Raw genomic sequence first — 115,343 nt, forward strand, 5'->3', positions numbered from 1 at the left:
GTTGTCGCGGGCTGCTCCGGCGGCTTGTCGCTGTTCGCCCGCACGCGCCAGGTCACCGTGCCTGTCCTCCGAGCTTCCCGGTCAGGTCGTAGTGCCGGTAGAGCTCCTCCTCCTCGGCCACCGAGAGATGCGCGTCCGCGTCCACCCTGGGGGCTTCCTTGACACTTTCCTTCGGATGCTTGATGTGCAGGTCGGAGCCAACCTTGCGGGCCCCGACGAGCGGCACGAAACTCTCCTTCATACCGAACAGGCCGGTTCTCACCGTGATCCAGTCCGGCCGGCCGGTGTCGTCGTCGACATACACCCGCCCCACGCTGCCCACCCTCTCGCCCGCGGTGTCGTACACCGTCAGGCCCTCGAGCTCTCCGGGATCCGTGAAACCGTCAGGGTCTGCCATGCCCGATTCCTCCTCGCCCGGGCGCGTCCGTGGGCGGGCCCACCGGGGAAGGCGCGTCCGGACTCCATCGCGCCTCACCCGGATGGACGGTGCAACCTCTCGGCCCGGCACGGCCGTCCGCAACGTCCCCGGGAGCGCAGTGCGACACCGGTGGGGCCCCCGTCCGTGCACTGGGCCGTTCGGGTGGGACCTCGTAGGGCCGCGTGGGTCCGTGACATGCGGACACGCACACCGGGCGGACCTCGCTCGGCGTCTCAGGTACGCATGGTCCGCGCGGACGGAGCGGTCTCGATGAGCGTGGCCCGCGCCCGCCGCCGGTCTACGAAGGAGTCCGTCTCCGCGTCGATCTCCCCATCGGGGGTGTCGCCGAGGAGATGGGTCCGGCCGGCGGCCAGAGCGACCGATCGCGGACGGGCCCGGATGGAGACCAGGGGACACGGACACCGACGCCAGCACATCTCTAACGCGTGGTTGAGTCCCCGCAGTCCGTCGCCGCCTGGGCGAGTGCGCGTACCAGCGGGGTCGCGCGGTCCGTGCGCCAGATCAGGGCCCACTGGACGGGCGGGGAATCGTGGAGGGGGAGGTAGACGACGTCGGTCTGAGCGTTGTAACGCCGTCCCTCGTCGGGGACGGTGCAGACTGCGTCGCCTGCCGCGACGAGTGCAAGGATCTCGTTGAAGGTGGTGACGGCCGGGCCGCGGCGGACGGGGCGTCCGGCCGGAGTGCGGGCCGGCAGGACGGCGGCCTCCCAGTAGGCGGGTATGGGGCCATTCAGGCGCGGCACGATGTGATCGCCGAGCACCTCCGTGCTCACCGACTCCTGCCGGGCGAGCGGATGATCCGCGCACACCATCAGGTTGAGAGGTTCCTCGCGCAGCACCACACCGACGGTCAGGTCCGGCTCGCGAACCGGCAGCCAAGTGGTCACCGCGTCGACCTCGCCGGCCCGCAAGGCTCCGAACGGATCGCTGAAGAACACTTCCCGGAAACGCAGTTGGACGGACGGGTGCCGGGCCCGGAAGCGGGTCAGGACCGGGGCCATGTCGTGCATCTGTGCGCCCATGACCCCCAGTGTCAGCGTGCCGGCCGTGTGGCGGTCGACGGTGGTCACCTCCGCTATGGCGTCCTGGATGCCCTCATATGCCGGCTTCAGCCGCTGGAGCAACACCTCTCCGACAGGAGTCATCCGCACGTGGTGGCTGGTGCGCTCGAAGAGCTGGGCGCCGATGGCGCGTTCCTGTTTCTTGATCGCCTGGCTGACGCGGGCCGGGGAGACATGCAGGCGTTCGGCGCTGCGGCCGAAGTGGAGCTCCTCCGCGAGCGTCAGGAAGATCTCTATGTCCCGCAGTTCCACGCTGTCCCCCCGATTCCATTCTGGTCCCCGGAGTCGTGAACCTCTGGGTTAACGACCATAACAAGATCGGCCGTTGTTCCCGGGCTTCCCCGGTATGCATGCTGGGGACCAGGCCGGAGGCCTCCCGCGGGTGACATGAGCCGGCGCGAGGCGGCAGGACCAGCCCGCTCAAGTCGGCCGACGGTCCGGGAGGCGCGTACCTCATCGGGCGTGGGCCCTCGCCGTCCTGCGCTCCGCCCGCCGAGTACGAACCCCCACGGAGAGACTGCCGCGTGGCACCTGACCCGAGCACCGTCCATCCCCTGCCCGCCCACGAGCGGGTCGTCTTCCTCAAGCCGCTGGTTGCCGGGACGAACGTCGTGGTGGGTGACTTCACCTACTACGACGACCCCGACGGGGCGACCGACTTCGCGCAGCGAAATGTGCTGTACGCCTACGGTCCGGAACGGCTGACCATCGGCAAGTACTGCGCGATCGCCACGGGCACCCGGTTCTTGATGGCGGGCGCGGACCACCCGTCGATGGGGGTGTCCACCTTCCCCTTCACCATGTTCGGCGGGGAGTGGACCGAGCGGACCCTCGACCTCGTCGCCGGCATGCCCAGCCGCGGTGACACGGTGGTCGGCAACGACGTGTGGTTCGGATACGGAGCCACCCTGATGCCGGGGGTACGGATCGGCGACGGCGCAGTGATCGCGGCCGGAGCGATGGTCACCGCCGACGTGCCGCCGTACACCATCGTGGGCGGGAACCCGGCCCGGACGATCAGACAGCGCTTCGACGACAGCGACATCGAACGGCTCACCCGGGCCGCCTGGTGGGACTGGCCCGTCGAGCTGGTGACCGCGCACGCCCGCACCATCATGGCCGGATCCCCGCAGGACATCGAGCGCATCGCCACCGCCGAAGGTCTGGAGCAGCAGTGACGCCCCCGGCCATCGAGGAGCACGCGGTGTCCGGTCGCGACAGCGGCCCGTACGCGATCACCACCGGACCGGACGGCGCGCTGTGGTTCACCATGGTGCACAGCGGCAGGATCGGCCGGCTGAACCCGGGGCAGGAGCCGACCAGTCATCAACTCGCCCCGGACAGCGGCCCGACGGTCATCAGCAACGGGCCGGACGGCGCGCTGTGGTTCACGGAGTACCGGGCGCACCGGATCGGGCGGATCACGACGGCCGGCCGGGTGACCGAGTTCACGCTGCCGACCGCGGAGTGCGGGCCTTTCGGTATCGCCGAAGGGCCGGACGGCGCGCTGTGGTTCACCGAGACCGCCGCCGACCGCATCGGCCGCATCACCACCGACGGAACGGCCACGGAGTACCCGCTGCCACGCACCGGAGCGTTCCCCTCCGCGATCGCCGCGGCCGGGGACGCGATGTGGTTCACGATGAACCAGGCCAACGCCATCGGCCGTATCGGCATGAACGGCCGCATCACGGTGCATGAGCTGCCCACCGAGGCGGCCGCGCCGGTGGGCATCGCCGTGAGCCCGGACGGAAGTGTCTGGTTCACCGAGATCGCGGCCGGTCAGATCGGCCGGATGGCACCCGGCGGCCGGATCACCGAGTACCCGCTGCCCGACCGTTCCGCCCGGCCGCACGCCGTCACCACCGACGCCGACGGCACGGCGTGGTTCACCGAGTGGGGCGGCAACCGCGTCGGCTCGGTCACCTCGGACGGCAAGCTCGCCGTCCATGACCTACCCACCCCGGCCTCCGAGCCGCACGGGATCACAGTGGGCCCGGACGGCGCCCTGTGGACGGCCTTGGAGGTGGGCGCACTGGCCCGCATCGAACCGGACACCACCAGAACCACCATGAACACCGAACAGAGGAACGCCTCATGAAATACGCCCTTGTGATCTTCGAGACGCATGCGTCACGCGCCCGGATCCAGGCCGACCGCGACGGCTACCGGAAGGCCTACGAGACCTGGATCGGCGAACTCGCGGCAGCGGGCAAACTGGTGGGCGGAGACGCCCTCGACACCGAGCACCGGGGCCCCGTCACTGTGCGCAAGACGGCGGACGGGTCCGCAGCGGTGACCGAGGGGCCCGTGCACAGCGGCGAGGAGACCCTCGGCGGCTGGTTCGTACTGGAAGTTGCCGACCACGCCGAGGCTATCGAGGTGGCCCGCGGCTTCCCCACCCCGGAGGCGCTCGAAATCCGCCCGATACTCGAATCGGCCTGAGCGCCATGCGGCCCGCGTCGCCCTCTGCCCGGACATCCGGCGTGCCTGACCAGCACGACATACCGGGCCCGAAGTGCTGTATCCCTTCACAGGAGTTGACTTGAAACTGACATCGGTGAGCTACCGACCTCTGACCGGCCCCGAGGAGATCGATCTCTTCTGCCGGCTCTCCTACGTCCTCGACCACGAACTGGCCGAGGACTTCGCCGGCGGCTGCCGCCGCCCCGAGTGGTCATGGGTGGCCCTGGACGGCGACCGTCTCCTCGCTCGGCTCGCCTGGTGGACGACCCCGGGCGGTGACGTCCCGCTGCAGTTCGACTTCTTCGACATCGACGACACGCTGCCCCGGGCCGACCGCGACGAGATAGGCCTGCGGCTGTTCGAGACGGCGACGGCGACCGTTTTCCCGGCGGGTGCGAAGTTGCCGGAGTACGGCCGCTTCGTCCCGCCCGACTGGCACGAGGACCCCGCGGCACGCGAGGTGGTCGACTCCCGCACGCGCGTGCTGGAGAGCACCGGCGCACGGCTGCTGGTCGAGCGGCTGCGGCTGGAGTGGACCCCGTCGTCCCCGCTCCCGGAGCCCAGGGGGCGTCTCGTCTTCCGCCCGGTGGCCCACCGTGAGGACCTCGTCGCCCTGATGACCCCGGTCATGGAGGGCACCCTCGACGCCCACGGCCAGGCGGACCTGTCATCCGGACTGAGCCCGCGCGAAGCGGCGGAACGACACTACGACGGAGAGTTCGCCGGGTTCAAGAGCCCGCACGAGTGGTGGCGAATCGCCGAACTCCCCGGCGGGGGCGCTCCGGTGGGCTTCGTGGTCCCGGCCCGCAACAGCTACCATCCGATCATCGCGTACATCGGTGTCCTGCCCGCACACCGCGGCAATGGCTACATCGACGAGATCCTCGCCGAGGGTACCCGCATCCTGGCCGCCGAGGGCGTCGACCGGATAAGGGCATCGACGGACCTCGGCAACGTCCCCATGGCGAAGTCCTTCGCTCGCGCCGGATACGTCAACTTCGAACGCTCCCTCAACCTGGTCTGGGACTGACCCGGCCACAAGTCTGACCCGCGATGCGGATCAGCCCCCTGCCCCAAGGCCATCACGGACTCAACGACTGACCGTGCTCTCCCGCTCGATGCGTGACAGTTGCTCGGGACTGCGTATGGCGTGGAGCCCGGTGATGAGGCCGTCGTCGATGCGCATCGCCACGACCGTGGCGATCGCAAAACAGCCGTCCGTACGCCCAACCATCCTTCGTTCCGGGCGCGTTGAACGTAGGATCGGCATCCCCCATCGGCCGCCCCGAACGGCTGCGTCAGCCGCCGGTCCGGAGCCGACGACCGTCAGGAGAGGCCCGTTGAACATCTCGCCGATACCGGGGCAGGCCGGCGCACACCGCATGGATCCGGCCGGCGGGTGCCCGCACGCCGACAACGCCCGGCTGCTGACCCGGGGCGCCGTGGCGTCCGTCGTGCTGCCGGGCGATGTGCCGGGGGTGGCGGTGCTCGGGCATGACGCCCTGAAGGAGTTTCTCGCCCACCCCGATGTCGCAAAGGACGCACGCCACTTCACCGCGCTGACCGAAGGACGGATCCCCGACGGCTGGCCGCTGCGGACGTTCGCCACCGTGCAGGGCATGACCACCGCCGATGATGCGGATCACCGGCGGCTGCGTGGGCTGGTGAGCAAGGCGTTCACCGTCCGGCGGGTGGAAGCGCTCCGGCCGCGCATCGAGACTCTGACCGCCGAGCTGCTCGACCGGATCGACGCGGCGGCCGAGGAGGGCGACGGGACGGTGGACCTGCGCGCCGGGTTCGCGATGCCACTGCCGATGGGCGTCATCTGCGACCTCCTCGGCGTCGACGGCCGGTACCAGGACCGCCTGCACCATCTGTCGAACCAGATCGTCGCCACCGACATCGGGCCCGCCGAGGCCATGGCCGCCAACCGGGAGCTGGTGGAACTGCTCAGCACCGTCGCCGCGGACCGCGCCGAGCAGCCCGGCGACGACCTCACCAGCGCGCTGATCGCCGCCCGCGACGACGGCGGGGACCGGCTCGGTCGGCACGAACTCATCGGCACCCTGCTCCTGATGATCATCGCCGGTCACGAGACCACGCTGAACCTCGTCACCAATGCCGTACGCGCGCTGTGCACCCACCGGGACCAGCTCGACCTGGTCACCACGGGCCGCGCGGGATGGGCCGACGTGGTGGAGGAGACACTGCGCTGGGACAGCCCGGTCAGCTACTTCCCGTTCCGCTATCCGACCCGCGACCTGACCCTCGACGGGACCGTCATCCCACAGGGCACCCCCGTACTCGCCGGATACTCGGCCGCCGGACGCGACACGTCCGTACACGGCCCCGACGCCGACCGCTTCGACGTCACCCGGCCGGCCAGGACATCGGCGGCCCGCCACCTCTCCCTGGGCCACGGACCGCACTACTGCCTGGGAGCGCCGCTCGCCCGGATGGAGGCGACGATCGCGCTGGAGCAGCTGTTCCGCCGCTTCCCGGAGCTGGACGTCACCGTGCCCGACGAGAAACTGGTGCGCCATGCCAGCTTTGTCGGCAACAGCGTGCGGACACTGCCGGTACGGCTCCGCCCGGACACGACCCCCGCCGAGGGCTGAGGCCGGACACCGCACGCAGAGCTGCGGCCCCCGCCCCATATGATCGACGGGTTGCCGACCGTCGTCGTCTGTGCCACCGGGAGTGCACCATTCGTTCCGTACTCGTCCGCCCGCCCGGACAGCGCGCCGAGCTGCTGGCCCGGCAGGAGGACGGCCTCGCCCTGCACCATCTCGTCTGGCGACTCGGACCCGGCTGGCGGGTGTGCAGCAGCGCCGTGCTCGGCGGCGGCATCGGTCCGCGCGCATGGATCCTCAACGCCCAGGTGCCCGGCGGCTATCCACGGCTCGACCCCGATACCCACCTCGCCGAGATCGCTGCAGCGGAGGCCCTGGCCGGCCCCGGCGCCGCGCTGATGACGGCGGCCGATGTCACCGCGTACACGGTCGCCTCCGACGAGGGCGTGACCGCCACCGTGACCAGCGGCCTCGGTGTACGGGGCTGGGCCGCCGACCCGGCTGCGGGCATCGACGGACCACCGCCGCCGGGAACGGTCAATATCGTCGTCACGGTCCCTGTGGCTCTGTCCGACGCCGCACTGGTCAACGCGGTCGCGACCGCCACCGAGGCGAAGGTCCAGGCGCTCCTGGACGCAGGACTCGACTGCTCCGGCACCCCCACGGACGCCGTGTGCGTCGCCGCACCCGAGCCCGGACCGGGGGCCGCGGCGCAGCCGTTCGCCGGCCCGCGCTCGCGGTGGGGATCGCGACTCGCCAGAGCAGTGCACGGTGCCGTGCTCGACGGCGCATTGCGGCAACCTTGACCTCTCACCGCCCCGCGCCGGCGCGGGGCGCGGCCGACGAAGGGACCACGCTCTCATGACGTCCACACCTGTCCACGTCACCCGCAAGCGGCCGACCGTGGCCGTCCTCGGTACCGGGATCATGGGATCAGGGATGGCGCGGAGCCTGCTCCGGACGGGACTCGGCGTCCGCGTCTGGAACCGTACGCAGTCCAAGGCGGCTCCTCTCGCCGCCGACGGCGCCACGGTCACCGAGACGGCGGAGGAAGCCGTACGGGGCGCGGATGTCATCGTGACCATGCTCAACGACGGCCTGTCCGTCGCCGCCGCGCTCACCGCTGCCGCGTCGGGCGTGCACGGCGGTCAGATCCTGCTGCAGAGCTCCACCGTCGGACCCGACGCCACCGCTGATCTCGCCCAACGGGCGGCGGACTTGGGACTCGTCTATCTCGACGCCCCGGTCGCCGGCACCAAGCAGCCCGCGGAACAGGGCGCGTTGACGGTCCTCGTCTCCGGCCCGTCCGCCGTCCGGCCGTCGGTGGACCCGGTGCTGGATGCGATCGGGCAGCGCACGATCTGGGTCGGCGAGGCACCCGGTGAGGCCTCGCGACTGAAGCTCGTGGTCAACGCCTGGGTGATCAACATGGTGGGCAGCATCGCCGAATGCCTCAATCTTGCCGAGGGACTGGACATCGACCCGCAGACGTTCCTCGACGTGATGAAGGGCGGCCCGCTGGACTCCGCCTACCTCCAGGGCAAGTCCGCGGCGGTACTCTCCGGCGACCTCACCCCCAGCTTCGCCCTGTCCACCGCGCTCAAGGACACCCGCCTCATCCTCGAGGCCGCCGGACGGTCCGGGGTGATCCTGGACCTGGTCGCCGCTTCGGCCGACCGGTTCGAGCGCGCGGAGGCGGCCGGCCACGGCGGCGAGGACATGATCGCCACCTACTACGCGGGCCGTCCGCCGGAGTAGGCCGGCGACTGACCGTCGACGGCCGCGGCGGGAGCCGGGGCCACGCGCTCCGTGGCCCCGCCGAAAGCGAGGATCGTGGTGCGTGAGGCGAGCAGCCAGACCCCGTCGACCTTGCGGAACGTGTCCTCGTAATGCCCGATGTTGGCGGGCAGCCGGGGCGACGGCAGACTGTCGCTCCTGCCGTCGATCCGATAGGTCGCGAAGTACGTCGTCGACGACGCGGTGGACGCCGAGTCCACCGTGACGAGGATGTTCGTGCACATCCGCCGTGACAGCCGGTCCGCCGGCCGGCCACCGAAATAGTCACGCAGCGCCTCGCGCCCCACGATGCGACGCTCGCCGCCGGGCCATTCCCATGAGCCGTCGGCGGTGAACAGCTCGGCGACCGTGCCCGGTTCTCCGAGGTCGAGCCGGCGGACGAACTCGATGACGAGACGTTCGCAGGCCCGCTCGGCGAGCAGAAGTTCCAACTGATCAAGGGATGCGCGGGAGTTGTTCGACATCCCGAAGTCCTATCAGTACCGGTCACCGCCGTGCCAGAGCATTACCGCCGGCCGCCCGGCCCGTCAGACGACGTGTACCCCGTGCCGTACGACCGCGTCGAAGAGATAGCCCTGCGCGTTGTGGACCGCGACGTCCGGCTGCGTACGACCCGTCCGGTCCGTCGCCCGCGCCAGCAGGACCGCCGGACCACGCTCCTTCGGCAGCCAGTCGGCCGACCAGCGGACCCAGCTTCCGCTGCGGGGCTCGTCGCGCAGCCGGGCGCGTCGCCACCGGGCGCCGCCGTCGGTGCTGACCTCGACGGTACGCACCGGGGCCCCGCCAGACCAGGAACGTCCCGTGAGCACCTGACGCCGATGCACGGGCACCGACACGCCGGGTGACAGCTCGAACGCGCTCTTCAGCGTCTGCCGGGTCAGCGGCGCGCTGCCCTCCGGCGGGTACGCGGGGCCGAACAGCCGGTAGAGACCGGTGTTCCACGGGGAGAGCAGGGGTTGTGAGCTGCTGTCGGTCTACTGAGCTGAAGTGAGTGGTGGTGAGTGGGAGTGAGTTCTGTCGGTGGGATTGCGGGGGCGGGAACAGGGATTCTGGGGTCGAATGGGTGACCTTGACGGCCGCTGCTCGTTGGGCTGGATAGCGGGTGTCCGGCCTTGAGGGGGTGATGTGGTGGGTGGTTTGGGTGGTTTACGGAAGCTGATGGCCCCGTTCGTGGTGTCCGGGCCTTGCGGGGTGGCGGTCCGGGACCGTCTCAAGCGCCTCACGCCCGAGGACGAGGGGGTGCTGCGTGCGGTCGGTGCGCATCAGGGTGCGCTTGCTTCCGGTGATCTCAAGGCCCGTTGTGCGGATGGTCTGGAGCACGATGCGGACACCTGGGCGTCGCGTAAGCGGGGGCTGACCGGGGTGTCGTCGTCGCGGATCGCGGGTGCGATCACGAAGACCACGCATGATCAGTGGGCGCTGGCGCGCCGTTGCCAGGCCGCGCAGATCCAGAACCTGGATGCCGGGATCAGGATGTTGCGGCACCGCCTGTCCCTCCCGCTCGGGGCGCCCGGGACGAAGCGGGCTGCGGGCGGCTACCGGTCCAAGGGTGAGTGGTTCCGCAAGTCCCGCCGCCTCGCGGCACTGGAAGACCGGCACGCCTCTGCTGTCGCCGAGTGGCAGGCCGGACGGGTCCGGGTGGTGCGGGGCGGTAGACGTCTCCTCAACACCCGCCACCACCTCGCTGAGGCCCAGCTTACCGAAGGCCGGTGGCGGGAACGGTGGGAGGCGGAACGCTGGTTCATCGCTGCCGACGGTGAGTCGGGCAAACGGTTCGGGAACGAGACGATCCGCGTCACCCCGGACGGCGAAGTGTCCGTCAAGCTGCCCGTTCCGCTCGTGCACATGGCCAACGCCCAGCACGGCCGGTACGTCCTCACCGGCCGTATCGGGTTCGCGCATCGGGGTGCGGAGTGGGCCGACCGCATAACGGCGAACCGGGCCGTGGCCTATCGCATCCACCTCGACGTGGAGCGAGGCCGCTGGTACCTGACCGCATCCTGGCAACGCCCGGTTATCCGGACCATCCCGTTGGAGACCGCCCGCGCCCGGGGCATGATCGGCGTGGATACCAACACAGACCACTTCGCCGCCTACCGGCTCGACCGTCACGGCAACCCCATCGGTGACCCGCACCGCTTCCCTTACGACCTGTCCGGGACCGCCGGCCACCGAGACGCACAGATCCGCCACGCCCTGACCCGCCTGATCAACTGGGCGCAGCGTGTCGGTGTCGCCGCGATCGGCATCGAAGACCTCGACTTCACCAACGAAAAGACCCGCGAGAAGCATGGCCGTCGGAAGCGGTTCCGGCAGCTGATCTCCGGCATGCCCACCGGCAAACTCAAGGCCAGGCTGATCTCCATGGCCGCCGAACAGGGTCTTGTGATTGTCCCGGTCGATCCCGCCTACACCAGCACGTGGGGTGCTCAATACTGGCAGAAACCGCTGGCCACCCCACGCCGGAAGATGTCCCGTCACGATGCCGCCGGTATCGCGATCGGGAGACGCGCCCTCGGACACCCGGTCCGGCGTCGGACGGCACCGCCCCCACACGACCGGAGTGATCGTGCGGGGCATCGGACCGCCCAGGCCGGATCAGGTGACCAAGGGCGTGACGGAACCCGCCCACCCGCAACGGACCACGCCCCTGGAGGCGTGCCGCCGAGCGGGAAGCGAAAGCGGGAACCCAGTGCATCCAAAACCGTTCGGGATGCACCCAGCACGCAGCAGTGGGTCCAAGACTCATTTACGCACACTGGTTAGGAACGGTGTGTCCTGCGGTGGCGGAGTCGATGAGCTGGCTCATGACGTTCCTCGCACGGTAGATCTGTGGCGGAAGTACGGTGAAGGGCAGAGGGTGACGCACTGACTACGGACCCGTAGAGCGCGTCGCGCGGGTGCGGAAGCTTGCCTTCGGCATGGCCATGAGGCTGCAATACCCCTGCAACAGAAGGCAGTTGAGGGAGTGGCGCGGCGGTCCGGTCAGGCGGCCGTGGAAGCGCCGGACGGGATCCCGAAGACCGGGGCCGGCACGGCGTCGGGGCTGATCAGGACGGACGGGCGACCGTCCGTACCGATCGGGACATCGCCGTCGACGGTGACCCGGCGCAGTTTGCGGTCGTGCGTGCCGGAGTCGTCCACGCCGTAGTGCTGGGTGGCGCGGTTGTCCCAGATGGCCACATCACCCGTCTGCCACTGCCAGCGCACGGTGTTCTCCGGACGCTCGATGTGGGACTGGAACAGATCGATCAGGGCCCGGGAGTCACGGCCGGTGAGCCCGGCGATCCGCTGGACGAAGTTTCCGAGGAGCAGCACCCGTTCGCCGGTCTCGGGGTGGACGCGCACCACCGGATGCTCCGTCCGGAACTTGGTGGAGGTGAACACCTCGCGGTATTTGGCGAACGCCTCGGGCCGGGCGTCCGGGCGCACCGCCGCGTAGTCGTAGTCGTTGGAGTGGATCGCCCGGAGGCTGTCGGCGAGGGCGCGCAGCGGCTCGGGCAGTTCGGCGTAGGCGGCTGCCGTGTTGGACCACAGGGTGTTGCCACCGTACGGCGGAATGGTCACGGCCCGCAGGATGGAGAACGCCGGGTAGGCGGGCACGAAGGTGACGTCGGTGTGCCACTGGTTGGCCCGGCCGCCGTGGTCGGAGTCGATGCCGAGCGCGTAGCGGCCGTCGGCGGACGGGACGGTCGGGTGGGCGACCGGGGTACCGAGGAGCCGTCCGAACGCCTCGTGGCTCTCCCCGTCCAGGTTGTCCTGGCCGCGGAAGAAGACCACCTTGTGCTCAAGTGCCGCAGCGCGTACGGCTGCCACGACGGCGGGTTCGAGATCGCCGCCGAGACGGACGCCGGACACGACGGCTCCGATGCGCCCGCCGATCTTCTGGACGGTGACGGGGGTGGTGGCGACGGCGGTGGTGTCGTGGGTCGGGTCGACGACGGGTGCGGAGGTCATGGCGGAGCCCTTTCCGTACGGAATTGGTGTGTCTGGGAGTGACGGGCCGGCGCGGGCACGGCCGTGCATCGGCGGTGCCCGGGTGGGAATCGTCGCTGCGGCAACGTGCGTGCGTGTGTCAGCTGTTCAGCGGAGCTGGTCGCAGCGGAGAGCGCGGCTACACGCCGCGGACGCTACGCGTCCCAGATCGACGTGGCGCCGCGAGACGAGAGTCGAGGTCGCGGACATGCCGCGAGCGTGTCAGCGGCTCCGGAGGCCGTCAACTCCGGCTGCGCTGTCCGCGGAGAGGCCCCAGGGTCCGGAGCAGACGGCGGTCACCCCACTGCCCTGCAGCCACCCACATGGCCTCTGAACTGCACAGTCATCTCCAGTCGCAGGGGTGCGCGGAGGCCGGCTGGCATGCGGCGGCGGGCGCCCGGGGGCCCGTCTGATTTCATCAGGCCGCAATGTGGGGGAGGGGGCGGCGACAGGAGCCGCACGGAACCGCCCCACCGGTACGGGGGAGCCCGGTGGGGCGGTCGGCACCAGCCTGCCACAGGCGGCGACCGAATGGGGCCCGACCGGCACGTGGCCGTGGGCAGTTGAGTGGAAATCGATCCCGGGCCGGATGGTGGGCGCCGTCAGTGGCGCGAGTATCCGGCGAGGGTGTGCGTGACGGCGGGGGGAGTCCCGCGTCGTGCGGTGGTGGCTGCTGAGCCCGGGGAAGCGGGCCGCGTCCCCCGTCTCCAGGGGATGAGGGACGTCGTCCACCATCGGCATCGCATGGCCTGACATCACCGGTGCGCACTCCACCGAGTCCGCGCCGTGCGAGCTGACCAGGCTCCGTGCGTGCGGGTGCAGTCGGGTCCGGTAGAGCTCGATACGGCCCAGCTCATGGCCGGCGAACCGCAGATTGACCGTGGACGGCGGCCGGGCGGGCCGATCGCTGCGTACCCGGCCCGACCTGGATTCATTGCGCCCTTGTGAACAGTCCACCGCCCGGGAATACATGCATGCCGCATGGAGCTCTTGCACTTGTGGCCGGTAGCGGCTGCCGAGGTGGCCGATGCCATGAACCGGAGCGAGGGAGCTCATGCCGAAGGCGTACGTATTCACCCGCAGCGGCGGACCGGAGGTGGAAGCCTTCGTCGAGCAGGAGGCGCCGACCCCCGGGCCCGGGGAGCTGCTCGTCGCGGTCCGTGCCGCCGGGGTCAACCCGGTCGACTCGAAACTGCGCAACGGATACACCAGGCCCGGCAGCGCACCGCCGCAATATCCCGCCGTGTTCGGCAGTGAAGCGGCCGGGGTGGTCGAGCAGGTCGGCCCTGGTGTCGAAGGGTTCGAAGTCGGGGACGCAGTCTTCGGCAACCCGCTGACCGGCGGTTACGCCGAGTACACGCTGCTGCCCGTCGCGGTCACCGCGCACAAGCCGGAAGGCCTGTCGTTCACCGATGCGGCCGCGCTGCCGGTCGCGGCGGCCACCGCGTACGACGGCATTCGCCAGCTGGACCCCGCGCCCGGATCGACCCTGCTGGTCAACGGCGCCGGAGGCGGCGTCGGTGTGGCCGCGGTCCAGCTCGCACGCCACTTCGGGGTCCGGGTCATCGGTACGTCGAGCGAGGCCAAGAAGGACTTCGTCGAGTCGCTCGGCGCCGTCCACGTACCGTCGGGACCCGGCGTCGTCGACCGCGTGCGGGCAGTGGCCCCGGACGGGGTCGACGCGGTCTACGACCTGGTCGGCGGTGACGCCCTGCGCGCCGTCGCGGAGCTGCTCACGGACCGGAAGCGGCTGATCAGCGCAGGGGGCAAGCCGCTCGCCGTGGAACTCGGCGGAGCAGCCGTCGTCCGGGCCCGTACCTCCGCCGTCCTCGACGAAGTGGCCCGCCTCGCCGTCAGCGGTGCCTTCAGGACGTACGTGACACAGACTTACCCGCTTGCCGAAGCTGCCGCGGCGCTGCGCGCGGTGGAGAGCGGACACACCCGCGGCAAGATCGTGATCGAGGTGGCCGCTGTATGAGCGCCGCGCACCCCACCGTCCCCGGGGCGCACCCGCTGGACAACCCGGCCCGCGCCTCGCTGACCGGACCGCACGCCCATTTCGCCGAGCGTTCGGGCCGCGTTCTGCGCTATCCGACCGACGTCTCGCCCTGGCTCGCGCTGCCGGACCTCCCGGACGCGGAGGACTGGGCCGACGTCGCCGCGCTCGCCGGCCCCGGAGCGTCCGTCACCCTTACGGCGCTGCGTGAGCCGCCGCCCGGTGACTGGGAGGTCACCTTCCGCGCGGAGGGCGTCCAGCTCGTCGACGACGGCGTGGCAGCGGCCCCTGATCCGGAAGCCGTCCGCCTCGGTCCGGCCGATGTGCCGGAGATGCTCGACCTGGTGGCACGGACCCGCCCCGGGCCGTTCCTGCCGCGCACTGTCGAGCTCGGCACCTACCTGGGTGTCCGCCGCGGCGGGGCCCTCGTCGCCATGGCCGGGGAACGGCTCCACCCGACGGGGTGGAGCGAGATCAGCGGCGTCTGCACGGACGAAACCGTGCGCGGCCAAGGGCTCGCCACCCGGCTCGTCCTCGCCGTCGCCCACGAGATCAGGGAGCGCGGCGAAACGCCGTTCCTGCACGCGTCGGCGGCCAACACCAGCGCCATCAGGCTCTACGAATCGCTGGGCTTCCGGCTCCGGCGCCGGACATCGTTTCTCTCCGTCGTCGTACCGCCGGACCTGTCGGTGTCCGACCGGACCCGCGGCGCGGACGACGCGCGGGCGGAGGCGCTGCGCTGACGTCGAGCCGCCTCTCTCCCGGCTCCTGCGGTTGCAGTCCCGGCTCCGGAAGTCCCGGGCGGAAGGAAGGGACCTTCGGCCCGGGGCTTCCGGACCGAAGGCCGTCGGTCCGCCCCGCCCCGGGACTTTCGGCACGGCCCATGAGGCCGTAAGCCTCGTGTGCCGAACGCCGGATTCCGGGTGCACTGGAAGGTGAGTGCCGGAACTCTCCGGCGCCTTCAGGAGGAGGCAGTGCAGTGACGATCGGGCTCCAGCGCTCCGCGGCCGTACGCAGTGCGGTGCTGCCGGTGACCGATGCAGGGGAAGCCGAGGCCTCCGCGGCCCGGGTCGGGAACGCGGCGTTGTTCGGCGGCCTGGCTCTGCTGACCGCTGTGATCGTCGTCCTCGACGTGATGACCGGCAACGACCTGCGCATCGTGCCTCTGCTGGTCGTCGTGCCGGCATTTGTCTCGGTCTTCGGCACCATCCGGCAGACGGTGGGCGTCGCCACCTGGATCATGGCCGTCGTCGTCACTTCCAGGCTGGTGTCCGGCGGGTCCTTCTGGGATCTTGCCAGCGGTGTCGTCTTCACTGTGCTGGCGTGTGGCCTGGGCGTCGGTTCCTGCGTGCTGCGGATCCGTCACGCCACCGAGATCGCCAGACTGCGCACCGCGGCGGTCGCTCTCCAGCGGCAGATCCTGCGCCCGCTGCCCGTCCTGACCGGCCATGTCGTCGTCCACGGGCTCTATGCCCCGATCGAGGAGGACCGGCTGGTCGGCGGCGACATCTACGAGGTCGTCGAATCGCCGTACGGGACACGGATAATCATCGGCGATGTCCAGGGCAAGGGGATCGCGGCCATCGGAGCGGGGTTCGCCGCACTCGGCGCGTTCCGGGAGGCGGCCATCCGCGAGCCCACCCTGACCGGGGTGGTGGACGCCCTGGAGGACGCGGTCGTCCGCCACAACACCTTCTCCGCCCAGACCGGTGAGACCGAACGTTTCGTCACCGCCCTGATCCTCGGCATCGACGACGGCGACCAGGTGCAGGCGGTGAACTGCGGCCATCTGCCGCCCCGGCTGCTGCATGACGGTGCGGCCGCCCCGGTGCCGCTCCGGCAGACGTCCGTCCCGCTGGGTATGGCCGAGCTCAGCAGCGAGCCGCGGGTGGCGGAACAGCTCGACTTCCCGTCCGGTGCGACGCTCCTGGTCTTCACCGACGGAGTGACCGAGGCCCGCAACGCCGTCGGCACCTTCTACCCGCTGGACACCCGGCTCGGCCGCTGGGCAGGGAGCGGGTCGCGCGAGGTGCTGGACGCCCTCCACGCGGACCTCGACGCCTTCACCGGCGGCGTACGACGCGACGACATCGCGGTGCTCGCGCTGCGCAGGGCGCCGGCCGGGAGTCGCAGCCCCGTACTGGCCGGCGAGGGCGCGCCGCGTGCCGCGCAGGCATTCGGCGAACGATAGGCAACGGGCGTCCCCTGGCCTCCATCCGGGGCGTCGCCATCCACCTCAGCGGGGTCTTCCGCTTCCGTCGGTGCCGAGGAACGAGCTTGTCGCCGGCGTACCGAGTCACGGCGAGGCGTCCACAGATCCGTCCCGTACTCGGAGCGCTGAAGGGCCGGCGAACTCCACTTCGGACGCGGGGAGCACGCGGATGTTCCGCCCGGGGAAGTCGATGTGCCGGTAGATCTCGTTGTGGTGCGCGATCGACCGCCCCGGCCGGACGTAATCGCCGGAGCCGGGGCGGACGGACGTGGTGTGCCCGTCGGCGACCAGCACCACGTCGTACCGGTGGCTCAGCGCCTGCCGCGCCGTGGTGTCCACGCAGATCTCGGTCGCGAACCCGGTGACGACCACCTCGGTGACTCCCAGAGCCGTGAGGGTCTTGTCGAGATCGGTGTCCAGGAAGCTGTCCGCGCTGGTCTTGTGGACGACCTCCTCGTCGGCGGCGGGCGCGAGTTCGGGCACGATCTGCCAGCCCTCGGTGCCGGCCTCCATCGCGTTGCCCCGGTGCTGAATCGTCACGATCGGTACGCCGGCGGCTCTGGCGCGTTCGCGGAGCCCGCCGATCACGGTGACGGTCTCCGCGGCCCGGTACGCGATCGCCACCAAGGTGTTCTGCATGTCGATCACGAGGAGCGCGGAGGCGTACGGCATGGGCCCACGCTAGCGGCCTCCTCCGGGCAGCGAGGTGATCCCGGAGAAACGGCCCACCTGGACCTGCCTCGGGGCATCCGGCCGTCAGCGGGATGCGGGCGGCGCCGCGCGTATCCGTATCAGCGCGGCGCCGAGCCCGAGCCAGACGGCGGCGAACAGCCACCCTGCCACCACATCCGTCACCCAGTGCACTCCGAGTAGAACCCGGCTCATCCCGACGGCTGCGGCCCAGCAGCCGAGCAGGACGGCTACGGCGGCGGTGCCAATGCTTCTGCCGGAGGTAGCGGCGCGGGCCCGGCGCAACCGCGCCCGGTGACCGATTGCTGCCACCAGCAGACCTGCCATCAGCGCGGACGTCGTCGCGTGCCCGGACGGGAAGGCGAACCCCGAGGCGTGCGTCGCCCAGTCGCCCACCGCCGGGCGGGGGCGTCCGATCGATTCCATCAGGCCGAAGCGCAGTGCCTGCCCGAGCAGCAGGAAGGCCAGGGCGCCTGCCGCGTACGCCAGGCGGTGGCGCATGTCCCGGCCGGCGGTCAGCCCGGCGGCCACGGCGGCGGCGTACGGGAACGCGCCCGTACCCGTCGCCGTGACAACCCTGGCCACGGTGACGAGAGCGGCGGGCCGATGGTGCAGGGACCAGGTGTGTGCGGCCCGGTCGATCGGCAGGACCGATCCGTGCCGGGCTGTGAGGACCACCGCCGTCAGGCCCAGGAGTCCGACGACCCCGATCAGTACGGCCCCGAGCGCCGTACGGATGCGAGGTGCGACCGGACCCTCGGCGAACCGTGTCTGCTCCATCGCCGAGGTCTCCCCGCTCATCGCGCCGCCACCAGCGGACGCAGCCGGCTGTCGCGCAGCCGTGCGACGGCCGGAGCGCAGCGCCGGGCGGCGACTGTCAGCGGCAGGGCTACGAGCGCGCCGGTGACCAGCCCGATGAGCACATCGTGCGGATAGTGCACACCGACCCAGACCCTTGACACCGCCATCAGCAGCGCCGCAGGCACGGCGACCGCACCGAGCCGACGGTCGGCCAGCAGGATCGCGACCATTGCGGCTGCCGCGATGGCGGCGTGATTGCTGGGGAAGGACCAGTCGCCCAGCGGCGGGCACACCTCCACGGTGACCGCATGCAGGGTCCGGCACGGCCGCTGTTCATGGACGGCGAGCTTCAGCAGATCGTTGGCCCCGTAGGCGGCCAACACGATCAGGGGCGCACAGAGCGCCATGGCCGCGCGGGCCGGGTCCCAGGCGCGGGACCGCCACCAGGCCGCGAGCATCAGCAGGGCGTAGAGCCCGAGGCCGTAGTCCGACCAGGCGTGGATCGTGGAGTCCAGAGCGGCGGGGGAGCGCCGTGCGAGTTCGGTGATCGAGGTGTAGAGGCCACCGTCGAGCGAGGTGGCGGCCGAGGCGAGCAGCATCAGCTCCGGTCTCCTTCGACGGCGCGCCTGCCGCGCGAGCGCAGCAGTTCGGCAGCGAGGGGGATGAGGGAGACGACGACCACGACGGCGACGATCGGCAGTAGGTAGCGGTCGACATTCGGCACCGACGACCCCAGCCCGTAGCCCGCGAGCACCAGCCCGACCGTCCAGATCGTTCCGCCGACGATCTGCCAGAGCGTGAACTGCCTGGCCGGCACGTTGAGCGCCCCGGCCAGGGGGTTGAGCACCGTACGCACCACGGGGACGAAGCGGGCCAGCACGATCGCGCGCGCATGGCCGTATCTGTCGAGCAGTTCCTCCGCGCGGTTCGCGCCCTCGTGCAGCCTCTTGGCCCGGCTCCGGGCCAGCAGGGCGCGGCCGCCGCGGCGGCCGATCCAGTATCCGGTCTGTGCGCCGAGCAGCGCGCCGATCACGGAAGCGATGAGCACCTGGGACAGGGCGAGATGGACCGGGCCGTGTGTGCCGGGCACACTGAGCAGTCCCGCGGTGAACAGCAGGGAGTCGCCGGGGAGGAAGAAGCCGACAAGCAGCCCTGTTTCGGCGAACAGCACGGCCGCGATGCCGAGTACGCCGAACGCGGCGAGCAGTGACCCCGCGTCCAGCAGGTTCACCGCTTGCGGCGCGGCCGCCAGTGAGAATACGGACACGGCGGAGGGCCTCCCATAATGGTGAGCGGGCGGTCCGGCGGGACGCCCGACTGACTACAGTGGTGTAGACGGTCTACATCACTGTAGACGCCCGAACCGGGAGGAGAGTTCCCATGTCCCAGGCGCAGGGGATATCGAGCGGGGATCCGGACCCGCTCGGGCCCGGTGAGACAAGCCCTCGACCGCACGGCGGGGCGGGCCCGGAGCCCGGTTCGGCGCCGAGTTCGGAGCGACGCCCGGCCGGGGAGCTGGAATCCACCGTCCTGGCGGCCCTCTGGGCGGCCGACGCCCCGCTCACCCCCGGTCAGGTGCAGGGCGCCCTCGGCGCACCCCTGGCCCGCACCACCGTCACCACGATCCTGACCAGGCTGTTCGAGAAGGGCACGGTCACCCGCACCCGTTCGGGGCGGGGCTTCGCATACACCCCCACCGAGGACGCGCCCGGCCTCACCGCCCGCCGTATGCACAGCGAACTGCAGAAGGAGGAGGACCGCAGCACCGTGCTGGCCCGATTCGTCTCGCAGCTCACCGACGAGGACGAGCAGCTGCTCAGGGAGCTGCTCGACGGAGACGCCCGATGATCTACGCCGTGTGGGTTCCGCTGCTGATGCCGTTCGTCGCGGTCCCCGCGGCCCGCCGCCTGGCGGATGCCCTGTCACCCGTGCGCGCCGTGCGGCTGCTCGCCTCGACGGCCGTCGGCCTCGCCCTGTTCAGCACGCTCGCCCTGGTGCTGCTCGTGGTGCCCGGCGCGACCCGGCTCTCCGCCGTGGCCGCGGTCGGCGAACTCGTGAAGCCGCTGGCCGACGTCGCACCCGACGTGACCGTCCCGCTCGCAGCTGCCGCAGTCGCCCTGCTGGCCGCGTGCGCCGTCGCAGTCGCCCGCACCGCCTGCCGCCACTGGGCGGAACTGCATCGCGCAGGCGTGCCGGCCGACGGCTCGGACGGTGAACTGACCGTTGTGCGCGACAGCCGCCCCGACGCCTATGCGTTGCCCGGGCTCCCGGGCAGTCCCGGCCGGATCGTCGTCACCACCGGAATGCTGCGCGCCCTGGACCCCGCCGAACGCGACGCCCTCCTCGCACACGAGCGCGCCCACCTGGCGGGTCGCCATCACCTCTTCCTCGCCGCAGTCGAACTGGCCGCCCTCTGCCACCCCGCGCTGCGCTCGCTGCGCGCACCCATGGGCTACGCGCTGGAGCGCTGCGCCGACGAGACGGCCGCCGCGGCGGTCGGCGACCGGCGGGTCGCGGCGCGCGCGATCGGCCGAGCCGCGCTCGCCGCGCGCGCTGCCGAAGGAACCGAGAGCCGTCCCCGCGTGGCGCTCGCCGCAACAGCGGGGCCGGTACCGCGCCGGGTAGAGGCGCTGCTCGGCCGGGCGACCCCCCGACCGCGCGTCGGCCGTGCGGCCGCGGCGGCACTGCTGGCGTGCCTGGCCCTGTCCGGAGCGGCCGCACTCGACGCGACACATGATCTGCACAGCAGCATCGAGGTGGCGCAGGGCGAGAGCCCGCAGCACTGAGACCGCACGGCGCGGGTGTCCTTCCTGCGGGCGCCGACCGTGTGTGGCCGGGGCAACTCCTCGCCGACGGCCGGGGGTCCAGGGCGCGATGCCTGCCATCGAGCCATGCCCTCAACCGACGGCGGCGTGGTTACACTGTGCGCCATGGGCTCGTACTACTTCTTCCGCTGATTCCGGGCATGGACGCCGCCGCGCGACGCTGAGCGTCGCCGAGTGACCCGTACGGTCACCAGCGCGTGCCGCGCATCCCTTCTTTCCGCCCGCCGGACACCCCCGCCCCGCAGCGCCCCTTCCGTGCGCCGTCGAGGGCACGTCACCTCAGGGAAGCCCACCCATGCCCGTCCAGCACGATCGCGCCCAACTGACCTTGAAGGACGTCTCCAAGGCGTACGGAGACCGAACCGTCCTCGACCAGGTGTCGCTCACCGTCCGCCCCGGCGACCGCGTGGGCGTGATCGGTGAGAACGGCTCCGGGAAGTCCACACTGCTCCGGCTGATGGCCGGGGCCGAGAAGCCGGACACCGGCGACGTCACCGTCCGGTTCCACGCCGGCATCGGCCATCTCTCCCAGACCCTCGCGCTCGGCGCCGCCCACACCGTGCAGGACGCCGTCGACGCGGCACTCGCCGAGCTGCGTGAACTGGAACAGCGGATCCGCACCGCGGAAGCCGTACTGGCCGGGTCCGAGACCCCCGACGATGCCGAACTCGCCGCGTACGGCGACCTGTTGACAGCGTATGAGGAACGCGACGGCTACCGGGCCGAAGCCCGGGTCGACGCCGCACTGCACGGGCTCGGGATCGGCCACCTCACCGGTGACCGCTCCCTCGGCACCCTGTCCGGCGGCGAACAGTCCAGGCTCGCACTCGCCTGCGTGCTGGCCTCCGCCCCCGAATTGCTGCTGCTCGACGAGCCCACCAACCACCTCGACCTCCATGCCACCAACTGGCTCGAGGACCACCTGCGCGCCCACCGCGGAACCGTCGTCGTCATCACCCACGACCGAGCCTTCCTGGAGCGCACCACCACCGTGATCCTGGAGGTCGACCGGGATCTGCGCAGCGTCGTCCGCTACGGGGACGGCTGGGACGGCTACCGCAGCGCGAAGGCCGCCGCCCGCCGCCGCTGGGCCCAGGACCACCAGGCATGGCTGGACGAGCTGGCCCGTACCCAGGAACTCGCCGACGCGGCGGGCCGACAGCTGGCCGGCACCGGAAAGGACCCCCACGAGGGCTGGGGCAAACACCGCCGCTCGCACGAGGCCAAGCTGTCCGGACAGGTCCGAGCGGCCAGAACCCGACTGGAGGAGCTGGGGCGGTCACCCGTGCCGGCCCCGCCCCGACCGCTGCGCTTCACCGCCGAACTGACCGTGGCGGCGGACGGCGAACCGCACCAGGGACCGCTCGCCGAACTCGACTCCATCGTGGTCGGCGACCGGCTCGACATGCCTGCCTGGCAGGTGACTGCGGGACAGCGACTGCTGGTCACCGGCCCCAACGGCGCCGGGAAGACCACTCTGCTGCGGGTCCTGGCCGGAGACCTCCGCCCCGACCGCGGCACGGTCCGACGTCGGGCCAGGATCGGCTACCTCCCGCAGGAACTTCCCGCCGGGCCGACCCGCCGTACGCTCCTGGCGACCTTCGCCGCCGGGCGTCCCGGCCACCCCGAAACCTGGGCGGAACACCTGCTCGCCCTGGGCCTGTTCCGGCCGGCGGACCTGACGGTGCCCGTCGCCGCTCTCTCCGTCGGTCAGCAACGACGGCTCGCCATCGCCCGGCTGGTCACCCGCCCGGCCGATCTGCTGGTGCTGGACGAGCCGACGAACCACATCGCGCTCGACCTGGTGGAGGAGCTGGAGGCTGCGCTGGCGCAGTACACGGGAGCGGTGGTCGTGGTGTCGCACGATCGCAGCTTCCGCAGCAGGTTCGTCGGCGACAGACTGGAGCTCCGTGCCGGACGACCGGTCGCCGGGACCTGCACATAGAGTTCGAGCGGCACGACCGACGCGAGACGAGCCCCCGGAGCGGCTGCTGTGAGAGTGATCATTTTCGGTGCCACCGGGATGGTGGGCCAAGGTGTACTGCGGGCCTGCCTGCTCGACGACCGGGTCGAGAGCGTCCTGATCGTCGGCCGTACGCCGGCGGGCGTGCGGCATCCCAAGGTCCGTGAGGTCGTCCACCGCGACTTCACGGACTTCTCGGCGATCGACGCCGAACTCACCGGCCTCGACGCGTGCTTCTTCTGCCTCGGCGTCACCTCGGCCGGTCTGAGCGAGGAGGAGTACTCCCGCATCACGTACACGTACACCCTGGCCGCGGCCCGTGCGGTCGCCGCCCACAATCCGGGGCTGACCTTCACGTACGTGTCCGGGGAAGGCACGGACAGCAGCGAGAAGGGCCGCACCGCGTGGGCGCGGGTCAAGGGGCGCACCGAGAACGAGCTCCTGGCGATGGACTTCCACGCGTACATGTTCCGGCCGGGCTACATCCAGCCACTGCACGGCGCGACATCGAAGACCGCCATGTACCGCTGGATGTACCGCGGTGTCTCCTGGCTGTACCCGGTGCTCCGGCGGATCATGCCGAACCATGTGACGACCACCGACAACATGGGGCGCGCCATGATCGCCGTCGTCGGCCGGCATGGCTCCGGCGAACACATCCTGCGCAGCCAGGAGATCAACCGCGCGGCCGGGGCGTAGCCTCTCGGCGTCCGTCCCGGACGTGTTCCGCCAGCCGTTCGACGAAGACCCGCTGGCCCGCGACGAGACGCTCCGCCGCCTCATCCGGCGTGCACCAGGCGAACCGGTCGATCTCCGGGAACTCCTTCTGCACGCCGGACCCCCGGGGCCACTCCATGGTGAAGGTCCCGGGCTCGGCACGCGCCGGATCGACATCGGCCTCCATCGCCCACACGACCACCGACTTGCCACCGGTCTGACGGGACTCACCGAGCGGCACCCACACACCGTCCGGTGCCGGATGGCCGAACTCCTCCTCGAACTCCCGGCGGGCAGCGGCCTCGGGCTCCTCATCGGGGCCGTACTCCCCCTTGGGCACCGACCACGCCGCCGCCTCGCGCCGCGCCCAGAACGGGCCGCCCATGTGCCCGATGAACACCTCGAACCCGGCGCCCCCGTCCGTGGACCGGAACAGCAGAAGACCCGCACTGCGCTTCTGAGACGACATACCGTCAAGTCTCCCCAATGATCACGTGTGTCATCGAGTCGCCGCACCCTGTTTCCCCTGAGGTTCCCGAGGCCCCCTGGTGCCTGGCGGTACGCGCGGCCATGCTGTCCGCCGACAGCGCTTACTGCCCGCCCAACCACCGCCATTCCGGGAGGATCTGTGGGACCTGGCATAGTCGGCAGAGCAACGCGACCCCTCGTACTGCTTGCGACGGTGTCCGCGATGACGGTGGGGGCCATCGCCCCCGCCGTCGCCGATTCGACCCCCGACCCCCGTCCCCGTAACTCCGCCGAGGTCCTCAGACCCGTCGCGCCACCGGCCGCGAGCAACGCCGTCGGAGCGCCCCGATCCGTCGTGGACGGCGACGGCATCGAGACGGCCCGTACATCCCGCCCGATCGCACCCGGCATCCGTCTCAGCTCCTACGACCGGCTCGAATCGGACAAGTGGCTGCGGGTCGACTCCCTCTCCGTCGACCTCGACGGCAGCGGCGCGCAGGCCGACTACCTCTCCACCGGCAAGGTGTCCGACCGGCGTACGGTCTCCGAGCTCGCCGCCGGACACGACGCCGGCCCCGGCCGCCGGACCGTCGCCGCGATCAACGCCGACTTCTTCGACATCAACCAGACCGGTGCGCCCGAGGGCGTCGGCATCAAGGACGGCACGACCGTCCAGTCCCCGGCCCCCGGAGTCAACCGGGCCGTCGGCATCGGCCCGGACAGCGCGGGCCGCATCCTGAACCTGTACTTCGAGGGCACGCTCACCCTGCCGTCCGGGCAGCAGCCGCTCGCCGCGTACAACGCCGCCAATGTGCCGACCGGGGGAGTGGGCGCGTACACCTCGGCCTGGGGAACCGCCGACCGCGCACTGACCGTGGACAACGCAACACCGGTCGCCGAAGCGGTGGTACGGGACGGCAAGGTCGTGTCCGTGTCCCCCACCCCCGGCTCGGGCGCCGTCCCCGACGACACCACGATCCTCGTCGGCCGCGAGGCCGGAGCCAATGCGGTCAAGGCGCTCCAGCCCGGCGACCCCGTATCGCTGACCTACCGCGCACGCACCGACGGCGGCCCCGTACCGCGCACCGCCGTCGGCGGCCGGGAACTCCTCGTCGTCGACGGCGTCGCCCAGAACCACGACGGCGAGGGCAACAACACCGCCGCGCCCCGCACCGCCGTCGGCTTCTCCCAGGACGGCCGCACGATGCAGATCCTCACCATCGACGGCCGCCAGGCCGACAGCGGTGGCGTCACCCTCACCGAACTCGGCCTGATGATGCGGCGCGCCGGCTCGTACAGCGCACTGAACCTGGACGGCGGCGGCTCCTCCACCCTCGTCGCCCGCCGGCCCGGCAGCGACGCGCTCCAGGTGGAGAACAGCCCCTCCGACGGCACCGAACGCACCGTACCCAACGGTCTCGCACTCACCGCCCCCGACGGCAGCGGCCGCCTCGACGGCTTCTGGGTCGACACCCGCACACCGGCCGGCTCCGCACCGGGCGTCGACCCGGTCAAGGGCGGCCACCCCGAGCGGCTCTTCCCCGGGCTCACCCGGCGCCTGACCGCGACCGGATACGACGAGACGTACGGCCCCGCCACCGGAACCCCGCGCTGGCGCACCACCCGTGGCGACGCCGGAACGGTCGACGGCAACGGCCTCGTCACCGCGCGCCGCAGCGGCACCACGGACGTCCGCGCCGAACGCGGAACCGCCCACGGCAGTACCACACTGACCGTTCTCGACGAGCTGGCCCGGATCGAACCGACCACCCGGCGGGTGGGCCTCGCGGACGCCGAAGCCATCGGCACCTTCGGCATCGTCGGACTCGACGCGCAAGGCACCAGCGCCCCCGTCGAACCGCGCGACGTCACCCTCGACTACGACCACGCCCTCTTCGACGTACGCGACGACAGCCAGGGCAACTTCACCGTCACCTCACGCACCGGCAACGGCGCCGGGCAGATCAAGGCGACCGTCGCGGGCGTCACCACCGCCCTCGCGGTCAGCGTCGGCCTCACCGAGCAGGCCGTCTCCGACTTCGACGACGCCGGATCCTGGAAGTTCAGCCAGGCCCGGGCGAGCGGCTCCCTCTCCGCCACCTCCGACGGCCACACCGGCACCGGTCTCAAGCTCAGCTACGACTTCACCCAGTCGACCGCGACGCGCGCCGCCTACGCCGCGCCGCCCCAGCAGGTCGCCGTGCCCGGCCAGCCCCAGTCGTTCAAGCTCTGGATCAAGGGCGACGGCAAGGGAGCCTGGCCGACACTGCACCTGAAGGACGCAGCGGGCTCCGACCAGTTGCTCCGCGGACCGTACGTCACCTGGACCGGCTGGCGGCAGGTCACCTTCGCCGTGCCGGCGGGCGCGGCCACGCCGCTCAGCGTGTACCGCTTCTATCTCGCCGAGACCGCGGCCGCCCAGCAGTACACCGGTGAGATCGTCATCGACGACCTCACCGCCCAGGTGCCCCCCACCGTCGACCTGCCCGAACAGAAGGCGCCCGTAGACCCGTTGATCGATCCGGCGGCGGTCACCGAACACCGGGACTGGCAGTTCGCGGTCATGTCCGACGCCCAGTTCGTCGCCCGTGACCCGGACAGTGCGATCGTCGCCCAGGCCCGGCGCACCCTGCGCGAGATCAAGGCCGCGCACCCCGACTTCCTGGTCATCAACGGTGACCTCGTCGACGAGGGATCACCCGCGGACCTCGCCTTCGCCCACCAGATCCTGACCGAAGAACTCGGCGACTCACTGCCCTGGTACTACGTGCCCGGCAACCACGAGGTGATGGGCGGGAAGATCGACAACTTCATCACCGAATTCGGTCCTGCCCAGCGGACGTTCGATCACAAGGGCACCCGCGTCATCACACTCGACACCTCCGGCCTCACCCTGCGCGGCGGCGGCTTCGCCCAGATCAAGGAACTGCGTGCCCAGCTCGACGCGGCAGCCGAGGACCGCGACATCGACTCGGTGATGCTGATCGAACACGTACCGCCGCGCGACCCGACCGTTCAGAAGGGCAGCCAGCTGGGAGACCGCAAGGAGGCGGCACTGGTCGAACAGTGGCTCGCCGACTTCCGCCGTGCAACAGGCAAGGGAGCCGCGTTCATCGGCAGCCACGTCGGGGTCTTCCACGCCTCGCACGTCGACGGTGTGCCCTATCTGATCAACGGCAACTCCGGCAAGGCGCCGGCCGGCCCGGCGGACGAGGGCGGCTTCACCGGCTGGTCCCTCGTCGGCGCGGACCACGTCTCGCGCGGCGAACAGGCCGCCGCCCGGCAGAAGCCGTGGCAGGGCGCGCCCGACTGGGTCTCCGTCCAGACCAGGGCGCATGTCGACGCGCTGACCCTCGACGCGCCGTCCGTCCTCGCTGCCGGGAACACCGCGAAGGTCACGGCGACGGTCACCCAGGGCGCCCGCAGCGTTCCGGTCGCGTTCCCGCTGGCCGCCGACTGGACCGGGTCCCCGAACGTCCGTATCGGCGACCGTGACGGCGCCCGCCACCGGCACGTGGCGGTCTTCGACCCGGCCACCGGCACGCTCACGGCCCTCCGACCGGGCACGGTCACGCTCGCGGTGACGGTCAACGGGACGACGCAGCGGACGCAGATCCACATCGCGGCGGCGGCCGCCGCTTCGGCGGCCTGACCGACGGCCCCGCCCGCAACCCACGTGTGGACACATCGGTCCCGCACCCGGCCCTCCGCGGAGAGCCGGGTGCGGGACCTTTGCTTGCACCGTGCCTTACACCTTGCGGTAGGAGTACGCCTCCGACGCAGCGGCCTCCACCGCAGCGAGATCGCCGCCCGCCGACGCGGTGACCAGCGCGGCCACCGCACCCTCGATGAACGGCGCGTCCACCAGGCGTGTCCCGTCAGGCAGTTCGTCGCCCTCGGCCAGCATCGACTTGACCGTGAGCACCGCGCTGCCGAGATCGACCAGCACCGCGATCCCCACGCCGCCGTCGACGGAACGGGCGGCTTCGGCGATCAGCTCCGCACTGGTGCCGAGCCCACCCGTCTGCGTGCCACCGGCCGCGGCCACCGGTGCCGTCGCACCACCGGCCGCCAGTCCCCTGGCCAGCTCGGCGACCGCCTCGGCGACCGGCCCGCTGTGCGAGACCAGCACGATCCCGACCTGCTTCTCCTCGCTCATGCGTCGCCCCCGTTCTCCGCACCGGTGCCGCTCGTCCCGGCCAGTGCGGCGATCAGCAGTGCCGAGGACGTGGCCCCCGGGTCCTGGTGCCCGATGCTGCGCTCACCGAGATAGCTCGCCCTGCCCTTGCGGGCCTGCATCGGTACAGTGGCGGCGGCGCCCGCCTCCGCCGCGTCCCGGGCCGCTCCGGGCGACGTCCCGAGCGCCGCGGCGCCCGGCAGCAGCGCATCGAGCATGGTCTTGTCCCCGGGGTGCGCCCCGCCCAGCTGGGCGACGGCCGCGACACCCACGGCGAACGCCTCGGCCAGCTGCTCCTCCGTCACCGCGGGCAGATCGCCCAGTGCCTTCCCCGTACGCCGCAGCAGCGTCCCGTACAACGGCCCCGATGCCCCGCCGACCGTCGAGATCAACTGCCGTCCCGCAAGCATCAGTACGGCCCCCGGCGTCTGCGGGGACTCCTTCTCCAGGACCGCGGTCACCGCGGCGAATCCGCGCTGCATATTGCTGCCGTGATCGGCGTCCCCGATCGCCGAGTCGAGTTCGGTGAGGTGATCCGCCTCGCGGTCCACCGCGGCTGCGGCTGCGGCCATCCAACGGCGGAAGAAGTCGGCGTCCAGCACAAGATCTCCTTGTCCCTGAAACATCGTCATGGGTGAACGGGCGGACGTTCTCAGCGGCCCCAGCGGAGGGCGGGTGTCTCCACCGGCGCGTCCCAGAGCCGCAGCAGCTCCTCGTCGAGCTGGCACAGCGTCACCGAACACCCCGCCATGTCGAGCGAGGTCACATAGTTCCCCACGAGCGTACGAGCCACGGCGACATGCCGCTCGGACAGCACCCGCTGCACCTCGGCATTGAACCCGTACAGCTCCAGCAGGGGCGTCGCCCCCATCCCGTTGACCAGCACGAGCACCGGACTGGTCGGCTGCAGATCATCCAGCACCGCGTGCACCGCGAAGTCGGCGATCTCCCGCGACGTCATCATCGGACGTCGTTCCCGCCCCGGCTCACCGTGGATCCCGATCCCCAGCTCCAGCTCGCCGGACGGCAGATCGAAGGTGGGGGAGCCCTTGGCGGGGGTGGTGACGGAACTGAGCGCCACCCCGAAGCTCCGTGACGCCTCGTTCACCTGCCGGGCGATGGCCTCCACCCGCTCCAGCGGTGCACCCTCGTCGGCTGCCGCCCCCGCGATCTTCTCGACGAACAGCGTCGCACCGGTCCCGCGCCGCCCCGCCGTGAACAGACTGTCCGTCACCGCCACGTCATCATTGACGAGCACCTTGGCGACCTGCACGCCCTCGTCCTCGGCGAGTTCGGCGGCCATCTCGAAGTTCAGCACGTCACCGGTGTAGTTCTTGACGACGAACAACACCCCGGCGCCACTGTCGACCGCGGCGGCGGCGCGCACCATCTGGTCAGGGACGGGCGAGGTGAACACTTCACCGGGACAGGCGGCGGACAGCATCCCCGGCCCGACGAACCCGGCATGCAACGGCTCATGCCCGGACCCACCCCCGGAGACGAGCGCCACCTTGCCGGCGACGGGAGCGTCGCGCCGCATGACGACACGGTTGTCGACATCCACGGTCAGTTCGGGGTGAGCGGCGGCCATTCCGCGCAATGCGTCCGCAACGACGGTCTCCGGGACGTTGATCAGCATCCTCATGGGTACCTCCTGATGAGATGAGCAGGCGAGCTGCTGAGCAGAATTTGCAGGTCAGAGCATGTGGTGCGAATTGTTGATCTTGGCGGTTCATGGCGGCGAAGGGCGGTTCCGTGCGGTACTGATGCTGACTCGATGCCGACTTTCCTGATGCGTTGTCAGGTTGGACAAAGTTGAGTGCGCGTTGCGCGTGCACATTTACATGTCAAGTATCAACGGGCGGATGAGGCTCCGCACGGGTCTCGACAGCGACTTCCTGGGCAGGGTGGAGGTGAACGTGCTTCTCGGGGTAGTTGAGTGGTCGGTTGCAGTCAGGGAGACCGAAGGCTGTCTGGTCCTGTCGGCCCAGCGGCGTGTTCGCGTTCCTGTACGAGCGGATGCAGGCGGGAACGGTTGGCCCCGTACTCATCGTGCTGCATGACGGCCACGTGGTCGGCGCCATCGGCCCCATGGGGACCAGGATCGATCCCGGCGGTGCCGCGTGGCTGCTGCCCCAGTGCTTCGGGGTGCTGCCGCAGCGTCGGGGGCATGGCCGTGGCAGGGGCCTGTGGCGCGCGGCGATGCACTGGGGGCACCAGCACGGTGCCGCCTACCAACTCCTGCAGACCGAGGCAGGCGGCGCATCAGACCGCCTGTGCGCGACCGAAGGACTCACGTCGCTAGGGTTCGTCAACCAGACGGATGTATGACCCGGTCCGGCTCCGGGCGACGGCGGGGCGCCATCAGCTGGCTGGCGGAAATGAGGAGGAGACCGGCGAACAAGAAGGCGATTTCGCCGAAGAAGCGGATATCCCAGGAGGGGCTCGGCAGGATTCGGAAGTCGAAGAGGCCTTGTAGGACAAGGGACGTGCCAATCAGCAGGCCACCGAGGCCGTGGAGGTGGGGCCTGGTGACGTGGCGGCGAGCCGTTGGCAGGATCCACCCCGTTCGGAGCGTCACCAGCCCCACTGCGATCGCCAGCAGGCCCATGAGCATGCCCGCTCCTACCACCCATGACATGAGGGCAGCTCCGTTCTCCGATCGGGTGAGGTCCGGAACGCGCGTAACACCCGCTCCGGAGATGCCCGCATCATCGCCAGACTCGGTGGGGCCTGGCAATGCCGGACCCAGGCAAGCCCTCGGTCGAACGGACCCCGCCGGGTCAGCCCGCTGACCGACAGCGCTCCGACGACGGGGCTCTCTGCGCAGCGGAGCGACATTCACCTTCGAGGATGCTGAAGATCATGGAGTCCCGCCAGCCGTCGCGGATGAGCGCCGTGTGGCGGAGACGTCCCTCGTACGTCATACCGATCTTGGCCAGCACCCGTGAGGAGCCGAGATTCCGCGGGTCACAGGTCGCGTAGATCCGGTGAAGCCCCAACTCGTCGAACCCGTATGAGAGAAGCTGCCGCCCGATTTCTGTGCCGACGCCCTGCCCCCATTCCCGCGGATGCACGATGTACGTGATCTCGCCCTGGCGCTGACTATGGCTGCGGACATGCAGCTCGCCCATGCCCACCACGTCCCGCCCGATGCGAGCGACATGGGGGAACCGGCACTGAGGGGTGTCCGACCAGGCTTTGGCCGCGGATCCCACGAAGTCCCGTGTCTGGTCCTCTGTGTTCGGCCCCCAGGACTGGTAGCGGCACACCTCCGGGAGGCACGCCCACGCGTGAATGGCCGGCCAGTCCTCCAAAACGATCTTGTCTAAGGTTACCGAGCGCTGACTCATAAGACGATCATGTTCGTCCCGGCACGCTGTCTTCAAGACCAAGCTCTCAACCGTGCTCATATTCGCCATCGGCGGTTTCGCCGACGCCCGGCTCGACCCGCGAGGCACTCCCGGTGCTGGTCAGTTCTCGGGTTCCGGCCCGCGACCACTCCCTGGTTCAGGCCCCGGGGAGTCGATCTCCTTGCACCGGATCGCTTGTGCCGCCGAGGAGCAGTACAACCGGCCCCGCTGTGCCCACGGCTCATGCCTTGAAAAGGACGGTCGGAACCATGAACTGCCCTGAAGCGCTCGAACGGCGCCGGGCGAGGCGTCATCCATTCGGCCCGCAGTGGTTGCTGGTGTGCGTCGTTGGAGGTGGGCTGTCAGTGCGCCTGCCGATAGTCGCCGGCGCCAGGAGCGGCCCGCCGAACGGGCTGGGCCGGCCCCACCGACCCACACGAGAGTTGGAGATTTCCATGCCGTACCGCAAGGGACAGCAAGTGGAGTACCGCGACCAGCAGGACGAGCTTCAGCGGGGCGAGATCCGCAGTGCTGAGGGCAGCGGGGCGCAGACGCGCTACGCCGTCCAGAACGAGGCGACCATGCGCGAAGACAAGGTCAGCGAGCACCAGATCGAGCGAGAGCTGTAACAACAGCTTTGCCGAAGCGGCCGCCGTTGCACGCAAAGTGCAACGGCGGCTGCTTGTGTTTCATCGCAGCTGGGGCCCGGCCACGGACATTCGGGCTCGCTCACTCCCGAGTACCCAGGCCGCCGAAGCGTCCCGCAAGTGGGGCGCTGGGTCTGGAGAAGTCAAGGCCCGGCGCTGTCACCACCGCGTGCAGCGCAGGGCCATCAAGGCCACATCGTCGCGGATCCGACCGTCGGTCCATGAGCGCAGGTCGTCCAGCACGCGGTCGAGCAGGGCGCCCGGATCGTTCTCGCCGATGCCTCGGAGGCGCTCGGCGACCGGGTAGAAGTGACCCTGCCGATTGCGGGCTTCGGAGGTGCCGTCGGTGAAGAGGAGCAGCAGGTCACCGGGCTGGAAGGGGACCTTTTGCAAGCGGTAACAGTCACCGGCCAGCTCGCACAACCCCAGCGGTGGCGCGGCTATCTCGGGCGTCAGCTCGGTGACGGTCCCCTCGCGGTGGCGCAGCAGTGGCGGGGGATGGCCGCAGTTGACGATGACGGCCGCGTGGTCTTCCTCCGGTGCCGTGGCGACCAATATCGCCGTGGCGAATTCTTCGCTCCGGCCGCGCCGGGCAATCGCGCCGTCGAGTCGTGTGGCCACGCTTTCCAGGCCGGGTTCGGTTCGGGCCACGTCACGGAAGACGCCGAGGATGTCGGCGGCGACCTCCACTGCTTCGAATCCCTTGCCGCGGACGTCGCCCAGCAGCACCCGGACGCCGAACTTGGTCTCCAGCAGGTCGTACAGATCCCCGCCGATTCGAGCATCCGGCTCCGCAGCGGCATAGCGCACCGCCACCTGCAGACGGCCGACCCGGGATGGGAGCGGGCGCAGCAGGGCCCTCTGAACCGCCTCAGTAATGTTGTGCAACCGGGCCGCCGCTTGCTCTTCTCTGTGCATTAGGGCGATAACGCCCGAAGTGACGGCTGCGGCCAGCACAACGCAGCCCGCGGAGCTCACGTGGATCACTGTCGGCACACTTGGGTTCACCCGGGCGAGTACGAACACCAGGACGATTGCGAGAACACCCGCAGCCAGCGGAGCCCAAACCCTCCGGGCTCCAACCGCAGCCAGCACCGGCACCGAAATCAGAACCGGGGAAAGAGTGCTGTCCGGCCCGGACAGCAGATCGACAACCAGGCACGCCAAAATCATCAAACAGCCGAGGCCGAGGAGGAACTTCACGCCGAGGGGCAGCTGCACCCACCTGTGGCGCTCGTACCAGGCAACCATGGGTGTCCCCTCTGTCCAGGGCTCTCCCCTCCCAATGTTCCGGGCCGCGTCGTCATCCCGCCAGCTGGTGAGTAGTGGCGGTAAAGCGCGCGAACCAGGCCCACTGCGCCTACGGCTCGCACCTCGACGATTGCTGCTGCACCGTGAACTGTCTCGAAGCGCTCTACGAGAAGTCCACCGCCCCGGTCGGCTCGCCCCGGCGGCCGAGTCGTGACCGCACCCGGGCCGGTCCGCGGCCACCGCGCTTGCGCGGGACGGGATTGTCCGGGCTCCCCCGAGCATTGGCGAGACGAGCGGTGGCGGACCCCTCCCGATCAGCGCGGACACGGTCCGGACACCGGCCGACGCCGCCAGCGGCCGGCGAACGCGATCGAGTGGAACGCCTCTCCCGGGCCGCTCCAGGTCAGCGCCACGTGCGCAGCTGGTCAGCGATCTGCTCCCATTTTGGGCGGGTCGGGTCGTAGTCCACGAGCCGGACTGTACGTAACGGGACACATATGGGCATAGATGTGAGCAGGCATACCGATGCCCGGGTCGCGCAGGGGCTGCAAACCGCCCCCGGACGGGACAGTGGCGCGGGCCGTGTCCGCCTTGCCGAGGCCGGCCACCCGACGGTGGCGCTGCCTCTCCCTACCCATGACCCGAGGAAGTCGGAGCACCCGACTTGACGCCGGGCCGCAATCATCATCCACAGCCGACCCAGCTCAGCCGACCCGATTGAAACGCGGAAATCACGGCATCTGCGCTCCAGGAACCGCAAATCGGGCGCCACCAAACACCTTCTCCGGGAACACAATGAAGTGTGTGGGCATCGCTACGGCGAGATGCTGGAGAGCACGGCCGTCGGAGGAGGCGCGGCGCTGAGATGCCCATTGTTTCCGCTCCGGGGCCAGGGGCGGGCGGATGAGTGAGTGCCTACGAAAGGACCGCCATGAGTGCCGGAGAGAAGGCCAAGGCCAAGGCGGAGCAGGTTGTCGGGAAGGCTGTGAGGAAGGTGGCCCACGCGGTGGGCAACGAGACCACCGCAGCCAAGGGAGCCGCGCTGGAGGCCCGGGGCAAGGCCCGGGACATCAAGGAGAGGTCGAAGGACAGCTTCAGGCGCTGACCACGCCACGTCGTGGGCGGAGCCAGTGCACCCGTGCGCACAAGGAATGAACTCTGATGACCGTGGGCCCTGACAAGTCCTGGTACCGCACTTGCTTGCCCTCGGTCCGATCATCAGCAGGTCAGAGGTGAGTTCGATGTCCGAGATGCCCCCGCACGAACCGAGGGACGACAGGCAATCCCGCAGCCCGGCATGCCGCCGTCGCGCGGGTACCGAACCCCTCACCGCACGCAGCGACCTGGTCCTGCGTACGGTCCTGTCCACAGCCGCACTGGTCGTCTTCGCCCTGGCGACCGCGGGGTTCGCGTGGTGGGCGACCTCCTCAAGCACGGATTCTTCTCCCAGCTCGACCGTCCTTGGCGTGCTCGCGGCAGTCTGCGGGGTGCTCCTCCTCGTGGCGGTCCTCGACCTGGCGGTCATCCGCCGACGGCGATCGGGGCAACGTAGCTGAAGCAGATCAGTGGTACCGACCGGTGGAACTCGCGGACCGTTTCGTGTCGCCGTACGTCCTAGGGCATGCGTTCGATTACAGCGTCGCCGCCATGGCCGAGCCCCCACCGCTCTGCCCGGTCAGGGCCGAGGCCGCGGCCGCCGCGATGGGCGGCGGGCTCAGGAAGCCGCCAGCGTCACGAGAGCCAAGGCCGCGCGGTCCGGGGGATTCCCCCTCGATCAGATCGAACAGGACGAAAACACTTGGCGGCTGCGCTTACGTTCGCCTGTGCGCGCCGGGGATCTGACCCGTCACGGCGCTTCGGCAGGTGTGGGTCCGCCAGGGAACTGGCGGGAGTGCGGACGTTTGCCTCACGCGCCACCGGAGGCAGCAGGAGGGACACCCGACAGGTCGGGCTGAAGTATCTGCCGTACCAGATTCATCTTCACCCCACCCGGTGCCTGGCCAGTGGACGAGTCTTTGCACCCGAACCGTGGCGCACGCCTTTCAGGAACGCGTCGAGTGCTTCCTCCGCTGTCCGTTTCGGGTGCCAGCCGAGGAGATCCCGGGCGCGTCCGCAGTCCATTGTCGGCAGCCGCAGGACGGCGTCGAACAGGTACGGCGAAGCGGGCACCGCGTGGGCTTGCCACGCGGCAGAGAGTGCGGTGCGCATGAGATTCCGTGGCACCTTGACCAGCCGTGCGCCGAGTTGTGTCCCTAGAGCGTTGGCGTCGATCACGGGTTGCGCGGCGAGATTGAACGCACCGCGTACGTCATCGCGAACCGCCACAAGGTAGGCCTGAGCGGCATCGTCGGTATGGAGCACCTGGAAGCGCAGCCCTTGGAGATCCGGCACCCAGGGCAACAGGTCGGGACGGAGTAGCGGACCCGGAACGAATCGCCCGACGAAGATGCGGCGCTGTTCGCTGGCCGCCGGTTCTTGGAACAGGAACCCCGGCCGCATCCGCACGACGCGGATATCCGGGTTCTCCAGTTCGTAGGTGTCGAGCACCCGTTCCACGTAGGCCTTTTCGCGACAGTACGCGGCGTCGGGCCACCCGTGCGTGGGCCACTCCTCGTCGACACCCGGTTCGCTCTTCGGACCTGGCGAGTAGGCGCCGACAGACGAGGCGTACACCAGTGCAGGCACGCCCGCCTCACGGACCGCCTCGAAGACACGCATCGATCCCGCGACGTTGTTGTGCCAAGTCACCACCGGGTCGTGCGTCGGCTGAAAGCGCCAGGCCAGGTGGACCACGACGTCAGCACCCGTGAAGTAGGAGCGGAGCTCGCCTGCGCTGCCCAACTGCGACAGGTCCACGACGCCCCAGGCGGCCTTGGGTAGCGAGAGCGCGGGGAGTCTACGCGCCAGACCGAGTATCGACGCGATCGACTCGTCTGCCGCGAGGGCCTTCATCACGCTGATGCCGACGTTTCCGGTAGCGCCGGTGACGACGACCCGCAGTCCTGACCTGGCGTTCATCACATCCTCCGTTTCCACTCAATCCGAACTACAAGTCGCCGCCCGGTACTGGAGGGTCCGGTGAGTATTCGTGCAGTCGGGAATTCCGAGCGACCAGGAAATGGGCACGACGGCCATGTCGGAATCCCTTCGTTCCGACATCCTTGATCGAGCAAGCCGACACTCCTCACTCGTGCGGCCGATGCACCCGCATCATTTGGAATTGTTACGCCCAAATCCCGGATGTGGGCATCCAGTGCCGAGTACAGGATGCGCTGCTCCGTTACCTGACCGCAGAGGACGATATGTTCAACTGGCTGAGCAGATAGGCCAGGGGAGTCTCGTAAAAGATCGAGTGTCTTGCCTTGATGACAAAAAGCGATGTCTCGTTCGGGCGCAAAGGCTCGACCAGGTCACCGTGTGCACCAGCCAAGGCCGCTGCCACAATCTCGCCGTGATGTGAGCGCCATTGACCGAAATTGTCGTTGGCGTAGATGACGAGGACATTCCGTTGCTGGGCCGCCTCTATGAGTCGCACAATTCGGGGAGCTGTACGCTCTGCCGATGAGATAAGTAGTTCTGCATCGGGATGCTCATAATTGTTGATCATATCGATCACGATGAGCGCCGCCTTTCCCATAGGTCCATGGTGACACTCTTCAGGGCATTCGGGCCTCCCGAGAGACTCTCACCGAGCTGGGTCAGGTTCCCCGCATACTCGACCGAATGGAGCGCCGTCGGCTGATCGACGTCACGCACCGGTAGGGGCATGAGCCCTTATTTGACGGCGAGTCGGCACTTTCCTACCGTTCGGTAGGTGGTCGCGTTGCCGTCGGTGGCGGGGCCATACCGGTCGCGGTCGAGCGCGGCTTCGAGGTCGTGGGCCTTGCCGTCGCGGGAGTCGAGAGCTAGCTGGTGGACTGCATGCTCGGCTGGCTGGAGACGTTCGGCGCGCATGGAGATGGCCCGGACACGGTGCGTTGGAGTCCGAGGCTCGCGAGGGTTTGTCTGCGCGGCGGACTGGGCGATGAGGCACCCCACGGGGACCGACGGGTCGGCGATTCGACCCAGGATGACGTCGAAGAATGCCTCGACCGCGCGTACCGGATCACCGGGGTGCGCCGCGAGCGCCTGCTCGTACTGTGCGCCGTAGTTCGACGCGTACCGGTCGAGGCACTGGCCGAACAGAGCGTCCTTGTTGCCGAAGGCGCCGTAGAGGGAGCCGCAGCCGAGGCCAGTGGCTGAACCGAGGGCTACGTCGACACCCTCGCTGCCGATCCGGAAGCCCTGCGATCCAGCTTCGAGTTCTACCGCGCACGAGATGCGACCATCGCGCAGAACGAGAAGCGCGAGGCTCGACGGCTGTCCCTCCCCGTCCTGGCGATCGGCGGAGCGGAGAACTTGGGCGCCTCGATCAGCGAAACGATGAAGCTTGCCGCCGGCGACGTGGAGACTCTTGTCCTCCCTGAGTGTGGCCACTACCCCGCCGAGGAAGCCCCCAAGGCGATGCTGTCCGAGCTGACCGCGTTCCTGGCCCCGTACCGGGCCAGGCGGACCGCAGCAGACATCCCCACGACACGGGGCACCGAAGCCTAGCGGTCGTCACAGACTGTGATTGTGGCCAGTGCCGGCGACGCGGCAGTGCGTTCGCGTGTGTCACGGTGCGTCCTGGTCCGCTGTTGCGAAGGCATGCTTTCGCGTGAGCGTGATCATGAGGAGGCTGACGACTCCGAGCGCTGCCGCGGCGATGGCGTCGGCGGTGATGTTGACGCGCTGCAGGAGTATGCCGCCGACGATGCCGCCGAGTGCCATGGCCGCGTTCCACAAGGTCACGAGGATGGCTTGCGCGGTGTCGGCGATGGCCGGGCTGCGTCGCATCCCGGCGTGACCCGCTGCGGTCTGAAGGAGCGTGGGTGTACCGCCCCACCCCAGGCCCCACACGACGGCTGCGACCCAGACAACAGCCTGTGCTGTGGTGGCGGCAAAGGCAACGGTGGCAAGGGTGAACAGCGTTGCGGCGGTCAGCGCGAGCCCACGAAGGTACCTGTCGATGTGAAGACCGGTGTACCAGATGCTGACCAGGCATGCGATGCCGAAGGCCAGCAAGACCGCGTCCACTGCGGTGGCGAGGCCGGCGTGCCGCAGGTACGGCGCGATGTACGCGTAGATGATCGTGTGGCCGAGAACGAAGGTCACGACGACGACCATGATGGCGGTGACCCCAGGGGCCCGGAGCGTCTGTCGGGTGGTCGGTTTCGGCTCTTCAGTTGTTGTCGTCGGCCGGCTGATGGCGGGAACGCTGAACGTGATCCACCCGATGACGGCGAGGGTGATTACTGAGACGGCGGCGAAGGACGCTCGCCACCCGATCTGTTGCCCGATCAGCGTCCCGGCGGGAACACCCAGCGACAGCGCCAGGGGGATCCCGGTCATCGCGATTGCGATGGCACGGCCCTCCTGGCCGGGAGGCGCGATGCGGCGCGCGTAGCCGGCGAGGATCGCCCACGCGAGTCCGGCGGCGACGCCGGCGAGGAAACGTGCGATGAGCAGGACTGCGTAGCCGGGCGCGGCAGCAGTGAGCGTGTTCGCGATCAGGAAGACGGTCGTAGCGCTCAGCAACAACGGCTTGCGCCGAATTCCTGCGGTGGCAGCGGCCAACGGTATGGCTGTCAGGGCTGTCCCGGCGGCGTACACGGTGACGGCCTGGCCCGCCGCACCAGAGCTGACGCCGAGAGAGGAGGTCATCTGCGGGAGGACACCTGCTGGGAGGGTCTCGGTCAAGCTGGTGATGAAGACTGCAGTTCCCAGTGCCAGGAGCGCGGACCATGGGAGGACTTCACGTCTTGTCTGAGAGGCCGTCGTGGTCGTCATGCCACCGATCATGAATCCTTCACATTGATGTGAGGGTCAAGCGCGCAGGGTGCGCGGTTACCCTCGACGATGTGCGGATTGGTGAACTGTCACGGTTGACGGGCGTGTCTCGGCGCCTGCTGCGCTATTACGAGGAGCAGGGCCTGATCGTGCCCGATCGGTCGACGAACGGATACCGTGAGTACGACGAACGGTATGTGGACCGTGTAAAGCAGATCCGCGGCTTGTTGGCGGCGGGGTTGCCGACTCGGATCATCAAACAGATCTTGCCGTGCTTGGACAAACCCAGGTCCATTCATTTCCCGGACGCGACCCCAGAAATGTTGGCGTTGCTGACCTCGGAACGGGACAAGCTCACCGAGCGGGTCGAGGTGCTCACCCGTAACCGGGACGCGATGACCGAGTACTTGGCCGAGGTGGAGCAGCATCGGGCCCCGATTGCGCCTGATCAACCGCGGGGCGCCTGAAGCTAGTTCCTCAACTCGCCGTCTCTTCTCGTGTTTACGATTTCAGTGTGGGTTCAACGATCCGGCGGCCGGGCTCCACACGTCTGCGCCCGTACATAGGGGAACAAGCTCCAAGCTCACCCCGCTGCCCCGGGCGTTGGCCCGGGGCAGGAAGTCGGAGAGCCACTCGGCGAGGAGCACCCGACGAACCGCCGCCAGGCGGCCTGTCAGGGGCGGACGTAGGGCCGGGTCATGATCTCCATGTTGTGGCCGTCCGGGTCGCCGAAGTACGCGCCGTGACCGCCGAAAAGACGGTTGATCTGGCCGGGTTCGGTGTGGCTGGGGTCGGCGTAGTAGGTGACCCCGACCGCCTCCAGACGGGCGATCATGGCGTGGAACTGCGCGTCGGGCACGAGGAACGCGTAGTGCTGTGACTGGATCGGCTCGTTCCTCTTCTCGTAGTAGTCGAGCGTCACCCCGTTGCCCAGGTCGACGGGAAGGAACGGCCCGAACGGAGCGCCGACCTTCAGCCCCAGGATCGCGGCGATGAATTCGGCCGACAGGCGCCGGTCCCTGGCATAGACGGCGGTGTGGTTCAGCTGGACGGCGGTTGCCGACAGCTCGGATTCGTGCGGGTAAGGCCGGTCGTATGACATCAGTGGTGTGTCTCCGGGTCTTTGGGATTTGCTGGGATGGGGCACCGCACGCGGGCACCGGGAGCAAAGACGCGGAGAAGGGGGCGGGCCTCTTGCCCGCCATGCGCTCACGCCGAGGCCGGGAGCCTCACTCGTGCATGGCCCATGGCCGACCCGGCAGTCACCCGACTGACCCTAGTGGCCGATCATGGGCTGGGGCAACGCCGTTCCTCGGCTGTGTCCCGGCGACTCCGCCGCAGCACAGCCGTAGGTGAGCCGCCAGTGGGCCGTAGCGGGTCAGCCGAAGCACGGATGTGGCACGCACTGGTCGATGCGATGAAGAACGGGGCCCTCACAGCGAGTTCGGGCCCGACCGAGAACAGGAAGCTCTGAAGCTGTTCACCCAGCGGGCCGAAGCACACCGCAACGAGCAACGGTGCTGCCGGCAGCAGTTGAGTCAGTCGGCTGATCAGGCCGCTCGTGCTGCACAGACGCCGACCTGTCCCAGGAAGCGCAGGCGTGCCTGCACCGGCTCGTCGGCCACAAGACCGATGTGCTCAGGCACTGCGCACGGCCTGCTCGATGTCGTTGCGATCAAGGCCCTCATTCTTCGCGTACTGCGTGATCGCTTCCTGCAGATCGCGCTCGAGATCTTGCCAAGCCCGCCATGCGGTTTCGTAGGTCGTCGTCTGCGCTTCGCTCCACGGCTCAGTGGCCGGCGGTCCCAAGCGCTCGCGCAGTTCCATGACGCGAACGTGCGACTCGTCCCGCGCGCCGCATGCCGAGTCCAGAGTGTTGATCAGCTGGCTGCAACCCCAACGCGGCGGGGCAGGGCCGCGCACATCGGGCCGGGGCCGTCGCCTCATCCGCGGCACCCGGAACCGCTGGGCCGGTACGGAGGCGTCTTGGCCATGCCACTACCGGGACAACATGGCTTCAGTGTGCGCTCACCGACGAGGCAGACGGCGGGCAGGACTGAAGTCATGGCCGGTCCTCCTCACCGCGACCGCGAACGTCTGGGGCCTCCTTGGTCGTCATCCTCCTGGAGTCGGCCTCGGCGGGCGCGTACCTGCTGTTCCTGTGCGTGACGATGCTCCTCGCAGGGCTGAGATCGGGCCGATCAACGTCATGCTCTCCGGACTTCTTGACACCCGGCGTTGCCTTCGGTGCGGGAGGTGTCGGCGTTCAGCGTTCGAGCATCTTCATCTGGGCTTCGGTGTGCGTGGTGCCGGCTGCGGGCGGGAGGTTCGTCAGACGTTCGAGATGGGCGGGGGTGAGCCGGACGGCGTCGGCGGCGGCGTTCTCCTCGACGCGGCTCACATGCTTGGTGCCGGGGATGGGCGCGATGTCGTCGCCCTGGGCGAGCAGCCAGGCGATGGCGACCTGGGCCGGAGTGGCGCCCACTTCGGCGGCGACGGCCTGGACCTCGTCGGCCAAGCCCAGGTTGTGCTTGAAGTTCTTGCCGATGAAGCGCGGGTTGTCGCGACGGAAGTCGTCCTCGGCGAAGCCGTCGGTGGAGCGGATCGTCCCCGTGAGGAAACCGCGTCCCAGCGGCGAGAACGGGACGAAGCCGATGCCGAGTTCGCGGAGCGCCGGCAGGACGCGGGCCTCCGGGTCGCGCGTGAAGAGGGAGTACTCGGACTGGACGGCGGAGACGGGTGTGACGGCGTTCGCGCGGCGGATCGTGTCGGGTCCGGCTTCGGAGAGGCCGAACGCGCGGACCTTGCCTTCGGCGATCAGCTCACCCACGGCGCCCGCCGTCTCCTCGATCGGTACGTTCGGGTCGACGCGGTGCTGGTAGTAGAGGTCGATGTGGTCTGTGTCGAGTCGGGCGAGTGATCCTTCGACGGCGGTGCGGATGTTGGCCGGGCTGGAGTCCAGGTTCCCCGGCCCGTCGCCGCCGTGCGAGACCATGCCGAACTTCGTCGCCAGCACCACCTCGTGGCGGTGCCCCTTCAGCGCTCGGCCGAGCAGTTCCTCGTTCGTGTACGGGCCGTAGATCTCAGCGGTGTCGATGAAGTTGACGCCCAATTCAAGCGCGCGGTGCACGGTGCGGACGGACTCCGCCTCGTCGGTCCCCGCTCCGGTGTACGCCTGGGACATGCCCATCGCTCCGAGACCGACCCGGGAAACTTCCAGGTCACGCAGGTGTGTGTGGCGCATCAGTGCTCTCCGCTCCGTCGTCTTCGGTTGGTTCCACTCTGGTCCGGTCTGCTGGTGGCCGCTCGTCGCGGGCTTGCGGCCGCGGGCACCGAGGCCGGACCGCGCACGGCAGCGTCCGCGGCCCGGCCTCGGTGCCCGTGGGTGGGCCGGTGGCCGTACGTCTTGCGGGAAGCGTACGGCCAGGTTGCGCCCATAATCGCGCCTGCGCGCCCTCGTTGAGGGGCCGAGCTGTTCAGGGGGAACAGCAGGGCCCCCACGGCTGGGCCGAGCGGTCGACACGGGGCAGGACCTTCCTCCCTAGGGCTGCACCGACCTTGAGCGGGAGCTGGGAGGCGTGCTTGTTGCTTCGTTCAGGCGCCGTCGTCGTCAGCGGGTTGCTGGGCCCACGCGGAGGAAATCGTCTCCGGGGCGGTTGACGGGGGCAGGCCCGCGAGCGCCTGCAGCTGGCTGGGTCGATAGGGGGTTGGGCCGTGCCACTCCACGAGCATCACGGTGGCGTCGTCGGTGAGGCGGCCGTCGTGGTAATCCATGTGGTGCCCGATCAGCCGGCGCAGGGTTTCTGGGACGGGGAGGTCGTCGGCGTGGTGGCGAATGAGGAAGTCGGTCAGGCCATGGAGGCCGAATTCCTGTCGATCTCGGTTGCGCGCTTCGGTGATGCCGTCGGTGTAGAGCAGCAGGCGGTCCCGGGGTTCGAGCTGGTCGCGGCGTAGGGTGCCTGGTTGGTCCAGCCCGGTTCCCATGGGGGGAGCGGGCGGGCAGGACAGGTGCACGAGGGTACGGTTGCCGCGGATGACGACTGGCGGGTGGTGGCCGTAGTTCGTCCAGGTCAGCACGCCGGTGGCCAGGTGAAGGTCGGCCAAGATGCCCGTGGCGTATCGGCTGCCCGCAAATTGTTCGGTCAGGATCTCACCGATGCCTTCCGCCGTCTGGAGAAGGCCGGACCCCTGGCGGCGGTGATTGCGAGCGGCGGCCAACGCGAGGTTTGCGGTCAATCCGGCGGCGGTGTCGTGTCCCATGGCGTCGAACACAGACAGATGCACGGTCTCCCCGGTGAGGGCGTAGTCGAAGACATCTCCGCTGACTTGGTAGGCCGGTTCCATGATCGCGCTGATCAGGACACGGTCGGTGGCGAAGGTTCGCGGCGGCATCAGCTGCCATTCCATCTCGGCGGATACTTCCATCCTCCGGCGGCGGACCAACTGGGAGTACGAGTCGCTCGTGTCCCGCTTGCTCACCAGAAGGAGGGCGACCAATCCGGCGAGCTTGTTCAGATCCTCGTCCGCCTCGACCTGTGCGTCTGGCATGCCGACCCGGAGCACCCCAAGTCGCTCAGTGCCGTCCAGCAGCGGGACCCACCACTGGCCCTTCGCGGAGGCCGAGGCCGGAAAGACCTTGCCCAGTTGGAAGGCCCGCCCCGCCACGGTCCCTTCAACGGACAACTCAGTCGGCACGTCGGCGCCACCGGGGCCGGCGTCAACGCTGCCGGCCAGGAGGTACAGCCGAACCTGTTGCAGATCGGCCAGATAGATCAGCACCTGAGGCCAGCCCACCCCGGCAGCGTGTGACGCCACCGTGCCAGGCACTTGCTCCAGAGTCATCAGATGACTCGCAGCGATCAGCTCCGCCAGCACCCGTGCACGCGCCGCTTCCGCGCTGTTCATCGACGAACACCTTTCTCGACGGCCGAGAGAGCCGCGCTACAGACGGCACCACACCGACCGGGGCGCCAGCGCCCCGGTAAACAGGAGAACGACGGATCCACTTTTTGAAAGAGCCGTGACCATCCCCGTCCTAGTCGGTCGACCCAGTGATATAGACAGCAGGTTCGTAACCGCGCGACATCGTTTGTGGTTCGGGGCCAGGGGAGTGGAAGATCAGAAGAAGATTTTTTCAGTGCATCGCATAGTCGTTTCATCTCCGGCGGCGTAGGGGTGCGGGTCGTGCTCCAGTCATTCCTCTTCGGCCAAGCCGAGCGGTTGGCACGTGACGCTCGGAACCCGCCGCGGGTCGCGAGATCGTTGCCGGAACAAAAGCCCGCTCATTCATCGCGCGGTGATTCTTCCGGCCCTCGCCGACGCACCATCAGCCGGCCCGCCGGCAGCAGAAACGTAAGTCGCAAGATCCGATAGGCCGCCAAGACGTGCCAAGGTGGGCCGGGGTACTCTCTGCCTACAAATTTCAACAGTTGTGCCGACGCGGTGGGGGCTCAAGGGGGCGGCTCGCTGCAGGGGCCGTGGTGGCGTTCTGCCTTCCGGCGGGGTGCCTGGCGAGGGTAACGAGGGTTGGTCATGGCTGATTCGACGGTTGATGGCTCGCGTCAGGTGCCGCGTACGCGGGCGCGCGGTGCAGGAAAGGTTGGGGAGCCAGAGCTGCGGCAGCTGCTGGTCGGCCTTACCGCGGTGCGTGACGGGGATTTCGGCACGCGGCTGCCGGACGAGGCGGAAGGCCTGCTCGGCGAGATCGCCACCGTGTTCAACGGCATGGTCGATCAGTTGTCGCTCTTCACCTCCGAGGTGACGCGGGTCGCTCGTGAGGTCGGTACCGAAGGGACGCTGGGGGGTCAGGCTGAGGTTCCGGGCGTTTCCGGCACCTGGGCAGACCTGACCGATTCGGTGAACGCCATGGCGGGCAACCTCACGACCCAGGTTCGTGACATCGCACATGTCGCCACCGCGGTGGCTCGTGGTGACCTCTCTCAGAAGATCGATGTCGATGCGCAGGGCGAGATTCTGCAGCTGAAGAAGACCATCAATACGATGGTTGACCAGCTGTCGGCATTCGCGGACGAGGTGACCCGGGTGGCTCGTGAGGTCGGCACGGAGGGCAACCTCGGTGGCCAGGCCGACGTCAAGGGCGTCTCAGGAACCTGGCGAGACCTGACCGACTCCGTGAACTTCATGGCGGGCAACCTGACCGACCAGGTCCGCAACATCGCCCAGGTGACGACGGCGGTGGCGCAGGGCGACCTGTCGCAGAAGATCACAGTCACCGCCCGGGGCGAGATCCTCGAGCTGAAGAACACGATCAATACGATGGTCGATCAACTGTCGTCCTTCGCCGATGAGGTCACCCGGATGGCGCGGGATGTCGGCACGGAGGGCATCCTGGGTGGTCAGGCCGATGTCAAGGGCGTTTCGGGTACGTGGCGCGACTTGACCGACTCGGTCAATTTCATGGCCGGAAACCTCACGGACCAGGTTCGGTCGATCGCGCAGGTGGCGACGGCGGTCGCTCAGGGCGATCTGTCGCAGAAGATCGCTGTTACCGCGCGGGGCGAGATCCTTGAGCTGAAGAACACCATCAATACGATGGTCGATCAGCTGTCCGCGTTCGCCGATGAGGTGACCCGTGTCGCTCGCGAGGTGGGCACGGAGGGCAACCTCGGCGGACAGGCGACAGTGAGAGGTGCCTCCGGCACCTGGAAGGACCTCACGGACAACGTCAATGTGATGGCGTCCAACCTGACCGGGCAGGTCCGTTCCATCGCCCAGGTGGCCAACGCCGTGGCTCGAGGCGATCTTTCGCGAAAGATCACGGTCGAGGCGGAGGGCGAGGTCGCAGCGCTCGCCGAGGTCATCAACACGATGGTGGACACCCTGTCGTCGTTCGCTGACGAGGTGACCCGCGTCGCGCGCGAGGTCGGCACCGAAGGGCGACTTGGCGGCCAGGCCCGGGTACCGAACGTCGCGGGGACCTGGAAGGACCTCACGGACAACGTCAACTCCATGGCGAGCAACCTGACGGGTCAGGTCCGCAACATCGCTCTTGTCACCACCGCTGTCGCGAACGGTGACCTTTCCAAGAAGATCGATGTCGATGCCCGCGGTGAGATCCTCGAACTGAAGACGACCATCAACACGATGGTCGATCAGCTGTCCTCCTTCGCCGCGGAAGTCACCCGCGTTGCCCGCGAGGTGGGCAGCGAGGGCCGCCTCGGCGGGCAGGCCGAGGTCGAAGGCGTCTCAGGCACCTGGAAGCGCCTGACCGAGAACGTGAACGAGCTGGCCGGCAACCTCACCCGCCAGGTGCGGGCGATCGCCGAGGTCGCCAGTGCCGTCGCTGAGGGCGACCTGACGCGGTCGATCACCGTCGATGCGTCCGGCGAGGTGGCGGAGCTGAAGGACAACATCAACTCGATGGTCGGCTCCCTGCGCGAGACGACGCGGGCCAACCAGGAACAGGACTGGCTGAAGTCCAACCTCGCCAGGATCTCCGGGCTGATGCAGGGCCAACGCGACCTGGGCGTCGTCGGTGAGCTGGTCATGGACGAGCTCACCCCGCTGGTCTGCGCCCAGTACGGCGCGTTCTATCTTGCGGAAGAGACCACGGACGGCACCGAGCTCAGAATTGTGGGCTCGTACGGGCGCCCGGTCGACAGTGCCGGCCACGATCGCTTCAAGATGGGGGAGTCCCTTGTCGGTCAGGCGGCACGGAGCCGTCGGACCATCGCCGCAGAGGGAGTCCCCAGTGACTACATCAGTATTTCTTCCGGACTCGGCCGAACGGCGCCAGGAAGCCTGATCGTGCTGCCGATCGTCGTTGACGACCAGGTGCTCGGCGTCATCGAACTCGCCTCCTTCACCGCTTTCACCCCCGTTCACCGGGACTTCCTCGAGCAGCTCATGGAGATGGTGGGCGTCAACGTCAACACCATCGTCGCCAACGCCCGTACCGATGAGCTGCTCGGCGAGTCGCAGCGGCTCACCGGTGAACTGCAGTCCCGTTCCGAGGAACTGCAAGTGCAGCAGGAGGAACTGCAGCGTTCCAACGCGGAGCTGGAGGAGAAGGCTGCCTTGCTGGCAGCGCAGAACAGCGACATCGAGGGCAAGAACCTGGAGATCGAGCAGGCCCGGCAGGAGCTCGAGGACCGTGCCCAGCAGCTGTCGCTGGCGTCCACGTACAAGTCGGAATTCTTGGCGAACATGAGTCATGAACTGCGGACGCCACTCAACAGTTTGCTCATCCTCGCCCAGTTGCTCGCCCAGAATCCGACCCGTAACCTCACGGCCAAGCAGGTCGAGTACGCCGGCATCATCCACTCGGCCGGGAGCGATCTGCTCCAGCTGATCAACGACATCCTCGACCTGTCGAAGGTCGAGGCCGGCAAGATGGACCTCAATCCGGAACGCGTCGCGCTGCAGCAGCTCCTCGACTACGTCGAGGCGACGTTCCAGCCGATGACCACGCAGAAGAGTCTCGACTTCACCATCACAACGGCCCCCGGGGTACCGGTCGACCTGCTCACGGACGACTCCCGGCTTCGGCAGGTCCTGCGCAACCTGCTCTCCAACGCGGTCAAGTTCACCGAACGCGGCAGCGTGGAACTGCGCATCGAACCAGCAGCCGATGGCGAGCTCCCCGACCCCGTGCACCGCGGAGGCGCAGTCGTAGCCTTCCGGGTGAAGGACACCGGCATCGGCATCGCCGAGCAACAACTGGAAACCATCTTCGGGGCGTTCCAGCAGGCGGACGGCACCACCAGCCGCAAGTACGGAGGTACAGGACTTGGGCTGTCCATCAGTCGCGAGATCGCCTATCTCCTCGGCGGCGCCCTCACTGCTGAGAGTGCACCCGGTCACGGCAGTACGTTCACCTTGTATCTGCCCGTCGCGCGCGCGGACTTCCAGGAGCAATCCGACGCCTCGCCTGAAGCCGCCTCCGCGACCACGGCGGTACAAGCCGACCGGCCATCCGACAACCACCGAAAAGGCGCTGGAGGCAAGGAGCCACGGAAGCCGCGCCGGTTGCTGGTGATCGAAGAGCGTCCCCACGGATTGTTGTCGCTCGTCGCGGAGAGCGCCGTGGCAGAACTCGGCGGCAGCCACGACCGTACGGACATCGAGGTAATCGCTGCCGTTGGGCCGCAGGACGCAGCCGGCGCACTGGCCGCCGCCCCCTTCCACTGCGTTGTTCTCGAACTCGACATGGCCAACAGCGAGGCGCTGCGCTTCCTGGACGCCATGGACGGCGACCCGGCGCTCAGAACTGTCCCCGTACTCGCACACAACAACCGCCGCATGGACGCAGCACACGAACAGGCACTCCAGTCACGGAGCTACAAGCAGCCCCTGGAACTTCTCTCCAGCCTCGACGAATTGCGGGAACGAATCGCACTCCACTTGTCGGCCGAACAGCCGGGCGCTGTGGTCCCTCTGGTGCGCGGCGAGGAATCCCACCCGCCGATCCCTCAGGCCATCGATGACAGTTTCCACGGCCGTACCGTGCTCGTCGTCGACGACGACGCCCGCAACCTCTACGCCCTCAGTGGGATCCTGGAGCTTCACGGCCTGCTCGTCCTGCACGCGGAGAACGGCCTCAAGGCAATCGAGGCACTCACCGAGCACCCGGACATCGACCTGATTCTGATGGACGTGATGATGCCGGAGATGGACGGGTACACAGCGACCACGAGGATCAGGCAGATGCCCGCGCACGCGAACCTGCCCATCATCACGGTCACCGCAAAGGCGATGCCCGGAGACCGGGAGAAGAGTCTTGCCTCCGGCGCCAACGACTACGTCACAAAGCCGGTGGACGCCAACGACCTCATCGCCTGCGTGCGTAGGTGGCTGAGCCCCCAGTCCGACGCCCGGGTGATGTCGTGACCTCCTCTTTCGACGACGTCGACGGCGACGAGGGTGGGACAGGGCGAAGTCTCGGGCCCAACCCCGAACAGTACAAGGACCATCTGTCCGATACATGGGCGCTCCCGTCCGTCGAAGCAGCCGGACCGGGGGCGATCAACGCACCCGCGGATGCCATGCCGATCGATGCGGACAGCCCAAAACCGTTCAGTGACTTGGCTTCTCCCGGGCCGAGTCAGCTCCTCCAGGAGTCGGCCGGGGGAGCGCAGTCGGCGTCAGCCGTCGGACGTCTGGCCGCCACCGTGGAACGGCTTCGGGCAGAGGTCAGCGCGGCGCATGCCGCGGCGGACGGGCGTGCTCTCATCGAGCTCGCCAAGGGGATCATGGTTGAGCGCCTACGATGCGGTCCGGCACAGGCGGCGCGCCAGCTCACGGAACTTGCCGCCCGCGCCGGGGCGTCCACGCTGGAACTGGCAGTGGACATCATCAACCAGGCCGCACGCGACCAGGTGGCAGAGGTCGTGGGCGATTTCGTCCGGCAGGCGAACGGTGGCTCCGAGCGTGCGGACAAGGCCGAATCGTCCGTTGCCGTACGCCTGCGCACCGCCGAAAGCGCCGCGTTGGCTGCCGGCGACACTCAAGCCGTGGCCGAATCCTTGCTTGAACACGCGCTCGCACCTCTCGGCGCGACGGCCGTGGCCGTTTGGACCGCCGGCTCGGACGCCTCCCTGACCTTGTCCGGCCACGCCGGGTTCAGCGCCGACGAGGCAGGACGCTGGCGGTACGTGCCGCCTGGCGTGGCGACCGTTGCCCGACTGGCGCTCAGTCAACGCCGCACTGTCCGGGTCTCCTCCCTCACCGAGGCAGGTATCCCGTCCATCGGGCACCTGCAGACCCCGGGCAGCGGCCGGGTGGCCCTTCCCGCCGGAACGGGCGGGCGCACGCTGGGGGTACTGGAGATCTGCTGGCCCCAGCCGCTTCCACCGCACTCACCGGCGGAAGCACGCCAGATCGAGGCACTGGCCGAGCTGTGTGGTCACACCCTCGACAGTGTTCCGGCGTCGAGGGAGTGGCACCCCGCTGCCCGGGAGCGGGCCGACATCTCCGAGCTCGTCGATCTGTCCGAAGGCCTGTATGACCCGGCTCTCGTGCTCACGCCACACCTTGACGCGGACGGCCACCTCACCGATTTTCGAGTCCGGCACGCCAACAGCCGCTACCTCGACCCGGCGGGGCGGCCCCGCAGCGCGGTCGACGGGGCGTTGCTGCTGGAGGCCTACCCGATGGCAGCTGGTGACAGCGAACTCTTCGAGAAGATCGAACGTGTCTACGCCACCGGTGAACCATTCCGCGCCCAGCGGATGACGCTGACCGCGCTGGTCGACCAGGTGCCGCTGGCCTCCGTCGCCGACCTCAGCATCAGCCGACACGGCGACAGTGTGCTGCTCATCTGGCGCATCGAGGACGAGGCTGCCCGGCTCGCCAGCCTGCTCCAGCATGCCCAGCGCCTTGGCCGCATCGGTGGTTTCGAGGAGAACCTTGTCACGGGTGAGATCACCTGGAACGGTCAGCTCTTCGCTCTGTACGGGCGTCCTGCCACCGAAGCCCCTGTATCTCTGCAGGATCTCGCTGCCCACGCGCATCCGGACGATGCCGTCGCCATCGGCCGCTTCCTCCAGGCAGTGCTTCACCATCGGCGGTCCACCTCGACGGCCTTCCGCTTGATGCGTCCCGGCGGCGTCACCCGGCACATTCGAGTCATCGCTGAGCCCGTATTCGACGCTGACGATCGTCTCCTCGCGGTGCGCGGGGCCTACCAGGACATCTCCTCACAACACTGGACCGAGGTGGCCCTTGCTGCCACACGTGACCAACTTGCGTACTCGGAACAGGAATCGGCTGAACGCAACCGCTTGGCACTGCAGCTCCAACACGCCATCATGCCGCCGACCCAGGAGCCGCTCGACGCGCCCGGCCTCGAGGTCGCTGTGCGGTACAGGCCGGCGGAGTCCGAGTCCCTGGTGGGCGGCGACTGGTACGACGCCGTCGTCCTTCCCTCCAAGCAGATACTGCTGTGCGTCGGAGACGTCGCCGGCCACGGCATAAAAGCTGCGACAGGGATGGTGGTCCTGCGCAACGCCATGCGCGGTCTCGCCATCACCGGTGCGGGCCCGGGCCAGCTCCTGTCCTGGCTGAACATCGTGGCCCACCACCTCGCCGAGCAAGTCACGGCCACTGCGGTCTGCGGCCTGTACGACCCGGAAACCCGCATCCTGCGGTGGGCCAGGGCAGGTCACCTGCCTCCCGTCCTCGTACGTGGCGAGGGGGCGGCCACCCTGCCTATGCTCGGCGGTCTCCTCCTCGGCGCGCTCGCTCAGGCCGAGTACGAGGAAGGTGAGGTCCAACTCGACCCGGCTGACACGCTGCTGCTGTACACCGACGGCCTCATCGAGCGCAGGGACACCAGTGTTCAAGACTCCCTCGCCCAACTCCTCACCACGGCGGAGGCCCCTGCCCCGACTCTCGAACGCCGACTCGACCGTCTGCTCACACACAGCGACTCAGATACCGACGACGACACGTGCATCATCGGTATCAAGGTGTCGTGACCATCGGTGGATGTACTCGCCGCCCGCCCTTGGGCTTGCCCAACAGCGATGTGATGCCTAACAGATCGTCTCAGTTGGTCAATCTCCGGTAGCAGATGAGGGTGGCGGCGATGCCGGCGAAGGCGAGGAAGTGCTCGGCCTTGCGTTCGTAGCGGCGGTGCAGACGACGGCACCCGGACAGCCAGGCCACAGTCCGCTCCACGGTCCAGCGGTGGCGGCCGAGACGCTGGGAGGATTCGATGCCCCTGCGCGCGATGCGCGGCGTGATGTTCCGAGAACGGAGCCATTTCCGCAGGTGGTCGTAGTCGTAGCCCTTGTCGCCGTGCAGTTTGGCCGGACGGCGGCGACGCGGCCCACGGCGGGAGCGGATGGGCGGTATGCCTCGGACGAGGGGTTCGAGACCCTGGCTGTCGTGGGTGTTGGCGGCGGAGATGCCGATTGAGAGGGGCAGACCCGTCCGTTCTGTGATCAAGTGGATCTTCGAGCCTTTCTTGCCACGATCGACAGGATTCGGGCCTGTCAGCTCCCCCCTTTGAGGGCTCGCATGTTCACGGAGTCGATCGCGCACCGCGACCAGTCCAGCTCTCCGCGGGCGCCGAGCTCGTCCAGCACCAGGCGGTGGAGCTTCGCCCACACCCGCGCCGCGGTCCACTCGGAGAACCGCCGGTGGACCGTCTGCCATGAGGCACCAAAGACCGGCGGCAGCTGCCGCCAGGTGCACCCTGACGTGGCGACAAAGATGATCGCGGCGAGCACCGCGCGATCGTCGACCCGCCGACGGCCGCCGCCCTGCGGCCTCGTGGGGATCTGCGGTCTCACAGCCCGGAACAAATCCCACAGTCCCTCCGGAACCAGCCCCTCAACGAAGGCCATCGAGTACAGCCCCCTCCATCGGTGCCGGAGCCACCGATGTGTCAGTGGCCTTCCACCGGGCCCCGAATCGTGCCAGGTAGTGCCACACCTTCTTGACCGCCTGGGGGTCATAGAAGCCGGCACGTGCAGCGTCTCCGACGATCCGAGGATCGAGCATGCCGTCGACCGCGATCTGCGTGCCCAAGTCGACGTATTCCTGACCGCGGTAGCCGGGGTGACGTCGGAGTTCTTCAACCCCGAGCCGGAAGCCAGGGTGCCACTCCACCGGGCAGCCAAGGACCAGAGCCGCGGCCTCGACCGTCGTACCTTGGTAGCAGGGGTCCAGGACCAGTGCCTCCACATGGCATTGCAGCTGGACCGGCCCGTGCACTTGCGCCTCGATGTAGTCGTCAAGCTCGTCCTGACGATCGGCGAGGGCAAGCTCGATGAGCCCCGTGCGGGCCGCGACACCGAAATCCGAGGGTTCGAGGAAGCTGTCCGGGTAGCAGAATGTGGTCCGCGTCAGCGTCTGGGCCGTCAGCCGGAAGTGGGCCGAGCCGAACCGCGGCGCCCCGCCGACCGGCTTGCGGCGGAAGTTCAACGCCCCGTAGACGGGCCGCTCATGAGCGGTCGCTTCGTCGTACGCCCCGTCGAAGATCCGGCTCTCCCAGCGCCACCGGTCGCCGCCTGGATGCGCGGTCAGGCCGCCGTTGCTGGTGCCAGTGACGAACTGTGAGTGGTAGACGCCGCCCTCTGCCATAGCGTCCAGGATCGGCTTGCCGCGCAGCAGACGGTCCGGGTGGAAGTTGAGGGTCACCCGCAATGCCGGGTCCATCGGAGGGCCCGACGCCAGTTCCGCGACATGCCGAAGGGCCCGTTCCTGCGCTGTCTGGGAGGCTGCAGAGCTCATCAGCACAGTGTTCCCCACCCTGATCAACCGGTGCATGCGGATTGTCCACCGGCAGCCCGTTCCAGCGTGACAGAGCGTTGATTGATCACCAATCGAGACGATCTCTAAAGGCGGCCACGCCCGCGGTGAATGCGGCTGCCTGCACGCGCATCGCGGCGCAGTACGGTTCAGGGGCGTAAGCAAGGAAATCGGCCGACGCGCGAGCCACCTGCTCGGGGAATCACCGACATCGCTTACGTCGACACCGACTATGCCTGGGGCGGCGCGCCGGCTACCGCCGCTCCATCCGCCGGCGCAGGACATCCAGCAGCCGCCGTTGCACTTTGCGTGCAACGGCGGCCGCTTCGGGAAAGCTGTTGTTACAGCTCTCGCTCGATCTGGTGCTCGCTGACCTTGTCTTCGCGCATGGTCGCCTCGTTCTGGACGGCGTAGCGCGTCTGCGCCCCGCTGCCCTCAGCACTGCGGATCTCGCCCCGCTGAAGCTCGTCCTGCTGGTCGCGGTACTCCACTTGCTGTCCCTTGCGGTACGGCATGGAAATCTCCAACTCTCGTGTGGGTCGGTGGGGCCGGCCCAGCCCGTTCGGCGGGCCGCTCCTGGCGCCGGCGACTATCGGCAGGCGCACTGACAGCCCACCTCCAACGACGCACACCAGCAACCACTGCGGGCCGAATGGATGACGCTTCGCCCGCCGCCGCGGCGACGCCCTCCGGACCCTGCTCATGCGGCCCGCGACCGGTGAGCCGGATGGCCGGTAGAGGGGGCACCGCGACTTCGACCTGGACGGTGACGTGGACCCGAGCAGGGACAAGCCGTGACGGCGCGGCCGGCACCGGCGACGCACCTTCAGCTGCTCACATGCTCCCGTCCGCGTGCCGGAGGGCTGTGAGGATCGCCAGAGGGGTTGCCGCTGCCCAGGCCTGCGGTGTGCAGGAGTGCGGATAGGGCAGTGGCTTCGGGTGTTCCGCGCGCCCGTAGCCGGCCATTACCTCTGGCAGGCGGTTGTCGTGGTGCGCGGCCGCCTCCAGGAGGCTCAGGGCCAGCGTGCGTGCCTCGGGTGCCAGACCGCAGCGTGCGAGCCCGAGCAGAATGATGGCGTTGTCGTGCGGCCAGCATGTGCCGCGATGGTAGGAGAGCGGGTGGTAGCCGGGCTGCCCGGCGGCCAGAGTGCGGATGGCCCATCCGGAGTAGAAGTCGGGTTGCAGCAGTCGCCGTCCGACACGTTGTGCGTGGGGCCGGTCGAGAATGCCTGACCACAGCAGGTGCCCGGCGTCGGACGCGAGCGAGTCGACCTGTCGCCCCTGTCCGTCCAGCGCGAGGGCGGGGAAGTCGGATTCCGGCATCCAGAAGTCCCGGAGGAAGCGCGTGCGCAGGGCGGTGGCGGCCGCGTCCAGTTCGTCGGCCCAGCCGGGGTCGTTCCAGGCCTCGCGGGACAGCCTGGCGGTGCGGACCAGCGCGTCGTATGCGTATCCCTGAGCCTCGGCGACTGCGATCGGCCCCTCGGCCTGGGTGCCGTTGTGGAAGCAGATTGCCCCGGCTGAGTCCTTCCAGTTCTGGTTGACCAGTCCGTTGGGGTCGGGCATGTAGCGGAGGTAGCCGTCATGCTCCAGGCCGCCGTCCCGGAACATCCAGGCAATGGCCGCACGTGCGTGTGGTTCGAGACGGGCGGCGAGGGAGCTGTCGCTGGTGGCCTGCGTGTAGCTGTCGAGGAGCACGAGGAAGAGTGGGGTCGCGTCCACGGATCCGTAGTAGCGGCCGTACGGTACTTGGCGGAAGTGGGCCAATTCGCCGTGGCGGATTTCGTGGACGATACGGCCCGGCTGTTCACCTCGGTCTGCGTCGTACCGTGTGCCTTGCGTTGCTGCGAGCGCCGCGAGTGTGTCTGCGGCGAGTTCCGGCCGGTAGGGCAGTGCGAAGTGGGAGGTGAGGAGGGAGTCGCGGCCGAAGAGGGTGAGGAACCAAGGAACTCCGGCGCCGGGTACGCGCAGTTCCTCGCCGTCAGGACCGATGGTGGGTACCCGCAGCATTGCCAGGTCGGCCAGACCGCGGGCGCATGCCGCGGCCAGTCCGGCGGGTGAGTCGTCAGGCATCGGGAGCTGCAACTCGCCGACGAAGGCCGCCGTGTCGGCCGCGCCGGCCGACGCGGCTTCGGACGGCGTGACGAGCGGCTTCGGGGCGGGTGAGCCGTGCGGGTGTGCTGCAACGGTCAGCAGCAGTTCCGCCGTTCCGTGCCCGGGGAGGGACAGCTGCCACTCCAGTCGCTGGGCCGTGCCCTCTGCGCCGAGGGGCGTCACGGCGGCCGGTGCGGGGGCTGTGGTGACCGTCGTACGGGAGAGCCAGTCACCGCGTGCGTACCCGAAGGTCACTCCGTCGCTTTCGACACGGGCAGTGCGACGGGCGCCGTCCTTGTTGTATTGCCGTCCGTCGGACCGGAGTTCGAACTGGTCGGCGAAGTCGGCGTCGACACACAGGTTCACGATCGCGGTGGTGTCGTCCGCCCGGTTGCTGACCAACCGGAGCCGCTCCGTCAGGACTCCGTCACCGAGTGTCTGCTCACGGAAGACCGTGTAGGCAGGAGGCTCGTCACGAGTACCCGGCGGGATCAGTACGCAGGTGGAGGGCTCGTCACCGTCGGGGGGGACGAGCACGGTGGGTGCCGCGCCGTCGACCGTCAGGGACCAGAGACTCAGATGCCGTGCATCGCGCCGGAAAAGACCGTCGGGAGACCTGCCCCGGCGGCCTGTGATGTCGCCCTCGGCGCCGAGGACGGCGAAGGTGCCTGCGCGGACGAGGGTGATGTCCGCTGTCCCGTTCACGTTCGCGCTCCGTTCGAGGGGTCGGTGGTGCGGCTGGTGTTTCCCGCGGGCGGGGCAGACGCCAGCAGGTCGAGGGTGAGGGCGGCCGTCCATCCGAAATCGCGAGTACCGCGGGCCTGCGCGGTGAAGGGGTCCACGTACTCCGCGAAGTCGCAGGCCCCCGCAGCGGCGAGTATCGAGGTGCGCAGGCGGTCCGCCGCACGGATCTGTCCGTATTGGCGCAGGCCCCGTTCCAGCAGCCAGTTGGTGTTGAACCACGCCGGGCCGCGCCAGTAGCGGGACGGGTCGAAAGCAGGCCGGGTGACGTCGTACGACGGGACCATCGGAATCTCACCGAGCCGGAAACCTGGGCCCGTGGCAGTGCGGATCAGTGCGTCCACGACGTCCCGCGGGAGTCCGGGCACGATGAGAGGGAGGAGCCCGGCGACGCTGCGCTCGGCGAGGAGACCGCCGCCCACCAGGTCGCGGCAGAGGAACATTCCGTCATCGGGTGACCAGAGCCGCTCCACCAGTGCCTCGGTCAGACGCGTGGCCCGGTGTTCGTGGGGCGCGGGATCGGCACCGGTCTCGGCGGCGATGCGCGCGAGTGCGTGTTCCGAGACGATCAGGAGCGCGTTGACACAGGGGTCCTCGACCGCGAAGGCGTGCCGGGTGCCCTTGTCCGCGTAACCGCTGTCGCGGTAGTCGGTGGCGAGGCGCACGTATCGGCCGTAGTCCAGATCGGTGGGGCGCTCCGATGGCTGTCCGTGGTCGAGGTCGGCGCGCCGGTAGGAGCCCGTCTCGGCCGGTTCGACACGTTGCAAGGGACCGTCCCAGCAAGGGCTGTTGTCCATGCCGGGCTCCCACGGATGCACCATGGCGGCGAGACCCCCACCGCCCAGGTTGCGGGGGCCCGTGAGGTAGTCGTGCCAGGCCGCCAGATGTCCGTACATGCGAGGCAGGAATCCACGGCGGCGCGACGCCTCGGGGTCGGACCGGTGGACGAGCCAGGCGGCGAGCGCGTGTACGGGGGGTTGCACGATCCCCGAGGTCTCGATACCTGCCGGAGCTCCCGCTGCCGCGCCGTCCCGAGAGGAGCGCCAGAAATCGGGGCTCGGGAAATAGGCGTCGAGGGGGACCGCGGGATTGAAGACGATGTGCGGAATCCGTCCGTCGGCCCACTGGGCCCCGACCAGCGTCTCCAGCTCGCGCTGAGCACGCCGCACGGACAGATGGCGCAGACCGATGGCGATGAAGGCCGAGTCCCAGCTCCACTGGTGGGGATACAGGCCACGGGACGGGACGGTGGAACTGCCCGTCCAGTTGGTGAACAGGACCCGTGCCGCGCCGCGTCGAAGAGTCAGGTTGTCGACGGCGGCGGGCACGGGGGTCTGGAGCAGCAGCGTCACGCGCCGGACCTCCGAAGGAACGCGGGGATCGAACGGACGGCCTCGACAGGGTCGCCGGTCAGGCGACACTCGGCGGCGAGGTAGCCCTCGAAGCCGATGGTGTGCAGGGCGCCGAGCCAGGCCGGCCAGTCCAGGTGCCCGGCCCCCGGCTGGAACCGGTTGGAGTCGCTGACCTGGGCATGGCCGATGTACGGGGCGGCAGCGAGGATGGCAGCCGACGGATCGGCTTCCTCGATGTTCATGTGGTAGCTGTCGATACCGATACGGACCGAGTCCAGCCCGACCGTACGGATCAGGTCCGCGGCCTGCTCCAAGCGGTTGACCATGTGGTCCTCGTACCGGTTCAGCGGCTCCAGGTAGAGGGTGACGCCCTCCTTGCGCGCGTGTTCGCCCAGCTCCGTCAGGCCGGCGAGCAGCACGTCGCGGTCCTGCTCCTCGGTGCGCGGCGGTTCGAAGGGCGGCAGGCGACGCGAGAACATTCCGTACGAGGCCGGGGTCTGCACGCCCAGCGCACCTATCTCTGCCGCGACGCTCAGCTGCGACTTCATCTGCTCCAGCGCGTCCCGGCGCAGGGCGTCGTCGAACGCTGCGAAGAAGTGCAGCATGTCGACACAGACGGTGGGCATGACGACACCATCAGCGACGGCCTCCTTCAGCTCGGGCAGGCGGTCGCGGAAATGGAAGTCGCCCTTGGAGCGCAGTTCGATGGCGTCGTAGCCGGCGGCCTGGGCGAACGACCATTTCTCCTGGAGCGAGTTGCCGGGGAGCAGTTGTTCCTGGCAGGCGGTCTTGATCACGGGGTGCCTTTCGGCGCTGATGGGCAGCGCGCTGAAGTCGTGTGGTTCGTGTCGCGGGAGGTGGCCGGGCAGGCTCAGAACTCCAGTACGACCTGGAGTGCATCCGCGGGCCGCTCGTCCAGCAGGACGTAGGCACCGGCGGCGTCCTCCACCGGGACGGTGTGGCTGACCAGGGATTCCACGTCGACCTGGCCTTCCGCCACCAGGGACAGGAACGTCTGCTGGAGCCGCTCCACGGTCCAGCGTCCCGCGAGCTGCGGCGGGACACCGCCGATCTGGGAGCAGATCAGCTGTACGCGGTTGTGGTGGAACTCGTCGCCGAGTCGCAGCCCCGTCCCGTCGCCCTGGTAGAAGCCGGACGCGACGACCCGGCCACCGACGGTGACCGAGCGCAGAGCCTCGTGGAGCGCCGGGTACACGCCGCTTATCTCGATGGCGACATCGGCGCCGGCGCCGCCGGTGGCCTCGCGGATGCGTTCGGCGACGCTGTCGGTGCGGGCGTTCAAGGTGTGCCGCGCTCCGTAGGCTCGGGCCGTCTCGAGCCGGTCGTCGAGGGCGTCGACTGCGGTGACCCGGGCGCCGTTGAGCTGAGCAAGGCGCGTGGTGAGGAGGCCGATCACGCCCTGGCCGAATACGGCGATGTCCTCGCCGAGGTGGATGTCGGCAGCCAGTACGGCGTTGTACGCGATGGCGCCGACCCGGGCGAAGGCCCCTGCCAGGGGTTCGAGCCCGGCGGGCAGTGTGTGTCCCACCATGCGCTCGGCCGGCACGATGCCCTCGCTGCGGTGACCCCAGATGCCCCAGACCACATCGCCGGTCACCGGCATACCCGGCGTACCGACGAGCTCGGGGGAGACCTCCGTGACCTCGCCGACCTCGGAGTAGCCCCAGCCCGCCACCGGGTACTCGATGCCTGCTGCACCGTCGCGGAACAGCCGGGCCCCGGCGTCCCAGGTGCGTGTGAGATACGGGTTCGTGCCCCGGTAGGCGGTGAGCTCGGTTCCGGCGGAAATGCCGGAGTACCTGGTGCGTACTCGCAGGTGCCCGGGAGGAAGGGGCGAGCTCTCGTGCTCGGCGACTTCGACCTGACGAGGGCCGGTGAATTGGACGACGCGTTCCACGGAGGGCTCCGATGGTGCTGAGAGGGGTGTTGCTCGCTGACTTACGTCGAAGATATCTCAGAGTTATGTCTTGTCAACAAGCAAAAGTGATGCTGAGATGCTCCTTGAAAGTGCATAAGTGGCGTGAGGAAACAGCATGGTGATGAAGACCCGACGGTCGAGGGCGACCGTGTTCGGGCTCGCCGCGACCCTTGCCGCAGGCCTGCTGGCAGGCTGCTCAGGCGTCTCAGGTGCCGATCAGGAAGCGGACAACCGGATCACGGTGTGGTCGCAGGAGAACCTGCCGCCGCGGATGGCCGCGACGCAGAAGGTGGTCAGCCGGTTCGAGAAGGAGACAGGCGTAAAGGTCGATCTCGTCGGCGTCGACGAGGCCCAGCTGCCGCAGCTGATCATGTCCGCAGCCGCCGCCGGAAAGCTTCCGGATGTGATCGGCGCCGTGCCGATGGGCCAGGTCTGGCAGATGTACGGCAACGGACTGCTCAACACCGAAGTTGCGGACAAGATCGTCAAGGACCTGCACCCGGATACGTTCAACAGCAACGCGCTGTCGCTCACCGAGGATCACGGCACCCGCCTCGGCGTCCCCTCCGACGCCTGGCTCCAGCTCGTCGTCTACCGCAAGGACCTGTTCGCCAAGGCCGGACTCAAGGCGCCCGACAGCTACGCAAGCGCGCTCAAAGCAGCAGCCGCCCTCGACAGCAACGGCCGGTACGGCGTCTCCCTCGCCACCGATCCGTCGGACGTCTTCACCCAGCAGAGCTTCGAGGACCTGGCGCTGGCGAACGACTGCCAGCTCGTGGACGGACAGGGCGAACCAGCCCTCGACTCACCGGCCTGCCACGCGGCCTTCACCGCCTACGACGACCTGGCACGCAAACATGGGGCGCCAGGAACCCAGAGCGTGGACACCACCCGCGCCACCTACTTCTCCGGCCAGTCCGCCATGATGGTCTGGTCCTCCTTCCTCCTGGACGAGCTGGCAGGTCTGCGCTCCGACGCGCTCCCGAGCTGCCCGGAATGCAAGAAGGACCCGAAGTTCCTCGCCCGCAACTCCGGCGTCGTCACATCCCTGCAGGGCCCCGACGGCAAGGCACCCGCCCAGTTCGGCGAGATCACCTCATGGGCCGTCACCAAGACCGCCGAGACCGGACCCTCCGAGAAGTTCATCGAATACATGATGGGCAAGGGGTACACGGACTGGTTCGGCATGGCCCCCGAGGGCAAGATCCCGGTTCGCACCGGCACCCCCGACGCACCCGGCTCCTTCCAGCGCGCGTGGCGCTCCAGTGTCATGGGCGTCGACCACCACGAATCCATGCAGAAGGCCTACCCGTCCGCGCTCCTCGACCAGCTCGTCACCGGTGTGAGCGACATGAAGCGATGGGGCCTCACCCAGGGGCAGGGCACCCTTGTCGGCGCCACCAACGGCGAACTGCCCGTTGCCAAAGCCATCGGTGCGATGACCGGCGGACAGCTCTCGCCCGCCGAGGCCGCCAAGGAGGCCAACGACGAAGTGGCCGCCCTCCAGAAATCCCTCCAGTAGCCGCAAGGCCGCTCCGTCATCGAGGTAGTCGACCCATGAGCACAATCCAGAGCGCCGCGAAGAAGCGCCGCTACCGGCCACAGACCTCCAGCAGGCGGGAGAACCGCGCAGGCCTCGCCTTCGTCACCCCCACCTTCCTGGTCGTCCTGGTCGTCGTGATCCTGCCGATCCTGTGGACCGTCCTGCTCGCCTTCCAGAACTCCAAGCTCGTCAACATTCAGGAGAACGGTCTCTTCGGCCGCTGGACCCTGGACAACTTCGAGCAGGTCTTCGGCTCGCCCGGCTTCTGGAGCAGCCTCGGCACCACACTGCTCTACACGATCGGCGCCACCGCGGGCTCCGTGATCCTCGGCCTCGTCGCAGCCCTCGCACTGCGGCGGCCGTTCCGCGGCCGCGGCGCCCTGCGAGCCGCGATGCTCCTCCCGTACGTCGCGCCGGTCGTCGCCGTCTCCTTCGTCTGGGAGGTCGCGCTCAGCCCGCAGTACGGAATCGTCAACGAATGGGGCCGCCGCCTCTTCGGCTGGGACGACCCGATCGCCTTCCTCTCCACCCGGTCGTACGAAGTCGGCCTGTTCGGCGTCCACTTCGACATCCCGCTGGCGTTGCTCACCGTCATCGCCTTCGAGACCTGGCGGTACTTCCCCTTCGCCTTCCTCTTCATGCTCGCCCGCCTCCAAGCGGTCCCCAGCAGTCTGGAGGAGGCCGCCGAGGTCGACGGAGCCACTATCTCCCAGCGCTTCCGGCACATTCTGCTGCCGCAGCTGATGCCCGTCATCGCCTTGCTGTCCGTCCTGCGCTTCATCATGACGTTCAACAAATTCGATGACATCTATCTCCTCACCGGTGGCGGTTCGGGTACAGACGTCGTCGCCGTCCGCGTCTACGACTTCCTCACCTCCCGCTTCGACGTCGGAGCCGCGTCGGCCCAGGCCCTCGTCCTCGCCGTCGTGCTCATGGCCCTGCTCGGCATCTACTTCAAGTTCTTCGGCAAGAAGGTTCAGGAGGAGTCGGCATGAGCAGCGCCCCGCCCACGACCCCCGTGGCACCCACCCGGCCCACCCTGGCCCCTCGCCCCACCGCGCAGCCGCAGCGCCACCGGACCCTGAGCCGTGCCCAGTTCGAGGAGCGGTTCTTCGGGATACTGCGCTGGGTCGTGATCGCGTTCCTGGCCGCGATCACGATCGTGCCCTTCTACTACATGCTGATGCTGTCGGTGAAGCCCATCGACGCACTGCTGCTGAATCCCGGCAACCTCTGGGTCACGGCCAAGGACTTCACCCTCGCCACATACGAGAGTGTCCTCAAACCCACCTCCGAGGGCGGCCAGGGCTTCCTCGGCATGCTGCTCAACTCGGCACTCGTCGCCATTGCCACGGTGCTGCTCACCCTGGCAGCCGCGGTGCCCGGCGCCTACGCCGTCAGCCGCCTGAAATTCTTCGGCAGCCGGCATGTCAGCGCGCTCTTCCTGGCCGTCTACCTCTTCCCGGCCACCCTGCTCGCCGTCCCGCTCTTCGTGATGTTCGCGAAGATGGGTCTCTCGGGCAGCCTCGTCGGCCTGGCCATCGTCTACATCGCGCAGACCGTGCCGGTGTCGATCTACATGCTGAAAAACTACTTCGCGACCATCCCCTTCACCATCGAGGAGGCCGCCGCGATCGACGGCGCCTCCCGGCTGCAGACCGTGCGCAGGATCATCCTGCCCCTCGCGCTGCCGACGCTGATGGCCACCGGACTCTACGTCTTCATGATCGCCTGGAACGAATTCCTCTTCGCCCTCCTCTTCCTGGCAGCCGACCCGGGCAAGTGGACGGTCTCGCTCGGACTTCAGCAGCTGGCCAACGGCATCGAGGTGTCGAAGACCGTTCTGATGGCCGGGTCCGTGATCCTCACCATCCCCGTGGTACTGCTGTTCTTCGCAGCCGAACGCCTTCTCACCGAGGGGCTGACCAGCGGCGCGGACAAGGGCTGACACCCGATCAGGAGCGACGAGGTCGCCGGCACGGCGCCACAAGCGGCTTCCCGGCACGGACGAACAGGACGAGGACGCAGGAATGGCAGGAAACCAGGCGAGTGCGGGACACCTGCTGCAGCTCATCCGCAGCGGCGAGGCCACCACGCGCGGGGAGTTGCAGCAAGCGACGGGACTGTCCCGGTCGACCGTCGGGCACCGCCTCGATCAGCTCTTCGGAGCCGGCTGGCTGCGCGGTGCCGCCGGCGCTTCCACCGGTGGACGCCCCTCCGCACGGCTGGAGTTCGACCCGACCCACTCCGTGGTGCTCGTAGCCGACCTGGAGACCCGGCACGGTCGCGCCGCCGTGCTCGACCTCGCCGGGACGATCCTTGCCGAACGTACCGGTGACCTGGTGATCGCAGACGGCCCCGATGTGGTCCTGGACCGGCTCGCGCGTTGGTTCGGCCCGCTCCTCGACGAGGCGGGCGTCGGGCCTGACCGGGTCTGCGGGGTCGGCCTCTCCGTACCGGGGCCGGTCGACTGGGAGTCGGCGCAGATCGTGCAGCCGCCGATCATGCCCGGCTGGGACCGGTTCCCGGTACGGGAACGGGTGCGCGACGCCTTCGCGGAACACGTCGGTCGGCCGTCCACCCCAGGACCCCTGCCAGTCTTCCTCGACAACGACGCCAACCTGATGGCACTGGCCGAGCAGCGCGAGAACCACCCCGACTGCGGAGCCTTCCTCCTGGTCAAGGCATCGACCGGAATCGGCGCCGGGGTCGTTGTCGGTGGTGAGGTCTACCGCGGAATCGACGGGGGAGCGGGCGACATCGGCCACATCCGGCTCCACGACCGTCCCGACGCACTCTGCATGTGCGGCTCCTACGGCTGCCTGGCAGCTGTCGCCAGCGGCCGTTCCATCGCCGAACAACTGACAGCGGCCGGATTTCCCACCACCTCGGGTTCCGATGTGCGCGACCATCTCGCCGCTGGACAGCCCGACGCCGTGCGGCTCGCCCGCGAGGCCGGGCAGCGCATCGGCGAGGTCCTTGTCACGGTGGTGACACTGCTCAACCCCGGCGTCCTGATGCTCGGCGGAGACCTTGCGGGCACCCCTTTTCTCACCGGTGTACGGGAACTCCTCTACCAGCGCGCGCTGCCCCGAACCACTGCCCATCTCTCTGTGACCATCTCCACCCTCGGCGACCGCGCGGCCCTGGTAGGGGCCGCCGCCATGGTCATAGACCACCTCTACGCCCCTGACAGGGCAGACGCCCGGCTCGCTGCACTCGCCCGCAGCGACGGTGTCGGCTGACCCCCCTGTCCGCACACCTACGGAGAGTCCATGTCCCGAACAGCAGGCCTGCCTCAAGGCCCCTGGACCTACCCTCCGGTCCGCGTCGGCCTGGTCGGCGCGGGACCGTGGGCCCGCGCGATGCACGCCCGGATGCTGGCCGCCGGCCCGGAAACCACTTTGACCGCCGTATGGGCACGGCGCCCGGAAGCGGCTGCCGAGGTGGCGAATGCCTACGGGGCCCACGCCGCCGTTTCCTTCGAGGAGTTGCTCGATCAATGCGAGGCGATCGCCTTCGCCGTGCCGCCCACTGTCCAGGCCGGACTCGCCGTTCAGGCGGCAGCCGCCGGACGGGCACTACTCCTGGAAAAGCCACTGGGAGCGGACCTCGCCGCCGCACGCGCCGTTGCCGACGCGGTGGCCGAGCACGGCGTCATCTCGCAACTCGTCCTCACCAAGCGATACCACCCGACCACCCGGGAGTTCCTTGCCGAGGCTGCAACCCGTGAGGTCATCGGCGCTCGATCCTGCTATCTGCACGGCGCCTTCCTCGGCGGGGAGTTCGCGACATCCTGGCGACTGGAGCACGGCGCGCTGCTCGACCTCGGCCCGCACCTACTGGACCTGCTGGACAGCGCTGTCGCGCCGATCGTCTCCGTACGCGGCACGGGCGACCCGCGCCGTTGGATCGAGCTGACCTGCGAACACAGCAACGGCGCCGTCAGCCAGGCCTCACTGTCCGGCAGCGTCAACCTGCCCCGTGCCAGAACGCGCGTCGAGCTCTTCGGCCCATCCGATGAACTCGTCTACGACACGGCGGACATCGACCACGAGGAATGCTGGCCGATCCTCCGAAACGAGTTCGCCAATGCCGTACGCACCGGCACCGGCACCGGCATCGACGCGGCCCGCGGCCTTCACCTGCAGGAGCTGATGCAGCAGGTCATCACCGATCGGTGAGCCTGTCCCCGGAGTGGGGGGGCAGAGCAGTTGTGGTAGGCGTTACGACTGGTATCCGTCTTCGATGCGTGTGGTGGGGCCGGGGCCGGGGCTCGTGCCTGGAGGTCTGCTCCGAACCACGCCCGCTCCACGGTGTGTGGGCCGAAGGCCGACAGGATGGGAGCTGGGGTGAGAGGTGGATGTCACCCGACTGAGCCCGCGAGACCTGACCTGCAGTCCTTCAACCTCGCCGAGCCAGCCTTCGCGTGCGGCTTCGGCGATACGAGTGATGAGGTTGTTGCGAATCGATCAGTCGTCCTCGTTGATCCGGGTCAGGTCGGAGCAGTGAGCATCTGACACAAGCTTTCTGAACTACCGGCGGCAGCGCATCAGCGGCGGCTGCCGGTAAACCAGTGGCGTCTGCGTGGAAAAGCCTCATAGCTTGTGCGTTCGTGACTGATGATCCGCAGATGCGCCTGAATCGACACGACCTCGGCCGAGTATTCAACGAGGTGCCGGAACTCTACGACCGGGTTCGGCCGGGATACCCCGACGAACTGTTCGCGGACCTTGGCGCCATCACCGGCATGGACGAAAGGTCGTCGGTGCTGGAGGTGGGCTGCGGTACCGGTCAGGCGACGCGCACGCTGGCAGCGCTCGGATGCTCAGTGATCGCCGTTGAGCCGGGCACCGACATGGCCGCACTCGCTCGCCGGCGGATCGCCTCCTTTCGCAACGTCGAAGTCGAGACGTCGACTTTCGAGGAGTGGGACGACCGCGGTCGACGCTTCGATGTTCTCGTGGCTGCATCGTCGTGGCACTGGGTCGACCCGTCGATTGGCTGGCAGCGGGCGCACGCCGTGCTCTCTCCTGGGGGTTGGATGGCACTGCTCGGCCACGTCGTTGTCCGTCGGCCGGGAGAGCCGGAGGTGTATGCCGAGACCGCCGACCTGCACGAGCGGTTCTGTCCCGGGAACCCCGGCTGGGGTCATCCGCCGCTGGAGGACGACGTGTGCACCACCGGCGAGGGTTGGGGCCTGGTCGACGATCCCGGGGCATTGTTCGGCCCAACGATCGTGCGCTGGTATCCAACCGTTCAGTGGTTCAACGGGGACGGCTTTGCCGATCACCTTCGCTCGTTGTCGCTGTACCGGAGGCTCGACCGCGACGTCCGTGAGCCCCTGCTCGACGCCATCGCCGAGCGCATCCGCACGCGGATGGGCGATCGAGCATCACGCCGTTATCTGAGCGTCCTGCGGGTTGGACGCCGCGCCGAGTGAGGCCAGGGACCGATCTCTGAACTACCGGCCGCGGCCTGGCCAGCAGTTGGAGAGGGCTCTTTCGTCTCCCGCCCGAGGGCGATCTGGCCGAGGGCCGGCATGCCGAGGCTGACCGCATTGGATCGGCGGGTCGCCTCGGCATCGAGCTGCGCGAGCTTGTCCTGGGCGCCGGCGAGGCTGATCTGCAGGCCCTCCACCTCGCCGAGTCAGCCTTCGAGCTCGGCCTCGGCGATGCGGGCGATCAGGTTGTCACGGACGTCGGCGAGCCGTGCCCGTTGGGCCGGATCGGGTCGAAGGAGTGAGTGTCTGACACAGGCGTGTTCATGGACACAAGGAGACCCGAAGGCGCGTGCGCAGGTGCCGATGGACACCTTCCGTTTCTCCAAGTGGGCCAGGAAGGCGTCCCACTCCTCCGCAGTTGGGGTTCGGTATTCTTCGCCTGGGCGAGAGGCCCGGCTACACCGCACGCGCAGGCCAGCCACCCACCAGCCGCATCAACAACCCTCCGGGTCCATTCGCCCAGCGGGTCTTCGGATCGTTGGAGGAGGTCACTGTGCCGATCACGCGGTGGGACAGCAGCTTGTTGTGCGTGTTGCGGACAACTCGCTCGACCTGATGCCAGAGCAGGAAACCGAGCTGGTGGGTCTGCGTATCGATCGGACCATGGCCGAATCCGCGCAAGCCCGCGCGACGCGTTGACATGTCCGGGACTAGTCAGGATGCTGTGGGAGCGCTCTTCCATCGATGTAAATTCCCCCGCCGGCTCGGCATCGCAGCGGAGGCCAACCATGGAACGGGACTATGAAGCTCTCTCGCCTTCTTTCCTGCGCCGCCGCCGTTGCGCTGTCCGGCGTCCTCGTTGCCGTCATGTCTCTTTCGTCCGCCGAGCCCGCTCAGGCGGAACAGACCATCAGGGCCGCGGACCCGAGTGTGATCCGGGTCGGCAGCACCTACGTATCGGTGCAGTCGGCCGGTGGGGGCATCGCCGTGCGGCAGGCGTCGTCGCCGGCCGCACTGGCCTCGGCGCCCGCCCGGCAGGTGTGGTCGGACACGGCCGGCCGCGGTGAGATCTGGGCTCCGGAGATCGTCACGGACGGCGGCCGCTACTACATCTACTTCTCGGCCGGCCGCGGGTCGGCCCACCGGATGTACGTCATCAGCTCGGCGGCCCCGGACAGCGGATATACCGGCGAGACCCAGTTGGCCCTGCCGGACAACAAGTGGGCCATCGACGGGACCCAGTTCACCTTCAACGGGCAGCGCTGGTTCGTCTGGTCCGGCTGGGCCGGCGACACCAACGTCGAGCAGAACCTCTACATCGCCCGGATGAGTAGTCCCACCACGCCGACCGGCGCCCGGTACGTCATCTCGCAGCCGCGGGAGAGCTGGGAACGGGTGGTCGGCAACCCGTTCATCAACGAGAGCCCCGAAGCCATCAAGGACCCGAACGGGCAGTTGCACATCGTGTACTCCGCCAACGGTAGCTGGAGTGACCAGTACTGCCTGGCCGACCTGCGGCTGCGGGCCGGCGGCGACCCGACGTACGTCTGGGACTGGTACAAGTCGAACGGCTGCCTGTTCGGCTCCAACCGCGCGACGATGATGTCCGGCTGGGACCCGACGCTTTACGTCAACGGCCCCGGCCACCACAGCTTCGTCCTGCTCAACGGCGACATCAACACCAGCCCGCCCGCCGGCCCGAAGTTTCCCCTGATGTTCCACGCGGTTCCGAAGGGAACGCCGTACGCGTGGGAGAACCGGTACTGGTACACCGGAACGTTCACCTGGTGGGGCAACACCACCTACAGCCGAACCAACGTCCCCGGCCCGACCGCCGACACCGGCTGGAGCCTCAAGTTCTTCGAGTAGGGCGGCAGGCGCGGCCGAGGTCCCGTGAAATCGGGGCAGGCCGGAGGAGGCGCGGGGATCTCGTACTCGTGGCTGTTCCTCGAACAGGGGCCCGCTTTGCCGCGATGGCATCGCGCCCGCCAGACCGCCGGTCGTAGGTGACGTTCGAGGCCCTGCTGGCCAATCACCCGGAACCAGCTCGACAGAGGCTCTACCGGGCGCATCGCCTCGTCTGGAAGAATCGGCGTGCCTCTCGGAACCACCCTAATGCGCTGCTGGTGTCCATCGGGGGTTTCTGCCACTGAGGGCCAGTGCGCGGTCGAGCACGGGTGCGTCTGCGTCTTGGGGTACTTCGTCACCCAGAAGGCCGAGACTGCGCATGCGGGGTGCCTCACGCGAGTATGTCGCGAACGTGGCTTCGGCCAAGGCCGGGGGAATGGTGCGCCGTTGTCCGGTGGCTGCTGCCGTGTCCCAGGCGTGAACGGTGAATTCGGCGATCAGGATCCCGCCGAGAGCGGTCGCGGGCATGGTCGGTCCGCCGAGGCCGGCCTCGCCCTCCCACGCTGCTGGCTCGGACCAGGCCCTGGCCGCCGGTTCCGCTCTGCCGGCCACGAGCAACGCCCACTCGGACTCTGGCCGCCCGGCGAGGAGTGGCACAGGGCTCGCGGTCAGCAGGCCCGGATCCGATGCAGTGCGGGTGCCCGCGTCTCTCGTCATCAGCAGCATCATGGCGATGTGATTGACGAGGTCTTTCACCGTCCACGCCGAACACGGCGTCGGGTTGTGATACTGGTCGACCGGTGCACCGCGCACAGCGTCCACGACCAGATCGATGCTCTGCGCCAACTGCTCCACCTTCGTCGCCGGCAGCATGCGGCATCCCTCCTGCGAAGTCGACTGCGACGAACGCAATCACCGCGGTTGGCCCCTCATTCGTAGGGCGTCGGCCTAGTCGATGAAGACGCTCCACGCGGTGGCGTTGAGGTTGTCGGAGAGGAAGATGTCGGTTCCTCCCAGGCGCTCTTCCCAGGACGGCATGAGTTCGGCCGCGCGGGCGGTGACCGCATCCATCCAGACCTTGATTTCCGCCTGCTTGTTGTTGGCCCGCACCTTGGCGGCGGCCGAGGCTTCCTTCATGTCGACCGTGCGCAGTGCTTCGGAAGCAGCGGCGCGCAGGTCCCGGATGTACTCCCGGTTCGTCGCCACGTCCTCGGGCGTACCGGGCAGGGCCATATGGCCGGTGACGATGGTCTCGTAGTCGTACTCCAGCAACTGGTCCATGGCGTCGAAGTACGCGGGCACGTGCGCGGAGAAGTACAGGCGGAAGAACGGCGCGTTCTTCGGAGTGAAGCTGTCCATCGCTCCCATGAGCTTCAACTCCGGCAGGTGGATGAACAGGTTGCCGGCCTGATGCCAGTCTCCCGTGTAGTCGAGGACGAACCGCACCCCGCCGATGTCCATCTCCTTGCGCCGGCCACTGAAGGTCTCGGTGGGCAGGGGACGCCGGTCGTCGTTCTTGACCTCCTTGATGAACTCGCCGGTGATCTCATGGGAGATGATCTTCATGCCGTCCCGCTTCAGCAGGTGAGCTGCCCCGATGTGGTCGGCGTGCGCGTGGCTGTAGATCAGGTGGGTGACCGGCTTGGGGGTGACCGACTCGATCGCCTCCAGCAGTTTGTCCCCCAGGAACGGTGAAGCGTCCACGAGGACGACACCGTTCTTCGTCTCCACGAACATCGTGTTGATCATCCCCTGGGTGACGAAGTGGGCACCGCCGCCCAGGTCCTGGACGACATACCCGGACTCCGGGATGTCCGGGCCCAGGGCGAAGTCGGGTACAGGCGCGAACTCGGTCATGGTGATCTCCTTTGGGTGGCCCGCCCCAGGGCTGGGGCGGAGGGGTGTCTTGTGATGGGGTTCCAAGGGGCCGCGTGAGGGCTGGCTCGGGCCTGGCCTGCGGCAGCGCGGTCTTCGAGGCGACAGCGAGCCGGTGCAGGACAGCCGCTCCTTTCTCCAGCCCGGTGCAGGGAGGTCCTCTGGCTTCCTCGAGGGAGGAGGTCGTCGCTTTTCAGCCAGCATGGCCTGCTTTGCGTGCGTGTGGACGCTCCAAGGGCGCCCTGCTGAACCTAGGTCTGGCTGGTCCACCTTCACCGGCCCGTCACGCCGCTATGGGGAGCACACTGGCCGCATGAACGACAACGGCGAACTGGGGGACTTCCTGCGCTCGCGGCGGGCCCGTCTGCGTCCCGAGGATGCGGGGGCGGCTTTCAGTGGCGGCGCGCGCCGGGTCCCGGGACTGCGCCGTGAAGAGGTCGCGCACCTGGCCGGGGTGAGCACGGACTACTACGCCCGCCTCGAACAGGGCCGGCACCCCCACGTCTCCGAGACGGTACTGGAGGCGGTCGCCCGCGCCCTGCGCCTGGACGACACCGAACGCGGCTACCTCTTGGAACTCGCCCGACCCAGGACACCCGAACGCCACCGGAGCAGTCCCGCCCGCGCACCACGCATGCGGCAGCCGATCCACCAGATGCTGGACGTCCTGAACGATGTCTCACCGGCCGTCGTCATCAACCACCGCAGTGACGTCCTGGGCGCCAACCACCTGGCCAAACAGCTGATCACGGACTTCGACGCACTGCCGCACCGCGACCGCAACCTCGCCCGATTCGTACTGCTCCACCCCGCCGCCCGTGACCTGTACCAGGACTGGGACCGGGTCGCGGAGACCTTCGTCGCCAGTCTGCGCCTGACCTCCGGACGCCATCCCGACGACCGCCTGCTGAACGAACTCGTCGGGGAGCTGTCCATCAAGGTTCCCGAGTTCTCCACCTGGTGGGCCGGCCACCGAGTGGACCAGTGCGCCCACGGCACCCAACGCCTTGTTCACCCCGTGGTCGGCGAACTCACCCTCTCCTACGAAACACTTGCTCTGCCCGCCGACCCCGACCAGAGCATCGTGCTCTACACCACCGAACCCGGCTCCGCCTCCGCGGAAACACTCCGCCTGCTCGCCAGCTGGACCACACCGACGAACACACACGAGGCCGCCCCCTCCCAGGCACCGTACGGCTGATGAGGAACAGGCGGCCGATCAGTGACGAGGACTTGAGGCCATGACGTCCGCGCTCATCCAGACTCCCTTCGGAGAAGGGTCGACGGCCGCCGAGGTCATCGAGGGCGTCGACCTTTCCGGCACATCGACGCAGTGCTGACCCGCACATCGCATACGTGAGCCGTGACATGAACGAGGTGTTCTACCGGGACGCAGTCGAAGACACCGCAACGTGGCCCGCAGGCTCCCCGTTACGGACGTCGGCCTGACCATCGGATCGGGTCTCGAATATCCCGTCAGTGGGGAACGGCCTCGACGCCGCGATGTACAGAACACCTGTCTCCATGCGCGGTCCTGGGAGTCAGCAGAGGAGCTGACCATCGTCCGGGACCGCGCAGACAAGGGCAAAACACATCGCAGCAGCGGCAGGACGGCTGCCGCAGGTCACACGGAAGCGGAAATTACGGACGACCTTTGGGAGTCAACTTGAGGGTGCCTCGGAGGAACTGCGCCCTCGTAGGCCCGTCGGGGCACTCCAGCTGGCGAGCATGCTGAGCGTCTCCGCAGAGGCCGAACCAGGTTCCGCGGTGTAGAGGCAGATACTCAGGTCCGGGTCGGCGGGCAGGGCCAGAATCTCGTAGGAGAGGGTGAGTTCGCCGACCACGGGGTGAACAAGGCGCCGGGTGCCGTGGGCGCACTGGTCCACTCGGTGGCCGGCCCACCAGGTGGAGAACTCGGGAACCTTGATGGACAGCTCCCCGACGAATTCGTTCAGCAGGCGGTCGTCGGGATGGCGTCCGGCAGCCAGACGAAGACTGGCGACGAACGCCTCCGCGACCCGGTCCCAGTCCTGGTACAGGTCACGGGCGGCGGGGTGGAGCAGTACGAATCGGGCGAGGTTGCGGTCGCGGTGCGGCAGTGCGTCGAAGTCCGTGATCAGCGCCTTGGCAAGGTGGTTGACTGCCAGGACGTCGCTGCGGTGGTTGAGGACCAGGGCCGGCGAAACATCGTTGAGGACGTCAAGCATCTGGTGGATCGCCGGACGCACGCGCGGTAGCGGGGCCGGACGGCGCCGTTCAGGGCTGGGGGACTTGGGTCGGGCGAGTTCGAAGAGGTAGCCGCGTTCGGTGTCGTCCAGGCGCAGGGCGCGGGCGACCGCCTCCAGTACCGTCTCGGAGACGTGGGGGTGCCGGCCCTGTTCGAGGCGGGCGTAGTAGTCCGTGCTCACCCCGGCCAGGTGCGCGACCTCTTCACGGCGCAGTCCCGGGACCCGGCGCGCGCCGCCGCTGAAAGCCGCCCCCGCGTCCTCGGGACGCAGACGGGCCCGGCGCGAGCGCAGGAAGTCACCGAGCTCGTCGCTTTGATCCATGCATCCAGTGATACCACTACAGCGGCATGACGGGCCGGTGAGTGGACCAGCCAGACCTAGGTTCAGCAGGGCGCGCGCGAGGCGTCCGCACGCGTGTCCCGGGCGGGAGGCTGGACGCGAACCGGGAGGCAACGCCGGCTCCACAGGTGGTCCTCGTCGGCAACGGGCCCTTTCTGAGAAAGGGCCGCGCACGGCCGAGCGCAGCACCCGGTTACCCCTCGTTCCTCACACGAAGCAGATGAATCATGCCCTTTGTGATCTACGTCCTTGGGCTGGGCATCTTTGCCCAGGGCACCTCGGAATTCATGCTCTCCGGCGTGATGTCCTCCATCGCCCAGGACCTCGACATCCCCCTCGCCTCCGCCGGAATGCTGGTGTCCGCCTTCGCCATCGGCATGCTCGCCGGAGCACCGCTGATGAGCCTGGTCACCCTGAAGATGCCGCGCCGTGCCCCGCTGGTCGGCTTCCAGCTCGTCTTCATCGCCGCCCACGTTGGCACCGCCCTCGTCCCGCACTTCGGATTCCTGCTGGTCATGCGGGTGCTGTCGGCCATGGCGTATGCCGGATTCTGGGCCATGGCGTCGGTCGCGGCCATCTCGCTGGTGGACGCCGACAAGCAGGGCCGGGCCATGGGAGTGGTCGTCTCGGGACTGAGCGTGGCCACGATCATCGGTGTCCCGGGCAGCACCCTGCTCGCACAGCACGCCGGCTGGGAGGCCGCCTTCTGGGCCGTAGCCGCGATGACCGCTCTGTCCACGATCGCACTGCTCACCGCCCTGCCCGGCGGCCCGGACATGACAACGGCACAGCCGCGTCTGGCCACGGAACTGCGCTCGCTGATGCAGCCACGGCTATGGGTCGCCTACGCCACCACCGCACTGACCGTGGCCGCCCAATTCGCGATCTTTTCCTACCTCGGAGCCCTGCTGGAGGACGTCACCGGCCTCAGCACAGGCCTGGTACCCCTCGTGCTCGGACTCTACGGTGTCGGCGCGTTCATCGGCCTGACCATCGGAGGACGCGTAGCCGACCGCTCCCCCTTCACACGCCTGCTGGTGGGCATGGCCGCCGTCATCGTCGCCGCGGCAGCACTCACAGTGACCATACATGTCCCCTGGATCACGATCGCGCTGGTGGTGCTCCTGGGTGCCGCCAACTTCGGAGTCACGCCCGCAGTCAACGCCAGAGTCTTCTCCATTCTCGGAGAGACCAGGACGCTCGGCGGCGCCGTGAACATCGCCGCCTTCAACGTCGGCATCGCTGTCGCCCCCCTGGCATCCGGCCTCGTGATCAACACGGGACTGGGGCTGGCGGGTACGGCCTGGATTGGCGCGGCCTTCGGGGTCGCCCACATGGGCAGCGTTCTGCTGGACCGTCACCTCACCCGACGCCATGAAGCGGGAACCGAGGAGCCCACAACCGTCTCCGAGCTGGAACACGCTCCCGCTGCCTCCTGACAACTGCAACCGAAACCAATTGTCCGCGCGACGCCGAAGGACTCGCCGCGGTGATTCGGCTGCGCGCGCTCGCGCTGTATGGGGTCCAGTCGAGTGCGGGTATCGGGTCCTCCCGGATGGTGCGGCAGTGGCGGCCGTTCTCTCCCCGCCCGGCTCTGTCACCGTCGTCGGACCCCGTACAACCTCTCCGCGTTCGTGCGACCCCAGTGCGCAGCCGCTTAGCCGGGCCTTGGCCCAGCGGCGGCGAGATCCCTGTCCTGGTACGGGATCTACAGCATCGGTGGCATCGCGGACACCCCGCTCACCACCCTCCAGCGGCTCCTTGGCACCGCCGTCGGCCGAGAGGCCCACGACCGTTCCCACGGCCGAGATGACCGGCCTGTCGTCCCACAGGCCGCTCCCCGTTCCGCATCCGCCGAGCACCGCTTCGACATCGACGTTGCAGGCCGAGGGATGCGAGGAGAGCGAGGCCGGTGTCGGCGAGTGCGGGGGTGTGGGCGGTTGGTTCGGTCAGGGTTCGGGTGCGGGTGGTGTGTGCGGTCGGCGTAGCGGACGGCCAGGGTGATGGCGTAGCAGACGCTGTTCTCGGTCCTCATCCGGGCGCCGAGTTCGTCTGCGAGGCCGCGGACGGCCTGGTGGTACTGATCGGGGTTGAGCTAAGGGCTGTCCCGTAATCCCTGGTGGATCGGCGCGCGGCGTCGGATGCGGTGCATCGCAAGGCGGAGGAGCGTCCTCATACTGGGCGTATTCGGGCGTTCCGACAACGCGGCGAGGTGCCGTAGCTGTCGTCGCGCGCCCGCCAGGGATTACGGGACAGCCCATAGGCGTGCCGAGACCGACGGTTGTTCGTTGATGGAGATGCTGGTCGATCTGGGCTTCGGAGCAGTGAGCATCTGACACAAGCGTGTTCGTGGATGCAGGCGGTGCCGTAGGCGCGGGCGCGGGTGCCGACTGAGAGCTTGCGGCGTTCGAAGGATTCACCGTCTTCAGCTCTGCGGCGAGCCATGGAATGCCGCGGCAGCGCGAACGGCTGAGACAGTCGGATTCCAGCGTGAGGGTCCTGCTGCGCAGCTGGCAGACGGTGGGCGAGGAACGTCGCGACATGATCATGTACTCCACGCTGCTGAGTGCCGACCTGACCTGATGGCCTGCCGTATCCGTCGGCCGCCGGGGAGGAAGATCCGGAGAGGCTCGCACACACGCGGGTGGTGGAGGAGACGTCGTCCGCCGCGCTGGTCGGCGGCATGCTCGCGCTGCCTTCCGGACTCCCCGCTCACCCCACGGGAGTGCATCTGCCTGAGGAAACGGCCTATCAGCCTCCCAGGCATTCCGGATTATCCGAGCATTCTGACTCCAGCCCAGCCGCGCAGCTCACGCCGCATGTCACTCCGCTCGATTTGCCCTGACAGTCAGCCGGTCATATCGTCACTTTTGATCAGGGGGAGATCGTGGTAGCCGGGTAGCCCCGTGTCATTCCCGCAGGATCTGCCAGCCGGTTACGTTGGGCCGCCTTGAAGCATTGATCCCAGAATCAGGCAGGGTGCTATCGCATGGCCAGTCAGCACAGCCACACCGTGACCCGGGTAGACGTTTCCACGGGAATTGCCTATGACGACTTCGTGAACGCATTCGAGAAAGCGGCGCCCGCGTTCAATCGGGGATCGATGGAACTCATTGCCGAAACCGGGGGCAGTTGGGACGACGTTCGCGCCGCGATGGCCGTGAACGCACCCAATGACCTGGTCCGCTACGCCCGAATCAACGGCACCTCACTGTTCAGTATCGCAGGACACACCACCAGGTCGATGGAGTACCTGACGGGTAATCACGTCATCGCCGAGACCATGTATGGCCATGATCCGAGGGCGCTCCTGTATGCGCCTTTGCGGATGCTGATCTACAGCGACGGTGACGGCAATGCGGTGTTCAGCATGCATCGGCCGAGCGACGAGTTCGGCAGTCTCGGCATTCCAGAGGTCACGAAAGTCGGGGAGGATCTGGATCGCATCGTGGTCAATCTGCTACGGGTCTGCGGTGTCGATGCTTCGCAGGACTTCGGCGCGTGAGAAGGAATTTCACCTGAGCCTTTGCGGATTTCGGCGAGGGGCGGGTGAACACCTTCCGCTCCGCCCGCGCGAAGGCCCCAGGACCTTGCCGCGGCGCGGGGCCTGGCCTCATCAAGTTACGAGGCGCGCCACGTCGCCGCTGTGTGGCGCCCGGGCCCGTAAATCTGGGCTAGTGCCTCATCGGCTTTTTCCGGGCTGCCAGCACGCAGGAGGGCCCGGAAGCCCTCCCAGTCGGGAACGCGGCCATCCTGTCCCCACTGATCGTTCGGGATGGTGTAGACGTGCACCCACGGCCCGTGCGCCGGCAGCGGACCAGAACCGAACACCGATCGCACGGCTTCGGCGGACTTGATCAGCATGGCACGGGCGTCTTCGGACGTGGGGAGAAGTTTCTGAGGCGCAATTACGTCGAGTTGAACGCGGGAGTTGGGATCGGCACCGGCGACATTGGCCGGTGCGTACCAGTTCTCGGGCTCAAACTCGTAGAACTGCACCCAAGAGGTCTCCTTGTGGGTCTGGTTGTTGACCAGGCACTCGACGTCAGCCACGGCCTGAATGAGTTTTGCGCCGAGCTCCTCCTTCTGCTCGGCGCTCAGATGGCCCTTCATTGCGTGCACGCGAACGAAAACCATGTGCGTGGGTCCTTCCAGTTGCTGGTCGACGGCCAACCCTGAGCAAAAGAAGCCGGCCGACCTCAACAGGCCCGCTGCCCCGTGGCGATCCATCACCTGATCGGGCGAGGCGGTGTCGGTCCAAGCAGGCTGGTCGACCGGCCGCCCGGCAGAACGTCCTGCTGCCGGCACGCAAGCAACTCCTCCGCGTGCCCCGTTGGAAGCCCGGAACGCCGGCATCGCGCGGTCCAGGCTGTGCCGCAGCGCGGCGAAGTGAGGCCTGCGTGGACCGGCGTTGGAAGGAGCCGATGTGTCGCTGAAGGAGACCAGCTGGTCCCAGCGCGGGGATGAGGCGTACTTCGTCCTCATCGGCCATACCGTCGGATGCGCATCGTGCCGTGGCGCGGACGGCCGTCGAGACGCTGCCGGAGCGGCTGCCCGACCTGGTGCTGTCGGTGGAGCCGGAGACGCCGGCCTGGCGTCCGTCGATCTGGATGCGGGGGCTGACGGCGCTGCCGGTGCAGTTCACGTCGGTGGTGCAGTAGGGCGGGCGCCCGATGACCCGGTAGGGCGGGCGCCCGGTCGTGCGGCAGCCCGGGCCACCCGGGGGGTGCGGCAGCGCGGGCGCATGGGCCCTGGGCGGGGCCCATCACCTCGGCGGTGGTGCTGGTATGGCGGTCAGGCGGCCGTCACGGGCGTGAACTGCACCGCAGGCGTTGCGGTCCGCGGGTGAAGACGCCTTCCTCGACCGGGTCGAAGCCGTCGGCGAGGCGCATGTCGGGCATGGCGTCCAGCAGCTGGCTGACGCCGATCTCGACCTCCGCCTTGGCGAGTAGCGCACCGACGCAGAAGTGCCGGCCGAGCGCGAAGGCGAGGTGGTCGGCGGCAGCGGAGAAGGCGGTGGTGGTGGTCAGGTCGTCGCGGAAGATGTCGAAGCGGTCCGGATCGCGGTAGCGGCTCTCGTCGCGGTTGGCGGCGCCTATCAGGCAGGTGACGGTGACACCGGCGGGTATGGTGCCGCCGCTGAGCTTCACCTCGGTTGCGGACTGCCGCATGATCATGTGGACGGGCGGGGTGTGCCGCAGGGTCTCGGCGAAGGCCCGCGGGATCAGGTCGCGGTCCGCGCGGACGGCGGCAAGCTGGTCGGGGTGGAGCAGCAGGTTCGCGAAGATGCTGGCGATCGCCTTGTCGGTGGTCTCGCCGCCGGCGGCGAGCAGCAGGCTGCAGAACGCCTTGATGTCCTCGTCGCTCATCCGCACACCGTCGACCTCGGCGGCGCACAGCGTGGACAGCAGGTCTTCGCCCCGGTTCTCGCGGCGTTCCCGGATGACCGGCAGCATGTACTCGGCGAACTCGACACGGGTCCGCTCGCCCGCCGAGGCCACCTCGGGGTCACCCGAGAGGTTGCCGAGGAAGGCGATGACGGACGTGTACCAACGGTGGAAGCGCGCGTGGTCCGCCTTGTCGAGGCCCAGCATGTCGGCGATCACGTTGACCGGGAAGCGGGTGGCGTAGTCGTTGACCAGGTCGGCGGAGCCGGAGTTGCGGAAGGCGTCGATCAGTTCGCGCGAGTTGCGCTGGATGACGGGGAGGAACTTCTCCTGGAGGTCGGCGCCGCGGAAGGCGGGGGCGACGAGGGCGCGGCGCACGGAGTGCTCACGGCCGCTGAGCTGGAGGATCGTCTTGCCGTGCACGGGCTCGATCTGCCAGTCGTAGTTGTCGGTGGTGAACTCGCCGTTCTTGTCCTTGAAGACGCGCTCGACGTCCTCGTAGCGCGAGATGATGTAACTTTGCGTGGCCTCGTGCCAGATGAGGGGCGAGGTGTCGCGCATCAGACGGTACGCCGGGTAGGGGTCAGCGGCGAACTCCGGCGAGAGGATGTCGGGCACCTGCTGTGCGGTGGACATGGGTCTCCCTCAATGTCAGTGACTTGCTTACGGCACAAGGTTATTGATCAATAGTCAGCCGAGACAGCCCCCACCGCTTCCCCGGCTGCCCCACCAGCAACCGTTGGCTGAAAACCGTCACTTGAACTTGGCCAAGGCGGCCATGCCGTCGTATCGGCACATGGCTGCTTGCCTGCATCTCGGGGTGCCGGTAAGAACTCCGTCACCACGGCGGTGATCAGGCCTTGGGCTTGGCAGGCCGACCATGTCGCCGGGGCTCAGTCATGCGCGAGGGCGGTCGCTTCAGCGCCGTACGCGGCGAGCGGCGACCTCGTACATGGAGATGTAGTCAGGACCAACGGTGGCTCCACTCTCCACGGTGCCAGCGGATACCCACTGCTCAGCTGCGGACTTCAACACCGTCGCCACCTGGTGCGGAACGATGGGCTTGCTGCTGGCCATGGCGTCAAGCTCCACCTTCCAACGCCGCCCCTGACGAGCGACGCACACAAAGATCGCGTCGTTGATCCTGGCACTGCTGTGGGCCGCGTGATGAGCTTCCGCTCTGGCGCAGTCGGGGATCAGTGCAGCGCGAAGAGGCATTCCAGGCGTCGGCATGCTCACATCGTCGCAGGCGCTCGCACCACTAATGAGGCGAACACCAGCACAATCGCGCTCCTCCAGCCGAGATGCCATCTTGGGCGGCGCACGCTTTCCAACTCTGCATGTGCTGGTTCGAGTTGGTTCGCGGACGTCCATCAGCCACGCCACGACTGCGCCCACTCGGGAGCTGAACGGCTGCGGATGAGACTGTGAGCGGTGAGAGAGCGGGCCGCCTGGAGCTTTTTCTGCCGGGTCTTGATCTGTCCGGCGCGGTAGCGCTCCACCGTGCGGCGCGAAACGCCCAGGCGCTCGGCCAGGTCCTTGGTGGAGTCCTTCATGCGAGTGAGGAGGTATTTCACCTGAGCCGTTGCAGATTTCGGTGCGGGCCGGGTGAAGGTCGCTCGCTCGGCCCGGGTGAGGGCGTCCAGAATCTTGCCGCGTGTCGGGGCCGACTGCTGCTGCTCGTGATCGGTCATGCCGACCAGGAAGCCATGGGGTGCCTGTGGACAGCGGCGTGTCCTCCGCCGGCCCCGAGACTGATGGTGCCCAATGTGACGACGCAGTTGTGTCCGTGCGCAGTGCGCGGAGCTCAGCGCGCCGTTCCCATATGGACGGCTCGGAGTCGTCGTACGGCAACAACTCCGCCTCCAGGCAGGCGGCGAGGCGTTCGTTCCGTCCGAGGGCGCTTCGTCGCTCCCGACCGGACCGGTCGCGAGGCACAGCACACCCCCGGGGCGGCCGAGGATGTAGGAAGAGGACCACTGCAGTGTCAATTCCGGTTCCAGGACCCGGCGTACCGCGTTCAGAGCCACTCACAGAGTCCCCGCCACCGCGACGGGGTCCGCCCGGGGCCGCAGCAGTGCGGCGAGCCGGTCGGGGCGCACTCCGTGCTGCGGACCAGTGCAAGTGCCTTGAGCAGTCGGCGAGATCCAGGGCGGCCCCAGCGTTCCTTCGGGACGGCGCAGCCGCCCCACACCACGTGAAAGCCGCCGATCAGCTGGATGTCCACGGGTGACCTGGTGGGACAGCCGTGCGGCTGGATGGTAATGGCGGGGTAACAGGCGGTGCCTACCCTGCGCCTTGATGTCGACGGCGGCAGAACAGTGGCACAAATGCGCCGTCTTGTCCTTTCCACACACCGGCGTACAGGCGCCCGCTCGATATCCCGCTTCTCGTCCCTCCAAAAGGAGTTGCCTCACCATGTCCAGACCCTTCACCAGGGGTTCATTGCCTGTGACTGTGGCGCTGACCGCGCTCATAGCCGCCGGCGCCGCTCCCGCAGGAGCCACCTCGGACAGCGGCCCGCAGTTCCGCGCGCTCAAGCCGTCCGCGACGGCGGCTGCCGCGCACACGGTCCGGTTGATCACCGGAGACAGTGTGATCGTGACCGGCAAGGGCGAGCAGCAGCACGTCATGTTCCAGGCCGGACCCGGCAACCCCGGCGGCAGCGCGGAGATCGAGCAGTACGGCACGAACATCACGGTGATCCCCGACGAGGCCCGCCCGCTGCTCGCCTCAGGCGCCCTCGACGCCCGCCTCTTCGACGTGGACGCACTGATCGCGCAGGGGTACGCCGACGGCGCCGACGTGCCGGTGATCGTACAGAACAAGGACGCGTCCGCCCCCGTACCCGAAGGCTCGAAGCAGGTACGCAAACTGCCCGGCATCAAGGCGGCAGCCGCCCGCGTCGAGGCAAAGAACACCAGGACGTTCTGGTCGGGCCTGCGCTCCACCCGGGACGGGGCGACGGCCAAGAAACTTGCCGACGGCGTCAGCAAGGTCTGGCTCGACGCCAAGGTCGAGGCCACTCTCGACAAGAGCGTGCCGCAGATCGGCGCCCCCGAGGCCTGGGCGGAGGGCTACGACGGCAAGGGCGTGAAGGTCGCCATCCTCGACACCGGCGTCGACGGCACCCACCCCGACCTGGCCGGCCGTATCGCCGAGACCAAGAACTTCTCCGACAGCGACGACGCCGTCGACCACGTCGGCCACGGCACGCACGTCGCCTCGACGATCGTCGGTTCCGGTGCCGCGTCCGGGGGCAAGTACAAGGGCGTCGCGCCAGAGGCCGATCTCATGATCGGCAAGGTGCTCGGGGACACCGGGTCAGGCTCCGACTCCTCGGTCCTCGCTGGCATGGAATGGGCCGCGCACAGCGGTGCCAAGGTCATCAGCATGAGCCTGGGAACCCAGCAGGCCAGCGACGGCACGGACCCGATGAGCATGGCCGTCGACGAACTCACCGCCGAAACCGGCTCCCTGTTCGTGATCGCGGCGGGCAACACCGGCCCCAAGGCGACGACCATCGGCTCTCCCGGCGCCGCCGACTCCGCGCTCACCGTCGCGGCCGTCGACAAACAGGACCAGCTCGCCTCGTTCTCCAGCCGCGGCCCGCGCCTGAACGACAACGCGCTCAAGCCCGACATCGCCGCGCCGGGCGTGGACATCGTCGCGGCCCGCGCCGCGGGCACCACCATGGGCACCCCCCTCGACAAGAACTACACCTCCGCCAGCGGTACGTCGATGGCCACCCCGCATGTCGCCGGCGCCGCAGCGATCGTCGCCCAGGCGCACCCGGACTGGACCGCCGCGGACATCAAGGGCGCCCTCATGTCCGGCGCGAAGGTACTCGACGGCGGCGGCTTCGCCGAGGGCTCGGGCCGGACCTACGTTCCGGCCGCGCTCAAGCAGACCGTCTGGGCGACCAACGCCTCCTTCGGCACCGTGGCACCCAAGGGCACATCGGCCCCGGTCACGCGTTCGGTCACCTTCCACAACACCTCCGACAAGGAGGTCACCCTCGCCCTGTCCGGCGCGCTGACACTGGACGGTGGTGCCGTGGCGGACGGCGCCCTCACGCTGGGCGCGGACACCCTGACCCTGCCCGCGGGCGGCGCGAAGGACCTTGCGGTCACCGTGACACCCGACCTCGCCACGGCGTACGGCACCTACACCGGGACCATCACGGCGACCGGGGACGGAGTGACGACGCACGCCACGGTCGCCCTCAACCGCGAGCAGCCCACCGTCAAGCTCACGCTCAAGGGAGTGATGCCCGACGGCACGCCCGCCCAGGGCAGCAGCGCCCTCGCGCTGTACAGCCTGACCGACAGTTCCAATCCGCCCGCACAGATGCGGATGGGCCCGGACGGCATCGCGACCGCGCAGATCAAGCCGGGCCGCTACACGATCGTCGGACACCTGCGCGCCGGATCCGACACCGTCTCCTTCGGCCTGCCCGAATTCACCGTCGGCGACCAGGACATCTCACTCAAGGCCGACGGCCGCGACGCCCAGCCGCTGAAGGTGAAGACCCCCAAGCGCAGCGAACTGCGCAGTCTCGCCATCGCGGTCAGCCGGCGTGCCGCGGCACAGCCGATCGGTGTCAGCAGCACGTACGTGCTCGGCCTGGCCGGCGGACACCAGTGGGCGCTCCCCGCGCCGGCGGCGAAGGACGGCACGTTCGGATTCACCGCCAACTGGAGTCTGCAGGCGCCGGCGATCACCGCGAAGGCGCAGCTGCCCTCCGGTGCGTACGACCTGAACGCGGAGTCGTTCCCCTACTCGGGACGGTTCGACGGCACCCGGCGCCTCACCGTCGTCGACGCCGGACACGGTACGGAGGCGGACCTCGCCGAGCACCCCGTCAAGGGCAAGCTCGCCCTGATCCGGGTGGGCAACGAGGACCTCTTCGCCACCGTGCTGCCGAGAGTCCTGGCCGCCGGACCCGCGGCCGTCATGGTCGTCAATGACAGGAACGAGCGGTACGTCGGCGCAACGTTCTCGCCGATCCCTGTGTTCGGTGTGTACAAGAAGGCGGGGGACAAGGTCGCCGCCGCTGCGATCAAGCGTTCCGTCGCCGTCAACCTGACCGGAGAGACGAGCCCCTCGTACTCCTACCAGCTGGTGGACGGGCAGTCGGACGGCATCTCGACCGACCAGACCTTCGACCCGCCGCAGCCGGAGCTGGCCGACATCCGGCTGAAGACCTACGCGTCCTCCACGGACCCGGCCCTCGCCCAGGCGAGCGGCGGCTGGCTCGGCCTGAGCGTGGCCAACAACCGTGGCGCGGGCGCGATTCTCCCCACGACGATGGGCACCAGCCAGCACGTCTACGTCAATGCCAAGGGCACCAAGTGGGAGCGGGTCGTGACGCCCACGTACAGCTCGGCGACCAGTGCCTCAGCCCTTAACACCTACGCGCCGGGCAGCACGGTGGACCAGGACTGGTTCGCTCCCGTCCAACACGCCACGTCCCCCGCAGTCTCCGCACCGGCCACCGGACTGACTCCGTCGCGCGACAGCGAAGGCATGATGGTCCAGATCCCGGTGTGGGCCACCGCCTCGGGCGGCACCTGGGAGAGTTTCTCGATGAGCGCCGGTGACACGGATGCGTTCCGCGCCTACCGAGACGGTCAGCTTCTCGGTTCAGCGACCTATCCCTACGCACAGATCACGGGCCTGCCCGACGCGAAGTCGGAGTACCGCTTCGAGGTGGACGGCGAGCGCACCGCCCCCTGGTCGACCGTCAGCACGGAGGCGCACACCGCCTGGACGTTCTCCTCGGCGGCGCCCACGGGCACCGGCCCGGAGACCCTGCCGATGCTGCTCGCCGACTACCAGCTGGACGGCGTCGCGCTCGACAGCTCCGTCAAGGCGGGCAAGCCCCACGGCCTGAAGGTCACCTTCCGCAACGCCGACGGCTCCGCGTCGCCGGTCACTCGGGCGACTGTCCAGGCCTCGTACGACGGCGGAAAGACGTGGCACAAGCTCAGCGCCGACGTCTCGGCGCACGCGGCGAGCGTCACGGTAAAGGCCCCGCTCGGTGCGGAGAGCATCTCGCTGCGCGTCCAGGGCGAGAACGCGGCAGGCAGCACCGTCAACCAGACCGTCGTGAATGCGGTCAAGGTGAGCTGAACCTCTCCTCTGGGGGCCGGGCATTCCGTGCCCGGCCCCTTCGCCCGGATCACCGGTCTCCATGTGGCGCGCGGGCGTGGTCGACTTCGAGTACGGCGTACGGAGAGAGATGGTGGGTCGGGGCACCAGCCTCCAGCAGCAGAGCGGCGCTGACCTCCACTGTCATGCAACACCGCCGTAACTGATTCGGGGGCCCGTCGTAGTAGTCACGGCTGGAGCGGGGGCGCGACCTTTCACCGCCCGCTCGCGCGGTGGGGGCGGGCGAGCCACGGAGGTGGCAGAGTACGTCGCCCCTCGCAGAACACACATAGGCCGTCTCTGCGCGCGGTGTTGTTCGACGGCATATCCCAGTTGGGCAAAGGCCGCATCGGTTGACGGCCGCGGAGAAGCTCCCGGCGCCTTCGCCTTCGCGGTGCCCCGCCAACAGGCTTGGGTTCGGTGGGCGGGTGTGGCGGCAGGGGAACAGGTTCCGGTGGAGAGGGCATTGGTCCTGGAAGGGTACGGCCGCACGCTCTGACCCATGTACGAGATTCTTCTTGGTCAGAAGGCTGCCTCGGCCCCCGTACTACGTCGGTCCCTCTTCGGAAACGGGGAGCTTCACGTACGTCACCAAGCGTGTTGTCCTGGTCGTGGGCACGATGCTGTTGTCCGACCACAGTGTCGGATCGGTCAGGTCAGTAGCCCGGGTCAGCAGGCTGGCGTCCAGGAGGCGACGACCGGCTCGAGGGTGACCCCGGCCGTCGTGCCCAAGCGCCGCGACGGCCATTCCCTGCCGCCGATGTGACCTGGTCACCGCCACCATGGGGAAGATCAGCGACAGCAAGCCGGCGGCCTCCTGCTCAGGCTGGTTCGCCTGGGGGCAGCTGACCGGTCGGTTCTGCCGCGGCGCTGTGTCCGCGCCGGGTCGTTGACTGATGGTGTGTCACGGGCCGGTACCGGTCCGATGAGACCCTGGATCACCGCTCCGGCCTTGGGCGCATGATGTGGTTCCTGAGCTGGGGAAGGGGACATTGGGGTGGCGGGCAGGCGTGCGGTAAGGGTCGGATCCGCAGTATCGGGCGGATCAGCGGTGGTCGCCATCTTGGTGGCGATAGTGACCAACTACGTCACCGCGAACCCACCACAGTGGGCCGAGAACACGCCGGTTGCCTGGTCGGTGTTCGGGATCCTGGCCGTCGGATCGCTAGGGCTGCTGCTGTGGGAACGACGTCTGGCCGGTGCGGAGGAGAGTGAGCAGCCCGTCGCAGAGCTGCGCAGTATCGCCGCAGCGGGCGGCCACTCCTTGAATCCGCCGGGAGCTCTTGCGCCGGTCCGGGGTCGGGAGGGTGAGCTGGACCAGATCGAGCGCCTGGCGCGGGGGATGGTGGTGGTGTGCGGGGCAGGTGGTCTAGGGAAGACCACGGTCGCTGCCGAGGCAGCCGCCCGAGCGCGGGCGGCGGGGAAGGTGGTGGTGTGGATCCGGTGGCGTGAGGACCCCATTCAGCTCGCCCAGGATCTTGCTTACGCCGCACACCTACTGGGCATGCCGGAAGCCCGGCTGGAGGAGGCCCGTACCGGCCGGGCGTCTTTGGTCGACGCCGTGTGGGAGCAGCTTTCGGCGGTGCCGGGTTGGTTGATCGTGGTGGACAACGTCGATAGTCCGTCGCGGATCGGGCCGGGCTCGGAGCAGGTTGCGGCGTATCGGGGGTGGTTGCGTGCGGAGGGGGCGGGGGTGCTGTTGGTCACCAGCCGGGACACCGCGCCGGGGACGTGGGGGCCTGGGGTGGTGCTGCTGCAGCTGGAGCCGCTGGCCGACGAAGCGGGCGGGGTGGTGTTGCGGGATGCCGCACCGCACGCCGGCACGCCGTCGGAGGCCGAGGCGCTGGCCGTGCGGCTGGGCGGGTTGCCTCTCGCGCTGAACGCGGCGGGCAGCTACCTGTCCGTGCCGACCAGTCGGCACCGCACTTTCACCGCCTATCAACGTGCTTTGGACGTGGAGTTCGGCGACCTTATCGGCGCCGTGCACCCCGGGGCCGCGGGTGATCCAGAGATCGCACGGCAGGTGGTCCGCCATACCTGGGACCTTTCGCTGGACCAGCTGCACCGGGACGGCTACACCCTCGCGCGCCCGGTCCTCCAGCTCCTCGCCCTCCTGGAACCCGCGCCGATCCCCCGCACTTTGATCACCCCCGCCCTGGTCACCGAAGCCACGGGCTTGGAAGCGACTGCCGCCACGGTCGACGGGGCTCTCGCCGGGCTGCACCAGTACGGGCTCCTCAGCGCTCCACGGACCGGCGGTGAGCCCGCCGAACTGCCCGTGGGACACGTTGCGCTGCATCCACTCGTCCGAGAAGTCACCGCCCACACCCTCAGCACCACCCAGCCCAACCCGACAGGCACGTGGCTGACCGTCCTCAACCAGCACCTCACCCAAGCCGTCACCGACACAGTCAGCATCCCCGGACGAGCTGGATGGCCCACCGCCCGTCTCCTCGCCCGCCACCTCCCCGAACTTCTCAGCCGCGCCTCCCCGCAGGACTTCATCACCGCCCGCAACACACTTGACACCCTCGCCAGCACCCTGTCCGACGCCGGAGCAGCCGCCGAGGAACTGCTTCTGCGGCGGCACGTCCTCGACGCCGAAACCCGCCACCTCGGCATCGACCACCCTGACACCCTGACCAGCCGCAACAGCCTCGCCAATGTGCTTGGCGACCTGGGGGAGTACCAGCAAGCCGTCGGTATGCACCGCCAAAACCTCACCGACCGCGAGCGCATCCTCGGCACCGACCACCCCGACACCCTGACCAGCCGCAGCAACCTCGCCACCGCGCTCGGCGACCTGGGGGAGTACCAGCAAGCCGTCGGCATCCACCGCCAAAACCTGACCGACCGCGAGCGCATCCTCGGCACCGACCACCCCGACACCCTCCTTGTCCGCAACAACCTCGCCACCGCGCTTGGCGACCTGGGGGAGTACCAGCAAGCAGCCGACCTCTACCGCCAAAACCTCACCGACCGCGAACGCATCCTCGGCACCGATCACCCCGACACCCTCGCCAGCCGCAACAACCTCGCCACAGCGCTGGGCAACCTGGGGGAGTACCAGCAAGCAGCCGACCTCCACCGCCAAAACCTCACCGACACGGAACGCATCCTCGGCACCGACCACCCCGACACCCTCCTTAGTCGCAACAACCTCGCCACAGCGCTCAGCAGTCTGGGGGAATACCAGCAAGCAGCCGACCTCCACCGCCAAAACCTCGCCGACCGCGAACACACCCTCGGCACCAACCACCCCGACACCCTCACCAGCCGCAACAACCTCGCCACAGCGCTCAGCAGTCTGGGGGAGTACCAGCAAGCAGCCGACCTTTACCGCCAAAACCTCACCGCCCGCGAGCGCATCCTCGGCACCGACCACCCCCGCACCCTCGCCAGCCGCAGCAACCTTGCCAACGTGCTTGGCGACCTGGGGGAGTACCAGCAAGCAGCTGACCTCCACCGCCAAAACCTCGCCGACACGGAACGCATCCTCGGCACCGACCACCCCGACACCCTCCTTAGCCGCAACAACCTCGCGGAGGCGGAAGCCGGGCTCGCTCACGCGTCCACGCGGCGCCGTCGAATGCCATGGCGACGCTGACATCGACCAAGCAGGGTGAGATCGCCGCGGTCAGTGTCCCGTCATGCACCCCGGCAGGTAGTTCACCCGGTCGGCAGCCACAGGCCAGCTCGCGACGTTCGCTCGGCCGGACTGCATAGCGCTGCGATCAGTGGTGACAGACCAGGTGGACACGGTCTGCCTTCGCTGTCGGAGAAGATGAAGACGGACTACCGCCCTGCCCAGGTACGTACGAACAGCAGCGCCTGCTCTACTCCTTGGGGATGGGCCGTGCATTCTGAACTCGGGGAGAGGCGTCAGCAGCCCGTGTCCCGGACCGCTGAGATACGCAGGGTGTTGCGGCGGTTCGGCTCGGCCAGGCAAGGCCGAAGGGGTTTTGTTTCCCGCGGACAACAGCCTCCTCGCTAGAAGAGGGCGGGTCCGGTGCCCAGCTGTCGGCGGCCCTGCGATCGCGCCTCCTCATGGTCTTCGGCAGCACGGGCGGAGGGCTTGGAGGCGGCCCGTGCCGCGGCTGTACCGCCATGCTCGTGGCTGTCGCCAATTGGCGACAGCTCCGGCTCGACGTCGGGACGGGGACCGGTGCCAAGAGGGCGGCGGGTGGTGCTCATCGCCCAAGTCTCCCAGTTCGCCGGCCGGGTCAGGCGACGACGGCGCGCAGAGCCACCGCAGGGCAGTGGCCTCGGACGCCCATTCCCCGGTGACCCGACCTGACCTGACCGACCAGCCCGCCGAAAAGGCGTCAGCGCGCCAGGATGTGGCCGTGGAAGCGTTGTGGAAGTACTTCGAGGACAACAACGAGATCTTTGCCGCGCTGGTGGCCGCCCTATGGGCTGTCCCGTAATCCCTGGTGGATCAGCGCGCGGCGTCAGATGCGGTGCATCGCAAGGCGGAGGAGCGTCCTCATACTGGGCGTATTCGGGCGTTCCGACAACGCAGCGAGGTGCCGTAGCTGTCGTCGCGCGCCCGCCAGGGATTACGGGACAGCCCTTAGCCATCCTCGGCGGCCTCATCGGAAGGGTGCTCGGCACCAAGATCCAGGCGAACGGGGGGGCGGGATCAGGCCAGCGCCGCACGAGAGGCAGCGCGGATTGCCAGTGAGGCTCAGGAAATGGCTGCACACCCACCTCGGCTTTGACGAGCACGTGCGGGGTGGGGGATCGCGGTCCATGCGGCGCGTGCCCGTGGCTGGGGGTATGGAGTGCGGGAGAACACGCAGGGGAGCGCGAGCCGAACCACTGGTACCGCTCGCTTGCTTGGGCGTCCGAGTAACACAGGGAGTGGCTGTGGCCCCCGTAGCCGATCCGGTTCTGGGGGACCTTGAGTTGGATGACTGCGGAGGCGATCACGTCGAACGGCGCCATCGTCCCTGTGTGCCAGGCGCTGGGGTCGGCCTCTTTGGCGCCGGTGAAGGCCAGCTGGGCGTCGCCGAACCGGACGGTCCAGCCTCCCTGATCGCCCGTGCGTGCCTCAGCCGTGGAGACGATGTTCGTGATCGTCGTCAGGAGGTGGTCGTAGATGAGGTTGAGTGACGTGCCGGCGACTTCCAGAAGGTCTTGACGCCGTTCGGCTTCGGTGGCTTCCGACCTGAGGGCCATGCGGCTGAGTGAGGGGACTTGTAGCGGGCACACGAGGCAAATGCCCGATGTTCCGCAGCTATTGGTTGTGACGATGCGCCGCCTCTGTCCGAGGGCGCGGACGCTCACCGGTCGAAGGGACCCCGGCGTCTCCCGCACCACGGTTTCCCTTTCCCTGGGGATCCCGGCCGCCGGGCCGCACTCTCCTGCTGGTCGGCGGCCGGGCGGACTCGCCGGTGTCCTGGCTCCGCCACCGCCCTACGCGCCGGGCGGAGCAGTGGACTCCTCCGTCGGCCCGCCAGCTCTGTGACCGGCGCCGGATACGGATCGCAAGAAGATCAGAAGGGAGTGTGCTCCGTGTTGGTCGCTGGTCGGTACCGGATCGTCGCCAGGCTCGGCCGTGGGGGAATGGGCGAGGTGTGGCGGGGGGTGGACGAAGTACTGGATCGCCCGGTGGCGGTCAAGCTTCTCCTGAACCAGAGAGCCGACGAGGCGGCGATCGCCCGGTTCCATCTTGAGGCCCGGACCGCGGCGCAGCTGAGCCACCCACACGTGGTCGCTGTGTATGACACCGGCACCGACCTGGAACGCCACTACCTGGTGACGGAGTTTCTGGACGGTCGCAGCCTCGCCGAAGAGCTGGCCGCGCGCGGGCCGTTGTTGCCCGCGCGCGTCGCCGGGATTGGTGGGCAGGTTGCTGACGCCTTGGCCGCGGCACACGGACAAGGGGTGGTGCACCGGGACGTGAAGCCGGGAAATCTCCTGCTGGCTTACGACGGCACGGTGAAAGTCGGCGACTTCGGGATCGCCCACTTCACAGACGAGTCCACGGCCGGGCTGACGCTGAAGGGCCAGATCATCGGCACCAGCGCCTATCTGGCGCCCGAACGAGCCGTGGGCCAACCGGCCGGCCCTCCGGCGGACATGTACGCACTGGGCTGTGTACTTTACGAACTGCTGCTGGGTCACCCTCCTTTCCGAGCGGAAACCCCCGCGGCGATGCTGTACCAGCACGTCGATGCGGTGCCCGACTCCCCGAACCGGCACCGTTCAGATCTGCCCAAGGCGTTCGCGGCCTTTGTCATGCAGTTGCTCGCGAAGTACCCCGAGGCGCGGCCGACCGCTGCCGAAGCCGTCGAGTTCCTGGCCTCCGCGGAACAGTGGAGCGCCGGGCAGCCGTCATCGGGCGAATTCACCCCTTCTGCCGCGGGTGTCCCCGGTCGTTCCGCGAAGGCCGTCAGCCAAGGTGCCGTGCGGCAGAAGGAGCCCGGCAGCCTGCGTTCACTCCGGTCGCGGGTCGCCACCGGCTCGCTCGTGGCGGCGGTCGCGGCCGCTGCGGTCGTGAGCCTCTCCGCGGCGCCCCCGATCGCGGAGGACGGGAGGGGAAAGCCGCACACCTCGACCACAGGCCGGCCCTCACCGACACACGGCACAGTGAGCGCGACACAGCCTCCCCTGTCCGACCCGGCCGCCGCCACCACAACGTCGTCGGCAGAGAAGGTGTCCGCCCACGACAAGAAGGAGTCGACGGACAAGTCGTCCTCACCGTCGGAGAAGCCGACGCCCACGAAGAAGCCCAAGCCTTCCGAGAAGCCCACGGCCACCGGGACGCCCTCGCCCACGAGCACTCCGACCCCGACGGTGAGCAGCCCGCTGACGCCGAGCCCCACTCAGCCGGAGGAACCGACTGGAACGTCTCCGTCGGCTCAGTGAGTGTGCGCTCGCTCTCCTGCGGCATGTCGGCGAGGGGCGCGGGCGCCGGTCGATTTCGAAGGGTGTTCCTCCGCTGGGGGCTGCACCGTCGGCCTTCTCGGGTTGGTCCGTTCGACCGCGCACCGTCTGGGCAAGCCGCCGTCCGGGGCGGCTTGCCCAGGCTCCCGTAGGACTTGCCCGGGTCAGGCCCCGCGGCGGAACAGGCCGCGGCGGCGCTTGCCCGGCTCCTGGTCTCGGTCCTCCACCGGCTCCGGCTCGGTGCACTGCATCGTCACCACGGCCACGCATTGGAGTTCCGTACCCGGGACAGGGCGCGTGCATCGCGGCGTGCGACCGCGTTGCCGATGCGGTTCTGCCGGGACCGCGGCCTGCGCGACTGTCCGGCGAAGAAGCGGCGGCGTCCGGAGTCGTGGAGCCCGCTTCCAGGAGCGTGCAGATCGGCTCCGCTCTCGCCTCACGCTCCGTACCGCTGCAGTCCGTCTGCTGCGGCGCGAAGCACGGCATCAACGGCTTCACCTCCTCGGTGCGCGCCGAACTCATGCACAGCGGCAGCAACCTGCGCATCACCATCGCTCAGATGCCGGCCGTCAACACTCCGCAGTTCTCCTGGGTCCTCTCCCGACTGTCCGGAAGCCCCCGCCCAGTGGCACCGATCTACCAGCTTGAAGTAGCGGCGCAGGTCGTCCTGTACGCAGCCGACCACCCCGGACGCAAACAGTTCTACGTCGGCGCCGGCGCCGCCGCCACCATCCTGGCCAACAAGATCGCCCCGGTCCTTCTCGATCGCTATCTCGCACGCACCGGCTACGACTCCCAGCAGACCGACCAGCCCGACAACCCGCAACGCCGCCACAACCTCTGGGCGCCAGCAGACGACGAAAAAGACCACGGTGCCCACGGAGACTTCGACGACCAGTCCAGCGCCCGCGCCCCCAACTGTGGTTGTCCCACCAACCGGCCGGGCCTCGCAGCGGCTCTCCTCGCAAGTGCCGCTATGGGCAGATTGCCTCTCGGAAGTGCCTTGTCGATCGTGTGTGCTGGAAGCGTGAAGAACTCCCATCATCGCAGGTCACAAGGCACTTCCTCGTTTCCGGAAGAACCATCCACAGGCATTGAGCCGGGGGACCCGGGTTGAGGAATGGCGCGACGGGCAGAATGAGCGGGTCGTGCTCCGGCGCTCAACGGGTGGCTTTTCTTTGTCATTCGGGCGCCGGGTTCCCGCCCCCACCTGGTTTAAGCATCGGGGAAACGTTAATTCTCTCCGCGGCTTTGAATACGTAGTTATTAGCACATCACCTGCGCATTGGTCTGATCGGGTGTCAGCCAAGCGGGCGATATTCTCAACGAATGCAACCGGGTGGATAGTGAAATAACTCCACCGGGTTTCGGAGCCCTTGGTGGGAGTGGGAATGGAGGCCGCAGGTGACCATTGAAGACTGGCTCAAAACCAATGTAACCACCGACACGAGGGCACTCGGTTGGTACAGCGGCCCGGAGTGCGAGGACCGCATCGTCCGGGCCTATCGCGAGCTGCTGAGCGGCTATGAGATCGACACGTCAAAGATCCTCAAGACCACCTGCCTGGTGAACGGCGAGCACACCGGCGTGGTGCGTGTCCAGGAGAACAACTTCTTCTCGATCTGCGCCCACCACTTCCTGCCGTTCTTCGGGAAGGTCAACATCTCCTACGTCCCCGGTGACCGCATTCTCGGACTCGGGAAATTCCCTCGCCTGGTCCAGGCGTTCAGCCGGCGTTTCCAGATCCAGGAGTACCTCGTCAAGGAGATCGCTGAAGAGATCATGTCCTCCGGCGGCGCAAAAGCCGTGCGAGTCACCTCCCGTAGCCGCCACCTCTGCATGTGCAGCCGCGGTCCGTCCGACCAGACCGTGATCACCGACACCTCGTATGTGGCGGGCCATCAGGAGTTGATGGCCAAGTTCGGCCTGGACGACTGATCCGGACTCGCGTGGCGGGAGGTGCTCAAGGGATCGACCTCCCGCCACGCGGCACCGGTCACCCGGCCCTGGACGACCGCCGTGGGGACAACACGCCAGCCACACAAGGAGAACCCGTGCGCGACAGGAAGAGAGGCAGCCACCGCCGCGTGTCGACGTCACCCTGGAAGTACGTTGTGGCGACATGGCTCGCCGGCGTACTGGCGGCAGTCGGCCTGGGCGCCGTCTCGCCGGCGGGATCCGCTCTGCGTTCGTCACTGGGGTTGTCAGCCGGTGCGCTCGCCTGGGCCACATCGAGCATTACGGCCGTGAGCGCCCTCCTCGGCATCCCGGCGGGATGGTGGATCGTCCGCTTCGGCGCCCACCGGGCTCTGCCCTGGGGCCTGTTCGTCATGGCGGTTGCAACCGCCATCAGCGCGACCGCCGGATCCTGGGGTCTGCTGCTGGGGTCGCGTGTCGCGGAAGGAGTCGGCTACCTGCTGGTGTTCGTGGCGGGTCCGGTCGTAATCACCCGCATGACGCAGGGCGGCATCCGATCGGCGGCGCTCGCGTTGTGGGGCACGTGCGTTCCGATGGGCCTGGCCGTCGCCGCGGCCCTGGGCGGAGTCCTGGCATCTCAGTGGACGTGGAACCGATGGTTGGCCCTCACCGCGCTCGGTCCCTTGATCATGGCCGGGGCGCTCACCGTCGTCCTGCCTCGGCTGCCGATGACACCCGTGCAGTACCCTCATCCCGCGGTCGGCACCTGGAATGGGGCACTGAGGCTCGGCGCGGCGTACGGAAGCCTGTCGCTGGTCGGCGTCGCTGTGGTGATGGTCCTCCCGCTCTACCTCACCGAGCACCGAGAGGTAACGCCGACTGTGGCCGGTACCGTGGTGGCACTCGTCTGCCTGGGTAGTGCGATCGGGGGGCTTGCCGCCAGTTGGCTGCTGCGGCGCGGCTGGGCCCTCTCCTCGCTCGTCCCGCTGGGCGTACTGATGCCGGTGGCCTGCCTCCCCGCCTTCTCGGCCGAATTCCCACTCGCGGTCAGCGGCGGCGCCGCCACGCTTGTTCTCCTCGTCGACGGACTGTTGATCTCCGCAGTCTTCGCTGCGGTCCCCGCTGCGGTGAGCCGTGCTGAGCATGTCGATGTCGCCAATGGCATCCTCAACCAACTCGGCAGTGTGGGAATGCTGATGGGACCACCGGTCTTCGGCCTGGCCATCGCTGCGGCGGGATGGGGCGCCGTCGCTGCCGCGACCTTCGTCTTCGGCGGACTTGGCACAGTCCTTCTGCTGAAGGGCGCCCGTACGTCCGCAACCTGCACTGCAGACGGCGTGTCCCGGTCGATCTACGCACCGGACGGTGTGGACGTGGGGGAGGGATCGGAGCCCTTACGGAAGGCGCCGGATGTCAGCAAGCCCAACCGCAACAGAATCTGACCGAGCCACGGCTGTGGGGGTTCCCGAATGCTGACGGCGGCCTTCTCCTTGAAAGGGGACAGGATGAAAATCGACTTCCTCCCGCTGCAGGACAACACCTGTGGCGAGTACTGCCTGTACTGCCACGCCGAGACCGTCGAATGGATCGTCGTGGACGGAAGGAAACGGTGCACCTGCGGTTCGTGCGGCCGCGAGGCCGGAAGAGCCGTCGTCGTCGATCCCCGCATCTGCTGGTGGACCGATTCAGACGGCGAGTACTGGCATGAGAGCGCCGGCGTATTCGTACGTGACCCACGAGGGAGATTTCTCTTCTTCCAGAGAACTGCCTTTCCCTACCGTCTGACCGTACCCGCAGGCCATGTTGAACGCGGAGAGGACCCCAAGCGCGCGGCAGCGCGGGAGCTCTGGGAGGAAGTAGGAATCCGCGACGCGCACGGGGACCTCCGGCTCGTTGCGGACGAGCATCTCAACGGAGACATGTGCAGAAGGGGCTCCGACGCCCATCGTTGGCACGCCTATCTGCTGGACGTCGACGACCACCGGGCAGCTGGAACTCAGGGGGAATTGACCGTGAACGAGGAAGGTGAGGAGCCCCTCTGGCTCACTCTCGACCAAGCACTCTCCTCCCAGCCGACGTTCGCCGTGGAACACATCATCGATCGGTATTCCAACAGACTCCTGCACGCCGTCGGGCGCACCTCCGGGGAGGGGACTGTGAAGCGAACGGTGTAACTCCTGATCATGGAAGATGCGCCGGTGACCAGTAACAAAACCTATGCTTGTCGAGGTGGCTGTTGAACCCGGATCCACCGGCGCGGAGTGATCGTTTCGGAGGTGTTCCGGTCGTCGGGTGGATGATCTGCGGGTCGGGGCAGGGGGCGGCCGCTGGTCTGCCCAGCGCCCCCGGCCCCCGACCCGAGGCGCGCTCGCGGATCCGCAGGGGCGGAGCACTTCTCATCCGTGTGTCCGCGCCGGGGGCGGCGGTCGTGGTGGCGGTCTCGCCGGCCCGGGCCGTGCTGCTGCTCGAGACGGTCCGTCGACGTGATCCGGCGGAGATTTCGTGAAAAGCCGGGTGTCGCCCCCGCGGCAAGCAGAGCATTCCGAGTGCGAACCGTCATGTACCGGATTTCCGACATCTCACCATAGGAGTTGCGGATGAAGCGTTTACGGAGAACACAACTGCTGGGCCTCGGTGTCATGGCACTGTTGCTCGGTCTGGTCGCCGCCCCGACCGCGCAGGCGGCACCGGCCGAGGCAGCTGCCGCTGCCCCCACGGCCGTCGAGTGCAGCGGCAGCTGGGACGGCAAGACGTACTGGGCCCAGAGCCCTTCAGGGCGCAACGGGGGCGGTTACGCGCGCACCTACTGGAACGCCTCGACGAAGCGGAACTGCGCGAAGTTCTGGTCCAGCCCCTACGACGGCCTGGCGTCGAACATCAAGCTGTACCTCCATGACGAGAGCGGCGACTATGTCGCCGACCCGCCGCAGGAGCACCCGGTCAACTACCACTACTACGCCGGGCCGCTCTACACCTGGTTCGACGCGACCAGTGAGTGCATCCACCTGAGCGGCTCGCTGGTCCGGGGCGGGGTGACGTACACCCTCAGCACCCCGGACATCCGGTGCGGCTGATCCGCCGTTGCTGAATCTGTCCGGGCTGGCATCGGGCTCCGGCGGATCCAGCCGGCCCGCCGGAGCCCTACGGGCTGCGCTGCCTGCCCCGGGTTCCCTGCCACCAGCCGGCGGCGGGGAGCCCGGGGGAGTAGTGGTCACAAGTACCGGAGCGCGGGCGAGGGCCTCCGTGTGGTCTTGGTCGAGAGCCCGTCTACCAGGAGCTCGTCGTTGCGCAGGAGCGTCCAACTTGCGGTCGGCATCGGGATATTGGAGGGCGTTCACGGTGGCTTTCCTCAGCCCGGCACTTCCAGCTCGATATCGCCGATCCGGCTGCTCAGTCGCCGGTCGGACCGGGTCCCGATCCTTCGGGCGCCTTTCAGGTTTTTCACAAAGGCCTTGCGCTGGGCCGGGCTCACAGAACGCCAGCGCAGCTCAAGGACCGGGCGCACCGGCGGGATGAGCTCCCGCACCCGCTCGTCGACCTGGGCGAGGCGGGTCTCGTAATCGTCGTCCGGCCGATAGACCAGATCGAGGTCGACCGACGGCTCGGTGCCGCCGGCCTGGTGGTGACAGGCCGTGAGCCAGCGGGCGATCCAGTCGAGCGCGATCCGCACCGTGGAAGAGATCTGCTCCTGCCACTCGCCGAGGTAAGGCGCGTTCACCGACTCCGCGGTCACTTCCTCCGGCATCACGATCAGCCCACGGACGGCGGTTCCGAGCAGCTCGACGTGGATGCGCGGCCACCAGCCGCTCGCGTCGATCCGGAAGCGGGGAAAGCGCCCCGCCATGCCGATCCCCGTCCGCAGCTGAGCCCAGTTCATCGCATCTACCGGTGGCCGGTCGGGCGTGTACGGCCCGGTCGTCCGATGCCCGAGCTGACTGGCGCGCATCATGAACACGGCCGCGAACTCGTCGCCTCGCAACGTCATGCTCACGGGGAAGAACGCCCCGACCTCGCCCATGAATACCGTGCCGGTGATCAGGGCTTCGATACTGGACCGATCCGGGATCATCGCCGCCTCCTCCATCGTCGCCGCGCCGGCTTCTCCGGCGCCGGCCCCCTCACGCTGTCCAGTTCGGTCTCGACGGCGAGCGTGTCCGGGTGGTCGTCGCCCAGCCGCAGCCGCCGTTTCGCCAGCACCTCGCGCAGGACTGGCTCGGCGTCGCCCGGTCGCCCGAGCCGGTGGTGCACGCGCGCCAGCCCCACCCGGGCGTCGAGCGTCCGGCCGTCGTCGCGGCCGAAGCGCATCACGAGTCGGGGCAGCAGGTCGTCGTACATCCGTTCCGCTTCCGCCTGCTCTCCGCTCGCGGAGAGCAGGGACGCGAGCGCCGCGGTCGCCTCCAGGGTGGCCGGGTGGTCCGGCCCCAGGTCCTGTGCGCGCTCTCCGGTCACCGCCCGGACCAGCGCCAGGGCCTCCGGCTCCCGGTGCAGATCGGTGAGGACCGCGGCCCAGCCGAGCATCGCGCCCTGGGTTTCGACGTGCCCGGCGTCCCAGAGGTGGGAGCGGACGTCGACGACGAGTTGCCACGTGTGCTCGGCCGCGGCCAGTTCGCCCTCGCGGTGCAGGACCGGGGCGGCCTCGGCGAGCGTGACGAGGTCGTCCTGGAGCTGGTCGGCGAAGTAACCGGCCCAGAACTCCTCGGACCGGTTCAGCTCTGTCTCCGGCCGCAGCAGCAGAGCGAGCCGTTCGGCCGTGCTCGGTATTTGTGTGGGCTCCCGGGTTGCCGCGTCCTCCGCCACGAAGCGCACGTACAGCCGATAGCCGGTGTCGGTGCGCGAAAGGATCTTGTCCAGTTCGTCGGCGAGCTCCAGGGTGCGGGTGACGGCGTGCCGTTGCCGGTCGCCGAGGCGGGCGAACACCTCGACGAGCGCCGGGCGGCTGTCATTGCGGGAAGGCAGCGGAACGTCGACCTCGGCCCGCAGCTCGTCGAGCGCGGGCTCGGCCTCCGGCCGCAGGGAGCCGGTCGCCGAGCCGAAGTCGTACTCCCAGTCCAGGGCCCAGGTCAGCAGACGCCCGCTCTCGTCGCCGGCCAGGAGCAGGGCGCCGTCCGGGGCCAGCGCGACGTGCGTGACCGCGTGCGAAAAGCCGGTGAAGGCGCGCAGCTGCCGGCCGGTCGTGAGGTCCCACAACCGGGCCTTCCGGTCCTCCCCGCCCGACGCCGCGAGCCGGAAGTCCGGTGTGACGGCCAGGCTTCGCACGATGCCGGTGTGCCCGGCCAGGACGTGGACGCATCGAGCACCCACGACGTCCCACAGCCGGACGGTGCCGTCCACCGAGCAGGACAGCAGCAGCCGGGCGTCCGGGCTCGGCAGGACGTCGACCACGGCGTCCGCGTGCCCGGTGAGCACCACCTCGCACTCCCCGTCGGCGGTCCGCCAGACCCGCACCGAGGCGTCGGCGCCACCGGTGACCACGAACCGGCTGTCGTCGCTCAGGCGCGCGGCGCCGATCCACTCGTCGTGCCCGCGCAGCACCCACCGGAGCTCGCCTTCGCGCAGATCCCAGATCTTCACGCTGACGTCCTGGCCGCGAGATAGCCCGTAGCGGTGATCAGCGCTGACGGCCACGTCCAGCACCGCCCCCGAGTGCGCCTCCCAGCGCCCGATGGTCCGGCCGCTGCCGATGTCCCAGGCCGCGACCAGGCCGTCGACGGTTCCCGAGAGAGCCACCTGGCCGTCCTCGCTGACCGCGACGTAGTACACGTGGTCGCGGGGGCTGGTGAACAGCTGGACGATCCGCCTGTCGCGCGGGTGCCAGGCGACGACCCGGCCGTCCTCGCCCCCGGACACCGCGAGCCGGCCGTCGGCGGTCATCGCCACGGCGCTGATGTGGCCGGTGTGCAGGCTGAGCGTGTGCAGCAGCTGCCCGGTCTCGACGTCGAAGACCCACGCTTCGGCGGCGTCCCCGGCGCGGGCGAGCGCGGTGGGGCTGCGGCCGCTGAACTCCAGGGCCCACGACCGGCCGTCCTCCGGGACGATCCGGCCCGCGGACCAGGCGTCGGCGAGCACGGACCGGCGGCCGAGGGCGCCGAGCCGGCGCCAGAGGCGCACCGGCTCGGCGTGGCGCCGATGCCCGGGCAGCGCGCGAGCGGCGCGGATCCGGCCGGCCGCCTCGTCGAGCCGCCCGGCACCGGCCAGCGTGGCTGCCTCCGCCAGCAGCGCGGCCGCCCGGGCGGCGGTGGCGGCGACGTCCGGGGCTTCATGTGGGCGGACGTAACTCCACGGGGCCGGCGGCCCCGCAGGCGGCAGGTGCCACACCCGAACGGACTTCCCCTCGGCGGTCACGGCGACCCGACCGGCCGCGCTCAGCACGACCTCCTTGGTGTCGGGCGCCGGGTCCAGGGACAGGCGGCACCGGCCACTGCTCAGGTCCCACACCCGCGACGGCTCGTCGCGGCCGCCGCTGGAGAAGCCGACCGTGCCGTCCAGGTTGACGGCGATCCGGCCGTGGCCGGTCTTCAGCTCCCGCCGGGGTTCGCCGGATTCGAGATCGACCAACCGGACGTCGGTGCTGCCGAGGCCGACCACGGCGAGGCGGCCGTCGCCGCTGAACCGCGCCCCCATCAGGGTGCGGTCGAACCGGTGCACCAGCTCGCCCGTGCGGACGTCGTACACGGAGTTCGTGTGGCGCTGGTAGTCGATGACGGAGCACAGCGTGCCCTGGGCACCGAGGACGTCCGCCTTGTTCTCGAACTGCCGGACGTCCAGGGGTTCGCGCGTCTCGAGGTCCCAGGTGACGGTTTCCCCTTCGAAGCCGCTGGTTACCGCGTGCCGCTGGTCCGCCGTCAGCGCGACGAGGCCCACCCAGCTGGGGTGGCCGGGCAGCTCGAACCCGGCCGCGGCTTCGAGGTCGAGCACGAGCGCCCGCCCGATTCCCCCGCCGACTACCACGAGCTGTCCGTCGTCGCGCACCGCCAGGGCCGAGGCGCTGTACTTCTCGAGCTCGAACTGTTGCCGGCACTCCTTCGCCGCGACGTCCCAGATTCGCAGCCCGCCGGAGCGGTCGGCCGAGACCGCGACCTGGCCGTCCGGGGTCAGCGCGAGGGCGGCGATCCCGTCTTCGTGCTCCCCCGGCAGGACCGACTGCGCGGGGGCGGGTGCGTACTCGACCGACGCGAGCGCGGCGGCGATCTGCGGATCGCCGGGCGTCCGCGCGACCGCGTCCCGCAGCAGCGCGGCCGCCGCGACCGGATCGCCGCGTTCCCGATGCACCAGCGCGAGCAGGTATGCCCCCACACCGTCACCCGGATCCCCGAACCGCACGGACTCCAGTTCGTCGACCATCTCGGCGTCGGTGATCACCCCGGTCCGCCACCGGTGCAGCCCGCGGTTGCAGCGGGCGTGCAGGTGGTGCGGATCCGCCCGCAGAGCCCTGGTCCACAGCTCCTCGGCGCTGTCGCGGCGGCCGAGGTCCAGCATGGACAGCGCGTGGTTGGACAAGCCGTCGGCGAGCAGATCGGCCGCCGCCGGGGTGCGCCGGGGATACGGGCCGACTTCCCGCTCGTGCACCCGGATCAAGCGCTCCGCGAGCGGCCCGAGCCGGCCAGGACGCGCGGCCGGGTCCTCGGTGAAGCACTCGCGCAGCACGTCCGCCACCTCGACCGGCACCGGCAGGACCGCGCCCAGGGCCCCGGAGCGGGCGAGCCCGTCGAAGAAGCCACCCGCCGTGGTCCCGTCCGTAACCGGTTGCTTGCCAAGGAACATCTCGAGGACGGTGACCGCCCAGGACCAGACGTCCGTGGCCGTCGTGAGCCCGTCCGGCGACCGCGCCTGTTCGGGCGAGCAGTACTCGCGAGTCAGGCCGCCGCGGCTGACGAACGGATCCGCGTCCCCGGCGTCCTCCCCGGTGGCAATGCGGGCCCGGGCCATGCCGAAGTCGGTGACCTTGACCGTGCCGTCCCGGGTGAGCATCACGTTGGCGGGCTTGACGTCCTGGTGCACGACCCCGTTCTCGTGCCCGTGGTCGAGCCCCCACGCGGACTGGATGGCGACGTCCAGCAGCGATCCCAGGGGGTCGCTCCCGTAGAGGCTCCGGCTCCGGACGGCTTCGGCCAGGCTGCCGCCGTCCGCCCACTCCGCGAAGACCCGAGGCACGCCGTCGAGGGTGCGGACGTAGACGCAGTTCGCGATGTGCGGGTGCAGACCCAGCCCGACCCACACCTCGGCTTCCCGTTCGAAGTCCCGGATCCCGTCCGGCGAACGGACCACGGCCCGGCGCGGCGTCTTCACCGCCAGGTCGATGTCCCAGCCGCGGTGCCGGACCCGGTGCACCAGCCCCATGCCGCCGGCGCGCACCACGTCCAGGACCTCGTAGAGGCCGAGGATCACGTCACCGCGGCGCCACGTCGCCATCGCGGTCAGTCGACGATGGCGACGTACACCGGCGTCCCGAGCAGCACCGACCTGGCTGTACCGTCCGGGCTGTCGCCGTGCAGCAGGCGCTTGGCCACGAACTCGACGTTCTGCGCCGGCCACCGCAGGCTCGCCACGGCGCCCTGCACCCGGGCGAGCGCGGCGCGATCGGCCCGGTCGAGGTCGCCGTCCACCGCGTCGGCGACGTACTCGTCCTCCAGGTCCGAGGTGACTCCCAGCCCGTCGAGCATCGACGACATCATCGAGCGCCCCACCCCGTGCGCCGCGGCGTCCGGCACGGAGTCGAGCACGTGCTTGTACGAGCCGCCCAGCCCGACGACGGTATCCTCGCTCCGCCCGCCGAAGAACACCAGCGAGGACGTGGGATCGGCGGGGAACGCCCCCCAGCGCATCGGCAGCAACCCCCAGAAGAACTGACCCGGCTCGTCCACCGAGCCCAGATCACCGTGATCGCGAAGGTACCCGACGACGGTCTCCAGCCGGCCGATCCGGTCGCCGGACGGGCCCTCGGTCGTTCGCTTCGCCGACAGCACCGTGAGATTCACGCCCAGCTCCGTCTGGCGCTTCGCCCCGAACCTGGGGTCGATCTGCGGCAACAGCATGTCGATCTTGCTGTCGCTGACGTAAACGTAGTAGCTGAACGACATTGCCAGCTCCCTCCCAGGCATTGACCTGCCCCAGCGTAGCGATCGCGGCCCAACGCGAGCCATCAGATGCGTGGGTCGGGCACCGTGAGGTTGCGGTGCCCTCGCTCCGATCGGGATGACGCACATTCAGGAGACCAGTCGCGATCACGCAAAGGCCCTGGGGAACTGGCTGTGTTCGGCGCGGGCTGCCGAGTTCAAGCGGGCCGTCGTCAAGGATGATCCAGGTTGAATAGTCATGTGCGACTTTGGGGAAAGTGGGGCCGAACATCAGTGAACGCTTTCCAACATCCTGATGCCGACTGCAAGTTGGACGCTCCTGCGCAAGGACGAGCTCCTGGTGGACGGGTTCTCGGCCAAGATCACCCGTGTCCGCCAGGAGCTTCACATGCTTGTCCACTCGTCCTCGATCGATCTGTCCGGCCGAACCCTGCGGTTCCTTACCGGCCGACTGGCCGCGCCGGCCACTACACAGTCCTCGGCCACCTGCGCAAGCCATGACCGTCAGCCGCTTCGTACCGTCGAACACACCGGAGAACGAGACCGACGTGGCATCCGGCGCGTAGTTGCCGAGCGAGGCGGCGCTCACCAGGCCCAGAGTCAGTCCAGCCAGACGATGACCGCATGCCCCGCCTGAGCTGCGGCAGCGAAGTACTGCGCCAGGCCGGCGAACCAGTCTCCGCCCCACTCCAGCGAGGACCGGTCCTCCCAACCCAGCGGGTAGATCGCCGCAGCCATCAATTCGTGCGGTTCGACTCCGTCTAGGAGTTGGTCGTACGTCAAGCAGCCCAGTTCTTCGGCTGCTAGGCGAACCCGGTCCGCGGGCAGGTAGTGCGGTGGACCGTATCCCCAATCGTCGGCCTCGCCGAGGGACTCTTCCCCGTGGATGACGCCGACGGGGAACCCGGAGCGTTGCAGCAGGAAGTCCAACAGGTGCCACGCCTTGTACGTCGAGAAATGGCGGGCCTCGGCCGGCGAAGGCTTGGCCTCCTCTTCAACGTCCCGCGATTCCTCGATGTGACCGAGCGCCCAGTCCGAATCCTGAATCGCCCGGTCCAGCTCGGCCGCCGTCACACGGAAGTACTCACCGATGATGCTCATGGCCGGATGCTCGACACCACGACTGACATCGCTCGCCGGTCCGTCTCAGTTCTTCCGTCTCATCCATCCACGGCCAAGGCCGTTCACGGGGGTCCACAGCTCCGAACCATGTGCTTCAACAGCCCGGGTGGTACGCAGGTGAACGGTGATGAACGACCTCCACCGCCCCCCACACGGTTGGAAAGCGTGTTGGGGGTGCCGTAAGTACGACCCAACCCGCTTGACATGGTCAAACCGTCGTGAGGTGATCCACTCACCGCTGATCCACTGGGGGAAGTTCTTGTGTCGTACGTAACCGTGACGCTTGCCGGCGCCGACTCACCGAGTGAGCATCTTCAACTCGCCGCCTTCACGGCGATGGCCGCGGTCGTCTTCATATGGTTGGGGCGGAGACAACGCCGCACCGGGCGCAGCCTGATCGCCCCCAACGAAACGGTGAGAGTGGGGAATCGGCTGATTCCACCGCCACCGCCGAGCCGGGGCCGCCGTGTCGCCGGGACTGGATGGATCGTGGTCGGGAGTATCTTCGTCCTGCCGGCGGTGTTCAACTTCGTGGCGGCGATCCACGCTCTTGTCGGCTAGGAGCGTGGGTCAGTAAACAACTCCTGGAATGCCGCGCCTCGTGGTGAAGTGCGGCTGCCGAGCGCTGCTCTTGAAAAGGCGTGGCTGCCGGGCAGTCGTGATGTGACAATCAGTCCGCAACTTGATCCACATCCGCGTCCCGGAGGTCCGCATGGACGTCGCCTCGCTGCTGCCGTTGACCACGTCCCGGTTGACGCTGCGTCTGTTCACTCCCGGCGACGCCGACGACCTGTACGCCTACCAGAGTCTGCCGAGCGTGGCGCGCTACTTGTACCGGCCGGCGCACACGCGTGAGCGCAGCGGGCAGGTTGCCGCCGAGCGCGCGGCGCAGACGGCCTGGCGCGCCGACGGGGACAAGCTGGCGCTCGCTGTCTGCCGACGCGATGAGCCCGGCGTCCTTGGCGAGGTGAGCCTCGGCCTGGCCGATGCCCGCGCCGCCCAGGCCGAGATCGGCTGGACTCTCGACCCAGGTCACGAGGGGCACGGCTACGCGACCGAGGCGGCCGCGGCGCTGGCCGGGTTTGCCTTCGACACGCTGGGCGTGCACCGGCTCTACGCACGGCTGGATGTGGAGAACACCGGGTCTGTGCGGGTCTGTGAGCGCCTCGGGATGCGCCGGGAGGCGCACCTGGTCGAGAACGACCTCGACGGGGATCGCTGGGGCAGCGAGTACATCTACGCGGCGCTGTCCGCGGATCTTGGCAGTCGATCAGGCGATTGAGCCCGACCCCGCCTGGCGCCCGCGCCGAATGGCGGCTACTGGCCGCATGCCACAACCTGCGAAAGATCTTCGGGCAGGTCGGAACCCCCGGACTGGCCGCCGCCCGAGCCTGAGCGCCCAGGCGGCAGCATCACCCTCCACAGCAACCGCACCCCGCACCCGCCCCGACACCGCCGACAATCCCCAGACCGCCAGAGATCCGACCACCAACCCTCGACGGCTTGCTCGTTACCGACCCACGCTCCTAGTAGGGCTTGGTCAGCTTCACTCGTGGGTGGCGTGTCTGCTTGTTGGTGAGTGTCGTTGAGGTGGTGTGACACCTGAAGAGATGGCCGGGGTCCGGGAGGACCTGGAGGCATTCACGACGGAGATGTTCGACGGGTTCTTCCGTGCGGATCAGCGGCGGTGGGGGCAGGTGTATGTGCGTGGGCTGCTGCTGGAGGGTCGGCGCAAGTCGGTGGAGCCGATGGCGGCGCGTCTGGGCGAGGACGGCAACCGGCAGGCGCTGGCCCACTTCGTGACTACCAGCCCGTGGGATCCAGCGCATGTGCGGGCCCGGCTGGCCTGGAAGATGCAGGATGTGATCGGCGCGGAGGCGCTGATCGTCGATGACACCGGCTTTTTGAAGGACGGGGACGCCTCGGCGTGTGTGTCCCGGCAGTACACCGGCACCGCGGGCAAGGTCACCAATTGTCAGGTCGGGGTGTCGTTGCACCTGGCCCGCGATCATGCCTCGGCCGCGGTGAACTGGCGGCTGTTCCTGCCCGCTTCCTGGGATCCGGGCTCGCCGGAGGCGGATGCGGACAAGGTCGCCCGCCGGGGCCGCTGCGGCATTCCCTCCCAGGCGGGGCATGTGGAGAAGTGGCAGCTGGCCCTGGACATGATCGATGAGACCCGCTCGTGGGGCATCGACCTCCCCTTGGTCGTCGCGGACGCCGGATACGGTGATGCCGCCGCCTTCCGTCTGGGCTTGGAGGAACGCAACCTGCCTTATGCGGTGGGCATTTCTTCCCGCCACACCGCCCATCGGGCCGGCGCCCGGCCTGTCCAGCCTGCCTATGCGGGCACCGGCCGGCCACCGAAGATGCAGTATCCCGAGCCTGCACAGACCATGAAAAATTTGGTCATCGCGGCCAGGCCGGGCTGCTGCGAGACCGGTGTCCTGGCGGGAAGGATCCCGGCCAGGCCAGGGCCAAAGCGGCTTCAAGCGCATGCACTCACGCTTCGTCGCTCTGCGCGTCCGACCGGCCGGACGCGGTGCCCGCACAGCCGGCGACGGTCCAGAACTACCAGAGCGCTGGCTGCTGGCCGAATGGCCCGCCACCGAGCCCGAGCCGGTGCAGTTCTGGCTCTCGAACCTGCCTTCCGGGATGCCGCTGGCCACACTGGTGCGGCTGGCCAAACTACGCTGGCGCATCGAGCACGACTACCGCGAGATGAAACAGGCCCTGGGACTTGCCCACTTCGAAGGCCGCACCTGGAACGGCTGGCATCACCACGTCACCCTCGTCTCCGCAGCTCATGCCTTCTGCACCCTGCAACGACTGGCACACCACCCAAAAGACTCAGCGCAGGTCTGAGCCTCTACCAGGTCCTCCGCGAACTCCAGACACTCCTCGCCCTCTGGGTCGGCGCCTGCCCCACCTGCCACCGCAACATACCCACCCCCATACGAACCTGACCAAGCCCTACTAGCGCCGTGCCAGACCCGTGCCAGGTCGCTCGCCCGCAGGTTAGGCGCCCCGACCCCCTAGATCACCCGAGCCTCCCAAACTCAGAGCACGAGTTCGATTCTCGTCACCCGCTCCACGAAAAAGCCCCAGGCCAGCGGCCCGGGGCTTCCTGTTGTCCAAAGGTTGTCCCGCAATGATGGCGGAGCTGAGCACAGAGCTGCCTGATGGGCTGGCGTTGGGCTCAGCCGGTGGCCCGTGAAGTGTCCAGGGACCGGGCGAAGTCCGTGAGCTCGCGGAAGTCGTCCTCGCGCAGACCGATCCGCGGGTTGACGTGGTGCAGAAACCCACGCCCACGGTGGTGGGCGGTCACGTACGCCTGGTCCAGATCACTCTGTTCATCGTCCACCCAGGCGAAGGGACGCCCGTTGGCGTGATCGACCAGCCGACCGGTCTTCCAGTGGACCCCGTCGGGGCGGTCTTGGAACAGGACGTCGCCGAAGTCGACGAAAGGGAGTTCGGGAAGGCCGAGCACCGGCGCGATCCACCGGTTGGCGTCGTCCATCCACGAGGTGGCCCAGCAAAGTTCGTAGCCAAGCCGGAGGAGAGCTCGCCCGTGCTTTGGGTTGAGCCACACCCGTAGGGGTCGCCGCCGGGCCGAGAGTCCCCCGTGTCCCTCGTGGATCCCGCTGTCCTGGGGCACTCGGAGTGTGGTGTAGCCGTCGGGGCGCTTCTCCGGCTTGGCCGCATAGGGGTTGAGGGGCCCATCCACATCGAGGAACAGCAGTGGTCGGTTCACGATCTCCCCCCGCTCTTGCCCAGCATCGGCTGCGCTGTGAAAGTTACCGGCGAGGTCAGGGCCTCAGTCGCTACTTCGCTGACGGCGTGTCGGGGACACGGGTCGCCGAGGCGGCCGTCGTCTACCTGGGCGGCGCTGCCGACTAGCGGCGGCCCAGCGTTTGTTGCGAACCGGCGGTGTGTTTCTTGCGCCGCAAGCACCGGGACCCGGCGACCACGAGAAGAGGCGGCGTGAGGTCGCCGCGCGGATGCCGCCGGCACCCCGGCCGTCGGCCAGCGGTCCGGGCTCAGGTTCAGGCCCGCAACCGGGGTGTCTGCCGTTTGTGGATCACGGGCGCCGATGCGTGTTTTGCCGGCGCGTGCCTCTGTCCGTGGCTGCGGGTGAAGGGTGCACGGGTGTGGTGCCGTGGTCGGCCTGCAGGTGTTGCCCGGCCTTGGTTCCGGGCGGAGAAGCCGGGTAGCAGAAGGCCTCAGACTGCGACGGAGAGCAGGTCCACCACGAAGACGAGTGTCGATCCCGCCGGGATCAACGGCGAGGGTGACTGGTTGCCGTAGCCGAGGCGCGGGGGAACGATGATCTCGCGCCGGCCGCCGACCTTCATCCCTCTGACCCCGCGGTCCCAGCCCTTGATGACCTTGCCACCGCCCACGGCGAACTTGAACGTCTGGCCCCGGTCCCAGGAGGTGTCAAATTCCTTTCCGGACTCGAAGGTGACCCCGACGTAGTGAACCTGGACAACCCTGCCCGGCTTGGCCTCAAGCCCGTCCCCGACGACGAGGTCGCGGATTGTCAGCTCGGTGGGCGCGTCACCCTCCGGAAGGTCGATCTCGGGCTTCGTAAGTTCACTCATTGCAGCCTCATTCGCTCGCCGCCGGAAGCCCTCATACAGGCCAGCCAGGCGCATGGTCACTCTATGCAGTAGATCGTCATGCTGCCGTGAACGCTGATCTCCTGGAGTGCATCAAGCCCAACGGAGCACGATGCTCAGTGTGGCTGGGCGTGCTACGTCATCGGTACGCTGCGCCCGTACTCGATGATGGCGAGGCCCCGCTCCCCGCGTCCGCGGGTATGGCCCGTGGGCGTCGCCTGGTGGCGCGTGGCCCGCTGCACGGAAGGTCCTTCAGCCTGCGCTGATAACGGTCGTGGACTCGGTCCGTGAAGCGCCCGCAGCCCGGACACGCCGCCCGGGCCGCGCGGCCTCTCGCCACCACCTCGACCGTGCCGAACGCAGCAGTAACCGCCTTGACGTCCACATCGTCACAACCACCTGGTCGTGACAGCGACGTTCGGCTCGGGGGGTCATGTGTATCTGGGCTGGACCCTGCGATCCGGCTTCTTCCCCGGCGACTGGAACTGTACCGTCACGACCGTGATCGAGGCTGGCGAAGGAATGACGGCCGTAGCCGCGGACCTGCGGGCATTCCTGCGCGAAGAGTAGGTCTCGACAGTCTGCCCGTCCCGAACGGTTTCTCAGCCGACGGCTTGCTGTTCCGCGCGGGCGCGGTCCACCGCTCGGGCTCCACCCGCTGCCGCGAGAAGCCTAGAACCCGGCAACCGCAGCTCTAAGGTTGTCGTAGCGGACGTTCCCGGTCGGCACTCCGCCCAGCACGTTGAGAGCATGGACGTGGCCCTCGAAGAACGCCTCCTGCCCGGCCGACGCGAAGATCCTTCTCTGCGGCAAGGTGCCGTGCCTCGCAGCACGAAACCAGTGGCCCGAGAGCTGGAGGTTCCGTAGCGTGTCGGTCATGCCGATGCCCGTCCTGTACTGCCGTGATTCGTTGAAACCCCGGCGCGTAGACGAACACTTCGCACCGGAAGCACAGGAGGTCCGCGCCTTTGGCGGGGCAGTCGGGCTGATCGACCACGACGCGCTGTTGCAGGGCGACGCGCAGCAGGCTGTTGCACAAGTACCAGCTGGGCTGGGAAACGCCTGGTACCGAGGCTGGATGCTTCCCAGCGATCGATACGCCGCTTTGGCTGAGGCGCTGAGCCGACGTGGCACCGAGTTGCTCGTCACACCGGAGCAATACCGGACCGCCCACGAACTGCCGGGCTGGTATCCGATGTTCGTCGACATCACGCCCGCGAGCGTGTGGCGCCCCACCAAACCCGGTGAGATGTTGACCGCCGACGACCTGGCCGCTCTCGCCGAGCCCCTGCTGCCAGGCTCGGGAATCGTGAAGGACTACGTCAAATCCCGCAAGCACGAGTGGGAGCAGGCGTGCTTCATTCCCGATCTCGCCGACGCCGTGCAGCTGACACGGGTCGTACAGCGCTTTGTAGAGCTGCAGGAGGAGTTCCTGGCTGGTGGCGTCGTTCTCCGCGCCTTCGAGGCATTCTCGAAGCTTGAGTCCGTCGCGGCTGAAGTGCGCGTGTGGTGGCTGGATGGTGAACCCAGGCTGCTGACACCCCATCCGGATAACCCGTTTGGGCGCGGGCTGGTGCCCAACCTTGATCACATCGGGCCTGCAGTGCAGCGCCTGGGGTGCCGGTTCGTCACAACCGACGTCGCCCTTCGCTCGGACGGGGTGTGGCGGGTCCTCGAAGTCGGTGACGGGCAAGTCAGTGATCTGCACCAGTCGAGCGGCCGAGGCGAATTGGCCGCACTGCTGGTCGGTCTATAGCACTTGCGGAAGTATCGGAATTCGGCAGCTGTCGTTCCCAATGCCAGGTCGAACTCGGGGAACCGCTCAAGCGCGCTGTCGACAGCTTCATGCGCCCCGAAGTCGTGCATGGCAGTCAGCGATGCCACCAACTCCGCGGCCTTCGGCCCCACTGTTCCTCAACCAGATCTGCGAGCTCGACGAATCGCTCGAAGCACCGTCCAGCCTCGTCCTCAGGGACCGAATCGTCATCGTCTTGGACGATCTCCAACGCCAAGATCTCCTTCCGCCACGCACTGAGTTCGGCGATGGACATGTGCCCTTGATCGAGGGCGCCGCCTCTGGAGCGGCGCCGTGGGACGGGGACGCTAACCGAGTGCTCCGACACCGGCCTCACCATGCCCAGCCTGCGCCCGTAGGCGTTCGGCCTGCTGATTCTTGTCGGCGATGCGCCGCAGGCTTTCCTGTAGTCCGGCGACCTCACCGAGCCACTGCATCCGCTGGGCCTCTCCAAGGCGCTGGCGGGTGTTGGTCTCGATCTCCAGTAGCCGGGCGGCCCTCTCCCAGCGCATCGCCATGGGCAGGTACGGCGGCCGCGAGATCTCGACCACTTGCCGCCCGCATAGGTGGCGGCATGGCACCAGAAACAGGGTGTCCCGTAATCCCTGGTCAGGAGCCACGGGACAACCTTCGTCCCGGATCCGCATCGGGTTGAGTGGGAGGCAGGGAAGCAGCGCACATGAGGGCTTCGCTCAAGCGCCGCCGGTCTCGTGACTGCACTGCTCCCGGACCTCTACGATCACTCAAGCCGCAGGCGGTGAAGGTCGGCGATATGGGGGGCATGGTGATAGGTGCACTCAGCCCGCGCACCATAGGCCTTGCTGATAGCCCGAGTCGCGGGAAGGTTTCCGCTTGACCAGCCATGCACAATGAGGCCAGGGAATCGAGGAGGGGGCCGGGTTGACCTGCGTCAGGATGGTGTGGGAGCTCGGGCGGGGGTCGCCCTGTTATTGGTCGCATTCGATGTCCGCGATTTGGCCTTGCGAATCTGCAGCCACATGGCGAACCGCGTCGGAGCCGGCGTCATCTTCACCCCTGCCGTTTTGAGAGCTGCACGATCGAGGAGCGTCCACTGTGAGCACACCGATCCCGATCGGCCCGCTCCCGGGCCCGTTGGTTGATGCCGACTGGCTTGAGCAGCGGCTGAGCGCGCCGGGCCTGGTGGTCTTCGACGCCTCCGTGGGCGCGCACCGGAGGGCAGAGCGGCGCATCCCCGGTGCACGTCCGTTCGACATCGACGGGGCACTGTCCGACCACGCCAACCCACTGCCTCACACGTTGCCGGCCGCCGACCGGTTCACCGAGGAGATGCGCTCCCTCGGTGTCAACGACGCTGACACCGTCGTCATCTACGACGGCGCGGGCATCTACTCCAGCGCCCGCGCCTGGTGGATGCTGCGGGTGATGGGATTTGATCAGGTTGCGGTGCTCGACGGTGGCCTACCTGCCTGGGCCGAGGCCGGGCTGCCGCTGGAGAGTGTCGGTTCCGCGCCCGCGCGGCCGCGCGGTGACTTCACCGCGCGGCCCCGTGCGGGGCTGGTAGTCGGCAGTGGTGAGGTGGTGCAGGCCCTGGCCGACCCGGCTTCGGTTGTCATCGACGCCCGTTCTCGGGGGCGGTTCTCAGGTGTGGCCGCCGAACCCCGCCCGGGGCTGCGCAGCGGCCATATGCCGGGGTCGGTGAACCTGCCCTTCACCGAGCTGCAGCACGACGGCCGGATGCTCCCGGAGCCGCAACTGCGTGCGGCCTTCTCCCATCTCACCGGGGACCGGGAGCAGTTGGTCTTCAGTTGCGGGTCGGGCGTCACCGCCTGTGTGCTGGCGCTGGGGGCCGAAGTGGTGGGGTACCGCGAGCTGGCTGTGTACGACGGGTCGTGGAGCGAATGGGGGCTGCCCTCGGATCTGCCGGTCGTGACCGGCCCGGAGAGCAGGGGCCCGCTGTCGTGACGGTGTGCCTCTCCGTCAAGTGGCGAACTTTCACTGGGCTGTCGTCGAGTCTGTAGTCCCTGATCGGCGTCCTGGGTAGTCTCCGCCGGACCTCGGCTGTACAGCAACTCGCTTGGAAGGCGCCTGGCTCCGAGGGCGAGGACGGCGCGCTCTGCGGCGTCGGCATGGTCAACACGGATGTCCAGATGCATCTGCTGGGGGTGTTGTGGATCGGGCCGGGCCGGGGGCACCCAGTGTTCGCTGCGCTGGAACGCCAGTTGTCGTGAGCCGGGCTCAGTGCCGATCACGACCCAGTTCTCCGAGTCCTCGTTGACCCGCATGCCCAGAAGCTCTGCATAGAAGGCTGCGAGCGCGCGAGGATCAGGACAGTCGAGCACTGTCTTCTCCAAGCGACCAATCATGCATCGACACCAGAAGGTCTCGTTGACTCCGGTTGGTCGTTGCTCAAAGTATGCCGTTGAGTGACGCGCAGTGGGCGCGGATCGAGCCGTTACTCCCGGACCGGACGCCGAAACGCGGCCGCATGGTTCGGTTCCTCCTTCTCAGCGCAGTTGCTCGGCCAGTCCGACGATGATGCCCTCCGGACCGCGGAGGTAGCAGAGCAGGTAGCTGTCCTCGAACCGGGCGATCTCGCCGACGAGTTCGGCGCCGTGAGGGCGCAGGCGGGCAACGGTGTCCTTGATGTCGTCGACGGCGAACATGACGCGGTGCGTGCCCAGAATGTTGTGCGGCCGGTTGCGCGGCCCGGCGCTGATCACCGCGGGGCTGCGGTACTTCGCCAGCTCGAGCCGGCTGTGACCGTCTGGGGTGCGGACCATCGCGATGTCACAGTGGACGCCGTCGAGTCCGGTGCACTGGTCGGCGAAGGGGCCCTCGACCTCCGCCCTGCCCTCCAGCTCCATACCGAGTTCCACGAAGAACGCGATGGCGGCATCCATGTCCTCGACGACGATGCCGACGTTGTCCATCCGCTGAATCGCCATGCTGGTATCTCCTTCTTCCTCGTGCGGCCGGTGGTGGCCGCTGATGTCCCTGGGACGGAGCCGGTGGCACGTTCTCGACATCCGCAGACCGCCGAACTCCGAAAAATCTGGATCGCGCCTGAGGTGAGTTTCATCCGGATGTACCAACCCACCGCCAGCAGGATGAGAATGGCTCCCACGAAAGCCCACGCCGTGGTTGCTGCGCTGTGCGAGGTATAGATCAGAGTAAGCATGCTCAGCCAGATACCCGGCAGGAGCGGCCGTAGCCAGTGGACGTTGGCGCCCCCTGTCGAATACGTGTCGAAGGCGCCGATCTATCGCGCTCGGCGTCCGTGGAGGATGCCGGACTTCACGGGGGCGGGGCGCGGTGGGTGCGGTTCCGGGCCCGGGCGAGGTGCGATCGGCCACCCGGGTGCCCGAGCCCTTGCGTGCGGTGAGCCAGCCCTCGGCCACCGGGTCGGCGTACGTGTCGGCGACCGTGTCGCGCGCGATGCCCAGGTCGGCGGCGAGCGTGCGGGAGGCGGGCAGCCGGGTGCCGGGCGCCAGCCGCCCGGAGCGGACCGCTTCCCGCAGCGCCTTCGTCAGCCCTTTGCGCAGGCCCGGCCCGGTCGGCTCGACATGCGGGTCGAACCCCGGAGTGGCCCAAGGCTGCGCCATGGAAATGGACCATACTCCTGGGCTGCTCCGCTCCTAAGGTTGGAGACGTGAGGACGAGCGAATAGCAGTCCGGCCGGCGCTGTCCAGATCGGCCGACCGCGTCCTGTCAGCCCCGCCGAGGGGATGCCGAACAGGCTTTCCATCCCTGCAACATTTCCACCAAGAGACAAATGGCCGAGGAGACGATTCCCATGAAAGCGATCGTGGTGACGGACCAGGCTGCGGGAACGGCCGGGATGACGCTGGTGGAGCGGCCCGAGCCGCAGGCAGCGCTGAACGATGTCGTAGTTCGGATTCATGCGTCGGGGTTCGTCCCGACTGAGATGGCGTGGCCCTCGACCTGGACCGATCGCCTCGACCGTGACCGAACACCGTCAATCCCTGGGCACGAGTTGGCCGGAGTGGTCACCGCCCTCGGCTACGGCACGACGGGGCTGTCGGTGGGACAGCGGGTGTTCGGCCTCACGGACTGGACTCGCGACGGCACCCTGGCCGAGTACGCGGCTGTCGAGGCACGCAACCTCGCGCCGCTGCCGGGCGACGTCGACTTCACGGTGGGCGCGAGCCTGCCGATCTCGGGCCTGACCGCGTGGCAGGGACTGTTCGAGCACGGCCGCCTTCAGGCGGGGCAGAGCGTGCTCGTGCACGGTGCGGCCGGCGCAGTCGGGTCGATGGTGACGCAGCTCGCGCGTGAGTTCGGTGCGTACGTCATCGGCACCGGACGCGCTGCCGACCGTCAGACGGTGCTCGACTTCGGCGCGAAGGAGTTCGTCGACCTTGGGAACGACGTCCTGGAAGAGGTCGGCGGCGTCGATCTGGTATTCGATGGCATCGGCGGCGACATCGGGAAGCGGTCCGCAGGCCTGATTAGGGCCGGAGGAACGCTGGTGTCCATCGTCGGGCCGCCGGAGGCTCGGCCCGCCGACGGCCTGGCGGTCGACTTCGTCGTCGAGTCCGATCGTGCCCAACTGAGTGAGATCGTCCGGCGCGTGCAGGACGGACGACTGCGGACGAACATCGGCAACGTCTCGACCCTCGACGATGCCGTCGCCGCCCTCAATCCGACCGAGCGACGCAAGGGGAAGACGATCATCCGCGTTCGTCCGTGAGGACTCGGGGACAGTGACCGGTCCTCCCCTCCTCATGGATCAGCGTCAGATACGTGTCAGGTCGGGCGACTCGTACCGGAACACGTCATCGGACTGGTCCGCAATCTGGTGCGCCCCGCGTAACCACGGCCGGCTGCCGCCCGACGGCGATCGTCGGACGGCAGGTCGGCACGACCAGGCTGGCATTCCCCGAGCAACTGGTGGAGATCGAGCTCGGCGTCTTCCAAACTGGGGCTCTGGGTGACTGGGGCCGGAGGGCACTTTCCGCGGCTGGCTTGGCCGAGTCATCGAGAACACACCGCTCAGCGAATGAGCGAGAGGGGGGCTTGCTGGAGCCCCGGGGAGAGTCGTGATCGCCCGGTTTGAGTGGCTGCTCGGTGGGGGTGCCGGATGTGAGGCGAGCACGGCAGTTGTGGATCATGGAGTCCTACCCTCGCCGCGGCTTTCGATACCGACTCGGCCTCCATGACCCGGATGGTCCAGCGCCTGGAACGAGCCGGCTTCGTCCGCCGCAGCCCGACCCCAGCGAGCGGCGGGCCACCCCGTCGTCGAGTCCACCCCCGCCGGCGTGGCGCTTCGCCGCCAGGTCGAGAAGCTCTGGGCCGACTTGGAGGACGTGCCCACTGGCGACATGACGCAGGACGAGCGCCGGGTCTCCTCCATGGCCTCGAACGGGTGGAGGACAACCTGGCGGCCGGGACCGATCCAGCGGGTGCCGACTAGCCAACCGGCAGGCAGGTGGGGCGAGGGGCCAGGGTCGGCGTGGCGATGCGGTGGGGCCTCCTTGCCGTAACACTG

Annotated in this window: 97 protein-coding genes and 9 pseudogenes; 51 read left to right on the forward strand and 55 right to left on the reverse strand. The window is 68.6% G+C overall.

The features are described from left to right. Positions 1-67 precede the first annotated feature (67 nt). Positions 68-397 (reverse strand): annotated as a pseudogene (locus tag OHB49_RS38240) (PRC-barrel domain-containing protein); the annotation flags it as partial. Between the two features lie 460 nt (positions 398-857). Then, the gene (locus OHB49_RS38245; protein ID WP_329165492.1) at positions 858-1,751 is read right to left on the reverse strand and encodes a LysR family transcriptional regulator; all 894 of its coding nucleotides are present in this window, start codon (positions 1,749-1,751) and stop codon (positions 858-860) included. Between the two features lie 272 nt (positions 1,752-2,023). Between OHB49_RS38245 and OHB49_RS38250 the strand changes: the two genes are divergently transcribed. The 4 genes from OHB49_RS38250 (at position 2,024) to OHB49_RS38265 (ending at position 4,995) form a co-directional block, all read left to right on the forward strand. Beyond that, positions 2,024-2,677, forward strand: coding sequence for a CatB-related O-acetyltransferase (locus OHB49_RS38250; RefSeq protein WP_329165493.1), 654 nt, complete (start codon positions 2,024-2,026; stop codon positions 2,675-2,677). Continuing rightward, positions 2,674-3,600 (forward strand): Vgb family protein, encoded by a 927-nt coding sequence (locus tag OHB49_RS38255; RefSeq protein WP_329165494.1) that lies wholly within the window; start codon positions 2,674-2,676, stop codon positions 3,598-3,600. The genes OHB49_RS38250 and OHB49_RS38255 overlap by 4 nt, the downstream gene beginning before the upstream one ends. Continuing rightward, positions 3,597-3,944: a YciI family protein gene (locus OHB49_RS38260; protein ID WP_030973340.1), complete on the forward strand. Its 348-nt coding sequence runs from the start codon at positions 3,597-3,599 to the stop codon at positions 3,942-3,944. Before OHB49_RS38255 ends, OHB49_RS38260 begins: the two co-directional genes overlap by 4 nt. 115 nt (positions 3,945-4,059) lie before the next feature. Next, positions 4,060-4,995 (forward strand): GNAT family N-acetyltransferase, encoded by a 936-nt coding sequence (locus tag OHB49_RS38265; RefSeq protein ID WP_030973342.1) that lies wholly within the window; start codon positions 4,060-4,062, stop codon positions 4,993-4,995. 60 nt (positions 4,996-5,055) lie between these two features. On the opposite strand, the gene OHB49_RS38270 is transcribed toward OHB49_RS38265, so the two are convergent. After that, positions 5,056-5,199: a hypothetical protein gene (locus tag OHB49_RS38270; RefSeq protein WP_329165495.1), complete on the reverse strand. Its 144-nt coding sequence runs from the start codon at positions 5,197-5,199 to the stop codon at positions 5,056-5,058. 148 nt (positions 5,200-5,347) lie between these two features. On the opposite strand from OHB49_RS38270, the gene OHB49_RS38275 reads away from it, so the two are divergent. From OHB49_RS38275 to OHB49_RS38285, 3 genes are all read left to right on the forward strand, one after another. Beyond that, positions 5,348-6,583, forward strand: coding sequence for a cytochrome P450 family protein (locus OHB49_RS38275; RefSeq protein WP_329166770.1), 1,236 nt, complete (start codon positions 5,348-5,350; stop codon positions 6,581-6,583). Positions 6,584-6,672: 89 nt separating this feature from the next. After that, on the forward strand, positions 6,673-7,344 hold the full coding sequence (locus OHB49_RS38280) for an adenosylcobinamide amidohydrolase (RefSeq protein ID WP_443079689.1): 672 nt from the start codon (positions 6,673-6,675) through the stop codon (positions 7,342-7,344). Positions 7,345-7,399: 55 nt separating this feature from the next. Continuing rightward, entirely contained in the window at positions 7,400-8,296 is an 897-nt protein-coding gene (locus OHB49_RS38285; protein ID WP_329165496.1) for an NAD(P)-dependent oxidoreductase, read from the forward strand. Here OHB49_RS38285 and OHB49_RS38290 read toward each other — a convergent pair. Next, a complete protein-coding gene (locus OHB49_RS38290) occupies positions 8,272-8,799 on the reverse strand; it encodes a nuclear transport factor 2 family protein (RefSeq protein WP_329165497.1) in 528 nt (175 codons plus the stop codon). The genes OHB49_RS38285 and OHB49_RS38290 overlap by 25 nt on opposite strands. A 63-nt stretch (positions 8,800-8,862) precedes the next feature. Then, positions 8,863-9,300: pseudogene (locus OHB49_RS38295) on the reverse strand (sulfite oxidase); the annotation flags it as partial. A 193-nt stretch (positions 9,301-9,493) separates the two neighbouring features. Here OHB49_RS38295 and OHB49_RS38300 point away from each other — a divergent pair. Beyond that, positions 9,494-11,101, forward strand: coding sequence for a transposase (locus tag OHB49_RS38300; RefSeq protein WP_329166772.1), 1,608 nt, complete (start codon positions 9,494-9,496; stop codon positions 11,099-11,101). A 219-nt stretch (positions 11,102-11,320) separates the two neighbouring features. On the opposite strand, the gene OHB49_RS38305 is transcribed toward OHB49_RS38300, so the two are convergent. Then, positions 11,321-12,292 carry a TauD/TfdA dioxygenase family protein gene (locus OHB49_RS38305; protein ID WP_329165498.1) on the reverse strand — a complete coding sequence of 324 codons (972 nt, stop codon included), beginning with the start codon at positions 12,290-12,292 and terminating at the stop codon, positions 11,321-11,323. A gap of 126 nt (positions 12,293-12,418) precedes the next feature. Beyond that, positions 12,419-12,520 carry a putative leader peptide gene (locus OHB49_RS45935; RefSeq protein WP_354006158.1) on the reverse strand — a complete coding sequence of 34 codons (102 nt, stop codon included), beginning with the start codon at positions 12,518-12,520 and terminating at the stop codon, positions 12,419-12,421. 844 nt (positions 12,521-13,364) lie between these two features. Between OHB49_RS45935 and OHB49_RS38310 the strand changes: the two genes are divergently transcribed. From OHB49_RS38310 to OHB49_RS38320, 3 genes are all read left to right on the forward strand, one after another. After that, the gene (locus tag OHB49_RS38310) at positions 13,365-14,288 is read left to right on the forward strand and encodes an NADP-dependent oxidoreductase (protein ID WP_329165499.1); all 924 of its coding nucleotides are present in this window, start codon (positions 13,365-13,367) and stop codon (positions 14,286-14,288) included. Next, positions 14,285-15,049, forward strand: a complete 765-nt coding sequence (locus tag OHB49_RS38315) for a GNAT family N-acetyltransferase (RefSeq protein WP_329165500.1) — start codon at positions 14,285-14,287, stop codon at positions 15,047-15,049. Before OHB49_RS38310 ends, OHB49_RS38315 begins: the two co-directional genes overlap by 4 nt. 236 nt (positions 15,050-15,285) lie before the next feature. Beyond that, a complete protein-coding gene (locus OHB49_RS38320) occupies positions 15,286-16,497 on the forward strand; it encodes a PP2C family protein-serine/threonine phosphatase (RefSeq protein ID WP_329165502.1) in 1,212 nt (403 codons plus the stop codon). Between the two features lie 105 nt (positions 16,498-16,602). Here OHB49_RS38320 and OHB49_RS38325 read toward each other — a convergent pair whose 3' ends face one another. The 4 genes from OHB49_RS38325 to OHB49_RS38340 form a co-directional block, all read right to left on the reverse strand. Next, the gene (locus tag OHB49_RS38325) at positions 16,603-17,190 is read right to left on the reverse strand and encodes a cysteine hydrolase family protein (RefSeq protein ID WP_329165503.1); all 588 of its coding nucleotides are present in this window, start codon (positions 17,188-17,190) and stop codon (positions 16,603-16,605) included. Between the two features lie 84 nt (positions 17,191-17,274). Then, a complete protein-coding gene (locus OHB49_RS38330) occupies positions 17,275-18,009 on the reverse strand; it encodes a phosphatase PAP2 family protein (protein WP_329165505.1) in 735 nt (244 codons plus the stop codon). After that, positions 18,006-18,608: a phosphatase PAP2 family protein gene (locus tag OHB49_RS38335; RefSeq protein WP_329165507.1), complete on the reverse strand. Its 603-nt coding sequence runs from the start codon at positions 18,606-18,608 to the stop codon at positions 18,006-18,008. The genes OHB49_RS38330 and OHB49_RS38335 overlap by 4 nt, the downstream gene beginning before the upstream one ends. Next, the gene (locus tag OHB49_RS38340) at positions 18,608-19,276 is read right to left on the reverse strand and encodes a DedA family protein (RefSeq protein WP_030980659.1); all 669 of its coding nucleotides are present in this window, start codon (positions 19,274-19,276) and stop codon (positions 18,608-18,610) included. The genes OHB49_RS38335 and OHB49_RS38340 overlap by 1 nt, the downstream gene beginning before the upstream one ends. 248 nt (positions 19,277-19,524) lie before the next feature. Between OHB49_RS38340 and OHB49_RS38345 the strand changes: the two genes are divergently transcribed. The 4 genes from OHB49_RS38345 to OHB49_RS38360 all read left to right on the forward strand — a co-directional run bounded on the left by OHB49_RS38345 (position 19,525) and on the right by OHB49_RS38360 (position 23,496). Beyond that, a complete protein-coding gene (locus OHB49_RS38345; protein ID WP_052190249.1) occupies positions 19,525-19,857 on the forward strand; it encodes a BlaI/MecI/CopY family transcriptional regulator in 333 nt (110 codons plus the stop codon). Continuing rightward, positions 19,854-20,795, forward strand: a complete 942-nt coding sequence (locus OHB49_RS38350; RefSeq protein WP_329165508.1) for a M56 family metallopeptidase — start codon at positions 19,854-19,856, stop codon at positions 20,793-20,795. The genes OHB49_RS38345 and OHB49_RS38350 overlap by 4 nt, the downstream gene beginning before the upstream one ends. Positions 20,796-21,129: 334 nt before the next feature. After that, positions 21,130-22,779: a ribosomal protection-like ABC-F family protein gene (gene abc-f, locus OHB49_RS38355; RefSeq protein ID WP_329165509.1), complete on the forward strand. Its 1,650-nt coding sequence runs from the start codon at positions 21,130-21,132 to the stop codon at positions 22,777-22,779. Positions 22,780-22,827: 48 nt separating this feature from the next. Further along, on the forward strand, positions 22,828-23,496 hold the full coding sequence (locus OHB49_RS38360) for an NAD-dependent epimerase/dehydratase family protein (protein WP_329165510.1): 669 nt from the start codon (positions 22,828-22,830) through the stop codon (positions 23,494-23,496). Here OHB49_RS38360 and OHB49_RS38365 read toward each other — a convergent pair. After that, positions 23,474-23,983 (reverse strand): NUDIX domain-containing protein, encoded by a 510-nt coding sequence (locus tag OHB49_RS38365; protein ID WP_329165512.1) that lies wholly within the window; start codon positions 23,981-23,983, stop codon positions 23,474-23,476. The two genes, OHB49_RS38360 and OHB49_RS38365, sit on opposite strands and share 23 nt — an antisense overlap. Positions 23,984-24,205: 222 nt before the next feature. On the opposite strand from OHB49_RS38365, the gene OHB49_RS38370 reads away from it, so the two are divergent. Continuing rightward, positions 24,206-27,634, forward strand: a complete 3,429-nt coding sequence (locus OHB49_RS38370; protein WP_329165513.1) for a phosphodiester glycosidase family protein — start codon at positions 24,206-24,208, stop codon at positions 27,632-27,634. Between the two features lie 96 nt (positions 27,635-27,730). Here OHB49_RS38370 and OHB49_RS38375 read toward each other — a convergent pair whose 3' ends face one another. The 3 genes from OHB49_RS38375 to dhaK are packed head-to-tail and all read right to left on the reverse strand — an operon-like array spanning position 27,731 to position 29,804. Continuing rightward, positions 27,731-28,141 (reverse strand): PTS-dependent dihydroxyacetone kinase phosphotransferase subunit DhaM, encoded by a 411-nt coding sequence (locus OHB49_RS38375; RefSeq protein WP_329165514.1) that lies wholly within the window; start codon positions 28,139-28,141, stop codon positions 27,731-27,733. Next, positions 28,138-28,761, reverse strand: coding sequence for a dihydroxyacetone kinase subunit DhaL (gene dhaL / locus OHB49_RS38380; RefSeq protein WP_329166773.1), 624 nt, complete (start codon positions 28,759-28,761; stop codon positions 28,138-28,140). Before dhaL ends, OHB49_RS38375 begins: the two co-directional genes overlap by 4 nt. A gap of 50 nt (positions 28,762-28,811) precedes the next feature. Continuing rightward, complete coding sequence (dhaK, locus tag OHB49_RS38385; protein ID WP_329165516.1) at positions 28,812-29,804, reverse strand: dihydroxyacetone kinase subunit DhaK; 993 nt, start codon at positions 29,802-29,804, stop codon at positions 28,812-28,814. A gap of 350 nt (positions 29,805-30,154) precedes the next feature. Here dhaK and OHB49_RS38390 point away from each other — a divergent pair, with 350 nt between their 5' ends. Continuing rightward, entirely contained in the window at positions 30,155-30,490 is a 336-nt protein-coding gene (locus OHB49_RS38390; protein ID WP_329165517.1) for a GNAT family N-acetyltransferase, read from the forward strand. Here the strand turns inward: OHB49_RS38390 and OHB49_RS38395 are convergent. Both OHB49_RS38395 and OHB49_RS38400 read right to left on the reverse strand, forming a co-directional pair. After that, complete coding sequence (locus OHB49_RS38395) at positions 30,471-30,776, reverse strand: hypothetical protein (RefSeq protein ID WP_329165518.1); 306 nt, start codon at positions 30,774-30,776, stop codon at positions 30,471-30,473. The two genes, OHB49_RS38390 and OHB49_RS38395, sit on opposite strands and share 20 nt — an antisense overlap. A 166-nt stretch (positions 30,777-30,942) precedes the next feature. Beyond that, positions 30,943-31,581 (reverse strand): GNAT family N-acetyltransferase, encoded by a 639-nt coding sequence (locus tag OHB49_RS38400; protein ID WP_329165519.1) that lies wholly within the window; start codon positions 31,579-31,581, stop codon positions 30,943-30,945. A gap of 386 nt (positions 31,582-31,967) precedes the next feature. Between OHB49_RS38400 and OHB49_RS38405 the strand changes: the two genes are divergently transcribed. Further along, positions 31,968-32,141, forward strand: coding sequence for a hypothetical protein (locus OHB49_RS38405; protein WP_329165520.1), 174 nt, complete (start codon positions 31,968-31,970; stop codon positions 32,139-32,141). Between the two features lie 177 nt (positions 32,142-32,318). Here OHB49_RS38405 and OHB49_RS38410 read toward each other — a convergent pair whose 3' ends face one another. Then, positions 32,319-33,410 carry a PP2C family protein-serine/threonine phosphatase gene (locus OHB49_RS38410; RefSeq protein ID WP_329165521.1) on the reverse strand — a complete coding sequence of 364 codons (1,092 nt, stop codon included), beginning with the start codon at positions 33,408-33,410 and terminating at the stop codon, positions 32,319-32,321. Between the two features lie 931 nt (positions 33,411-34,341). On the opposite strand from OHB49_RS38410, the gene OHB49_RS38415 reads away from it, so the two are divergent. Both OHB49_RS38415 and OHB49_RS38420 read left to right on the forward strand, forming a co-directional pair. Then, on the forward strand, positions 34,342-34,515 hold the full coding sequence (locus OHB49_RS38415) for a hypothetical protein (RefSeq protein WP_266980632.1): 174 nt from the start codon (positions 34,342-34,344) through the stop codon (positions 34,513-34,515). Between the two features lie 136 nt (positions 34,516-34,651). Further along, positions 34,652-34,966 (forward strand): DUF6343 family protein, encoded by a 315-nt coding sequence (locus OHB49_RS38420; RefSeq protein ID WP_443079606.1) that lies wholly within the window; start codon positions 34,652-34,654, stop codon positions 34,964-34,966. A 424-nt stretch (positions 34,967-35,390) separates the two neighbouring features. On the opposite strand, the gene OHB49_RS38425 is transcribed toward OHB49_RS38420, so the two are convergent. The 4 genes and pseudogenes from OHB49_RS38425 to OHB49_RS38440 form a co-directional block, all read right to left on the reverse strand. Beyond that, positions 35,391-36,428: an NAD-dependent epimerase/dehydratase family protein gene (locus OHB49_RS38425; protein ID WP_329166775.1), complete on the reverse strand. Its 1,038-nt coding sequence runs from the start codon at positions 36,426-36,428 to the stop codon at positions 35,391-35,393. A gap of 182 nt (positions 36,429-36,610) precedes the next feature. Next, positions 36,611-37,047 (reverse strand): annotated as a pseudogene (locus tag OHB49_RS38430) (cysteine hydrolase family protein); the annotation flags it as partial. 137 nt (positions 37,048-37,184) lie between these two features. Continuing rightward, the gene (locus tag OHB49_RS38435; protein WP_329165522.1) at positions 37,185-37,886 is read right to left on the reverse strand and encodes a TetR/AcrR family transcriptional regulator; all 702 of its coding nucleotides are present in this window, start codon (positions 37,884-37,886) and stop codon (positions 37,185-37,187) included. 177 nt (positions 37,887-38,063) lie between these two features. Continuing rightward, positions 38,064-39,278 (reverse strand): MFS transporter, encoded by a 1,215-nt coding sequence (locus tag OHB49_RS38440; RefSeq protein ID WP_443079607.1) that lies wholly within the window; start codon positions 39,276-39,278, stop codon positions 38,064-38,066. 71 nt (positions 39,279-39,349) lie between these two features. Here OHB49_RS38440 and OHB49_RS38445 point away from each other — a divergent pair, with 71 nt between their 5' ends. Next, positions 39,350-39,745 (forward strand): MerR family transcriptional regulator, encoded by a 396-nt coding sequence (locus OHB49_RS38445; RefSeq protein WP_329165524.1) that lies wholly within the window; start codon positions 39,350-39,352, stop codon positions 39,743-39,745. A gap of 206 nt (positions 39,746-39,951) precedes the next feature. On the opposite strand, the gene OHB49_RS38450 is transcribed toward OHB49_RS38445, so the two are convergent. The 4 genes from OHB49_RS38450 to OHB49_RS38465 form a co-directional block, all read right to left on the reverse strand. Beyond that, positions 39,952-40,380: a VOC family protein gene (locus OHB49_RS38450; protein ID WP_329165525.1), complete on the reverse strand. Its 429-nt coding sequence runs from the start codon at positions 40,378-40,380 to the stop codon at positions 39,952-39,954. A gap of 536 nt (positions 40,381-40,916) precedes the next feature. Then, positions 40,917-41,105, reverse strand: coding sequence for a hypothetical protein (locus OHB49_RS38455; protein WP_329165526.1), 189 nt, complete (start codon positions 41,103-41,105; stop codon positions 40,917-40,919). Between the two features lie 439 nt (positions 41,106-41,544). Next, positions 41,545-42,522 carry an aldo/keto reductase gene (locus tag OHB49_RS38460; RefSeq protein ID WP_329165527.1) on the reverse strand — a complete coding sequence of 326 codons (978 nt, stop codon included), beginning with the start codon at positions 42,520-42,522 and terminating at the stop codon, positions 41,545-41,547. A gap of 350 nt (positions 42,523-42,872) precedes the next feature. Next, a complete protein-coding gene (locus OHB49_RS38465) occupies positions 42,873-44,183 on the reverse strand; it encodes a PP2C family protein-serine/threonine phosphatase (protein ID WP_329165528.1) in 1,311 nt (436 codons plus the stop codon). Positions 44,184-44,810: 627 nt separating this feature from the next. On the opposite strand from OHB49_RS38465, the gene OHB49_RS38470 reads away from it, so the two are divergent. Next, a complete protein-coding gene (locus tag OHB49_RS38470) occupies positions 44,811-49,127 on the forward strand; it encodes a HAMP domain-containing protein (protein WP_329165530.1) in 4,317 nt (1,438 codons plus the stop codon). Positions 49,128-49,282: 155 nt separating this feature from the next. Continuing rightward, a complete protein-coding gene (locus OHB49_RS38475) occupies positions 49,283-51,715 on the forward strand; it encodes a SpoIIE family protein phosphatase (protein ID WP_329166777.1) in 2,433 nt (810 codons plus the stop codon). Positions 51,716-51,785: 70 nt separating this feature from the next. Here the strand turns inward: OHB49_RS38475 and OHB49_RS38480 are convergent. The 7 genes from OHB49_RS38480 to OHB49_RS38510 form a co-directional block, all read right to left on the reverse strand. Continuing rightward, positions 51,786-52,588, reverse strand: a protein-coding gene (locus OHB49_RS38480; protein ID WP_329165531.1) for an IS5 family transposase whose coding sequence is annotated in 2 segments (ribosomal slippage) — positions 51,786-52,244 and positions 52,247-52,588 — 801 coding nt in all. Because the reading frame shifts where the segments join, the coding sequence is not laid out codon by codon here. Then, a complete protein-coding gene (locus OHB49_RS38485) occupies positions 52,575-53,477 on the reverse strand; it encodes a DUF3626 domain-containing protein (protein ID WP_329165533.1) in 903 nt (300 codons plus the stop codon). The genes OHB49_RS38480 and OHB49_RS38485 overlap by 14 nt, the downstream gene beginning before the upstream one ends. A 359-nt stretch (positions 53,478-53,836) precedes the next feature. Further along, complete coding sequence (locus tag OHB49_RS38490; protein WP_329165520.1) at positions 53,837-54,010, reverse strand: hypothetical protein; 174 nt, start codon at positions 54,008-54,010, stop codon at positions 53,837-53,839. A gap of 319 nt (positions 54,011-54,329) precedes the next feature. Next, positions 54,330-56,291: an amylo-alpha-1,6-glucosidase gene (locus OHB49_RS38495; RefSeq protein ID WP_329165534.1), complete on the reverse strand. Its 1,962-nt coding sequence runs from the start codon at positions 56,289-56,291 to the stop codon at positions 54,330-54,332. Continuing rightward, positions 56,288-57,679: an MGH1-like glycoside hydrolase domain-containing protein gene (locus OHB49_RS38500; protein ID WP_329165536.1), complete on the reverse strand. Its 1,392-nt coding sequence runs from the start codon at positions 57,677-57,679 to the stop codon at positions 56,288-56,290. The genes OHB49_RS38495 and OHB49_RS38500 overlap by 4 nt, the downstream gene beginning before the upstream one ends. Then, positions 57,676-58,476 carry a sugar phosphate isomerase/epimerase family protein gene (locus OHB49_RS38505; RefSeq protein ID WP_329165537.1) on the reverse strand — a complete coding sequence of 267 codons (801 nt, stop codon included), beginning with the start codon at positions 58,474-58,476 and terminating at the stop codon, positions 57,676-57,678. The genes OHB49_RS38500 and OHB49_RS38505 overlap by 4 nt, the downstream gene beginning before the upstream one ends. Before the next feature lie 74 nt (positions 58,477-58,550). Continuing rightward, the gene (locus OHB49_RS38510) at positions 58,551-59,597 is read right to left on the reverse strand and encodes a zinc-dependent alcohol dehydrogenase (RefSeq protein WP_030976553.1); all 1,047 of its coding nucleotides are present in this window, start codon (positions 59,595-59,597) and stop codon (positions 58,551-58,553) included. A 136-nt stretch (positions 59,598-59,733) separates the two neighbouring features. Here OHB49_RS38510 and OHB49_RS38515 point away from each other — a divergent pair, with 136 nt between their 5' ends. From OHB49_RS38515 to OHB49_RS38540, 6 genes are all read left to right on the forward strand, one after another. Then, positions 59,734-61,140: an ABC transporter substrate-binding protein gene (locus tag OHB49_RS38515; protein ID WP_329165539.1), complete on the forward strand. Its 1,407-nt coding sequence runs from the start codon at positions 59,734-59,736 to the stop codon at positions 61,138-61,140. Positions 61,141-61,175: 35 nt separating this feature from the next. Further along, complete coding sequence (locus OHB49_RS38520; RefSeq protein WP_030976557.1) at positions 61,176-62,156, forward strand: carbohydrate ABC transporter permease; 981 nt, start codon at positions 61,176-61,178, stop codon at positions 62,154-62,156. An 86-nt stretch (positions 62,157-62,242) separates the two neighbouring features. Continuing rightward, positions 62,243-63,109 carry a carbohydrate ABC transporter permease gene (locus OHB49_RS38525; RefSeq protein ID WP_030976559.1) on the forward strand — a complete coding sequence of 289 codons (867 nt, stop codon included), beginning with the start codon at positions 62,243-62,245 and terminating at the stop codon, positions 63,107-63,109. 82 nt (positions 63,110-63,191) lie between these two features. Further along, the gene (locus OHB49_RS38530) at positions 63,192-64,406 is read left to right on the forward strand and encodes an ROK family transcriptional regulator (RefSeq protein ID WP_329165540.1); all 1,215 of its coding nucleotides are present in this window, start codon (positions 63,192-63,194) and stop codon (positions 64,404-64,406) included. 30 nt (positions 64,407-64,436) lie between these two features. Next, complete coding sequence (locus OHB49_RS38535; protein WP_329165541.1) at positions 64,437-65,345, forward strand: Gfo/Idh/MocA family protein; 909 nt, start codon at positions 64,437-64,439, stop codon at positions 65,343-65,345. 431 nt (positions 65,346-65,776) lie between these two features. Then, positions 65,777-66,604 carry a class I SAM-dependent methyltransferase gene (locus OHB49_RS38540; protein WP_329165542.1) on the forward strand — a complete coding sequence of 276 codons (828 nt, stop codon included), beginning with the start codon at positions 65,777-65,779 and terminating at the stop codon, positions 66,602-66,604. A 456-nt stretch (positions 66,605-67,060) separates the two neighbouring features. Here OHB49_RS38540 and OHB49_RS38545 read toward each other — a convergent pair whose 3' ends face one another. Then, the gene (locus tag OHB49_RS38545; RefSeq protein ID WP_329165543.1) at positions 67,061-67,306 is read right to left on the reverse strand and encodes a hypothetical protein; all 246 of its coding nucleotides are present in this window, start codon (positions 67,304-67,306) and stop codon (positions 67,061-67,063) included. 99 nt (positions 67,307-67,405) lie between these two features. Between OHB49_RS38545 and OHB49_RS38550 the strand changes: the two genes are divergently transcribed. Further along, positions 67,406-68,473, forward strand: a complete 1,068-nt coding sequence (locus OHB49_RS38550) for a glycoside hydrolase family 43 protein (RefSeq protein ID WP_329165544.1) — start codon at positions 67,406-67,408, stop codon at positions 68,471-68,473. A 243-nt stretch (positions 68,474-68,716) separates the two neighbouring features. Here the strand turns inward: OHB49_RS38550 and OHB49_RS38555 are convergent, their stop codons facing one another. Then, entirely contained in the window at positions 68,717-69,325 is a 609-nt protein-coding gene (locus OHB49_RS38555; protein ID WP_329165545.1) for a TIGR03086 family metal-binding protein, read from the reverse strand. Between the two features lie 75 nt (positions 69,326-69,400). Beyond that, complete coding sequence (locus tag OHB49_RS38560; RefSeq protein WP_329165547.1) at positions 69,401-70,309, reverse strand: MBL fold metallo-hydrolase; 909 nt, start codon at positions 70,307-70,309, stop codon at positions 69,401-69,403. Positions 70,310-70,640: 331 nt separating this feature from the next. On the opposite strand from OHB49_RS38560, the gene OHB49_RS38565 reads away from it, so the two are divergent. Next, entirely contained in the window at positions 70,641-71,528 is an 888-nt protein-coding gene (locus tag OHB49_RS38565; RefSeq protein ID WP_329165549.1) for a helix-turn-helix transcriptional regulator, read from the forward strand. A 460-nt stretch (positions 71,529-71,988) separates the two neighbouring features. On the opposite strand, the gene OHB49_RS38570 is transcribed toward OHB49_RS38565, so the two are convergent. Then, on the reverse strand, positions 71,989-72,876 hold the full coding sequence (locus OHB49_RS38570) for a helix-turn-helix transcriptional regulator (RefSeq protein WP_329165550.1): 888 nt from the start codon (positions 72,874-72,876) through the stop codon (positions 71,989-71,991). Between the two features lie 245 nt (positions 72,877-73,121). Between OHB49_RS38570 and OHB49_RS38575 the strand changes: the two genes are divergently transcribed. Beyond that, on the forward strand, positions 73,122-74,333 hold the full coding sequence (locus OHB49_RS38575; RefSeq protein WP_329165551.1) for a Cmx/CmrA family chloramphenicol efflux MFS transporter: 1,212 nt from the start codon (positions 73,122-73,124) through the stop codon (positions 74,331-74,333). A gap of 269 nt (positions 74,334-74,602) precedes the next feature. On the opposite strand, the gene OHB49_RS38580 is transcribed toward OHB49_RS38575, so the two are convergent. Next, on the reverse strand, positions 74,603-74,929 hold the full coding sequence (locus OHB49_RS38580; RefSeq protein WP_329165553.1) for a hypothetical protein: 327 nt from the start codon (positions 74,927-74,929) through the stop codon (positions 74,603-74,605). Between the two features lie 954 nt (positions 74,930-75,883). Between OHB49_RS38580 and OHB49_RS38585 the strand changes: the two genes are divergently transcribed. After that, entirely contained in the window at positions 75,884-76,399 is a 516-nt protein-coding gene (locus tag OHB49_RS38585) for a DUF302 domain-containing protein (protein WP_329165555.1), read from the forward strand. A gap of 116 nt (positions 76,400-76,515) precedes the next feature. Here OHB49_RS38585 and OHB49_RS38590 read toward each other — a convergent pair whose 3' ends face one another. Then, a complete protein-coding gene (locus tag OHB49_RS38590) occupies positions 76,516-77,202 on the reverse strand; it encodes a tautomerase family protein (protein ID WP_329165556.1) in 687 nt (228 codons plus the stop codon). 206 nt (positions 77,203-77,408) lie between these two features. On the opposite strand from OHB49_RS38590, the pseudogene OHB49_RS38595 reads away from it, so the two are divergent. Further along, positions 77,409-77,555: pseudogene (locus OHB49_RS38595) on the forward strand (cytochrome P450); the annotation flags it as partial. 133 nt (positions 77,556-77,688) lie between these two features. Here OHB49_RS38595 and OHB49_RS38600 read toward each other — a convergent pair. The 3 genes and pseudogenes from OHB49_RS38600 to OHB49_RS38610 form a co-directional block, all read right to left on the reverse strand. Continuing rightward, positions 77,689-78,917: pseudogene (locus tag OHB49_RS38600) on the reverse strand (cytochrome P450). Positions 78,918-79,199: 282 nt separating this feature from the next. Continuing rightward, the gene (locus OHB49_RS38605; protein ID WP_329165558.1) at positions 79,200-79,358 is read right to left on the reverse strand and encodes a hypothetical protein; all 159 of its coding nucleotides are present in this window, start codon (positions 79,356-79,358) and stop codon (positions 79,200-79,202) included. 296 nt (positions 79,359-79,654) lie between these two features. After that, positions 79,655-79,975, reverse strand: a complete 321-nt coding sequence (locus OHB49_RS38610) for an HTH domain-containing protein (RefSeq protein WP_329165559.1) — start codon at positions 79,973-79,975, stop codon at positions 79,655-79,657. A 724-nt stretch (positions 79,976-80,699) separates the two neighbouring features. On the opposite strand from OHB49_RS38610, the gene OHB49_RS38615 reads away from it, so the two are divergent. Together OHB49_RS38615 and OHB49_RS38620 are read left to right on the forward strand one after the other, a co-directional pair. After that, positions 80,700-84,416 carry a S8 family serine peptidase gene (locus tag OHB49_RS38615; protein WP_329165560.1) on the forward strand — a complete coding sequence of 1,239 codons (3,717 nt, stop codon included), beginning with the start codon at positions 80,700-80,702 and terminating at the stop codon, positions 84,414-84,416. A gap of 1,069 nt (positions 84,417-85,485) precedes the next feature. Beyond that, complete coding sequence (locus tag OHB49_RS38620) at positions 85,486-88,041, forward strand: tetratricopeptide repeat protein (RefSeq protein ID WP_329165561.1); 2,556 nt, start codon at positions 85,486-85,488, stop codon at positions 88,039-88,041. A gap of 383 nt (positions 88,042-88,424) precedes the next feature. Here the strand turns inward: OHB49_RS38620 and OHB49_RS38625 are convergent, their stop codons facing one another. Then, positions 88,425-88,628: a hypothetical protein gene (locus OHB49_RS38625; protein ID WP_329165563.1), complete on the reverse strand. Its 204-nt coding sequence runs from the start codon at positions 88,626-88,628 to the stop codon at positions 88,425-88,427. An 89-nt stretch (positions 88,629-88,717) separates the two neighbouring features. Here OHB49_RS38625 and OHB49_RS38630 point away from each other — a divergent pair, with 89 nt between their 5' ends. From OHB49_RS38630 to OHB49_RS38660, 7 genes are all read left to right on the forward strand, one after another. Continuing rightward, positions 88,718-88,861, forward strand: a complete 144-nt coding sequence (locus OHB49_RS38630; protein ID WP_329165564.1) for a hypothetical protein — start codon at positions 88,718-88,720, stop codon at positions 88,859-88,861. A 1,090-nt stretch (positions 88,862-89,951) separates the two neighbouring features. Continuing rightward, on the forward strand, positions 89,952-91,307 hold the full coding sequence (locus tag OHB49_RS38635) for a serine/threonine-protein kinase (RefSeq protein ID WP_329165565.1): 1,356 nt from the start codon (positions 89,952-89,954) through the stop codon (positions 91,305-91,307). A gap of 430 nt (positions 91,308-91,737) precedes the next feature. Next, on the forward strand, positions 91,738-92,442 hold the full coding sequence (locus OHB49_RS38640) for a hypothetical protein (protein ID WP_443079608.1): 705 nt from the start codon (positions 91,738-91,740) through the stop codon (positions 92,440-92,442). A gap of 287 nt (positions 92,443-92,729) precedes the next feature. Next, positions 92,730-93,263: a GTP cyclohydrolase I gene (folE, locus tag OHB49_RS38645; protein WP_030932776.1), complete on the forward strand. Its 534-nt coding sequence runs from the start codon at positions 92,730-92,732 to the stop codon at positions 93,261-93,263. Between the two features lie 116 nt (positions 93,264-93,379). Continuing rightward, on the forward strand, positions 93,380-94,684 hold the full coding sequence (locus tag OHB49_RS38650) for an MFS transporter (protein WP_329165567.1): 1,305 nt from the start codon (positions 93,380-93,382) through the stop codon (positions 94,682-94,684). Between the two features lie 63 nt (positions 94,685-94,747). Further along, positions 94,748-95,416 carry an NUDIX hydrolase gene (locus OHB49_RS38655; protein ID WP_329165569.1) on the forward strand — a complete coding sequence of 223 codons (669 nt, stop codon included), beginning with the start codon at positions 94,748-94,750 and terminating at the stop codon, positions 95,414-95,416. A 423-nt stretch (positions 95,417-95,839) separates the two neighbouring features. Further along, positions 95,840-96,316: a hypothetical protein gene (locus tag OHB49_RS38660; protein WP_234432968.1), complete on the forward strand. Its 477-nt coding sequence runs from the start codon at positions 95,840-95,842 to the stop codon at positions 96,314-96,316. A gap of 275 nt (positions 96,317-96,591) precedes the next feature. On the opposite strand, the gene OHB49_RS38665 is transcribed toward OHB49_RS38660, so the two are convergent. The 4 genes from OHB49_RS38665 to OHB49_RS38680 form a co-directional block, all read right to left on the reverse strand. After that, complete coding sequence (locus tag OHB49_RS38665; protein ID WP_329165571.1) at positions 96,592-97,311, reverse strand: hypothetical protein; 720 nt, start codon at positions 97,309-97,311, stop codon at positions 96,592-96,594. Continuing rightward, positions 97,308-101,651, reverse strand: a complete 4,344-nt coding sequence (locus OHB49_RS38670; protein WP_329165572.1) for a protein kinase domain-containing protein — start codon at positions 101,649-101,651, stop codon at positions 97,308-97,310. Before OHB49_RS38670 ends, OHB49_RS38665 begins: the two co-directional genes overlap by 4 nt. A gap of 5 nt (positions 101,652-101,656) precedes the next feature. Then, entirely contained in the window at positions 101,657-102,319 is a 663-nt protein-coding gene (locus OHB49_RS38675; RefSeq protein WP_329165573.1) for a DUF7019 family protein, read from the reverse strand. Between the two features lie 597 nt (positions 102,320-102,916). Next, positions 102,917-103,417 (reverse strand): YfbM family protein, encoded by a 501-nt coding sequence (locus OHB49_RS38680; protein ID WP_329165574.1) that lies wholly within the window; start codon positions 103,415-103,417, stop codon positions 102,917-102,919. 733 nt (positions 103,418-104,150) lie between these two features. On the opposite strand from OHB49_RS38680, the gene OHB49_RS38685 reads away from it, so the two are divergent. The 3 genes and pseudogenes from OHB49_RS38685 to OHB49_RS45940 all read left to right on the forward strand — a co-directional run bounded on the left by OHB49_RS38685 (position 104,151) and on the right by OHB49_RS45940 (position 106,300). Then, a complete protein-coding gene (locus OHB49_RS38685; protein ID WP_329165575.1) occupies positions 104,151-104,720 on the forward strand; it encodes a GNAT family N-acetyltransferase in 570 nt (189 codons plus the stop codon). Between the two features lie 370 nt (positions 104,721-105,090). Further along, positions 105,091-105,966 (forward strand): annotated as a pseudogene (locus OHB49_RS38690) (IS701 family transposase); the annotation flags it as partial. Positions 105,967-106,090: 124 nt separating this feature from the next. Next, on the forward strand, positions 106,091-106,300 hold the full coding sequence (locus OHB49_RS45940) for a transposase (protein WP_443079629.1): 210 nt from the start codon (positions 106,091-106,093) through the stop codon (positions 106,298-106,300). 334 nt (positions 106,301-106,634) lie between these two features. Here OHB49_RS45940 and OHB49_RS38695 read toward each other — a convergent pair whose 3' ends face one another. The 3 genes from OHB49_RS38695 to OHB49_RS45945 all read right to left on the reverse strand — a co-directional run bounded on the left by OHB49_RS38695 (position 106,635) and on the right by OHB49_RS45945 (position 108,442). Then, entirely contained in the window at positions 106,635-107,189 is a 555-nt protein-coding gene (locus tag OHB49_RS38695) for a hypothetical protein (protein ID WP_329165576.1), read from the reverse strand. A 469-nt stretch (positions 107,190-107,658) separates the two neighbouring features. Further along, positions 107,659-108,039, reverse strand: a complete 381-nt coding sequence (locus tag OHB49_RS38700) for an FKBP-type peptidyl-prolyl cis-trans isomerase (RefSeq protein ID WP_030976601.1) — start codon at positions 108,037-108,039, stop codon at positions 107,659-107,661. A gap of 157 nt (positions 108,040-108,196) precedes the next feature. Beyond that, on the reverse strand, positions 108,197-108,442 hold the full coding sequence (locus tag OHB49_RS45945) for a transposase family protein (protein ID WP_443079609.1): 246 nt from the start codon (positions 108,440-108,442) through the stop codon (positions 108,197-108,199). Positions 108,443-108,462: 20 nt separating this feature from the next. Here OHB49_RS45945 and OHB49_RS38705 point away from each other — a divergent pair, with 20 nt between their 5' ends. Beyond that, entirely contained in the window at positions 108,463-108,627 is a 165-nt protein-coding gene (locus OHB49_RS38705; protein WP_443079610.1) for a DUF6228 family protein, read from the forward strand. Between the two features lie 102 nt (positions 108,628-108,729). Here OHB49_RS38705 and OHB49_RS38710 read toward each other — a convergent pair whose 3' ends face one another. Continuing rightward, positions 108,730-108,936, reverse strand: coding sequence for a hypothetical protein (locus OHB49_RS38710; RefSeq protein ID WP_329165577.1), 207 nt, complete (start codon positions 108,934-108,936; stop codon positions 108,730-108,732). Between OHB49_RS38710 and OHB49_RS38715 the strand changes: the two genes are divergently transcribed. Then, on the forward strand, positions 108,935-109,813 hold the full coding sequence (locus OHB49_RS38715) for an ATP-grasp domain-containing protein (protein ID WP_329165578.1): 879 nt from the start codon (positions 108,935-108,937) through the stop codon (positions 109,811-109,813). The two genes, OHB49_RS38710 and OHB49_RS38715, sit on opposite strands and share 2 nt — an antisense overlap. 347 nt (positions 109,814-110,160) lie before the next feature. Here the strand turns inward: OHB49_RS38715 and OHB49_RS38720 are convergent, their stop codons facing one another. Further along, positions 110,161-110,403, reverse strand: coding sequence for a hypothetical protein (locus tag OHB49_RS38720; protein WP_329165579.1), 243 nt, complete (start codon positions 110,401-110,403; stop codon positions 110,161-110,163). A gap of 523 nt (positions 110,404-110,926) precedes the next feature. On the opposite strand from OHB49_RS38720, the gene OHB49_RS38725 reads away from it, so the two are divergent. Then, on the forward strand, positions 110,927-111,796 hold the full coding sequence (locus tag OHB49_RS38725; RefSeq protein ID WP_329165581.1) for a sulfurtransferase: 870 nt from the start codon (positions 110,927-110,929) through the stop codon (positions 111,794-111,796). Positions 111,797-111,915: 119 nt separating this feature from the next. On the opposite strand, the pseudogene OHB49_RS45950 reads toward OHB49_RS38725, so the two are convergent. The 3 genes and pseudogenes from OHB49_RS45950 to OHB49_RS38735 form a co-directional block, all read right to left on the reverse strand. Continuing rightward, positions 111,916-112,197, reverse strand: a pseudogene (locus tag OHB49_RS45950) (VOC family protein); the annotation flags it as partial. Between the two features lie 141 nt (positions 112,198-112,338). Continuing rightward, positions 112,339-112,779: a VOC family protein gene (locus OHB49_RS38730; protein WP_329166780.1), complete on the reverse strand. Its 441-nt coding sequence runs from the start codon at positions 112,777-112,779 to the stop codon at positions 112,339-112,341. Positions 112,780-113,126: 347 nt separating this feature from the next. Further along, a pseudogene (locus OHB49_RS38735) lies at positions 113,127-113,436 on the reverse strand (GntR family transcriptional regulator); the annotation flags it as partial. A 191-nt stretch (positions 113,437-113,627) separates the two neighbouring features. Between OHB49_RS38735 and OHB49_RS38740 the strand changes: the two are divergent. Both OHB49_RS38740 and OHB49_RS45955 read left to right on the forward strand, forming a co-directional pair. Beyond that, positions 113,628-114,545, forward strand: a complete 918-nt coding sequence (locus OHB49_RS38740; protein WP_030976621.1) for an NADP-dependent oxidoreductase — start codon at positions 113,628-113,630, stop codon at positions 114,543-114,545. A 441-nt stretch (positions 114,546-114,986) separates the two neighbouring features. Then, a pseudogene (locus OHB49_RS45955) lies at positions 114,987-115,268 on the forward strand (MarR family transcriptional regulator); the annotation flags it as partial. Positions 115,269-115,343 lie beyond the last annotated feature (75 nt).

It is taken from the genome of Streptomyces sp. NBC_01717 (assembly GCF_036248255.1).
Taxonomy (GTDB): Bacteria; Actinomycetota; Actinomycetes; order Streptomycetales; family Streptomycetaceae; genus Streptomyces.

Excerpts from the sequence above, each read along its gene's own strand:
- OHB49_RS38260 (WP_030973340.1), top strand. The coding sequence starts at position 3,597 with ATGAAATACGCCCTTGTGATCTTCGAGACGCATGCGTCACGCGCCCGG.
- OHB49_RS38270 (WP_329165495.1), bottom strand. The coding sequence starts at position 5,199 with ATGGTTGGGCGTACGGACGGCTGTTTTGCGATCGCCACGGTCGTGGCG.
- OHB49_RS38275 (WP_329166770.1), top strand. The coding sequence starts at position 5,348 with ATGGATCCGGCCGGCGGGTGCCCGCACGCCGACAACGCCCGGCTGCTG.
- OHB49_RS38285 (WP_329165496.1), top strand. The coding sequence starts at position 7,400 with ATGACGTCCACACCTGTCCACGTCACCCGCAAGCGGCCGACCGTGGCC.
- OHB49_RS38290 (WP_329165497.1), bottom strand. The coding sequence starts at position 8,799 with ATGTCGAACAACTCCCGCGCATCCCTTGATCAGTTGGAACTTCTGCTC.
- OHB49_RS38300 (WP_329166772.1), top strand. The coding sequence starts at position 9,494 with ATGGCCCCGTTCGTGGTGTCCGGGCCTTGCGGGGTGGCGGTCCGGGAC.
- OHB49_RS38305 (WP_329165498.1), bottom strand. The coding sequence starts at position 12,292 with ATGACCTCCGCACCCGTCGTCGACCCGACCCACGACACCACCGCCGTC.
- OHB49_RS45935 (WP_354006158.1), bottom strand. The coding sequence starts at position 12,520 with ATGTCCGCGACCTCGACTCTCGTCTCGCGGCGCCACGTCGATCTGGGA.
- OHB49_RS38310 (WP_329165499.1), top strand. The coding sequence starts at position 13,365 with ATGCCGAAGGCGTACGTATTCACCCGCAGCGGCGGACCGGAGGTGGAA.
- OHB49_RS38315 (WP_329165500.1), top strand. The coding sequence starts at position 14,285 with ATGAGCGCCGCGCACCCCACCGTCCCCGGGGCGCACCCGCTGGACAAC.
- OHB49_RS38325 (WP_329165503.1), bottom strand. The coding sequence starts at position 17,190 with ATGCCGTACGCCTCCGCGCTCCTCGTGATCGACATGCAGAACACCTTG.
- OHB49_RS38330 (WP_329165505.1), bottom strand. The coding sequence starts at position 18,009 with ATGAGCGGGGAGACCTCGGCGATGGAGCAGACACGGTTCGCCGAGGGT.
- OHB49_RS38335 (WP_329165507.1), bottom strand. The coding sequence starts at position 18,608 with ATGCTGCTCGCCTCGGCCGCCACCTCGCTCGACGGTGGCCTCTACACC.
- OHB49_RS38350 (WP_329165508.1), top strand. The coding sequence starts at position 19,854 with ATGATCTACGCCGTGTGGGTTCCGCTGCTGATGCCGTTCGTCGCGGTC.
- abc-f (WP_329165509.1), top strand. The coding sequence starts at position 21,130 with ATGCCCGTCCAGCACGATCGCGCCCAACTGACCTTGAAGGACGTCTCC.
- OHB49_RS38365 (WP_329165512.1), bottom strand. The coding sequence starts at position 23,983 with ATGTCGTCTCAGAAGCGCAGTGCGGGTCTTCTGCTGTTCCGGTCCACG.
- OHB49_RS38370 (WP_329165513.1), top strand. The coding sequence starts at position 24,206 with ATGACGGTGGGGGCCATCGCCCCCGCCGTCGCCGATTCGACCCCCGAC.
- OHB49_RS38375 (WP_329165514.1), bottom strand. The coding sequence starts at position 28,141 with ATGAGCGAGGAGAAGCAGGTCGGGATCGTGCTGGTCTCGCACAGCGGG.
- dhaK (WP_329165516.1), bottom strand. The coding sequence starts at position 29,804 with ATGAGGATGCTGATCAACGTCCCGGAGACCGTCGTTGCGGACGCATTG.
- OHB49_RS38395 (WP_329165518.1), bottom strand. The coding sequence starts at position 30,776 with ATGCTCATGGGCCTGCTGGCGATCGCAGTGGGGCTGGTGACGCTCCGA.
- OHB49_RS38400 (WP_329165519.1), bottom strand. The coding sequence starts at position 31,581 with ATGGCGAATATGAGCACGGTTGAGAGCTTGGTCTTGAAGACAGCGTGC.
- OHB49_RS38405 (WP_329165520.1), top strand. The coding sequence starts at position 31,968 with ATGCCGTACCGCAAGGGACAGCAAGTGGAGTACCGCGACCAGCAGGAC.
- OHB49_RS38410 (WP_329165521.1), bottom strand. The coding sequence starts at position 33,410 with ATGGTTGCCTGGTACGAGCGCCACAGGTGGGTGCAGCTGCCCCTCGGC.
- OHB49_RS38415 (WP_266980632.1), top strand. The coding sequence starts at position 34,342 with ATGAGTGCCGGAGAGAAGGCCAAGGCCAAGGCGGAGCAGGTTGTCGGG.
- OHB49_RS38420 (WP_443079606.1), top strand. The coding sequence starts at position 34,652 with ATGTCCGAGATGCCCCCGCACGAACCGAGGGACGACAGGCAATCCCGC.
- OHB49_RS38425 (WP_329166775.1), bottom strand. The coding sequence starts at position 36,428 with ATGAACGCCAGGTCAGGACTGCGGGTCGTCGTCACCGGCGCTACCGGA.
- OHB49_RS38440 (WP_443079607.1), bottom strand. The coding sequence starts at position 39,278 with ATGACGACCACGACGGCCTCTCAGACAAGACGTGAAGTCCTCCCATGG.
- OHB49_RS38450 (WP_329165525.1), bottom strand. The coding sequence starts at position 40,380 with ATGTCATACGACCGGCCTTACCCGCACGAATCCGAGCTGTCGGCAACC.
- OHB49_RS38455 (WP_329165526.1), bottom strand. The coding sequence starts at position 41,105 with ATGGAACTGCGCGAGCGCTTGGGACCGCCGGCCACTGAGCCGTGGAGC.
- OHB49_RS38460 (WP_329165527.1), bottom strand. The coding sequence starts at position 42,522 with ATGCGCCACACACACCTGCGTGACCTGGAAGTTTCCCGGGTCGGTCTC.
- OHB49_RS38465 (WP_329165528.1), bottom strand. The coding sequence starts at position 44,183 with ATGAACAGCGCGGAAGCGGCGCGTGCACGGGTGCTGGCGGAGCTGATC.
- OHB49_RS38470 (WP_329165530.1), top strand. The coding sequence starts at position 44,811 with ATGGCTGATTCGACGGTTGATGGCTCGCGTCAGGTGCCGCGTACGCGG.
- OHB49_RS38475 (WP_329166777.1), top strand. The coding sequence starts at position 49,283 with ATGCCGATCGATGCGGACAGCCCAAAACCGTTCAGTGACTTGGCTTCT.
- OHB49_RS38485 (WP_329165533.1), bottom strand. The coding sequence starts at position 53,477 with ATGAGCTCTGCAGCCTCCCAGACAGCGCAGGAACGGGCCCTTCGGCAT.
- OHB49_RS38490 (WP_329165520.1), bottom strand. The coding sequence starts at position 54,010 with ATGCCGTACCGCAAGGGACAGCAAGTGGAGTACCGCGACCAGCAGGAC.
- OHB49_RS38515 (WP_329165539.1), top strand. The coding sequence starts at position 59,734 with ATGGTGATGAAGACCCGACGGTCGAGGGCGACCGTGTTCGGGCTCGCC.
- OHB49_RS38520 (WP_030976557.1), top strand. The coding sequence starts at position 61,176 with ATGAGCACAATCCAGAGCGCCGCGAAGAAGCGCCGCTACCGGCCACAG.
- OHB49_RS38530 (WP_329165540.1), top strand. The coding sequence starts at position 63,192 with ATGGCAGGAAACCAGGCGAGTGCGGGACACCTGCTGCAGCTCATCCGC.
- OHB49_RS38535 (WP_329165541.1), top strand. The coding sequence starts at position 64,437 with ATGTCCCGAACAGCAGGCCTGCCTCAAGGCCCCTGGACCTACCCTCCG.
- OHB49_RS38545 (WP_329165543.1), bottom strand. The coding sequence starts at position 67,306 with ATGTCAACGCGTCGCGCGGGCTTGCGCGGATTCGGCCATGGTCCGATC.
- OHB49_RS38550 (WP_329165544.1), top strand. The coding sequence starts at position 67,406 with ATGAAGCTCTCTCGCCTTCTTTCCTGCGCCGCCGCCGTTGCGCTGTCC.
- OHB49_RS38555 (WP_329165545.1), bottom strand. The coding sequence starts at position 69,325 with ATGCTGCCGGCGACGAAGGTGGAGCAGTTGGCGCAGAGCATCGATCTG.
- OHB49_RS38560 (WP_329165547.1), bottom strand. The coding sequence starts at position 70,309 with ATGACCGAGTTCGCGCCTGTACCCGACTTCGCCCTGGGCCCGGACATC.
- OHB49_RS38565 (WP_329165549.1), top strand. The coding sequence starts at position 70,641 with ATGAACGACAACGGCGAACTGGGGGACTTCCTGCGCTCGCGGCGGGCC.
- OHB49_RS38570 (WP_329165550.1), bottom strand. The coding sequence starts at position 72,876 with ATGGATCAAAGCGACGAGCTCGGTGACTTCCTGCGCTCGCGCCGGGCC.
- OHB49_RS38575 (WP_329165551.1), top strand. The coding sequence starts at position 73,122 with ATGCCCTTTGTGATCTACGTCCTTGGGCTGGGCATCTTTGCCCAGGGC.
- OHB49_RS38580 (WP_329165553.1), bottom strand. The coding sequence starts at position 74,929 with ATGAGGACCGAGAACAGCGTCTGCTACGCCATCACCCTGGCCGTCCGC.
- OHB49_RS38585 (WP_329165555.1), top strand. The coding sequence starts at position 75,884 with ATGGCCAGTCAGCACAGCCACACCGTGACCCGGGTAGACGTTTCCACG.
- OHB49_RS38605 (WP_329165558.1), bottom strand. The coding sequence starts at position 79,358 with ATGGCCAGCAGCAAGCCCATCGTTCCGCACCAGGTGGCGACGGTGTTG.
- OHB49_RS38610 (WP_329165559.1), bottom strand. The coding sequence starts at position 79,975 with ATGACCGATCACGAGCAGCAGCAGTCGGCCCCGACACGCGGCAAGATT.
- OHB49_RS38615 (WP_329165560.1), top strand. The coding sequence starts at position 80,700 with ATGTCCAGACCCTTCACCAGGGGTTCATTGCCTGTGACTGTGGCGCTG.
- OHB49_RS38625 (WP_329165563.1), bottom strand. The coding sequence starts at position 88,628 with ATGAGCACCACCCGCCGCCCTCTTGGCACCGGTCCCCGTCCCGACGTC.
- OHB49_RS38655 (WP_329165569.1), top strand. The coding sequence starts at position 94,748 with ATGAAAATCGACTTCCTCCCGCTGCAGGACAACACCTGTGGCGAGTAC.
- OHB49_RS38660 (WP_234432968.1), top strand. The coding sequence starts at position 95,840 with ATGAAGCGTTTACGGAGAACACAACTGCTGGGCCTCGGTGTCATGGCA.
- OHB49_RS38665 (WP_329165571.1), bottom strand. The coding sequence starts at position 97,311 with ATGATCCCGGATCGGTCCAGTATCGAAGCCCTGATCACCGGCACGGTA.
- OHB49_RS38670 (WP_329165572.1), bottom strand. The coding sequence starts at position 101,651 with ATGGCGACGTGGCGCCGCGGTGACGTGATCCTCGGCCTCTACGAGGTC.
- OHB49_RS38675 (WP_329165573.1), bottom strand. The coding sequence starts at position 102,319 with ATGTCGTTCAGCTACTACGTTTACGTCAGCGACAGCAAGATCGACATG.
- OHB49_RS38680 (WP_329165574.1), bottom strand. The coding sequence starts at position 103,417 with ATGAGCATCATCGGTGAGTACTTCCGTGTGACGGCGGCCGAGCTGGAC.
- OHB49_RS38685 (WP_329165575.1), top strand. The coding sequence starts at position 104,151 with ATGGACGTCGCCTCGCTGCTGCCGTTGACCACGTCCCGGTTGACGCTG.
- OHB49_RS45940 (WP_443079629.1), top strand. The coding sequence starts at position 106,091 with ATGCCGCTGGCCACACTGGTGCGGCTGGCCAAACTACGCTGGCGCATC.
- OHB49_RS38700 (WP_030976601.1), bottom strand. The coding sequence starts at position 108,039 with ATGAGTGAACTTACGAAGCCCGAGATCGACCTTCCGGAGGGTGACGCG.
- OHB49_RS38715 (WP_329165578.1), top strand. The coding sequence starts at position 108,935 with ATGCCGATGCCCGTCCTGTACTGCCGTGATTCGTTGAAACCCCGGCGC.
- OHB49_RS38710 (WP_329165577.1), bottom strand. The coding sequence starts at position 108,936 with ATGACCGACACGCTACGGAACCTCCAGCTCTCGGGCCACTGGTTTCGT.
- OHB49_RS38730 (WP_329166780.1), bottom strand. The coding sequence starts at position 112,779 with ATGGCGATTCAGCGGATGGACAACGTCGGCATCGTCGTCGAGGACATG.
- OHB49_RS38740 (WP_030976621.1), top strand. The coding sequence starts at position 113,628 with ATGAAAGCGATCGTGGTGACGGACCAGGCTGCGGGAACGGCCGGGATG.